The organism is Pseudomonas sp. ABFPK, from assembly GCF_001586765.1.
Lineage (GTDB): Bacteria > Pseudomonadota > Gammaproteobacteria > Pseudomonadales > Pseudomonadaceae > Aquipseudomonas > Aquipseudomonas asiatica.
Map to the genome: position 1 here is coordinate 228785 of NZ_LQXW01000023.1, position 113356 is coordinate 342140.

At 63.1% G+C, this 113356-nt stretch carries 104 protein-coding genes (2 of these 104 cut by a window edge); 64 read left to right on the forward strand and 40 right to left on the reverse strand.

Annotated elements, in window-relative coordinates; translation table 11 throughout:
• Together WM94_RS16300 and WM94_RS16305 are read right to left on the reverse strand one after the other, a co-directional pair.
• On the reverse strand, positions 1 to 264 hold the start of the coding sequence (locus WM94_RS16300; RefSeq protein ID WP_013973084.1) for a response regulator. 453 nt of this gene lie to the left of the window's left edge; 264 of the gene's 717 nt are visible here — the first part of the coding sequence; the start codon lies at positions 262 to 264; its stop codon lies off the left edge, out of view.
• Between the two features lie 75 nt (positions 265 to 339).
• Complete coding sequence (locus tag WM94_RS16305) at positions 340 to 984, reverse strand: TetR family transcriptional regulator C-terminal domain-containing protein (RefSeq protein ID WP_061551687.1); 645 nt, start codon at positions 982 to 984, stop codon at positions 340 to 342.
• A 101-nt stretch (positions 985 to 1085) separates the two neighbouring features.
• On the opposite strand from WM94_RS16305, the gene WM94_RS16310 reads away from it, so the two are divergent.
• On the forward strand, positions 1086 to 1832 hold the full coding sequence (locus tag WM94_RS16310) for an enoyl-CoA hydratase (RefSeq protein WP_061551688.1): 747 nt from the start codon (positions 1086 to 1088) through the stop codon (positions 1830 to 1832).
• A gap of 352 nt (positions 1833 to 2184) precedes the next feature.
• Here WM94_RS16310 and WM94_RS16315 read toward each other — a convergent pair whose 3' ends face one another.
• From WM94_RS16315 to WM94_RS16325, 3 genes are read right to left on the reverse strand one after another with little or no spacing between them, the layout of a single operon-like run.
• The gene (locus tag WM94_RS16315; protein ID WP_061551689.1) at positions 2185 to 3240 is read right to left on the reverse strand and encodes a lipocalin-like domain-containing protein; all 1056 of its coding nucleotides are present in this window, start codon (positions 3238 to 3240) and stop codon (positions 2185 to 2187) included.
• Entirely contained in the window at positions 3230 to 5692 is a 2463-nt protein-coding gene (locus WM94_RS16320) for an ABC transporter permease (protein WP_061551690.1), read from the reverse strand. Before WM94_RS16320 ends, WM94_RS16315 begins: the two co-directional genes overlap by 11 nt.
• Complete coding sequence (locus WM94_RS16325; RefSeq protein ID WP_061551691.1) at positions 5689 to 6357, reverse strand: ABC transporter ATP-binding protein; 669 nt, start codon at positions 6355 to 6357, stop codon at positions 5689 to 5691. The genes WM94_RS16320 and WM94_RS16325 overlap by 4 nt, the downstream gene beginning before the upstream one ends.
• A gap of 343 nt (positions 6358 to 6700) precedes the next feature.
• Between WM94_RS16325 and tssG the strand changes: the two genes are divergently transcribed.
• The 3 genes from tssG to tssJ are packed head-to-tail and all read left to right on the forward strand — an operon-like array spanning position 6701 to position 9056.
• Positions 6701 to 7711, forward strand: coding sequence for a type VI secretion system baseplate subunit TssG (gene tssG, locus WM94_RS16330; protein WP_061551692.1), 1011 nt, complete (start codon positions 6701 to 6703; stop codon positions 7709 to 7711).
• On the forward strand, positions 7708 to 8277 hold the full coding sequence (locus WM94_RS16335) for an FHA domain-containing protein (protein WP_061551693.1): 570 nt from the start codon (positions 7708 to 7710) through the stop codon (positions 8275 to 8277). Before tssG ends, WM94_RS16335 begins: the two co-directional genes overlap by 4 nt.
• Positions 8274 to 9056 carry a type VI secretion system lipoprotein TssJ gene (tssJ, locus tag WM94_RS16340; RefSeq protein ID WP_061551694.1) on the forward strand — a complete coding sequence of 261 codons (783 nt, stop codon included), beginning with the start codon at positions 8274 to 8276 and terminating at the stop codon, positions 9054 to 9056. Before WM94_RS16335 ends, tssJ begins: the two co-directional genes overlap by 4 nt.
• A gap of 118 nt (positions 9057 to 9174) precedes the next feature.
• Here the strand turns inward: tssJ and tssM are convergent, their stop codons facing one another.
• On the reverse strand, positions 9175 to 12837 hold the full coding sequence (gene tssM / locus WM94_RS16345; RefSeq protein WP_061551695.1) for a type VI secretion system membrane subunit TssM: 3663 nt from the start codon (positions 12835 to 12837) through the stop codon (positions 9175 to 9177).
• 292 nt (positions 12838 to 13129) lie between these two features.
• On the opposite strand from tssM, the gene tssF reads away from it, so the two are divergent.
• The 7 genes from tssF (at position 13130) to mrdA (ending at position 29461) form a co-directional block, all read left to right on the forward strand.
• A complete protein-coding gene (gene tssF, locus WM94_RS16350; RefSeq protein ID WP_061551696.1) occupies positions 13130 to 14893 on the forward strand; it encodes a type VI secretion system baseplate subunit TssF in 1764 nt (587 codons plus the stop codon).
• Between the two features lie 15 nt (positions 14894 to 14908).
• Positions 14909 to 15712, forward strand: a complete 804-nt coding sequence (icmH, locus tag WM94_RS16355; RefSeq protein WP_061551697.1) for a type IVB secretion system protein IcmH/DotU — start codon at positions 14909 to 14911, stop codon at positions 15710 to 15712.
• A 242-nt stretch (positions 15713 to 15954) separates the two neighbouring features.
• Entirely contained in the window at positions 15955 to 18690 is a 2736-nt protein-coding gene (locus tag WM94_RS16360; protein WP_061551698.1) for a type VI secretion system Vgr family protein, read from the forward strand.
• A gap of 4 nt (positions 18691 to 18694) precedes the next feature.
• Positions 18695 to 23368: an RHS repeat-associated core domain-containing protein gene (locus WM94_RS16365; protein ID WP_177342397.1), complete on the forward strand. Its 4674-nt coding sequence runs from the start codon at positions 18695 to 18697 to the stop codon at positions 23366 to 23368.
• A 1013-nt stretch (positions 23369 to 24381) separates the two neighbouring features.
• Complete coding sequence (locus WM94_RS29225; protein ID WP_177342399.1) at positions 24382 to 24897, forward strand: Imm15 family immunity protein; 516 nt, start codon at positions 24382 to 24384, stop codon at positions 24895 to 24897.
• A gap of 1427 nt (positions 24898 to 26324) precedes the next feature.
• On the forward strand, positions 26325 to 26777 hold the full coding sequence (locus tag WM94_RS30170) for a DUF6756 family protein (RefSeq protein ID WP_156485980.1): 453 nt from the start codon (positions 26325 to 26327) through the stop codon (positions 26775 to 26777).
• Between the two features lie 788 nt (positions 26778 to 27565).
• Positions 27566 to 29461, forward strand: a complete 1896-nt coding sequence (mrdA, locus tag WM94_RS16380; protein WP_041505863.1) for a penicillin-binding protein 2 — start codon at positions 27566 to 27568, stop codon at positions 29459 to 29461.
• Positions 29462 to 29605: 144 nt separating this feature from the next.
• Here mrdA and WM94_RS31025 read toward each other — a convergent pair whose 3' ends face one another.
• Complete coding sequence (locus tag WM94_RS31025; RefSeq protein ID WP_156485981.1) at positions 29606 to 30034, reverse strand: hypothetical protein; 429 nt, start codon at positions 30032 to 30034, stop codon at positions 29606 to 29608.
• On the opposite strand from WM94_RS31025, the gene WM94_RS16395 reads away from it, so the two are divergent.
• Positions 30021 to 30263: a hypothetical protein gene (locus tag WM94_RS16395; protein WP_015270788.1), complete on the forward strand. Its 243-nt coding sequence runs from the start codon at positions 30021 to 30023 to the stop codon at positions 30261 to 30263. The two genes, WM94_RS31025 and WM94_RS16395, sit on opposite strands and share 14 nt — an antisense overlap.
• Positions 30264 to 30357: 94 nt before the next feature.
• Here the strand turns inward: WM94_RS16395 and WM94_RS16400 are convergent, their stop codons facing one another.
• Positions 30358 to 30984 carry a glutathione S-transferase family protein gene (locus WM94_RS16400; protein WP_061305479.1) on the reverse strand — a complete coding sequence of 209 codons (627 nt, stop codon included), beginning with the start codon at positions 30982 to 30984 and terminating at the stop codon, positions 30358 to 30360.
• A gap of 171 nt (positions 30985 to 31155) precedes the next feature.
• Here WM94_RS16400 and WM94_RS16405 point away from each other — a divergent pair, with 171 nt between their 5' ends.
• Entirely contained in the window at positions 31156 to 31473 is a 318-nt protein-coding gene (locus WM94_RS16405; protein WP_003260922.1) for a DUF2388 domain-containing protein, read from the forward strand.
• Between the two features lie 129 nt (positions 31474 to 31602).
• Here WM94_RS16405 and glcC read toward each other — a convergent pair whose 3' ends face one another.
• On the reverse strand, positions 31603 to 32367 hold the full coding sequence (gene glcC / locus WM94_RS16410) for a transcriptional regulator GlcC (RefSeq protein ID WP_061551702.1): 765 nt from the start codon (positions 32365 to 32367) through the stop codon (positions 31603 to 31605).
• 195 nt (positions 32368 to 32562) lie between these two features.
• On the opposite strand from glcC, the gene glcD reads away from it, so the two are divergent.
• The 7 genes from glcD (at position 32563) to WM94_RS16445 (ending at position 41579) form a co-directional block, all read left to right on the forward strand.
• Positions 32563 to 34062: a glycolate oxidase subunit GlcD gene (gene glcD, locus WM94_RS16415; RefSeq protein WP_054572628.1), complete on the forward strand. Its 1500-nt coding sequence runs from the start codon at positions 32563 to 32565 to the stop codon at positions 34060 to 34062.
• A complete protein-coding gene (glcE, locus tag WM94_RS16420) occupies positions 34062 to 35114 on the forward strand; it encodes a glycolate oxidase subunit GlcE (RefSeq protein ID WP_061551703.1) in 1053 nt (350 codons plus the stop codon). Before glcD ends, glcE begins: the two co-directional genes overlap by 1 nt.
• Before the next feature lie 9 nt (positions 35115 to 35123).
• A complete protein-coding gene (gene glcF, locus WM94_RS16425) occupies positions 35124 to 36359 on the forward strand; it encodes a glycolate oxidase subunit GlcF (protein ID WP_061551704.1) in 1236 nt (411 codons plus the stop codon).
• Positions 36352 to 36750, forward strand: coding sequence for a heme-binding protein (locus tag WM94_RS16430; protein WP_003260918.1), 399 nt, complete (start codon positions 36352 to 36354; stop codon positions 36748 to 36750). The genes glcF and WM94_RS16430 overlap by 8 nt, the downstream gene beginning before the upstream one ends.
• A 152-nt stretch (positions 36751 to 36902) precedes the next feature.
• Positions 36903 to 39074, forward strand: coding sequence for a malate synthase G (locus WM94_RS16435; RefSeq protein ID WP_061551705.1), 2172 nt, complete (start codon positions 36903 to 36905; stop codon positions 39072 to 39074).
• A gap of 547 nt (positions 39075 to 39621) precedes the next feature.
• Positions 39622 to 39960, forward strand: a complete 339-nt coding sequence (locus tag WM94_RS16440; protein WP_061551706.1) for a hypothetical protein — start codon at positions 39622 to 39624, stop codon at positions 39958 to 39960.
• 185 nt (positions 39961 to 40145) lie between these two features.
• Positions 40146 to 41579 carry a PLP-dependent aminotransferase family protein gene (locus WM94_RS16445; RefSeq protein WP_061551707.1) on the forward strand — a complete coding sequence of 478 codons (1434 nt, stop codon included), beginning with the start codon at positions 40146 to 40148 and terminating at the stop codon, positions 41577 to 41579.
• Here the strand turns inward: WM94_RS16445 and WM94_RS16450 are convergent.
• Both WM94_RS16450 and WM94_RS16455 read right to left on the reverse strand, forming a co-directional pair.
• A complete protein-coding gene (locus tag WM94_RS16450) occupies positions 41572 to 42768 on the reverse strand; it encodes a CynX/NimT family MFS transporter (RefSeq protein WP_061551708.1) in 1197 nt (398 codons plus the stop codon). The genes WM94_RS16445 and WM94_RS16450 overlap by 8 nt on opposite strands.
• Positions 42765 to 43223 (reverse strand): nucleoside deaminase, encoded by a 459-nt coding sequence (locus WM94_RS16455; RefSeq protein ID WP_039613922.1) that lies wholly within the window; start codon positions 43221 to 43223, stop codon positions 42765 to 42767. The genes WM94_RS16450 and WM94_RS16455 overlap by 4 nt, the downstream gene beginning before the upstream one ends.
• Before the next feature lie 316 nt (positions 43224 to 43539).
• Here WM94_RS16455 and WM94_RS16460 point away from each other — a divergent pair, with 316 nt between their 5' ends.
• Complete coding sequence (locus WM94_RS16460) at positions 43540 to 43977, forward strand: carboxymuconolactone decarboxylase family protein (RefSeq protein ID WP_015270800.1); 438 nt, start codon at positions 43540 to 43542, stop codon at positions 43975 to 43977.
• 130 nt (positions 43978 to 44107) lie between these two features.
• On the opposite strand, the gene WM94_RS16465 is transcribed toward WM94_RS16460, so the two are convergent.
• Positions 44108 to 45118 carry an AraC family transcriptional regulator gene (locus WM94_RS16465; protein WP_061551709.1) on the reverse strand — a complete coding sequence of 337 codons (1011 nt, stop codon included), beginning with the start codon at positions 45116 to 45118 and terminating at the stop codon, positions 44108 to 44110.
• A gap of 168 nt (positions 45119 to 45286) precedes the next feature.
• On the opposite strand from WM94_RS16465, the gene WM94_RS16470 reads away from it, so the two are divergent.
• From WM94_RS16470 to WM94_RS16480, 3 genes are read left to right on the forward strand one after another with little or no spacing between them, the layout of a single operon-like run.
• Complete coding sequence (locus tag WM94_RS16470; RefSeq protein ID WP_061551710.1) at positions 45287 to 46471, forward strand: acetyl-CoA C-acyltransferase family protein; 1185 nt, start codon at positions 45287 to 45289, stop codon at positions 46469 to 46471.
• Between the two features lie 13 nt (positions 46472 to 46484).
• Positions 46485 to 47333: a 3-hydroxybutyryl-CoA dehydrogenase gene (locus tag WM94_RS16475; RefSeq protein WP_061551711.1), complete on the forward strand. Its 849-nt coding sequence runs from the start codon at positions 46485 to 46487 to the stop codon at positions 47331 to 47333.
• Positions 47334 to 47345: 12 nt separating this feature from the next.
• Entirely contained in the window at positions 47346 to 47927 is a 582-nt protein-coding gene (locus tag WM94_RS16480) for a TetR/AcrR family transcriptional regulator (RefSeq protein ID WP_061551712.1), read from the forward strand.
• A 110-nt stretch (positions 47928 to 48037) separates the two neighbouring features.
• Here the strand turns inward: WM94_RS16480 and WM94_RS16485 are convergent, their stop codons facing one another.
• Genes WM94_RS16485 through WM94_RS16505 form a run of 5 tightly spaced genes read right to left on the reverse strand, consistent with a single transcriptional unit; the run spans position 48038 to position 54537 of the window.
• Complete coding sequence (locus tag WM94_RS16485) at positions 48038 to 48415, reverse strand: response regulator (protein ID WP_003256176.1); 378 nt, start codon at positions 48413 to 48415, stop codon at positions 48038 to 48040.
• Between the two features lie 44 nt (positions 48416 to 48459).
• The gene (locus WM94_RS16490) at positions 48460 to 49686 is read right to left on the reverse strand and encodes a hybrid sensor histidine kinase/response regulator (RefSeq protein ID WP_061551713.1); all 1227 of its coding nucleotides are present in this window, start codon (positions 49684 to 49686) and stop codon (positions 48460 to 48462) included.
• The gene (locus WM94_RS16495; RefSeq protein ID WP_013973112.1) at positions 49680 to 50255 is read right to left on the reverse strand and encodes a chemotaxis protein CheB; all 576 of its coding nucleotides are present in this window, start codon (positions 50253 to 50255) and stop codon (positions 49680 to 49682) included. The genes WM94_RS16490 and WM94_RS16495 overlap by 7 nt, the downstream gene beginning before the upstream one ends.
• Positions 50252 to 51073 (reverse strand): protein-glutamate O-methyltransferase CheR, encoded by an 822-nt coding sequence (locus WM94_RS16500; RefSeq protein WP_003259474.1) that lies wholly within the window; start codon positions 51071 to 51073, stop codon positions 50252 to 50254. The genes WM94_RS16495 and WM94_RS16500 overlap by 4 nt, the downstream gene beginning before the upstream one ends.
• Positions 51070 to 54537, reverse strand: coding sequence for a response regulator (locus WM94_RS16505; protein WP_061551714.1), 3468 nt, complete (start codon positions 54535 to 54537; stop codon positions 51070 to 51072). The genes WM94_RS16500 and WM94_RS16505 overlap by 4 nt, the downstream gene beginning before the upstream one ends.
• Positions 54538 to 54783: 246 nt before the next feature.
• On the opposite strand from WM94_RS16505, the gene WM94_RS16510 reads away from it, so the two are divergent.
• Positions 54784 to 55134: a response regulator gene (locus WM94_RS16510; RefSeq protein WP_015270807.1), complete on the forward strand. Its 351-nt coding sequence runs from the start codon at positions 54784 to 54786 to the stop codon at positions 55132 to 55134.
• A gap of 77 nt (positions 55135 to 55211) precedes the next feature.
• Here the strand turns inward: WM94_RS16510 and cobF are convergent, their stop codons facing one another.
• Complete coding sequence (gene cobF / locus WM94_RS16515) at positions 55212 to 55961, reverse strand: precorrin-6A synthase (deacetylating) (RefSeq protein ID WP_061551715.1); 750 nt, start codon at positions 55959 to 55961, stop codon at positions 55212 to 55214.
• Between the two features lie 67 nt (positions 55962 to 56028).
• A complete protein-coding gene (locus tag WM94_RS16520; RefSeq protein ID WP_039613930.1) occupies positions 56029 to 57318 on the reverse strand; it encodes an OprD family porin in 1290 nt (429 codons plus the stop codon).
• 361 nt (positions 57319 to 57679) lie between these two features.
• Here WM94_RS16520 and WM94_RS16525 point away from each other — a divergent pair, with 361 nt between their 5' ends.
• The 3 genes from WM94_RS16525 (at position 57680) to WM94_RS16535 (ending at position 59132) form a co-directional block, all read left to right on the forward strand.
• Positions 57680 to 58039 carry a histone-like nucleoid-structuring protein, MvaT/MvaU family gene (locus WM94_RS16525; RefSeq protein WP_015270810.1) on the forward strand — a complete coding sequence of 120 codons (360 nt, stop codon included), beginning with the start codon at positions 57680 to 57682 and terminating at the stop codon, positions 58037 to 58039.
• Between the two features lie 225 nt (positions 58040 to 58264).
• On the forward strand, positions 58265 to 58792 hold the full coding sequence (gloA, locus tag WM94_RS16530) for a lactoylglutathione lyase (RefSeq protein WP_061551716.1): 528 nt from the start codon (positions 58265 to 58267) through the stop codon (positions 58790 to 58792).
• Between the two features lie 97 nt (positions 58793 to 58889).
• Positions 58890 to 59132, forward strand: a complete 243-nt coding sequence (locus tag WM94_RS16535; RefSeq protein WP_023660829.1) for a hypothetical protein — start codon at positions 58890 to 58892, stop codon at positions 59130 to 59132.
• A 127-nt stretch (positions 59133 to 59259) separates the two neighbouring features.
• Here WM94_RS16535 and WM94_RS16540 read toward each other — a convergent pair whose 3' ends face one another.
• A complete protein-coding gene (locus WM94_RS16540; RefSeq protein ID WP_061551717.1) occupies positions 59260 to 60081 on the reverse strand; it encodes a shikimate 5-dehydrogenase in 822 nt (273 codons plus the stop codon).
• A gap of 162 nt (positions 60082 to 60243) precedes the next feature.
• Here WM94_RS16540 and WM94_RS16545 point away from each other — a divergent pair, with 162 nt between their 5' ends.
• Both WM94_RS16545 and WM94_RS16550 read left to right on the forward strand, forming a co-directional pair.
• Positions 60244 to 60588, forward strand: coding sequence for a hypothetical protein (locus WM94_RS16545; protein ID WP_061551718.1), 345 nt, complete (start codon positions 60244 to 60246; stop codon positions 60586 to 60588).
• A 94-nt stretch (positions 60589 to 60682) separates the two neighbouring features.
• A complete protein-coding gene (locus WM94_RS16550; protein ID WP_014590513.1) occupies positions 60683 to 60865 on the forward strand; it encodes a hypothetical protein in 183 nt (60 codons plus the stop codon).
• Between the two features lie 73 nt (positions 60866 to 60938).
• On the opposite strand, the gene WM94_RS16555 is transcribed toward WM94_RS16550, so the two are convergent.
• Together WM94_RS16555 and WM94_RS16560 are read right to left on the reverse strand one after the other, a co-directional pair.
• Entirely contained in the window at positions 60939 to 61424 is a 486-nt protein-coding gene (locus WM94_RS16555) for a glycoside hydrolase family protein (RefSeq protein WP_061551719.1), read from the reverse strand.
• Positions 61425 to 61488: 64 nt separating this feature from the next.
• A complete protein-coding gene (locus WM94_RS16560; RefSeq protein ID WP_013973123.1) occupies positions 61489 to 61854 on the reverse strand; it encodes a hypothetical protein in 366 nt (121 codons plus the stop codon).
• A 163-nt stretch (positions 61855 to 62017) separates the two neighbouring features.
• Here WM94_RS16560 and WM94_RS16565 point away from each other — a divergent pair, with 163 nt between their 5' ends.
• Complete coding sequence (locus WM94_RS16565; protein ID WP_061551775.1) at positions 62018 to 62842, forward strand: S24 family peptidase; 825 nt, start codon at positions 62018 to 62020, stop codon at positions 62840 to 62842.
• Positions 62843 to 63145: 303 nt separating this feature from the next.
• On the opposite strand, the gene WM94_RS16570 is transcribed toward WM94_RS16565, so the two are convergent.
• A complete protein-coding gene (locus WM94_RS16570; protein ID WP_061551720.1) occupies positions 63146 to 63469 on the reverse strand; it encodes a DUF1654 domain-containing protein in 324 nt (107 codons plus the stop codon).
• A gap of 237 nt (positions 63470 to 63706) precedes the next feature.
• Between WM94_RS16570 and WM94_RS16575 the strand changes: the two genes are divergently transcribed.
• Positions 63707 to 64381, forward strand: a complete 675-nt coding sequence (locus WM94_RS16575; RefSeq protein ID WP_061551721.1) for a polysaccharide lyase family 7 protein — start codon at positions 63707 to 63709, stop codon at positions 64379 to 64381.
• Positions 64382 to 64946: 565 nt separating this feature from the next.
• On the opposite strand, the gene WM94_RS30805 is transcribed toward WM94_RS16575, so the two are convergent.
• Positions 64947 to 65246, reverse strand: a complete 300-nt coding sequence (locus WM94_RS30805) for a hypothetical protein (protein WP_061551722.1) — start codon at positions 65244 to 65246, stop codon at positions 64947 to 64949.
• Positions 65247 to 65575: 329 nt separating this feature from the next.
• Here WM94_RS30805 and pbpG point away from each other — a divergent pair, with 329 nt between their 5' ends.
• Positions 65576 to 66502, forward strand: a complete 927-nt coding sequence (gene pbpG, locus WM94_RS16590) for a D-alanyl-D-alanine endopeptidase (protein WP_061551723.1) — start codon at positions 65576 to 65578, stop codon at positions 66500 to 66502.
• Positions 66503 to 66653: 151 nt separating this feature from the next.
• On the opposite strand, the gene WM94_RS16595 is transcribed toward pbpG, so the two are convergent.
• Entirely contained in the window at positions 66654 to 67088 is a 435-nt protein-coding gene (locus tag WM94_RS16595) for a hypothetical protein (RefSeq protein WP_039614848.1), read from the reverse strand.
• 201 nt (positions 67089 to 67289) lie between these two features.
• Between WM94_RS16595 and WM94_RS16600 the strand changes: the two genes are divergently transcribed.
• From WM94_RS16600 to WM94_RS16640, 9 genes are all read left to right on the forward strand, one after another.
• Positions 67290 to 68624, forward strand: coding sequence for a lysine N(6)-hydroxylase/L-ornithine N(5)-oxygenase family protein (locus WM94_RS16600; protein WP_061551724.1), 1335 nt, complete (start codon positions 67290 to 67292; stop codon positions 68622 to 68624).
• Between the two features lie 261 nt (positions 68625 to 68885).
• Complete coding sequence (locus WM94_RS16605) at positions 68886 to 70079, forward strand: PepSY domain-containing protein (protein ID WP_061551725.1); 1194 nt, start codon at positions 68886 to 68888, stop codon at positions 70077 to 70079.
• Positions 70076 to 70615, forward strand: a complete 540-nt coding sequence (locus WM94_RS16610) for a hypothetical protein (protein WP_061551726.1) — start codon at positions 70076 to 70078, stop codon at positions 70613 to 70615. Before WM94_RS16605 ends, WM94_RS16610 begins: the two co-directional genes overlap by 4 nt.
• A complete protein-coding gene (locus WM94_RS16615) occupies positions 70612 to 70932 on the forward strand; it encodes a hypothetical protein (RefSeq protein ID WP_025338675.1) in 321 nt (106 codons plus the stop codon). Before WM94_RS16610 ends, WM94_RS16615 begins: the two co-directional genes overlap by 4 nt.
• The gene (locus WM94_RS16620) at positions 70929 to 71498 is read left to right on the forward strand and encodes a DUF6162 family protein (RefSeq protein ID WP_061551727.1); all 570 of its coding nucleotides are present in this window, start codon (positions 70929 to 70931) and stop codon (positions 71496 to 71498) included. Before WM94_RS16615 ends, WM94_RS16620 begins: the two co-directional genes overlap by 4 nt.
• Positions 71499 to 71514: 16 nt before the next feature.
• The gene (locus WM94_RS16625) at positions 71515 to 72417 is read left to right on the forward strand and encodes a metal ABC transporter substrate-binding protein (RefSeq protein ID WP_061551728.1); all 903 of its coding nucleotides are present in this window, start codon (positions 71515 to 71517) and stop codon (positions 72415 to 72417) included.
• A complete protein-coding gene (locus tag WM94_RS16630; RefSeq protein ID WP_061551729.1) occupies positions 72414 to 73160 on the forward strand; it encodes a metal ABC transporter ATP-binding protein in 747 nt (248 codons plus the stop codon). Before WM94_RS16625 ends, WM94_RS16630 begins: the two co-directional genes overlap by 4 nt.
• On the forward strand, positions 73160 to 74059 hold the full coding sequence (locus tag WM94_RS16635; RefSeq protein WP_061551730.1) for a metal ABC transporter permease: 900 nt from the start codon (positions 73160 to 73162) through the stop codon (positions 74057 to 74059). The genes WM94_RS16630 and WM94_RS16635 overlap by 1 nt, the downstream gene beginning before the upstream one ends.
• On the forward strand, positions 74056 to 74919 hold the full coding sequence (locus WM94_RS16640; RefSeq protein ID WP_061551731.1) for a metal ABC transporter solute-binding protein, Zn/Mn family: 864 nt from the start codon (positions 74056 to 74058) through the stop codon (positions 74917 to 74919). Before WM94_RS16635 ends, WM94_RS16640 begins: the two co-directional genes overlap by 4 nt.
• 178 nt (positions 74920 to 75097) lie before the next feature.
• Here the strand turns inward: WM94_RS16640 and WM94_RS16645 are convergent, their stop codons facing one another.
• The 5 genes from WM94_RS16645 to WM94_RS16665 form a co-directional block, all read right to left on the reverse strand.
• A complete protein-coding gene (locus WM94_RS16645; RefSeq protein WP_061551732.1) occupies positions 75098 to 76150 on the reverse strand; it encodes a DUF1615 domain-containing protein in 1053 nt (350 codons plus the stop codon).
• Positions 76151 to 76176: 26 nt separating this feature from the next.
• On the reverse strand, positions 76177 to 76728 hold the full coding sequence (locus tag WM94_RS16650; protein ID WP_015270830.1) for a hydrolase: 552 nt from the start codon (positions 76726 to 76728) through the stop codon (positions 76177 to 76179).
• Between the two features lie 57 nt (positions 76729 to 76785).
• Positions 76786 to 77505 carry a thioesterase II family protein gene (locus WM94_RS16655; protein WP_025338668.1) on the reverse strand — a complete coding sequence of 240 codons (720 nt, stop codon included), beginning with the start codon at positions 77503 to 77505 and terminating at the stop codon, positions 76786 to 76788.
• The gene (locus tag WM94_RS16660) at positions 77502 to 77723 is read right to left on the reverse strand and encodes an MbtH family protein (protein ID WP_003256222.1); all 222 of its coding nucleotides are present in this window, start codon (positions 77721 to 77723) and stop codon (positions 77502 to 77504) included. Before WM94_RS16660 ends, WM94_RS16655 begins: the two co-directional genes overlap by 4 nt.
• Positions 77724 to 77826: 103 nt before the next feature.
• Entirely contained in the window at positions 77827 to 78228 is a 402-nt protein-coding gene (locus WM94_RS16665; RefSeq protein ID WP_015270832.1) for a hypothetical protein, read from the reverse strand.
• A 240-nt stretch (positions 78229 to 78468) separates the two neighbouring features.
• Here WM94_RS16665 and purU point away from each other — a divergent pair, with 240 nt between their 5' ends.
• From purU to WM94_RS16695, 6 genes are read left to right on the forward strand one after another with little or no spacing between them, the layout of a single operon-like run.
• The gene (purU, locus tag WM94_RS16670; RefSeq protein WP_013973142.1) at positions 78469 to 79335 is read left to right on the forward strand and encodes a formyltetrahydrofolate deformylase; all 867 of its coding nucleotides are present in this window, start codon (positions 78469 to 78471) and stop codon (positions 79333 to 79335) included.
• Positions 79332 to 80243, forward strand: a complete 912-nt coding sequence (gene folD, locus WM94_RS16675; RefSeq protein ID WP_061551733.1) for a bifunctional methylenetetrahydrofolate dehydrogenase/methenyltetrahydrofolate cyclohydrolase FolD — start codon at positions 79332 to 79334, stop codon at positions 80241 to 80243. The genes purU and folD overlap by 4 nt, the downstream gene beginning before the upstream one ends.
• Entirely contained in the window at positions 80225 to 81466 is a 1242-nt protein-coding gene (locus tag WM94_RS16680; RefSeq protein WP_061551734.1) for an FAD-dependent oxidoreductase, read from the forward strand. Before folD ends, WM94_RS16680 begins: the two co-directional genes overlap by 19 nt.
• A gap of 12 nt (positions 81467 to 81478) precedes the next feature.
• Positions 81479 to 81784: a sarcosine oxidase subunit delta gene (locus WM94_RS16685; RefSeq protein WP_013973145.1), complete on the forward strand. Its 306-nt coding sequence runs from the start codon at positions 81479 to 81481 to the stop codon at positions 81782 to 81784.
• Positions 81781 to 84684 carry a 2Fe-2S iron-sulfur cluster-binding protein gene (locus tag WM94_RS16690; RefSeq protein WP_061551735.1) on the forward strand — a complete coding sequence of 968 codons (2904 nt, stop codon included), beginning with the start codon at positions 81781 to 81783 and terminating at the stop codon, positions 84682 to 84684. The genes WM94_RS16685 and WM94_RS16690 overlap by 4 nt, the downstream gene beginning before the upstream one ends.
• Before the next feature lie 3 nt (positions 84685 to 84687).
• The gene (locus WM94_RS16695) at positions 84688 to 85293 is read left to right on the forward strand and encodes a sarcosine oxidase subunit gamma (RefSeq protein ID WP_061551736.1); all 606 of its coding nucleotides are present in this window, start codon (positions 84688 to 84690) and stop codon (positions 85291 to 85293) included.
• Between the two features lie 241 nt (positions 85294 to 85534).
• On the opposite strand, the gene WM94_RS16700 is transcribed toward WM94_RS16695, so the two are convergent.
• Positions 85535 to 86419, reverse strand: coding sequence for a LysR family transcriptional regulator (locus WM94_RS16700; protein ID WP_061551737.1), 885 nt, complete (start codon positions 86417 to 86419; stop codon positions 85535 to 85537).
• A gap of 145 nt (positions 86420 to 86564) precedes the next feature.
• On the opposite strand from WM94_RS16700, the gene WM94_RS16705 reads away from it, so the two are divergent.
• Positions 86565 to 87584, forward strand: a complete 1020-nt coding sequence (locus WM94_RS16705) for an alpha/beta hydrolase (protein WP_061551738.1) — start codon at positions 86565 to 86567, stop codon at positions 87582 to 87584.
• Positions 87585 to 88537: 953 nt separating this feature from the next.
• Here the strand turns inward: WM94_RS16705 and WM94_RS16715 are convergent.
• Positions 88538 to 89935, reverse strand: a complete 1398-nt coding sequence (locus WM94_RS16715) for a PAAR domain-containing protein (RefSeq protein ID WP_061551740.1) — start codon at positions 89933 to 89935, stop codon at positions 88538 to 88540.
• Between the two features lie 225 nt (positions 89936 to 90160).
• On the opposite strand from WM94_RS16715, the gene WM94_RS16720 reads away from it, so the two are divergent.
• A complete protein-coding gene (locus tag WM94_RS16720) occupies positions 90161 to 90883 on the forward strand; it encodes a pirin family protein (RefSeq protein WP_061551741.1) in 723 nt (240 codons plus the stop codon).
• Between the two features lie 114 nt (positions 90884 to 90997).
• Here the strand turns inward: WM94_RS16720 and WM94_RS16725 are convergent, their stop codons facing one another.
• Positions 90998 to 91291, reverse strand: coding sequence for a DUF1330 domain-containing protein (locus tag WM94_RS16725; protein WP_061551742.1), 294 nt, complete (start codon positions 91289 to 91291; stop codon positions 90998 to 91000).
• A 78-nt stretch (positions 91292 to 91369) separates the two neighbouring features.
• On the opposite strand from WM94_RS16725, the gene ribBA reads away from it, so the two are divergent.
• The 7 genes from ribBA (at position 91370) to WM94_RS16760 (ending at position 99551) form a co-directional block, all read left to right on the forward strand.
• On the forward strand, positions 91370 to 92491 hold the full coding sequence (gene ribBA, locus WM94_RS16730; protein WP_061551743.1) for a bifunctional 3,4-dihydroxy-2-butanone-4-phosphate synthase/GTP cyclohydrolase II: 1122 nt from the start codon (positions 91370 to 91372) through the stop codon (positions 92489 to 92491).
• 329 nt (positions 92492 to 92820) lie between these two features.
• On the forward strand, positions 92821 to 93846 hold the full coding sequence (locus WM94_RS16735; protein ID WP_013973153.1) for an ABC transporter substrate-binding protein: 1026 nt from the start codon (positions 92821 to 92823) through the stop codon (positions 93844 to 93846).
• A complete protein-coding gene (locus WM94_RS16740; RefSeq protein WP_015270844.1) occupies positions 93843 to 94760 on the forward strand; it encodes an ABC transporter permease in 918 nt (305 codons plus the stop codon). Before WM94_RS16735 ends, WM94_RS16740 begins: the two co-directional genes overlap by 4 nt.
• A 6-nt stretch (positions 94761 to 94766) precedes the next feature.
• Positions 94767 to 95576, forward strand: coding sequence for an ABC transporter permease (locus tag WM94_RS16745; RefSeq protein ID WP_015270845.1), 810 nt, complete (start codon positions 94767 to 94769; stop codon positions 95574 to 95576).
• Between the two features lie 19 nt (positions 95577 to 95595).
• Positions 95596 to 96744 carry an ABC transporter ATP-binding protein gene (locus WM94_RS16750; protein WP_061551744.1) on the forward strand — a complete coding sequence of 383 codons (1149 nt, stop codon included), beginning with the start codon at positions 95596 to 95598 and terminating at the stop codon, positions 96742 to 96744.
• A gap of 143 nt (positions 96745 to 96887) precedes the next feature.
• Positions 96888 to 98195 carry a substrate-binding domain-containing protein gene (locus WM94_RS16755; RefSeq protein ID WP_061551745.1) on the forward strand — a complete coding sequence of 436 codons (1308 nt, stop codon included), beginning with the start codon at positions 96888 to 96890 and terminating at the stop codon, positions 98193 to 98195.
• Between the two features lie 291 nt (positions 98196 to 98486).
• Entirely contained in the window at positions 98487 to 99551 is a 1065-nt protein-coding gene (locus WM94_RS16760) for a TerC family protein (protein ID WP_061551746.1), read from the forward strand.
• Positions 99552 to 99627: 76 nt separating this feature from the next.
• On the opposite strand, the gene WM94_RS16765 is transcribed toward WM94_RS16760, so the two are convergent.
• Positions 99628 to 100857 (reverse strand): acyl-CoA dehydrogenase, encoded by a 1230-nt coding sequence (locus WM94_RS16765; protein WP_061551747.1) that lies wholly within the window; start codon positions 100855 to 100857, stop codon positions 99628 to 99630.
• Between the two features lie 140 nt (positions 100858 to 100997).
• Here WM94_RS16765 and WM94_RS16770 point away from each other — a divergent pair, with 140 nt between their 5' ends.
• Positions 100998 to 101924: a LysR family transcriptional regulator gene (locus tag WM94_RS16770; RefSeq protein WP_013973160.1), complete on the forward strand. Its 927-nt coding sequence runs from the start codon at positions 100998 to 101000 to the stop codon at positions 101922 to 101924.
• A 171-nt stretch (positions 101925 to 102095) separates the two neighbouring features.
• A complete protein-coding gene (locus tag WM94_RS16775) occupies positions 102096 to 103250 on the forward strand; it encodes a cysteine desulfurase family protein (protein ID WP_061551748.1) in 1155 nt (384 codons plus the stop codon).
• Positions 103251 to 103257: 7 nt separating this feature from the next.
• Here the strand turns inward: WM94_RS16775 and WM94_RS16780 are convergent, their stop codons facing one another.
• From WM94_RS16780 to nfsB, 3 genes are all read right to left on the reverse strand, one after another.
• Positions 103258 to 103695: an RES family NAD+ phosphorylase gene (locus tag WM94_RS16780; RefSeq protein WP_015270851.1), complete on the reverse strand. Its 438-nt coding sequence runs from the start codon at positions 103693 to 103695 to the stop codon at positions 103258 to 103260.
• The gene (locus WM94_RS16785) at positions 103692 to 104141 is read right to left on the reverse strand and encodes an antitoxin Xre/MbcA/ParS toxin-binding domain-containing protein (protein ID WP_013973163.1); all 450 of its coding nucleotides are present in this window, start codon (positions 104139 to 104141) and stop codon (positions 103692 to 103694) included. The genes WM94_RS16780 and WM94_RS16785 overlap by 4 nt, the downstream gene beginning before the upstream one ends.
• Positions 104142 to 104239: 98 nt before the next feature.
• Positions 104240 to 104893 carry an oxygen-insensitive NAD(P)H nitroreductase gene (nfsB, locus tag WM94_RS16790; RefSeq protein ID WP_061304057.1) on the reverse strand — a complete coding sequence of 218 codons (654 nt, stop codon included), beginning with the start codon at positions 104891 to 104893 and terminating at the stop codon, positions 104240 to 104242.
• A gap of 104 nt (positions 104894 to 104997) precedes the next feature.
• Here nfsB and WM94_RS16795 point away from each other — a divergent pair, with 104 nt between their 5' ends.
• The 3 genes from WM94_RS16795 to WM94_RS16805 are packed head-to-tail and all read left to right on the forward strand — an operon-like array spanning position 104998 to position 107434.
• Positions 104998 to 105921 (forward strand): LysR family transcriptional regulator, encoded by a 924-nt coding sequence (locus WM94_RS16795; protein ID WP_015270853.1) that lies wholly within the window; start codon positions 104998 to 105000, stop codon positions 105919 to 105921.
• A gap of 47 nt (positions 105922 to 105968) precedes the next feature.
• A complete protein-coding gene (locus WM94_RS16800) occupies positions 105969 to 106799 on the forward strand; it encodes an AraC family transcriptional regulator (RefSeq protein ID WP_061551749.1) in 831 nt (276 codons plus the stop codon).
• A gap of 50 nt (positions 106800 to 106849) precedes the next feature.
• Complete coding sequence (locus tag WM94_RS16805) at positions 106850 to 107434, forward strand: LysE family translocator (RefSeq protein WP_061551750.1); 585 nt, start codon at positions 106850 to 106852, stop codon at positions 107432 to 107434.
• 58 nt (positions 107435 to 107492) lie between these two features.
• On the opposite strand, the gene WM94_RS16810 is transcribed toward WM94_RS16805, so the two are convergent.
• Positions 107493 to 108710 carry a sugar transporter gene (locus WM94_RS16810; protein WP_061551751.1) on the reverse strand — a complete coding sequence of 406 codons (1218 nt, stop codon included), beginning with the start codon at positions 108708 to 108710 and terminating at the stop codon, positions 107493 to 107495.
• 204 nt (positions 108711 to 108914) lie between these two features.
• Here WM94_RS16810 and WM94_RS16815 point away from each other — a divergent pair, with 204 nt between their 5' ends.
• Entirely contained in the window at positions 108915 to 110234 is a 1320-nt protein-coding gene (locus WM94_RS16815) for a hypothetical protein (protein ID WP_061551776.1), read from the forward strand.
• 179 nt (positions 110235 to 110413) lie between these two features.
• On the opposite strand, the gene calA is transcribed toward WM94_RS16815, so the two are convergent.
• The gene (gene calA, locus WM94_RS16820; RefSeq protein ID WP_061551777.1) at positions 110414 to 111466 is read right to left on the reverse strand and encodes a vanillin reductase; all 1053 of its coding nucleotides are present in this window, start codon (positions 111464 to 111466) and stop codon (positions 110414 to 110416) included.
• 180 nt (positions 111467 to 111646) lie between these two features.
• Between calA and WM94_RS16825 the strand changes: the two genes are divergently transcribed.
• Positions 111647 to 112552, forward strand: a complete 906-nt coding sequence (locus tag WM94_RS16825) for an AraC family transcriptional regulator (protein WP_024087366.1) — start codon at positions 111647 to 111649, stop codon at positions 112550 to 112552.
• Positions 112553 to 112932: 380 nt separating this feature from the next.
• Here the strand turns inward: WM94_RS16825 and thpR are convergent, their stop codons facing one another.
• Positions 112933 to 113356: the 3' portion of an RNA 2',3'-cyclic phosphodiesterase gene (thpR, locus tag WM94_RS16830; RefSeq protein WP_061551752.1), read on the reverse strand. 122 nt of this gene lie beyond the right edge of the window; 424 of the gene's 546 nt are visible here — the last part of the coding sequence; its start codon lies off the right edge, out of view; its stop codon occupies positions 112933 to 112935.

Sequence of the window (113356 nt, forward strand, 5' to 3'; positions counted from 1 at the left end):
ACGGTCGATGTCGTCGTTGCGGCCGGTGATGAGGATGATGCCGACCTCCGAACGTACCCGCAGCTCACGGGTCAGGGTGAGGCCGTCTTTGCCGGGCAGGCGGATGTCCAGCAGCACCAGGTCGACATCCTGGCTGCCGAGCAGTGCTTCGGCCTTTTCCGCGGTGTCGGCGCAGTGCACGTCATAGCCTTCCTGGGACAGATAGGCCTGCAGCAAGTCACGAATAAGCGGATCGTCATCGACGATCAATACCCGAGGCGTCATTGCGTGTCGTCTCTTTTTTTTATTGGTTTGTTCTACACACTCGCGACAGCAGCCTACTCGTTACTGAACAGGCGATCAACAGCCCTCCGGCGGGCTGAAGCGACGCCGGCCACCGGCCTGCAGGCCATCGACCCAGGCCTCGCAGATCAGCACGCCCTGCTCGGGGGTGAAGGTACCGGGGTTGAGCCCCGACTCCAGCCACAGGCCATCGAGCAAAGCGCTCAGGCTGATGGCCGCGAGGTCGGCATCGAAGCCCTGCCAGCCCTCCTCCCCGGCCAGCGTGGCCAGCAGCCCGCTCAGTTCATTGCGGTATTCGCCATAGGAATGGTCATGCACCTGGTTGATCGCATCGGCGGTCTTCACCGCCCCCCAGAACGCCAGCCAGGCGTCGAGCAATTGCGGGTCGAGCAGCTCGGCGCAGAACGAGGCGCGGAAGAACGCCGACAACCGCTCGCGGGCATTGGGCGCGGCCTGGGCCATGGCCTCGCGCAGCAGGCCCATCACCCGGCCGGTGACCGCCATGTAGGCTTCGGCCACGAGCTCATCCTTGCCGGCGTAGTGATGGCTGATCAACCCGACCGAGACCCCGGCCTCGGCCGAAATCTTGCGGATCGACGCGCCCTGGAAGCCATGGCGCTTGAGGCATACCAGGGTCGCCTCGACCAGGTTGGCTTTGCGCAATTCCGGCAGCATGCGGTGGTAGCGGGCTTCCTGGTTCATCGGCGGCTCTCGGGCTGGGGCTGGACTGAACGACTGTACAACAAGCCGGACTGCGTGATAAACCCTTGGCACCGATGCCCACAACAACAAAAGCGGCTGCCATGAACGACCTGATCACACGTGACCTGGACCAGGGCCTGCTGACCCTGGCCTTCAACCGCCCCGACAAGCTCAACGCCTTGAACACCGCCATGTACCAACAGCTGGGCGACCTGCTGCTGGCGGCAGGTGAAGACCCTGATGTCGAAGCCATCATCATCACCGGTGGGCCGCACTGCTTCAGCGCCGGCAATGACTTGCGCGACTTCCTCGACAACCCGCCCGCCGACCTGGACAGCCCGGTGTTCCGCCTGATGCGGGTGGTGATGGGCCTGGACAAACCGCTGATTGCCGCGGTCAGTGGCGCGGCGATCGGCATCGGTGCCACCTTGCTGTTGCATTGCGACCAGGTGCTGGTCAGCCGAACGACCAAGCTGCGCATCCCTTTCGCGCCGTTGGGCGTGTGCCCGGAGTTTGGTTCCAGCCTGCTGCTGCCGCGTTTGCTTGGCCATGCCCGGGCGGCTCGCCTGCTGCTGGCAAACGAGTTGCTTGATGGCGAACGGATGGTGGCCTGGGGGCTGGCCAATGAACTGCATGAAGACGGTGAACAGTGCCTTGCAGCTGCCCGGCGCCTGGCGCGGCAGCTGCTAGGTTACCCGCAGGCGGCGCTGCGCATCAGCAAGCGGCTGCTCAAGGACGGCCAGCGGGCCGAGCTCGAGGCGACAGTGGCGCGGGAGGCCCGGTTGTTCATCGAGTGCTTGCGCACTGAAGAAGCGCGAGCGGTGTTGCGAGGGTTGATCAAAGATTGAAACCCAGGGGCCGCGTTGCGGCCCATCGCCGGCAAGCCAGCTCCCACCTCGACTGCATCGACCTCAAGCCTTGTGCAGTATCTGCAGGAGATTGCCCAGCCCTTTTGGGCTGCGCTGTCGCGCAGAGAACAAATACCGCTCGTTTGACGCGTCCTTTGTAGGAGCAGCCTTGTGCTGCGAAGAGGCCGGCACGAGCAACAGACAGGCTTTGTCAGTACCGGCCTCTTCGCAGCACAAGGCTGCTCCTACAGAACCTCACTGAACCGAGGAGTCATGTGTTGTTCCATGACAGCTGGCTTGCCGGCGATGGGCTGCAAAGCAGCCCCAGGAAAACTCAGAAACCCCAGGATTGCTAATAGCCGGTCATCTCCAGATACCCACGGCCACCCGCACTCCCGGTCAAGCGCACTGGCCCCTCCCAATACGGGAACCGTGTCTCCATCCAGGCCTGCGATTCCACAGCCTCGACCTGCACATCCACGCCATGCCCCGGCACCTGCACCCGCCATCGCGTCGGCACCTGCTTGCCGTTCTTCTGCCGAGCCCAGGCCAGCGCCTGTAGCTGGATCTGCGCACCCTGCAGCACCACCACTTCACCCTGCGGGCCAACCCAGGTCCCGGCGCGATACGCCTCCCCCTGCACTTCGCGCACCTGGAACAGCATCAGCCTGGCGCCACTGTCCAGGTGCAGGGAAAACCAGTCCCAACCCGTCTGCCCGGCAGCCAGCGGCTGGCTGCTCCATTCCCGGTCCAGCCAGGCCTGGCCGGTGACGGCAATGCACTGGCCGTCACGCTGCACTTCCCCACTCACCCGATAGAACGGCTGACTGTAATAGTACGAAGCCTGCCCCTTGCCGGACTTCTCGCTGTAGCCCTGCTCCCCGTGCAGCACCAAGGGCCGATCGCTGTGCAGTTGCAGGTCATAGCGAAAGCCGTCACCACCGGCGACCATCTGCAGGTGCTCGATGCCACTGCTGCCCTGCAACGACCAGTCATTGATCCACGCCCGGAACGGCTGGGCCTGCACACCGGCCTGGCCGATACCCCCGCGCGCCAAGGTTTCGCCAGACCTATGCCCTCCGGGGCCGGTCAGCGCCGCGTGCCCCATCCACAGGTTCGGGCTGTTCCAGCCGGCAGTCTCGGGGCCTGGGCGCAGGGCCGAGCGAAACAGCGTCCACTGCGCGCCCCAGTCCCGCCCCTGGAAGTCCTGGAGGTTGGCGGTGACATACCACCATTCGATGCGAAAGCCATCGTGGGCCCCATGGTCACGCGGAAATTCCAGGCGATGGCCGCGGCCTACCTGGCTGAATTCACCCGCCTGCTGCCCGAGCCCGGCATAGCTTTGCTCGGCGGGCTGGTCACAGCCGCCCAGCAACCCACACAGCAACAGCCAGGCGCTACGCTTCATCGGCAAACGGCCTCAACAGTTCGCGCGGCTGGCGACGCGCCAGCTGCCACAAGGGCCACGCGCTGGCCAACAGGCTGGTAAGCATGCCCAGCACGGCCAGGTGCAGCAGTTGAGCAGGGAACACGTAGAGCGGCAAACGCCAGCCGAATGCCTGCACGTTCACCACCGCGACCAGGCACCAGGCCAGCAGGATGCCCAGCGGGATCGCCAGCAGCACGGTAAGGCTGCTCAGCAGCAGTGTCTGCCCGAGGCTCAGCCACACCAGATGCGTGCGCCGCACACCCAGTGCCCACAGCGGCGCCAGCTGGCCCAGGCGGGTGTGGCCCAAGGTCAGCAGGTTGATGAACAGCGCCACCCCTGCCACGCCAAGGGTAAGGCTGTTGAGCGCGGCGGTGGCGGCGAAGGTGCGGTTGAACACGTCGGTCGACCAGCGTTTGAGACGCGCCTGCTCGACCACCCGGCTGTCGTCCAGGGCGAAGCGCTGTTGCAATGCAGCCTCGAGCGCCGACGCCTGATCGCCCACCAGATCGACACTCAACCCGGTCAGGGTTGCCTGTGCCCAGTGCCCGCGCAGCCAGCCGGCATTGACCAGCATGTGCCCTTTGGGGTTGCCGTAATCGGCATAGATGCCCACAACGCTCAGGGCTGGCGAAGTGTCTGCGGGCAGCCTCAGGCGATCGCCCAGCTGCAGCTTCAGTCGCCTGGCCAGCTGTTCACTGAGCATCACGGCCTGCCCGGCGGCCAGTTGTTGCCAGGCCTGCTTTTGCTGCGCCAGCAATGGCCAGCGAGTGCGATAGACGGGATGATCGACGATGCCCTGGAGCTGCACCGGCCAGCCCTGCAGCTGTGTTTCCACACGCCAGCCGGGCAACACCACACTCACCGAAGGTTGCTGCCCAAGCCACTCGGCTATCTGCAAGCCCTGGGCGGTGTCCCTTGGGGTGACATACAGGTCGGCGGACAGGCGCAGGTCAAGCCAGCCGACAAAGGTCTTGCGAAAGCCCTCGGTCATGCTGCCCACGCCGACACTGGTCGCCAGCGCCAGCAACAGTGCCATCAACGCCAGGCTCAGGGCCGGCAGTTGCTGGCGGCTGTCGGCGACGAACCATTGCGACAAAGGCCGCCGGCAATGGCGCGCCAGCCAGGCCAGCACCCGGTCGAGCAAGGCCGGCAGCAGCAGCGCCGCAGCCAGCAGCAAGCCTGCCAGCAGGCCGAACGCGCTGGGCAGGCTGTCGCCCAGCACGCCACAGCCCAGGGCCAGCAAAAGCAACAGGCCGGCCACCAGGGCCTGGCGCCGCAACCAGGGCCCCTGGGCCAACCGCCATGCCTGAGGTTGCGCCAGCGCCAGCAACGGCAACCGCGCCGCACGCAGTACACTGCCCAAACCCGCCAGCAGCGCCCCCAGCACGCTCACCAGCACGCCCATCAGCCACCACCCTGCGGGCAGGCTCAGCGCCCCGGCGACCTGGGCGCCATACAGCCCGCGCAAGCTGGCGGCCACATCGGGCAGCAACCACGCGGCCAGCCCGTAACCACTGACCACGCCTGCCAGGCCGCCCAGCACCGCGAACAGCCCCAGCTCCAGCACCAAGGCGCACAGCAGGGTTTGCAAGCTGATGCCACAGGCGCGCAGGTTGCGAATCAGGCCGCGCCGCTGTTCCAGTGCCAAACCGATTGCGGCGTGGGCAATGAACAGGCCGACGACAAACGCCAGCAGGCCAAGGGCGGTCAGGTTGAGGTGGAAACTGTCGGTCAGCCGCTGCAAGCCGCCATCGTCCTGCCGGGGTTGCAGCTCAAGGTAAGGCGCGATATCCGTCGGCAACGGCCTCGGCGTGCCAGCCACCAGCAGGCGCGACAACTGCCCGGGTGCATGCAGCAACGCCTGGGCGTGGCCGATATCGACCACGATCACCCCTGGGGCCAGCGCTGGCTGTAGAACCAACGGCGGCAGCAGCTGCCCTTCGCTGTCGCGTGCTGAGGCCCCGGGGCCGGCATGCAGCTGGCGCAAGGTGTCCGGCCCGACCCAGGCTTGCCCGGGCATGCCGACAAAGGCCTGCAGATCGAACGTTCCGGACTGCACACCGGCGATACTGCTGGCCGGCGGCAGGCTCAACGGCTCGATGCCGATCAAACGCACGCTGCGCGCCGGCTCACCAGCAAAGCGCAAGCGCCCTTCCAGTACCGGCGTCACCGCCCAGCCCAGCCTGCGCAACTGCACGTACAGTGCCTGGTCGAAGCGCTCGCCACGGCGCGGCACCAGTTGCGCCTGCAACGGCCCGGCCAGCACCGCGCTGGCCCGGGCATAGTCGCTGCGTGCCTGGCTGTTCAGCGCCTGCACGCCGGTCCACAGCGCCGTGGCCAGCCACAGGCCGGTGAAGATGCTGAAAAACTGCACGCGATGGCGCCGCCAGTGGCTGAGCAGCGCCAGCAGGGCCAGCGATAGAAGTCTCATCCGCCCGGCTCGGGCCGTACACGGCCCGCCTGCAGGTAACAACGCTGCTGCAAGCGCGCCGCCAGCCGCGGGCTGTGGGTCACCATCAGCACCCCACTGCCAGCCTCGGCGACCAGCTGCAACAGCAGGCTCAACACCTCATCGCTGCTGGTTTCATCGAGGCTGCCGGTGGGTTCGTCGGCCAGCAACCAGGCCGGGCGCCCGGCCAGGGCGCGGCCGATGGCGACCCGCTGTTGCTGGCCGCCAGACAATTGCTCCGGGTAACGCGCCAGCAAGTCCGCCAAACCCAGGCGCTGCGCCAGGTAGGCCAGCCAATCGGGATCATGCCGACCGGCCAGCCGGGCCTGGAACGCAAGATTGGCCCCCACGTCCAGGCTGCTGATCAGGTTGTATTGCTGGAACACCAGGCCGATGCCCTCCCGCCGCCACAACGCCAGCGACGCCTCGGAACGGCTGTCGAGCGGGGTGTCGTCGATCAGGATGCGGCCACTGTCGGCACGGTCCAGGCCGGCCACCAGGTGCAGCAAGGTACTCTTTCCGCTGCCCGACTCGCCCATCAGCGCCAGGCTGCTGCCGCGCGCCAGGCGCAGGTCGACGCCCTGCAGCACGGGGAGCGGGCCCTGGGGGGTGGGGAATGATTTGTGCAGTTGCTCGATGACCAGCATCGACGGGCCTTGGTGCGTTCAGGGGTCTTCTTAGGAATAGCAGGTTCATCGCGGCGTGAACGAACACTCGTCGTTTTCCTCGATAAAGCAATTTCCGGCTCTATTCGAAAAGCGGTTTCCAACTTCAACCCTCGATGAACTTATTAAATCCACGCCCCTGAAAGCCTTACCGAAAAGTCAACATAAACAGCCCCGCACCAATAAAAAAAGACACTTCCTACAGAAAGTTCTTTTTATTGGTCGATATCCACTTTCGGACGAGAAAACAATGACCTGAATCAGAAACCATCGACTACGATCAGCATTCACTTTGCACCCGTTAGTTACGGCAAGAGACTCAACCATGGAAAAACCAGTAGTTCTGCACGCCGCTGGCCAGGTCGATATCGCTTTGGAAAGCGCCCACCAGTACGCCTATTTCCAGCTACTGGAATTGCTGTATCACGTACACGACGACGATCTGGAACAACGCCCACTTGCTCGAGAGACGCGACGCCGATTACGGCTGGAAGTGTCCCCCAGCCTGTCTTTCCCTGTTGCCGACGTGTTGCGCGCCGATCGCTTGAAAGACGACCGCTACCGCATCCAGGCAAGTTTTCTGGGCCTGCATGGCACAGACTCGCCACTGCCCACTTACTACCTTGACGAGATCGCCTACGAAAACGCACACGGCATCGGTTTACGCCCGGCTTTCCTCAATTTCTTCAACCATCGCCTTCATACCCTGCTCCATCAAGCGTGGCGCAAGTACCGCTACTACGTACGCTTCCAACCGGGCGCGAAGGACGGTTTCTCCCGCTATGTCTTCGCCCTGATCGGCCTGGACGACTCAGCACTACGCGGCGCTACGCCGCTACCCTGGAGCCGCTTGCTCAGTTTCGTGGGAATGATTGCCAGCCGCAGCCGCTCCCCCGGCATGGTAGCCGGCATGATCGCGCATTGCTTCGACCTCCAGCAGGTTGCCATCCGCGAATTCGAAAAGCGCACCGTCTCGATTCCCTCTTCCCAACGCAACTGCCTGGGGGCCAGAAAATACCAACTCGGCAACAACTTCCTGGTTGGCGACAGCATCGAGTCACGCAGCAGCAAGTTCACCATTGTGATCGCAGGCTTGGATCAGCAGCAGTTCCGCGAATTCCTGCCCAGCGGTGACAACTACCAGAGGCTGGCGCGGCTGGTGGATTTTCTGCTCCGTGATGTCGGGGCCTATGACCTGGAGTTACGCATGTGCGCCGAGCAAGCCCCTCCCTTCAGCCTAAGGGCCGAGCATGGCACCCACCTCGGTTGGACAAGCTTCATCGCCAACCGCAATGACCCCACACCTCCCCCTGTTCGCATCACGGTACGCACATGAGTACAAATGTTCTCTCCCCCAGCGTCACGCTCACCGTCCTCAATCCGGAAAAACTCTTGCACGGCAGCGAACCGCGGCATCGCTTCGATCGGGCTGGCGGCTCCATCGGCAGTCAAGGTGCTTGGCGCCTGCATGATCGGGGCGTTCGCATCCTGCCGGTGCACTGCGAAATCGGCTGGCATGAAGGCCATTTCTGCATCATTGACCACAGCGGCAAGAGTTTCATGAATGGCAGTGACACCCAGTTGCTTTCGGGTACGCCTGTCCGCCTCAGGCACAACGACAGACTGCAGATGGGTGACTATCAGATTGCCATACACCTGGGCGAGGACGAGGAAGAGCCGCAGCCGCATACCCGCAGGGACCCGCTCTCCGAGCTGGGGGTTGATCAGCAGATGTGCCCGCTGCAGGTACTTGGCGTACCGATAACGGATATCGCCGGATTTTTCCGGGCCTCAATGCCTGGTCCCGTGGATGAGCTTGATCCGTTGGCGTATCTGGACAGGGCCGCACAAGCCCGGGTTGACCCGGCCATAGTCGAAATCTTCGGCAAGGAGGTGCAATGAACAAGCCTGTAGGTTTGCTACTGGCCTGCCTGGCGATCAGTGGTTGTACTTCGATCAGCAAGATCTACCAGGTGGCGATGGATCCGGCTTTGCCAGTCGGTGGCCCCAACAATGACATCAGCCACCTGGCGCTAAGCCTCTACGCCGCAGACCCGCCTGCGCCTGTCAGCCTCGAACCGACAGATTCAGGCACACACGTACCGCTGCATGACCACCCGGAACAGCTGGCGGCCAACCTCAGCGCCACAAGTCCTGTCGAGCTGACTGACAAGCTGAGCTCACTGGCGGAGCAGCTGCACCGCAACTACCCCACTTCTGTCGAGGGCGAGCAAGCCATCGTCGGGCCGAAGGCGCCTGCGGCATTGGCCAGTTACGCAACGCCCCAAACTGCTTTGCCTGAGGAACTCGACCTGCAACCACAGCAACAGGCCCCGTCATCCATCGTTTTCAAGGTACTTCAGCTCCGGGACGATTCGTTGTTGCTGGATGCCACTTATGAGCAAGTCGAAGAAGACCTGGATAAAGCGCTGGGCACCACGCTGATCAGCGTCGATGACTACCGTCTGACCCCTGGCCAGTTCAAGTTCATCGAACACGAAGAAATCAACGAGCGCACCCGCTACATCGCCGTCGTTGCTCGCCTGGGCGATAACCCCAAGGGCCGCTGGAAAGATGCAGTACGCATCCAGGCACGCGGTTACAACCATACCGTACACGTTCACTTCGAGAACAACGCCGTTGAACTCAGGCAAGACAGTGAATACCGCCGTGACAAATGATCCGTCCAATAAAAAAATGAGCATCCTGTGAAGGCCGGACCAGGCACCGGAACAAACAGACAACGAATCCCGACCCAGGCCACTGGTATCGGGATTCTTGGGTGGCCTGCGCCGTGCCCTATCGCCCGGCCACTTCGCTGGCCGTGCCGTCACGCAACAACCGCTGCGGCAGGGCGAACCCTGCAAAGAGCTGGCGGGTGAAGGGGTTGTTTGCGCCCGGGGTGTGAACCTTGTAGCGCGCCGTATCGCCGGCAATCATGAAAGCGAGATCGATACTGGTGGATGTACGGGCATTCAGCCCACCGCGGCTGAGCAGGCGGTAGAGCGACCAGGGGCCGTGATAGCCCAGGCTGACAGTGGTACCCGCAACCTGCACCAGGGTGACACGGCTATGCCCACTCTCCCCGGCAGGGCCCGGCCAGGTCATGCCGATCGGCTCCTTGCCCCGGTCCGCAAACGCATGCAGCTGCCCATCCAGGTCGAAGACGCTGCCGCGCAAGCCACCGCTGATCGCCAAAGGCTCCAGGCCAAAGCTCACGTTCAGCTCCCCGCGATTGTCGAAAAACGCGTTGCGTATGGCTTCAGCCTGCTTGAGCTGCACCATGACTTCGGGGCGGACCAGGTAACCTTCATCCGCACGGGAGTACAGCGCATCGAGGTTGTCTTCGAGAAACACCGCAAGGTACTGGTCCTGGAAGCGCTTGAGCTGGCCTTGCGGGCCAAAGAAGGCTTCAAAATCCTTGAGCGACACATCCGGCCCGGCCGGGTCGATGGGATAGCGTGAGGCCAGTCGCTCCTGGTAGACGCTGTAAACCTCGGCATCCCAACGCTGCTCCAGCTCCCGTAACGCCATGACCATCAACACCTGCGAAGTCTGCTCCGCCAGCTGGCGAACATGCCGATTGAGGGGTTCCGGCAGGCCCGTGGCAATGCGCTGAAGGTTGCGAATGGGGTCGGGCGCCGTTTCCGAAAAACGGCTCAACACTAGCGCCAGGGCGGCCTTGCCCCGGTCAGGGCTGTCCTGCACCGCCTTCAGGTAGTCATGTACAGCGCTGATCGCCTGGAGTGTTTCGTCATGGTAGGACGGTTTGTCACCCCGCACGTCGAGCATCCCCGAAAGCCCCGCGAAAGACCGATAGATGCCCATGGCCTGCATGCGAACCTGCGGATCGGCGTTCGATTCCTTCTCGCTGTCCGCGGCCTGCGGATAGATCAGCGTATTGCTGCGCACGGTTTCCAGCAGCCGGCGTATTGGCGCTGCCGGGCCGCTGACTTGTTCCAGAACACCCAAGGCATGCGCAAGATCGCTGAATTCGGCAACCGAAAACTGGTTCAGCACACGCCGCCAACTGTCGATGTAGTCGGCGCTGTACAGGGCTCGCAGACGCTCCGCCAGGGCCTGGCGGTCCATGTCGGAGTAGTCGAGGCTACGCCGCTCCCCTAGCACCCACTGGTCGACCAGGGCGAGGTCGGCCACGTTCTGGCTATGCTGGTCGAAATAGTCGCGAAAGCCCGTCGCCGTCAGCAAAGGTGGCAGGGACAAATTGGCGTCGACGGTCGCCTGGTGATCGCGCTCGGCCAGTGGCCTGTAGACGATATCGAACGCTGGGCCGATCTCGTTGCGCAAATCCAGCTCACCGTGCAATTGCTCCCGAGCCTGCTGCCTCAAGCCGATGTAGACACGCTCGGCCAGCGGCAACTTGCGCAACTGCTGCTGCGCTTGGGCAACGACCTTCCGATACTCCGGCAGCTCGACATCTGCGTAGGCCAAAGCGTACCTGAGGTGGCGCATCAGCGCGGCCTGCAGCTGGCCCTGGCCCGGATACGCTCTTTGCCACTCGCGAGCCATCCATTGCTCGACCATCTCCGCCCGACGATTACCACGATCCTCGATCATGCGATACACGCGCAATGCCGCCAACTGCTCGTCGCTACCGGGGGCAGCTTGCATGACAGACGCTGCCACGCCGCCCGCAATCACCGGTAGAAAGCGCTGGGCCAGGGCATTCAGGTACGCCTGGTCCACTTGCGGGCCAATGGCTTTGCCCTGGTACAGCCCCATATCCGTGAACACGCTCCAACCAGAGCGATAATCGCCGTACAGGCTCACGGCATCACGGATCTCATTCAACGGCAGCAGCAGGCTGCGCCCGGTCAAATCATCCTTGGCGTCCGTGCTGGTATTGCTGAACGCAAGGCTTTTCTCCAGCACCTGCTCCGCCTTGTCACGGTTGACGCTGTAGAAGTACGCCCAACCACCGGCCATGGCCAACCCGCACACACTCGCCGCCACGGCGCCGCCCTTCAACAGGCGGCCCTTGCGCCGGGCGACCTTGCGGTTGTCGCCCGCCAGGCCGGCCTCGGGGTAGACCACGCGTTGCAACAGCCGCTGCGCGAAATACACCACGGAGGTGCCTTGCGGCTTGGTCGACAAAGCCGGGGCAGCGAAGGCAAAGGCGCGGGCAGAAGCATCCGCCAGCAGGTTGCGCACTTCGCCTCGCTGGTAGACCGAGGAAAAGTACAGGCCACGCACCAGGGGTGGGGTGCTGTAGCGGTCACTGACCAGTACATCACCAAGGAAATTCAGCAACATCTCCTGCGCCCCGCTCAGCTCCCGAAGCAGCGAGCAGGCGCTCTTGCCCGTGGTGCCAGGCGCGCCCACGGTAGCGCTCATCAGTTGCCTGCCGAGGCGCCCCAGGAAGCCCTGATAGGCTCCCTCCAGCTCCTGCAGCCAGGCATCGAAGTCCTTTACCGAACCCAACGTGAAGGTAAAGCCCTGCACCTCTTCCCGCTCACGGGCCGGGAGCGCGGCGAACAGTTCCTCGAAACCGTCCAGCAAGTCGAACTTGCTCATCACCACGTACAGCGGCAAGCGCGTACCCAACTCACCGCCCAGCTCCGTCAGGCGCGCGCGCAGCATGAAGGCCAGGTCACGTCGCGCCTTCGCCGATCGCCCGAACAGGTTGACCATATCCACCAGCAAGACCACGCCATTGAGTGGCCGTCGGCTGCGGTTCTGGGCAAGCCAGCCAATCATGTGCCGCCACAGGCGTTGCTCGACGCTCGCCGGCAGGCCTGTGGGCTCGGCCGGTGCTCTCGCCGTCAGTGCAGCCTCCTGCACTGCTGGCAGCGTGTTGTTATCGCCCCCCTCCTCCTTGATGGGCTTGACCACACGCGCCGGGCGCTCAGGCTGGCTGATGAACTCGCCCGGCGGATCGATCAGCACCGCGTCGTCACCTACCCACCAGTCGATGCCAAAAGCCAGGTCCGGATCCGTGCTGGCCCGCTGGGTGGCGCCATCGGTGCGGGCGAGTGCAAAACGCTGATCCGAACGGCTGACGAAGCTCGACTTGCCCGCATTCTGTTCGCCAAGGATGAGGTACCACGGCACATCGTAACGGTGCCCGCGGCCACCTTGGCTGTCGCGCAAGCGGGCCAGGCTGCTGTCGAGGGAGCGCTGCTGGGCCTGCAGATACACCAGGCACGGGTCTTCCACTTCGCGCCGCTGCCGTTTCTGTTCGCGTACGATCGAGCGGTTGCGCCGATGCACCCACGCGCTCCATGCCAGCAATGGCAGCATCACCAGCAGCACGGTTGCCGCAATCCGCACCGGCAGGTCAACCAACGGTTGCTGCTCACGCCAACGCCATTCAGGCCCCAACCACCATAGCCAGACCACTGCGGCAGCAACGCCGAGCAGTACCACACCAACAACTACCGGCATTGCCTGACGCTGCACCAGCAATACACCGCGCAGCAGACTGTCCTTGTTCACTTTCATAGCGGCAAACCTTACCGACTGCATATCCGAATGATTTAAGGCACCTCACAGTGCACACTGGCAAAAACAGTAGCAGCATTGAAAAACACTATTCAATGATATCAAGCAAGAAATACCAGCTAACACTTTTCTTGCAGACGCCGGCGACTTACCTGAATTATGAAATAAAAAGCACTTGCTTCAGGAAAGTTAACAGCCCAGAAACTTGTGGGAACTTTCCTACAAATAAGCCATGCGCACTTTTCATCAACCCCGGCACATGCCACCAGATAGAGCGTCCAACGCGATAAACATGAAGTTCAAAGACTGGTTCATGCAGGAGCAGCAGACCCTACGGGAACTGGGTGACGACTTTGTCGAGGACGACCCGCGTCTGGCGCCTGTCCTCGGTCGCACCGCCTCGGACCCGGCCAGCGAGTACCTGATGGAACACTTCGCCTTCCTGACCGCTCGCCTGGTCATGAAGATCGAAGACCATCTGCCCGAGCTGACCCACCCGTTGCTGCAGCTGCTCTACCCCAATTTTCTGCGCCCGCTGCCGAGCATGACACTGATGCAGTTCCAGCCTGTCGACCACGCGCTGAGCGAGACCCAGGTGCTGCCCAAAGGCACCCCTGTGTTCTCCCGAGCCGTTGACGGCGTGAGCTGCGAGTTCCGCACCTGCGCGGACCTGGCTATCGCGCCGCTGGAAATTCGCAGCATCACCACGCAACCCAGTGCCGAAGCACCGGTAGTGCGCATCGACCTGGGCGCCTTGTCCGAGCAGCCGCTGCGGCAGATGAAGTGCGACCAGCTGCGGTTTCATCTGGCTGGCAGTAAACGCAATGCACTCACCCTCTACCAGTGGCTGGCGCAGCACCTGAGCAAGCTTGATCTGCATATCGGCCAGCACCGCTTTGCGCTCCCCCCCTCAGTGGCCTTCGTCGGTTTCGAGGCAAATGAAGCGCTGCTGCCCAGCCCCGGCGAGCAGATGGATGGCTACCGCATCCTGCACGAATTCTTCTGCTTCCCGGAGCGCTTTCATGGGTTTCGCATCGACGGGCTAGGCAGCTACTGGCCTGACGAGGCCGCCGTTCATATCCAGCTGGAGTTCGGTTTCAGTGCGCCCCTCCCGCCCGACATACAGATCGACCAGACAACGATCCTGCTCAACTGCATCCCTGCCATCAACCTGTTCAGTTGTACGGCAGAGCCCATCCCGTTGAATGGGCAGGCGCTGTGTGAAACCGTGCGAATGGGGCGCCAGGGCGGCAAGAAAGGTGAAATTTTCAGCATTGATCGGGTCAGCAGCCAACGCCAGAAATCCAGCGATCACGTACAGGACTTCAAACCCTTCGAGGCCCTGGACCGCGACTTCCCGTTGGCCGAGCCGACGCCCGCCCGCTACTACAAGCTGGACATCGAGCAGGAACCCGTCAATGACAAGGTGCAACACAGGATACGCCTGGTGCATCACAACCTTGCGCCCTACCTTGGCCTGCACGAAGAACTGAACATCGACCTTACCTGCAGCAACGGGCCCCTTGCGCAGCAGCTCAGGGTTGGCGAAATCGATGTGACCACCCAGGACACCCCCTCGTTCGTCACCTATCGCAACCTCACCCGCCCCACCCGCAGCTACCCGCCGATGCTGCAGAGCGGTGGCCAAGGTGAGCGCCACTGGGCGCTGGTCTCCAACCTTGCGCTGAACAACCTGTCGCTGTCTTCTCCTGCAACCCTTGCCGCGGTACTGCGGGTTTACGACTTTGTCGCCGCCCATGACCTGCAGCAGGAGCGCAATACCACCCAGCGCCTCGACGCCATCAGACAGGTGGACAACGAGCCCTGCGATTGGCTGGTCAAGGGCGTGCCGGTTCGGGGCATGCGCACCACCCTGCACATCGACCCTGCCGGCTTCGAATGCGAGGGTGAGGTGCAGCTGTTCGGCAACGTGCTGTCCCACTTCATGACGTTGTACGCCAACAGCAACTCATTCCATCAACTGCAGATCATCAACACCGCCAACGCAACCCGCCAGCTATGGCCCGCCCGGACCGGGCGGCAGCCGGTGATGTGACCAGGAGGTCCGAGCATGAACAACGCGCCCGAGAAAGACTTCGAGAACACCCGGGTAGACGCCCGCGCCGCTCCCCCACTCAGCGAACTGTTCCCCCATGTCGACGCGCTGGGGTTCGACACCCGCTCGAACACCACATTCCCCCTCTTCGACATCGCCTCTCCCCTGTTCGGCCTGATCATCCGCCTGGAAGGCACCGAACACTATGACCACGTCGAGCAGTTGCATGCCCACGTCAAGAACATGATCCACGGCATGGTCGAGCAGGTACGCCAGCTTGAACACTGTGACGAAGGCGACCGCGTGGTGTTTTCCTACTGCTTGTGTTGCGTGGTCGATGAAGCCGTGATGACCACCTCCTGGGGGCGCGACTCGTCCTGGAAGGCCCAGTCCTTGCTCAGCGCCATCCATCAGGAAACCTGGGGTGGCGAGAAATTCTTCAGCGTGCTCGAACGCTTGCTGGACGCCCCCGAACAGCGCTACGACCTGTTTGTGTTCCTGTTCTGGTGCCTGGCACTGGGCTACCGCGGCAAGTACGCCAACCAGACCAATGGCGATGAGCAACTGGCCGCCTGGCTCAAGCGGGTCCATGACCGGATCGTTGAACTGCATGGCCCCGAAGCCGAATCGCAACCCCTGACCGACCCGCTGGCCAATGTCGCGCCCCGGCATTACCGCATGAGCCGCCAACTGCCCTGGTGGACGCCCTGGGCCGTGATGGGCGTGTTCTGCACAGGCCTGTATTTCTACTTCGCCACCAAACTTGACAGCATTACCCAGCAAGTATTGGCATCACTGCAGGCGATGCTGCAGCCATGAACTCGACAACCTCGAACTGACATGACGCAACAGTCACTGTGCCGATGGGCGCAGCAAGTAAAACTTTGCCCGAAACAAGATAGATCCTGCATTTAGCGAAACTTCCTACAAGTTTGTAGGAAGCAACTTTCACGACCAGGAACGGATTCCTCATTACGGTCGTGAGCACAACTAATGCCTCGCGTCCTATGACGCGTCCGGTTTCATGAACCTGCCCGATGGGACGAACCGCAGGAGTACGCATGAGCAACCTGAATGATGTGCGCTTTACCTTCAGCACCCCAGCCGACGAAGCCATTCAGTTTGATGTCGTGTCATTCGAGCTGACCGAAGGCGTCAGCCAGTTGTATCGCCTGGAAGTCGAACTGGTGAGTTTCGCCGACGATGCCGACTTCGCCACTCTGCTCGACCACCCCGCGCTGCTGACCATCTGGCAGCAGGAGCAACCGGTGCGTCACGTGCATGGCCTGATCAGCAGCTTCGAACAGGGCAAGACCGGCCACCGCCGCACCCGCTACCGCGCCATTGTCGAACCGCAGCTGGCCCGCGCCGGCCTGCAGTCGGACTGGCGCATCTTCCAGCACCGCCCCGTGCCGCAGTTGCTCGAAGAACTGTTCCGCGAGCGCCGATGGGGAACGCTGACCCAGTACCTGGTCAACCCGCACCAGACGCGTGAGTTCTGCGTACAGGCCGGTGATCTGGACCTGGATTTCTTCTGGCGGCTATCGGCAGAAGAAGGCCTGATCTCGGTCTTCGAGCACAGCCAAGGCAGCCATGGCGTGGTCCAGGCGGACCAGATCAGCCAGTTCGGCAGCCTGGAAGGCGACCCGGTGTTGTACGTGGCCAACCGGGGTGGCACGGCGCGCCAGCCCTGCCTGCATGACTTCCGCTATCGCGAGCAGGTACGCACCAGTATCCAGGTCCAGCGCGACTACACCTTCACCCACCCGCGCTACAACCTGGAACACACCCTGTACCCCAGGGACATGGGCAACCAGGGCAACGAGTACGAGCGCTACGACTACCCCGGCCGCTACAAGCACGACAACGCCGGCAAGCCGTTTACCCAGACCCGTATCAACGCCTTGTTCGGCGATGCCCGGGTGGCCCAGGTCAAAGGTGACGACGCGCGCCTGCAGCCGGGCATTGCCTTCCAGCTGGCCGGCCATGCCCGTGAGGACATGAACATCCTCTGGCGGCCGATGCAGATCACGCACAAGGGGCACCAGTTCACAGCGCTGGAAGAGGATGCTGCCGAAGCCGAAGTCGGCACATCCTACACCCTCACCGCCACCTTGATTCCAGCCCGGGTCGAATGGCATGCCCCTGCTTGCCCCAAGCCCGTGATCGACGGCCCGCAGATGGCCAAGGTGGTCGGCCCGCCCGGCGAGGAAATCTACTGCGACGAGCACGGCCGCGTGCGCGTGCAGTTCCCCTGGGACCGCCTGGGCCAGGACGACGACAAGAGCTCCTGCTGGGTGCGGGTGACCCAGGCCTGGGCCGGTGCCACCTGGGGCCATATGGCCATACCCCGCATTGGCCAGGAAGTGGTGGTCAGTTTCCTCGACGGCGACCCTGACCAACCGATGATCACCGGGCGTAGCTACCACATCGTCAACCGCCCGCCGTATCGCCTGCCCGAGTTCAAGGCGTTGAGTCCGATCCGCAGCAAGGAGCACCAAGGCAAGCGGCATAACGAACTACGCCTGGACGACACCACCGGGCAGATCAGCGCGGCGCTGATGAGTGACCACGACCACACCGCGCTGCACCTGGGTTACCTGACCCATCCGCGTCACTTCGGTGGCCAGCCCCGTGGGCAAGGTTTCGAGCTGCGCACCGATACCCACGGGGTGATCCGCGCAGGCGGCGGCCTGCTGCTGACCACCGAGCTGCGCGCCCGCGCCGTCCAGCACCACACCGACCTGGCCGAAACCGCCGAACGCCTGCAGACCGCACAGCAGTACCACACCACCTTCGCCAGGGTCGCCCGCGACCACCTGGCCCAGGAAGGTGGCGATCAGGATGAGGTCGGTGAAGCGCTCAAGGCACAGCACGACGCCATCTGCGGCTACGGTGGCAACCCTGAAGCCAACCGGTTTCCGGAACTGGCCGACCCGCAGCTGGTGCTCGCCAGCCCGACCGGCATTGCGACCACCACCCCGGAATCCACCCATATCGCCAGCGGCGAACATCTGGGCCTGAGCACGGGTGGCCACACCAGCCTGGCCATCGGCAAGCGCCTGCTGATCAGTGCCAGCCGAGGGGTACGCCAGTTCGTCCAGAGCATGGGCTGGCGACTGGTCGCGGCCACCGGCGACATCGACCTGAAGGCGCTCAAGGACAACATCAACCTGCTGGCCAAGCTCAAGGTCAGCGTCACCGCCGAACGCATCACCCTCAGCGCCAAGGAAGAACTGGTCATCCAGGGGGGCGGCAGCAGTACCACCTACACCGCAGGGGGAATCCTGCATGCCACCGCTGGCCAGTACACCGCGCACGCGACCGGCTTCTTCTACAAAAGTGCACAAAGCCAGACGGCCACGTTCCCGGACGCTCCCAAAACCGACAAAGGCAACCTCGACCTTTTCCGCAACTATGCCAACAACCGCCCCTTGAAAGGCTCCGGGTACCAGGTAGAGGACGCGCTGGGCCAGGTCCTCAAAGGCACGCTGGACGAACAAGGCTTTGCGGCGGTAGCAGCTGTAAGCCCGGGCCCCACTGCCGTTGATTTCGAGAAAGACCCAGCCGACCCATGGGTAGCCGGCAGCTACTTCGGCAACCTGAGTAAGGACTTTTCAGGCCCGGCTGCAGCGCTGACGCTACCTTCCGCCCTGCAAGGCACCGAAAACCTCGCGAAGCATGCGGCACAAGCGTTCAAGGCCCCGCTCGACGCCATCGCCCCCTCGGCACCTCCCCCTTCCCGGCTTGGCACTGCCAGTGCCTTGGCTACCTCACTCATCCGGGAAGGGAATTGAAACGATGACCCCACAAGAAAAGAAAGAAATCGAAGAACGCGAAATCGCACTGGTCCCGTTGAACAACCTGGTCGCTCAGGATATCGCCCAGGGTGAAGCCACGGTAAACGCCTGGCTGCTGGAACTCAGCGGCAACACCATCGACCTGGCCACCGTCAAGGCCTGGGCCGGTGCAGTGCCGGTGGTGGGCAACATCGTCGCCTTGTTCGACGCCTTGGGCGACATCATCCATCTGGTCAAGACCGGCTCGAATGACCCGCTGGACTGGGTAAGCCTGGGCATCAACCTGATCGGCGTAGTACCCGTCCCGCCGACCATGGCAGCCGCACGGATGACGTTGCGCCCGGTGCTGTTCCTGGCCCGACAGCAACTGAAAAAAAACAAAGGTGACTTTGCCCAAGCCGTCATGAACATCATGGTCGGCCACCTCAGTGCCACGCTGATGGGCGAAATCGAAACCTTCGTCGAGCGGGCCGAAACCGAACTGCCTGGCATCTTGAACAATGCCGCCAACACCGGCTTCCAGACACTCAACAGCCTGGCGGATGCCATCGAGCGCATCGCCAAGGGCGAGATCGACACTACCCAGCAGCGCAAGGCGATCATCAACAGCGCCAAGGCAATCTACGCCCCCATCGAAGAACCGTCCCTCTGGGACCTGCTGACCCGGGCCGAAGCGGTCATCAGCGCCACCGCTGGTGCGGTTCAGTACGGTGCGACCGAGGGGTACAAAGCTGCAGCGGGCAACACTGGCTGGGTCTTGAAGCTCGTCCAGCCACACACCAATGTGCTCAGGGGCCTGGCCCAGCTGATCCGGCAGATGCTGACCGCCCTGGCCAACCCGGCCACGCAAAACAGCATTGCCTGGCTCCTCGCCCAGCTCAACGCAGGCCTGCGCAAGCGCAAACCCGCGCGCCGGGTATCGGCCAATACCCCGGCGCACGGCTCGGGTGTGGCAAAGGACAAGGGCACCGAAAGCCGCGTGGAAGCCACCCGCAACGAGGCCCGACCTAAAAACGACCCACGCTGCGACCTGAACGGCACCTGCCCCGGCACCAGCAAGAGCATCAGCTATGCACGCGGTACCGAAACCCTGGTGCATGTCGACTTCAACCTGCCAGGCGTGTTTCCTGTCGCCTGGGCACGCACCTACCGTTCCAGCCTGGACGCCTACGATGACAGCGAGTTCGGTGCCCGCTGGATCACGCCATTCTCGATGCGCTTCGATGTGGTTGACGAGGGTGTGCTGTACCACGCCGACGATGGCCGCACCCACAGCTACGCCCTGCCCAAGGTTGGCAAGCCGCATTACGACCCGGTAGAGAAGACGGTACTCATCCGGGTCGACGAAAACCACCTGAGCCTGGCGCACGGCCACCAGCGCCAGGAACACTACCAGCGCGTCGGCGATCACTTCCGCCTGGTCGGCATCATCCGGCGCGGCGGCGCGCGCATCGCGCTGCATTACGAGCACCAGCATGCCGGCAAGGCAGTGCTCTCCGACCTGGTCACCTACCAGGATGAAGACCAGCACCAGCATGTGCATACCCAGCTCGATGAACATGGGCGCATCAAGGCACTCTGGCTGATGCGGGACGGCCGGCAAACCCGACAGCTGGCCAGCTACGACCATGACGACCAGGGCGACCTTCGCGCGGCACGCGATGAACACGGGGCGCAGTGGACCTACCAGTACCAGCACCACCTGGTCACGCGCTACACCGACCGCACCGGGCGGGGTACCAGCCTTGAATGGCAGGGCGAAGGCCCGGACGCGAAAGCCGTGCGCGAATGGGCGGATGACGGCAGCTTCGACACGCGCCTGAAATGGAACAAGCATATCCGCCTGACCACCGTCACAGATGCGCTTGGCCAGGAAACCCGCCACTACTACGACTACCTCGGCTACACCTACCGCATCATCTACCCGGACAGCAACGAAGAGTGGCTGTTCCGCGACGATGCCAAGAACGTCATCCAGCATGTGCACACCGACGGCAGTATCGACCGCTATGTCTACGACGAGCGCAGCAACTTGCTGCAGCACACCCGCCCCGATGGCTCCGCGGTGCACCACGCCTATGACGACCTCGACCAGCGCTTCAAGACCCGCGACGCCGAGGGCGGCCTGTGGAAGTACGACTACGACCAGCGCGGCAACATCATCGAAACGCTCGACCCGCTGGAGAACAAGACCCAGTACACCTACAACAGCGATAACCTGCCCATCTCCATCATCGACGCCAACGGTGGCGAGAAGAAGCTCGGCTACACCCGCGACGGCCAGCTGGCCAGCTACACCGATTGCTCGGGCAAGACCACGCTGTGGAAGTACGACGGGCTCGGGCAACTGAGCAAGGCGATCAACGCAGCGGGGGAAACCACCGAGTATCAGTACCAGGCCGGTCAACTGACCCGCCTGGTATACCCCGACAAGACCCAGGACCGCTTCGAACACGATGCCGAAGGCCGCCTGCTCAGCTATACCGACGCGTTGAACCGTCGTACCGCCTGGGCCTACAACGAGGCCGGCCTGATTCGCCAACGCCACAACCCCGACGACAGCACCCTCACCTACCACTGGAACAAGCTCGGCCAGTTGCTGCGCCTGCGCAACGAGAACAACAGCGAGGCCAGCTTCAAGTACGACCCGGCCGGGCGATTGATCATGGAGACCGGCTTCGACAAGCAGGTCACCGATTACCTCTACGATCAAAGCAGCAACCAGCCCACCCGCCGCATCGATGGCGACCGCATCACCCGCTTCGAATACGACGCCATGGGCCGCCTGGTGAAAAGCCATGCAGGCCAGCGCGGTGGCAAGGAGTGGGAAAGCGAAACCTTCGCCTACGACGGCAACGGCAACCTGCTACTTGCCGAGAACGAGGCCTGCAAGCTGCAGTGGTTCTACGACCTGGCGGGCAACAACACCCGCGAGCACCAGCACTTCAAGTACATGAAGGAAGCGAAGGTCGCTGTCTTCAAGCATGAGTACGACGCCCTCAACCTGCGCATCGCGACCACCCGCCCTGATGGCCACCGGGTCAGTTGGCTCACCTATGGCAGCGGCCACTTGCTCAGCCTCAAGCTCGACGAGCACGAACTGCTCAGCTACCAGCGCGACGACCTGCATCGGGAAATTGGCCGCGAGCAAGGCAACGGCCTGGTTCAACGCCAGACCTGGACCCCGAATGGCCAGTTGCAGCAGCAGACCCTGGCCCGACGCGGCGCCACCCGGCGCATCGCGGTGCGCGACTACGAGTACGACCTCAGCGGCCAGCTAACCCGCGTGGATGACCTGAACCGTGGTGACACCTATTACCGTTACGACCCGGTCGGCCGCCTGCTGGAAGCGGGCGATTTCGACAAGAAAGAGCTCTTCGCCTTCGACCCGGCGAGCAACCTGCTCGACCCACAAGCCCCGCCCGGCCCCAACCCACACTCACCCCGGCGGATCAACGACAACGTACTGCGCAGCTACTGCGGCACGCAATACCGCTATGACGAACGCGGCAACCTGGCGGAGCGCACCACGGGCAGCAAGAAAGGCCACTTTGACTGGGACCTCTACAACCGCCTGCGGCGGTACGAGGATGACCGACTGATTGTCACCTTTGCCTACGACGCGCTCGGGCGGCGGTTGTACAAGCACTCACGCGCCAAGTACCGCGACCGACCGCAGGCCGGCCCGGTGTGGAACCAGAATGCCCGGCGGCAGCGGGATGAAGAGTTGGGTTGTGGGTACACCTGGTATGTGTGGGAAGGCGACACGCTGGCATTCGAGTGCCGGGACCGGGAAGGCAAAGGCCACACCACTCACTATGTGTTCGAGCCCGGGACCTTTGTGCCGGTGGCGCAGGCAGTGTCCAACCATGTTGTCGAGTTGTTGCGCCAGCCGGTGTATGTGTTCCCGTATGACATCGACAAGGATCCGGTGTGGCTGCATAAGCCGATGCCGAAAGCGTTTGATGCGATGGCTTGGTACCAGTGCGATCAGCTGGGGACACCGATGGAGTTGACCGGTGAAGATGGGGAGATTGCCTGGAGCGGGAGGTACAAGGCCTGGGGTTTGGCGGAGGAGCAGCGGAGTGACGAGGCGAAGTGGGCGGAGATTCGTAATCCGCTACGCTTTCAGGGGCAGTATTGGGATGTTGAGACGGGGCTGCATTATAACCGTTACAGGTACTATGATCCGCAAGTCGGGCGATTTGTCGGGATGGATCCGATCGGCGCGGCTGGAGGAATAAATTTCTATAGCTATGTAACTAATCCCACAGGTTGGATTGACCCTTATGGTTTAACCAAAAAATCATTGCCAACCAAAACACCCGTCCATCGCATCGGGGGAAATTCAATAGATAATCTTCGACTGAAAGAAGCCGAGAAAAATTTATTGCCACCAGGAATATCTGTACTTCATAGTTGTTGCCCATGCGCAGCATCAAAACAAATGCGAGAAGCGTTCCCGAAAGCCAGCGGCCTTCAGCGTGCAGCGGGTAGGGTTGCCTCCGGAACTACAGATGCTATTAGAGAGGCTGGATTTGACGTGATAGGCGATCCGACTCAAAAATTCCCTAACCATGCTCGTATAATTCATCCTGACGGAGTGAATGGTTTCAGCGATGGAAACCTAGAACAACTAGCCAGCGCATTAGGAGAAACTACGAAATGCCCATAACAAAGCTGAGTGCTATTAAAATCATGGACTCTCAGAACGTGTGTATTGGTAGCGTTGAGAATCCAGCTATAGCCGAAAAAGTCATCTCAGGGACATTTCTCCCGACTCAGCACTATAAAAAATATGGGAAAATTTTTTTCGACCTAGAACAGGCTGCAAATAAACAGTTGTTTACACACGCAGATCAATTAGAGCGGCAAATACAGGGGCTCGCATTTTACGCAGTAACCTTGAGCAACAGAAAAATTAGCATTGAAAACTTGCAAATAATGGAGGGTCAAATAGTGTTCACCCTTACCTTTAGCGAGGACACCGAAGTTATTTAGCACGATGAAGTTTTCTTCGTTCGATCACCTAAGACTACTGGCTTGGATGACAATGAGGATGCAGAGATTGCCTGCAGTTAGAATTAAAAGCCCTGGGGATTAGCGCGGGAGAAACTCCGCGACCAAGCGAAGTGCGCGGAGATTTAGAGCTCGGAGCATTTTCGACACCAACAATAGCAATAGAAGCATTACTATTTTCCAGTCAGAAGTGAGCAATCATGATTGCATTCGAATTTACACGCACAGATGAGTCTCTTTTTGCAAGCGAATTCGACCAGGGCGACATCTCCCTTATCGCAGAAAATCTCTGCATAAGCTCAAAACTGAACCCCAAACACTCAAACATGATATACCTCTCAATTATATCATTGATTGACGGGCTAACCAGAAACAATAAATACTTTGAATTTATCGCAGCTGACTCTTCGTTTCGCATCAAATTCAAAAAGTAAAGGGAGACAACTTCAATCAACCATGAGGGAATATTAAAAATCAAGGCAAACCACTTTGAACTTCTCAAGGCACTTGAGGACGGCGTAGAGCGTTTCCTTTCGAGCCCTAGAAATAGCATACCGATTTCCAGCACAGTTTATTCAGACCTATCAACAAGCAGAGCACTACTTAGCCAAAAAATAAACAATTACAAATAACTTTAGATCTGCAGCGATCACGAATGGAGCATCAAAAGTGAACATACGAAAAACGTTTAATATTTTAGTAGAGAATGAGCCTTACATTGATCTCAATGTGTTTCTGGATACTTACGAAACATTCGAAGAATTCCCACTGATCTCAAGATACAGAAAACTAGCAAAACTCGGGACTGACCTAAAAGAAATCGAAGCCTCAAACATTCTTCTAAGCACAGCATTTTTTGTACTCAACTCTGCATTACTACATATGCAAAGCAAAGGCTACGACCTCAGGGAGCGCTTCCTGGCTATCTCCTACACGAACTTTGATTTTTCAAGCAAAACCGAACCTCCAATACCTAATTTTTTTGTTAACTCAAACTCCACAATGGATGACTTTTCAAATAAATTGAAGTCAAAACAGAAATCAGACGCATCATTGGAAACAAAATTGGTTCAAGAGCAGTTCGAGTCGTGTGGACTTAGCCCGTTATTCACATTTTATGAAAGCCGTTTTTTTGATCCGACCTGCAATGAGGACATTGTCAGAGTTTATGCGATTTTAAATTAGCACCTATGGCTAAACATCGTGCTACAGATCCTCATTACAGCGCTCATTTTGCCGACGGCACTCCATTCATGGATGCAAATCCGATATTTTCAGAAAAGAACTTAAGAACGGGGAAATTTTGAGAGTTGTCATCGCTGAAGATGCTGCAAATACGCTATAAACCACAACTCAATTGACGATTTCGAAGAGCTTTGTTTGGTCATGGAAAACTCAGATATCAGCCTTGCGCAGCAGGACATTTCTTCATGGATCGCCGGACAAACGGAATGACGACGTAAAAAATATTAAATACCTAACCAACGCCATCTACACCAATATAGTTTTGCTCTTTAAAAAATCATCTGAAACGCTTTTCAGCAAGTGTCTAAACAACCATTTTCAACCGCATCGACAACACCTTCAAACTGCGTAACGCGAACCCCCGCCTTGATGGCCACCGGATCAGCAGATTTTTACCATCGTAAAAATTGCAAGGGTCACGCCGAAATAACTGTTCTGCAGGCTTCGTCCGCACCAATTCTCCAAAAGCCAGATGGACGATAACAAGATGATAGATAAATTTTTGTTGTTCTTAAGTCTAGATTGCTTTGCGACCTGTTTTTTCCCTTTAGGCAACCAATCAGCCTTACACATAATCTGCAAATGCGCACAGAATGAGGCATCCAAGATACTCAGAAGCAAAGCTGGCTATTATGAGAGGGATATGAGCAAGACCAGAATAGCCAACTCCAAATCCAGCTTACTTACTTCGCTTAGGAACCAGGGTTTGCCAAATCCGGGAATAGACTACATTTCATATCTTTGGAGCTTATTTGACCACGATACAGCAGAGCGGAAAATAATTAGCTTAACCTTCGGCAGTCACATTGATCGATTACTCGCACTTGACGTCCTACAACCCAGCATAACTCTTTGCGATGCCGTACAAAAATTTCATTCCGAAAACATATTTTCCTCCCATCAGAACATTGGCTCGCTGATAGAGGACTCATTTAGCAATAACACAAGCGCCTGGCTTACAAAATTGCAGGATCCGAGACTATTCGATGGAGTAGAAGACGCAATCCAAGAGTTCTCACATGAAGTATTAGAAGGCTATACAGCCTTCCCATTTTTCTGCTTGGTTGCGAGGCTATGCAGCAGAGATGAAGCAACTCAAATAATAGCAAGCTTGTCCGATAGTTTTTTGCGCCATGAAGCCTCGACTACAAACCTAGTCGAGATAGTAATCCCCGGATTAAACACCCAGTCTATTCTAACGTAAATTATTCGAGAACTGACTCACCCGGCAAGACGGCCCGGCATGGGACATACAACACTACGACGAGTGCCGGAAACTGGAAGGCAAAGCCACGCCACCCACTATTTTTCGAGTCCGGGACCTTTGTCTCCCATCTACTCAGATCTGCAGCGTCTGAATCGCCCCGATGAAAAGTGAAGTTACAATGCACTTGAATTTTTTAACATTCGCTGAAGAAATTTCTCAAGCGCTCGACAAGCAACAGCTTTCACGCGTAGAGCCCACGCATAAAAAAGAAATCTTATCAAAGATTCAATCCACCTTTATAAAAGGCAACCCACGCGCTTGGTGGACATCATTGCGACCAAAGCCCAATATACAAAATTTCGATGACAACACCGGATATCTTCACTTATGCGAGTTAGCCCCAAAACCACTGGAAGATGTATGGCTGATAGCGGACGAAGACAACGAAGAAAAGCTCCTCTTTAGCCTGCCATTTAAAAATATAATTTCAATACTTGATGATTGTAGACACTTCGAATACTACATAGTTGATAAGCAATTAAGCTGGATGATAGCTGAAAACGATCATGGTGATCTGATCTTCTGCAGCGCACCTGAAACAAAGAGTAATTAGACGAGCTGAATTACGCCCGAAATCGGCACTATGATCCGCTGGTAGGTTGGTTTATCAGGAGGGATCCGGTTGGATACGCGGACGTTCAAAGCTTATCTACCTACGTTTACAGCCCATACTGTAGCTAGACCCATTCGGGTTAGCAAAAACAGAGAACGTATCCAAGCACAGGGCGCAAGGTTAAAGGAGTCGGCCTCATGAAACCACATCGCGGTAGATGGCACGGGCTGTGTCCGTGTTCGCGGGATCACCCGCTCTCGTAGAACAACACATGACTCGTCGGTTTAGTGAGGTTCTGTAGGAGCAGCCTTGTGCTGCGAAGAGGCCGGTACAGCCAATAGACAGGCTTTGTCAGTACCGGCCTCTTCGCAGCACAAGGCTGCTCCTACAAAGAGCGATATTTGTTCTCTGCGCGACAGCGCAGCCCAAAAGGCTGGGCAATCTCCCACATTGCGCCCGACAGTTTCTCCCGCAGAGGCACGGACAAGCGTTCTAGCGCTTGACCAATACCTCCGCTCAATCATGTCCGGCTTTCAGCCAACCGCACCAACGCACTGTCGCCATGAACAAATCTTCATTTTGCTGGCGAGCACCCTGATTGCGGGCGTGGCAGCCCTCTTCGCTTCTGCAGCCGCAGGCCTTCACCTTGAGGGGGCTCACTACCTTGCGTAGCATCACCGCCCCCCGGGGCCGCTGCGCGGCCCATTCGCGGGCACGCCCGCTCCCACAGGCGCGAGCCCAAAGCGCTCACACCTCACCCAGCCACACCATCAGCAGACAGAACCCCGATGCCGCAACCCATACCCCTCAAGGACCACGAAAAGGAAAAGCACCTGGTCAACCGCCGGCTTCTGGCCTGCGCCGCCCTGGTCTTCAGCCTGGTCGCCGTCCTGGTGGGCCGGCTCTATGTGCTGCAGGTGCTGCAACACGACCAGCAGACCGCCGTATCGGAAAACAACCGCGTGCACGTGCTGCCCATCGCCCCCGAGCGCGGGCTGATCTACGACCGCAACGGCGTGGTGCTGGCCGACAACAAGCCCAGTTTCGACCTGACCATGACCCGCGAGCGGGCCGGCGGTGACACGGCCAAGGTCCTCGATACCCTGGCCCAGGTGCTGAGCCTGACCGACGACGACCGCAAGCAGTTCGACAAGGACCTGCGCCGTGGCCGCAAGCCGTTCGAGCCAGTGACCCTGATGGTCGGCCTGAGCGAAGAGCAGATAGCCCTGGTGGCGGTGAACCAGTTCCGCCTGCCAGGCCTGGAGGTGGAACCACAGTTCATCCGCGAGTACCCGCTGGCCGAGCATTTCGCCCACTCGGTGGGCTATGTGGGGCGCATCAACGAGAAAGAGGCCAAGACCCTCGACAGCACCGAATACCGGGGCACCCAGTCGATCGGCAAGACCGGCATCGAGCACTTCTACGAAAGCCAGCTGCATGGCCACGTGGGCTACGAGGAGGTCGAGACCAACGCCCAGGGCCGGGTGATGCGTGTGCTCAACCACAAGGCCCCGACCCCGGGCCAGGACATCGTCCTGACCCTGGACGCCCACCTGCAACTGGCCGCGGAAAAGGCCCTGGGCGACCGCCGCGGCTCGGTGGTGGTGCTCGACCCGGCCAATGGCGACGTGCTGGCGATGGTCAGCAACCCCAGCTTCGACCCCAACCTGTTCGTCAAGGGCATCAGCTTCAAACAATACGCCGCCCTGCGCGATTCCATCGACCGCCCGCTGTTCAACCGCGTGCTGCGCGGCCTGTATGCCCCCGGTTCGACGGTGAAGCCGGAGGTGGCCATCGCCGGCCTCGACAGCGGCGTGATCACCCCGGGCAGCCGGGTGTTCGACCCGGGCTACTACGAGCTGCCCAACTACGACCACAAGTACCGCAACTGGAACCGCAGCGGCGATGGCTGGGTGGATATGTACACCGCCATCATGCGTTCCAACGACACCTACTTCTATGACCTGGCGCACAAGCTGGGCATCGACCGCCTGCACGACTACATGGCCGAGTTCGGCCTGGGCCAGAAGGTGTCGCTGGACATGTTCGAGGAGGCGTCCGGGCTGATGCCGTCGGCCGAGTGGAAGCGCGCCACCCGGCGCCAGGCCTGGTTCCCGGGCGAGACGCTGATCCTGGGCATCGGCCAGGGCTACATGCAGGTCACCCCGCTGCAGCTGGCCCAGGCCACCAGCCTGCTGGCGAGCAAGGGCGTGTGGCACCGCCCGCACCTGGCCATGACCGTGGGTGGCGATGCGCCGGTAGATCCCAACCCGATGCCCAATATCGTGCTGCACGACAGGCACGCCTGGGACCAGGTCAGCCAGGGCATGCAGATGGTCATGCATGACCCGCGCGGCATCGCCCGCGCTGCCGCAGCCGGTGCGCAGTACCGGATTGCCGGCAAGAGCGGCACCGCGCAGGTGGTAGCGATCAAGCAGGGCGAACGCTACAACCGCAACAAAACCCTGGAGCGGCACCGCGACAATGCCCTGTTCGTCGGCTTTGCCCCGGCTGATCACCCGAGTGTGGTGGTGGCGGTGATGATCGAGAACGGTGAAGCCGGCGGGCGAGTGGCAGGGCCGGTGGTGCGGGAGGTGATGGATGCCTATCTGCTGGATGAGCAGGGGCATCTGAAGCCGCAGTATGCAGGTGGGGTAGCGCCTCGCAGCGTGCCGCATGCTTGAGATCGCTGGAAGCCGCTCTATGGCCTGTTCGGGCCTCTTCGCGGGCACGCCCGCTCCCACAGGTGCTGCGCCAACCTTGAAAGCGGCGCGATACCTGTGGGAGCGGGCGTGCCCGCGAAGAGGCCGACACAGACACCCAAATTGCTAGCTCCGATCGCCTCCGCGATCATCCCCAACGTCATGGTCAGCCCCATCGTCGGCGCCATGCCCTACACCGTGGGTCTCGCCCACATCGTGATTCGCCTCATGATTGGCTTCGTGGTTGGCCTCGTGGTCGGCACCATCATCAGCACCATTGCGCCCGCGGCCATCATGCCCTGGACCGCCATGCCCCCCACCATCGCCACTATGCCCGCTGCCACTGCCGCCGTGGCCACCACCCGAGCCACCACCGCCGCTACCACCTCCTCCACCGCCATGACCACCGCCGCCACCACTACCACCACCTCCGCCGCCATGGCCACCACCACCGCCGCGGCCTCCGCCACCACCACCGTGACCGCCACCGCCGCCGCCACCACCGCCACCATCCTTCGCATACGCGCTGGAGGTACCGTCAATGGAGTCTGGCACCAACACGGCCGAGGCCGACAACACTGCACCGATAGCCAAAGCCAACAAGCATTTCCTGAGCATCATGATGTCTCCGCTTGGAGTAGCACCGGGTTGCACGATGAACCCTGTGATTTCCGGCCCCCCATGGGGCGACTTGCTAACCAGCGCGGCCTTCCATCTGCAGCGGTTGAACGAGATCCTTCAGGGCCTGCCGGCCAAATATTTCGGGATGTTTCTTGATTTTTGAGCGTAGCCACGCCGCTGCGCTTGTCACCGACCGGCCATCAGAATGGCTGGCTCGCCAAAGGCCCACTGCACCATGGCCCGGCGAGCCGGATTGCTCAGGATGCCGCGCGGGGCATCAGTTCATACGGGTGCTTCCACCCTGGCAACGCCTGGATTCGCGCTTTCCATGCCTCGATGTGGGTGAACTGCGCCAACGCAATGCCAGTGTCCTCCGGCATGAACACATACCCGGCCAGCGACAGGTCAGCGATCGTCAGCCGGCCACCGACCATGAACGGTGTCTTCGCCAGGTGCGCGTCAACGATACGGTAGGCCGCCATGGCACGTTCACGCAGGAACCGGGTCACATCCGTTTCACCGGTTTTCTTCAGGCAGAAAAGAAAACGCAGCGCCGCGTAGTAGCTGGTGAACTTATGGTTATCGAACAGCATCCAGCGCCAGATCTCGCGCTTTTCGTCTTCGTCGCTGGGGCCGAACTGCCCGGTTTTCTCCGCGAGGTAGTCGAGGATCAGCGCAGACTGGGTAAAGGATTTGCCGGCGTGTTCCAGCACCGGCACCTCGCCCTGTTCGTTCACGTCGTCGCGCCAGGCTTGTTCGCGAGTCTGGCCATTGAAGAAATCGACAAACACCGGCTGCCAGTCCTGGCCTGTGAGTTCAAGCATCAGGGCGGCCTTGTAGGCGTTACCGGATTCGGCGAAACAATGCAGCTTGTAGTCGGGCATGGGGAGAACCTTCATCCATTGAATGATTGGGCCAGCAGCCCGAGCAGATCACGCCTGGCTCAACAGGGTCAATGCCTGTTTCCGATACGAAGGGAACTACCTCCCCACCTGCGCTTTCTTAATCACTGAGTGGTTCAATTACTTGGGCTTCACGCTACTGGAGAACACACCATGCGCCACCTACTCCTCGCCCCTGCGCTGCTGCTCCTGCTGCCTGCCGGTGCTGCCCTGGCTGACGTCGACGCAGGCGACGTCGCAACCTCGGCCGGTGTTTCCGCTTCGCTTTACTCGACCTTCAAGGACGACAAACGGATCATCCCGGCGCGTGACGAGCTTTCGGCCTACGTCGCCAGCGGTGGTGCAATCCGTGGCGCCTATGTGGAGTCGGCGCTGGAACAGGCCCGCAAGGACAACCCAGGCCTGCAGGCCAATGATGAAGAGCTGGCCCGGGCCCTCCTCTCGCAGGATGACCGCATAGCCGATCATTGATTGGGCTAATTCTGCACCGGCCTCTTCGCGGGTAAACCCGCTCCTACAGGCACCGCACCGACTTGAAACCCAGTGCAGCCCCCCTGTAGGAGCGGGTTTACCCGCGAAAGGGCCGACACAGGCAACACTTCAACCCCAGCCATCCATGCGCATGGTAGCCCTTACCAGCCGCTGCTCTTCCTGCTCGATCTCCCGCAAACTGTCGCGGATCCCGTTGATATGCTCGCGCGCCGCGCGCTGCGCCTGCTCGGGCAACTGCTCCATCACCGCGTGATACAACCGCGCATGCTGGCGGTCGATCTGGCGCTTCTGCGCCGGCCGGCAATACAGGTTGTTGACCGAGGCGAACACCGTGCTCAAGGTCAGGTCACTGAGCGATTGCAAGGTATGCACCAGCACCGGGTTGTGCGAAGCCTCGCTGATCGCCCGGTGAAAGGCATGGTCGCGGCGGGCATGTTCACGGGCATCGATTGCTTCGGGGGCTTCGTGCGCAGCCAGCATCTCTTCATAGCGCCGGCGGATCAGCAAACGGTCGACCTCGGTTGCCCGCAGTGCCGCTAGGCGCGCCGATTCGGCTTCCAGCAACGCCCGCACTTCCAGCAGGTCGAACAGCGTACGCGGCTGCGAGCCGAACAGGTGCATCAACGGCGTGGCACCCGCATGGCCCGTCAGGTCGGCGACGAACGAGCCGCGCCCCTGCTCGGTGTCGATGATGCCGCGCCCGCGCAGGATGCGCAGGCCTTCACGCAGCGCCGAGCGCGAGCAGCCCAGCTTGTCCACCAGGCGACGCTCCGACGGCAGGGCCTGGCCCACCTTGAGCACGCCGTCGACGATCAACCGCTCGACCCGTTCGGCAACCTGGTCGGCGACCTTGGCCTTGCCTTCAGTACCCACTGCGTACCCTCCTGCTGGTAGGACCACTTCGATCACCTGCTTCAATCTAGCCGGGCAAAGCCGTCAATAACCAGTACCCGTCGCAAAAACTGGTAGGACCAGTTCACCCCGTGCTCGACCGCGGCGGCTGCCACGCGCAGGCTGCAAGGGTGAACGCTTTGCCAACAACAACAAAAACCGTTGCCGAGTGAGCCGATGAATATCCTGTATGACGAACGCGTCGATGGCGCGCTGCCCGACGTGGATCGGGCGGCGCTGCTGCAAGCGCTGCGCGCTGCCCTGCCGGACCTCGAGATCCTGCACCGCGAGGAAGACCTCAAGCCCTATGAATGCGACGGCCTCTCAGCCTACCGCACGGTGCCGCTGCTGGTGGTGCTGCCCGAGCGCCTGGAGCAGGTGCAGGCGCTGCTCAGGCTTTGCCACCAGCGTGGCGTGCCGGTGGTGGCACGCGGCGCCGGTACCGGCCTGTCGGGTGGCGCCCTGCCACTGGCCAAAGGCATCCTGCTGGTGATGGCGCGGTTCAACCGCATTCTCGAAGTCAACCCGCAGGGCCGCTTCGCCCGTGTGCAGCCCGGCGTGCGCAACCTGGCCATCTCCCAGGCGGCCGCGCCCCACGGCCTGTACTATGCGCCGGACCCGTCCTCGCAGATTGCCTGCTCCATCGGCGGCAATGTCGCCGAGAACGCCGGTGGCGTGCACTGCCTCAAGTACGGCCTGACCGTGCACAACCTGCTCAAGGTGGAAATCCTCACGGTCGAGGGCGAACGCCTGACCCTCGGCAGCGATGCCCTGGACAGCCCCGGTTTCGACCTGCTGGCACTGTTCACCGGCTCTGAAGGCATGCTCGGCATCGTCACCGAAGTTACCGTCAAGCTACTGCCCAAGCCCCAGGTGGCGCGAGTGCTGCTGGCCAGCTTCGACAGCGTCGAGGACGCCGGCCGGGCAGTGGCCGAGATCATCGCTGCCGGGATCATCCCCGGCGGCCTGGAGATGATGGACAACCTGGCGATCCGCGCAGCGGAGGACTTCATCCACGCCGGCTACCCGGTTGACGCTGCGGCCATCCTGCTGTGCGAACTGGATGGCGTCGAAGCCGATGTGCACGATGACTGCGAACGGGTCGCCGCCGTGCTGGCCCAGGCCGGTGCGCGTGATGTGCGACTGGCCTGCGATGAGGCCGAGCGCGTGCGCTTCTGGGCCGGGCGCAAGAACGCCTTCCCGGCGGTGGGGCGTATCTCCCCGGACTACTACTGCATGGACGGCACCATCCCGCGCCGCGAACTGCCACGGGTGCTCAAGGGCATCAGCGACCTGTCCGCCGAATACGGCCTGCGCGTGGCCAACGTGTTCCATGCCGGCGACGGTAACATGCACCCGCTGATCCTGTTCGATGCCAACCTGCCAGGCGAGCTGGAACGTGCCGAAGCCATCGGCGGCAAGATCCTCGAGCTGTGCGTGGCCGTAGGCGGCAGCATCACCGGCGAACACGGCGTGGGGCGCGAGAAGATCAACCAGATGTGCGCACAGTTCAACAGCGACGAAATCACCCTGTTCCATGCGATCAAGGCTGCCTTCGACCCGCAAGGCCTGCTCAACCCCGGCAAGAACATCCCCACCCTGCACCGCTGCGCCGAATTCGGCGCCATGCACGTGCACCATGGGCAACTGCCCTTTCCCGAACTGGAGCGTTTCTGATGAGCATGGACCGCGACATCAGCCAGGCCCTGCTGGAGCAGGTCAACCAGGCGCTGAACCAGGCCACGCCGCTGCGTATCCAGGGTGGCAACAGCAAGGCCATGCTCGGCTGCCCGGTGGCCGGCGAGGTACTCGACACCCGCAGCCACCGCGGCATCGTCAGCTACGACCCGACCGAGCTGGTGCTCACTGCCCGCGCCGGCACGCCGCTGCGCGAGATCGAGGCAGCGCTGCACGAGGCTGGCCAGATGCTGCCCTGCGAACCACCGCACCTGGGCCCCGACGCCACCCTGGGTGGCATGGTCGCGGCCGGGCTGTCGGGCCCCAGGCGGCCGTGGGCCGGGTCGGTGCGCGACTATGTGCTGGGCACGCGGGTAATCACCGGCCACGGCAAGCTGTTGCGCTTTGGTGGCGAAGTGATGAAGAACGTTGCCGGCTACGACGTGTCGCGGCTGATGGCGGGCAGCTTCGGCTGCCTCGGGCTGCTGACCGAGGTGTCGCTGAAAGTGCTGCCACGCCCGCGCCAGTGCCTCAGCCTGCGCCTGCCGATGGGCAGCCACCAGGCGCTGGCGGAGCTGGCTGAATGGGGCCAGCAGCCGCTGCCGATCAGCGCGGCCTGCCATGACGGCGACGCGCTGTACCTGCGCCTGGAAGGCGGCGAAGGCTCGGTGCAGTCGGCACGCCAGCGCCTGGGCGGCGAGGCACTGGACAGCAGCTTCTGGAGCGACCTGCGCGAGCAGCGCCTGGCGTTCTTTGCCGGCCCCGCGCCGCTGTGGCGCTTGTCCGTGCCCAACACCACCGGCGAGCTGGACCTGCCCGGCCAGCAGCTGATCGACTGGGGTGGCGCGCAGCGCTGGCTCAAGTCCACGGCACCGGCGCAGCACATCCGCGAGCAGGTCGCCAAGGTCGGTGGCCACGCCACCTGCCATGCCCCTGGTGCTGCCAGCAGCCCACCGCTGCCCGCCGCGCTGATGCGCTACCACCGAGCGCTCAAGCAGCAACTCGACCCCCAGGGTGTGTTCAACCCTGGCCGCCTGTACCCGGACCTGTGAGGCCAGACCATGCAAACCAACCTGAGCGAAACCGCCCGGCACCTGGCCCGCGCCGACGAGGCCGAAAGCATCCTGCGCTCCTGCGTGCACTGTGGCTTCTGTACCGCCACGTGCCCCACCTACCAGCTGCTGGGCGATGAACTGGACGGCCCACGCGGGCGCATCTACCTGATCAAGCAGATGCTCGAAGGCGCGCCGATCACCGCCAGTACCCAATTGCACCTGGATCGCTGCCTGACCTGCCGCAACTGTGAAACCACCTGCCCGTCCGGGGTGAAGTACCACGACCTGCTGGACATTGGCCGCGCCGTGGTCGAACAGCAGGTGCCACGCCCGCTCGGCCAGCGCCTGCTGCGCCAGGGCCTGCGCGCAGTGGTGCCACGCCCGGCGCTGTTCAAGGCCCTGACCCGCAGTGGCCAGGCCCTGCGCCCGCTGCTACCGGCCACGCTCAAGCGCAAGCTGCCGGCGCGGGTCACCGCCCCCGGCCAACGCCCCGCACCGCGCCATGCGCGGCGGGTGCTGATGCTGGAAGGCTGTGTGCAACCGGCCCTGTCGCCCAACACCAACGCAGCCGCCGCACGCCTGCTGGACCGCCTGGGCATCAGCGTGGTGCCAATCCGGCAGGCGGGCTGCTGTGGCGCGGTGGACTACCACCTCAATGCCCAGGAACAAGGCCTGCAACGGGCGCGGCGCAATATCGATGCCTGGTGGCCTGCCATCGAAGCCGGCGCCGAGGCCATCGTGCAAACCGCCAGCGGCTGCGGCGCGTTCGTGCGCGATTACGGCCAGCTGCTGGAAAAGGACCCGCGCTACGCCGCCAAGGCCGCACGGGTCAGCGCTCTGTCCCGCGACCTGGTGGAGGTGTTGCGCGACGAGCCGGTCGAGCAACTGGGCGTGTGCGTCGAACAGCGCCTGGCCTTCCATTGCCCATGCACCCTGCAGCACGCGCTGAAGCTGGGGGGTGCGGTGGAGACATTGCTGACACGCCTTGGCTTCACCTTGACCCCGGTACCGGACGGCCATCTGTGCTGCGGCTCGGCCGGCACCTATTCGCTGACCCAACCCGAGCTGTCGCTACAACTGCGCGACAACCGCCTCAACGCCCTGGAAAGCGGCAAACCGCAAGTCATCGCCACCGCCAACATCGGCTGCCAGGCCCACCTCGACGGGGCCGGGCGCACACCGGTGCGGCACTGGATCGAAATCGTCGAAGCAGCCTTGAACCCGGAGAACCACCATGCATAGCAAGTCCGTTATCGGCCAGGCCGAAGTCGCCAAAGTGCTGACCGCCGCCCGCCAGGAAGCCCAGGCACAACAATGGAACGTGACCATTGCCGTGGTCGACGACGGCGGCCACCCGCTGGCCCTGGAGCGCCTGGACGGCTGCGCGCCGGCCAGCGCCTACATCGCGATGGAAAAGGCCCGCACTGCCGCACTGGGGCGCAAGGAGACGCGGGATTACGAGGAAATGGTCAATGGTGGCCGTACTGCTTTCGTTACCGCGCCGCTGCTGACCAGCCTGGAAGGTGGCGTACCGCTGCGGGTGGATGGCCAGGTGGTGGGGGCGATCGGCGTGTCCGGGGTCAAGGCCGAGCAGGATGCCCAGGTGGCCAAGGCCGGGGCGGCTGCCCTCTGAATCCTGTGCCGGCCTCTTCGCGGGTAAACCCGCTCCCACAGGTGCTGCACAGGCCTCAGGCCTTGTGAAAGCCCTGTGGGAGCGGGTTCACCCGCGAAAGGGCCAGCAAAAGCAACATTTACCCAGAAGACTGAACATCGAGCGAACAGACAATGCCAAACCATCCACTCCAGATCGCCCCCACCCTGCAGCGCTTCATCGAAGATGAGGTCCTCCCCGGCACCGGCATCGAAGCCCGCACCTTCTGGCAAGGCTTCAGCACCCTGGTCCACGACCTCGCACCACAAAACCGCGCCCTGCTCGCCGAACGCGAGCGCCTGCAGACAGAACTCGACAACTGGCACCGCCAGCACCCCGGCCCGATCCGTGACATGGCCGCCTACCAGCATTTCCTGGAAGGCATCGGCTACCTTGTAGAGCCCCCGGCAAGCGTGCAGGTCAGCACCCGCAACGTTGACCGCGAGATCGCCGTGCAGGCCGGCCCGCAACTGGTGGTGCCACTGAGCAACGCCCGCTACGCCCTCAACGCCGCCAACGCCCGCTGGGGCTCGCTGTACGATGCCCTGTACGGCACCGATGCCATCGCCGAAACCGAGGGCGCCGAGCGTGGCCAGGGCTACAACCCGCAACGCGGCGCCAAGGTGATCGCCTATGGCCGGCAGTTCCTCGACACCGCGGCCCCTCTCGACGGTGCGTCGCACAACGACGCCAAGGCCTACGCGATCAGCCAGGGCACGCTGCAGGTAACCCTGGCCGATGGCCGCCAGGTCGGCCTCAGGCACCCCGCGCAATTGCGTGGCTACCAAGGTGAGCCGAACACGCCAACAGCGATCCTGTTGCAGCATCACCAGTTGCATTTCGAAATCCAGGTCGACCCAGCCAACGCCATCGGCCGGCAGGACCCGGCCGGGGTCAAGGACATCCTGCTGGAGGCCGCGCTCACCACCATCATCGACTGCGAAGACTCGGTAGCCGCCGTGGACGCCGACGACAAGGTCAACGTCTACCGCAACTGGCTCGGCCTGATGAAGGGCGACCTCAGCGAACAGGTCAGCAAGGGCGGCAAGACCTTCGAACGCACCCTGGCCGAAGACCGCCACTACCACGGCGCAGACGACCAGCCACTGACCCTGCCAGGCCGCTCGCTGCTGTTCATCCGCAACGTCGGCCACCTGATGACCAACCCGGCCATCCACGACCGCGATGGCCGGGAAATCCCGGAAGGCATCCTCGATGCCGTGGTCACCAGCCTGATCGGCCTGCATGACCTCAAGCGCCGTGGCAATTCCCGCGAGGGCAGCCTGTACATCGTCAAGCCGAAGATGCACGGGCCGGCCGAGGTGGCCTTTGCCGACCAGCTGTTCGGCCGCGTCGAAGCCCTGTTGGGCCTGCCCGCACACACGCTGAAGATGGGCATCATGGACGAAGAGCGGCGTACCAGCGTCAACCTCAAAGCCTGCATCGCCAGCGCCGCGTCACGGGTGGTGTTCATCAATACCGGCTTCCTCGACCGCACCGGTGACGAGATGCACACGGCCATGGAAGCCGGCGCCATGCTGCGCAAGGGCGACATGAAAGGCAGTGCCTGGATCCAGGCCTACGAGCGCAGCAACGTACTGGTGGGGCTGGCCTGTGGCCTGCGCGGCAAGGCGCAGATCGGCAAGGGCATGTGGGCCATGCCCGACCTGATGGCGGCCATGCTGGAACAGAAAGTCGCCCAGCCCAGGGCCGGCGCCAACACGGCCTGGGTGCCCTCGCCCACAGCCGCGACACTGCATGCGCTGCACTACCACCAGGTGGATGTGGCGGCCGTGCAGCAAACGCTGGAACAGGTTGACCTGAATGCCCAGCGCGCCGAGTTGCTGCATGACTTGCTCAGTGTCCCGGTCAGCCCCGAGCGGCCCTGGAGCGCAGCCGAAATCCAGGCCGAGCTGGACAACAACTGCCAGGGTATCCTCGGTTACGTGGTGCGCTGGGTCGAGCAAGGGGTGGGCTGTTCCAAGGTGCCGGATATCCATGATGTGGGCCTGATGGAAGACCGCGCGACCCTGCGGATTTCGGCGCAGCACATTGCCAACTGGCTGCACCACGGGGTGGTCGATGCCGAGCAGGTCGAGGCGACCTTGCAGCGCATGGCCGGCGTAGTCGACCAGCAGAATGCCGGGGACCCGGCGTACCGGCCGATGACGGCGGGCTTCGAGGCATCGCATGCCTTCCGCGCTGCGCGGGAGCTGGTGTTCAAGGGGCGGCAGCAGCCCAGTGGCTATACCGAACCGTTGCTGCATGGCTGGCGCTTGCGTTTCAAGCAGGAGGTTGGGCGCTGATGCTGACAGGGGCCGCCATGCGGTCCAGCCGTATAAAAATGCTTGGCGTGGGTTTTGTGGCGCCGGTGAGGTCGAGCGCCGCCCGCGCGGCGCATCGCGAGCTACGCTCGCTCCTACGTTTGTTTCGGGCCAATTAATCCTATGGGATTTGCGCGCGAACGCCTTGGCGCATGGCTCATTATCGCGTCGTACAAACAAGGCGGTCGCGCGCAGATGGCGCAGGCATGACTGGCCTGAAACAAACGTAGGAGCGAGCGTAGCTCGCGATGCGCCGCGCGGGCGGCGCTCGATTTACGCACCACCTCAAAACTCAAGACAGGCACTTGATAGCCTTAACCCCATCTCCAGGCGAGCACATCGCCGGTTGCTCACTCCCCCCATTTCGTGATGAACCATGCGCCGTCCTCTCGCCAGCTTGCGGTGTCACTCCTGCATCTTCAGAAAACTCCTACGCGCTGCTCGGATGCGTCCTACTTGTTGCCCCCTGCCCACTGAAAACATGATCGGCACTGGATGACGCAAGGTCGCGATCCAGAGGAGGTTCCGCATGCACCTGTACGCCCACCCCACTGCCGAATTGCGCAGCACCCTGCGCGAATTGCTGGCCCATGACATGAACAACCCGGACGAAGACCCCCACCTGTCGGGGGTGATGTTCTTCTGCGCCACCGATGAACGCTCCCGCCAACTGATCGAGCGTATCGAGTTGCTGGCCAGCGAGTTGTTCTTCGACCCGAACGGGCGGGCCATCACCGAGCATATGAAAGCGGCGGCGGTGGAAGGCGTGCGCATCAAGCGCAACCGCAAGGCGCCGGCGGACGAGACGGTGATACGTATCGCGCTGGCAGACAAGGGCTACATCACGGTGAGTACTGCCCGGTTCTGAGCATCAGCTTGCGGTCTCGCTCTTGTAGGAGCGGCCTTGTGTCGCGAAAGGGCTGCGCAGCAGCCCCGGGAATTCAGCCTCAACGCAGATATCGCCGGGGCTGCTGCGCAGCCCTTTCGCGACACAAGGCCGCTCCTACACAGCCAATCCGCTATCCTGAGCACTTCCCCGCTCCGGACCGCTCCATGGAACTGCACATTCGCCTGGAAGGCCGCAAAGGCCTGGCCGACCAGCTTTACCAGCAATTGCGCGCCGGCATCGACAGCGGCCACCTGGCCGCCGGCACCCAACTGCCGCCAAGCCGCCTGCTGGCAGAGCAGCTGGGCGTGTCGCGCAAGACCGTGGCCGAGGCCTATTCCCGGCTGACCTACGACAACCTGCTGAGCGGCGTGGTCGGCCGGGGCACCTTCGTCACCCCGCGCCAGTCGCTGCGCAGCAGCGAATCGCCCGCCATTCCCCTGGCTGGTGCCGCGTCGCTCGAGCGCTGGCAGCAGCGCGCCACCGTGCTGAGCCGACGCCAGCTGGAGGCTCCGTCGCGTTACGACTTCATCGGCGGGGCCTCGAGCAAGGCGCAGTTCCCGTTCGACCAGTGGCGCAGTTGCCTGAACTATGCCCTGCGCCGCAGCCAGCGCCATCCCGAGCGGCAGTTCCCTGCCCAGGGCCTGCCGGAGCTGCGCGAGGCCATTGCCCATCATGTCGCCTATGCCCGCGGCGTGCACTGCAGCGCCGCTGACCTGCTGGTGTGCAACGGCGCCCAGCAGGCACTGGACCTGATCGCACGGGTACTGGTCGAGCCGGGTTGCCAGGTAGCCATGGAAGACCCGGGCTACCCGCCAGCGCGGCAACTGTTCCTGGCCCTGGGTGCGCGCCTGCAATCGGTACCGGTGGACGATGAAGGGCTGTGCGTGGAGCAGATCGCCGACGGCACCCGGCTGATCTATGTGACGCCCTCGCACCAGTTCCCGCTGGGCATGCCGATGAGCGAGCCACGCCGGCACGCCCTGCTGGCACGGGCCGCCGAGCTGGGTGCGTTGATCATCGAAGACGACTACGACTGCGAGTTCCGCTACCACGGCCCAGCCGCCGACGCTCTGCAGCGCCTCGACCGCCATGGCCTGGTGGCCTATGTGGGGACCTTTTCCAAGACCTTGCTGCCCGAGTTGCGCCTGGGCTACGCCGTACTGCCGCCCGACGTGCTGAAGGCCGCCTGCGTGGCCAAGCACCTCAGCGACTGGCACAGCCCGACCCTGTTGCAGTGGGCACTGGCGCGCTTTCTCGGCGAAGGCCACCTGAACAAGCACATCCGCCGTTGCCACGAGGTCTACAGCGCCCGTCGCGAACGCATCCTCGCACGGCTGGGCGGCGACCTGGCACCGTGGTTCAGCGCCATCCCCGCCAGCGCCGGGTTCCACCTCAGCGCCCTGGCCAGACCTGGGGTCGATGTCGAGCTGCTGGCCAACCTCGCACGCAAGGTGGAGGTCGGCCTGTATTCGCTGGCGCCGTTCTTCAGCGAAGCGCCAGTGCGCCCGGGGCTGTTGCTGGGCTTCGGCGCCATCGAGCTGCTGGACATCGACCCGGCGCTGGACCGGGTGCGCGACACCCTGCAGCGGCTCAGTTGACCGGTGCGGCCTTGCCCGCCACTACCGGGCGGGCAATCGCCGCGGCATAACCGCGAGGGTTGAACCACGTGGTAACCAGCAGCATCGCCACCACGGTCACGGTCAGCAGCGTCCACGAGGCCTGGAAATCACCGCTCATGTCGCGCAACCAGCCGGTGACGTAAGGCACGATGCCGGTGATGATGAAGCCGATGCCCTGCACGAACGCCGCCAGGCTGCCAGCCTCGGCAGGCGTCTTCAGGTGCTCCAGGGTCAGCGTCAGGCTCTGGCTGAAGCAGGCGCCCAGGCCGAAACCGATCATCGCCACCCACAGCCCCGAGGCCAGCGTGGGTGCCAGCAGCAGGCCGAGGAAACCCACCAGCTGGATCGCCAAGGCCAGCCACAGGCCCGGGCGTCGGTCTGCCCAGCGCCGCAGCAACAGCGGCAAGCCCAATGCACCGGCCACCTGGAAGATGGTCATCAGGCCAACCAGGTCGGCACCGCCCTGGGCGCTGCCACCATGCTCGATGTGATAGGCCGGCAACCAGGCCACCATGCTGGTGTAGCCGCCGTTGATCAAACCAAAGTACAGCGCCAGCAACCAGGCCCGACGCGTACCGAACCAATGACCGCCGGCGGCACCGGCCAGTTTCGGCGCCTCCTGGCGTGGCCGCAGCACGGCCCAGGCCAGCACCGCCAGCACGGCCGGGATCGCCCACACGCCCAGGCCGACCTGCCAGTGGCCGAAGTAGCCACTGATGTGTGGCCCGAGCACGGCGGCCAGGCCGCCGCCGCTCATCAGCGCAGCCGAATACAGGCCCATCGCCCCTGCCAGGCGGCCGGGAAACCAGCGGTTGACCAGCCCCGGCATCATGCCCTGCACTACCGCCACCCCCAGGCCGGCGACCATCGCACTGGCAATCAGCGCCCAGGCGCTGCCCAGTTGCAGGCGCCACAGGCAGGCCAGGGCGATGGCAGACAGGCCAGCGAGCATGCCGCCATGTTCGCTGATCCAGCGCCGCAACCAGGGATGCAGCAAGGGCACCAGGCCCATGCACAGCACCGGCAACGCCGTCAGCAAGGCCGCCTGCTGGTAACCCAGGCCAGTACTTGCGCGCATGGGTTCGAGCAACGGGCCGATGCTGGTCAGGATCGGCCGCAGGTTCAGTGCCAGCAGCATGACCAGCAGCAGGTTCAATGCCGCTCTCATTGTGCGTTGGCCTGTTTCCACTCAAGGTAAAGACCGGCTTCGCCGCTGGGCTTCAGGGCGCGCAGCGGCAGGCTCTGTTGCTGGGGCGGGCGAGCCATCTGCGCGTATACCGCCGCGGTGGACAAGCCGTAGGGCTCGCCCTCGGCGTTGTCGTAGGCAAACCAGGCCCGCTCGATGCCACACAGGTGCATGGCCGCCAGGCACATCGGGCATGGGTGGCCGCTGGCGTAGATTTCGGCGCCGTCCAGGCGTGCCTGACCCAGGGCATGGCTGGCCTTGCGGATGGCCTGCATCTCGGCGTGGGCGGTCGGGTCCTGGGTGCTGTGGATCTCGTTGACCGCACGCGCCAGCACCTGCCCCTGGTACACCAGCACGGCGCCGAAGGGCCGGCCACCGGCCTGAATGTTGGCGCGGGCCAGGTCGAGCGCTTCGCGCATGTAGCGTTCTTCGGACATGAATCGGTTCCCCTGTTGCAAGACCTGATCATTATCCGGGCTTTGGCGGCCTGGCAGAAATGAAGAGATTGGATGCCTGTCAGTGGCCTCCCGAATGGCCGATTGGCCTCCCGCTTATGCGCGTGATTGGCTATCGGGGAGGACCTGGGCCGGCGCTACCATCAGCTCACTTTCAACCAGCAACGCATTTCCCTGTAGGAGCAGCCTTGCGCTGCGAAAGCGCCATGCGCCAAATCGGCACTGCCCGCACGGGCGCTTTCGCAGCGCAAGGCTGCTCCTACAGGGACGATGCCAGCCTCGAATACTGGAGATAAACATGCACAACCGTATCGAATGGGCCAAGCACGCCCCAGAAGCCTACAAAGCCATGGTCGGCCTGGAGCAGGCCCTGGCCAAGAGTGGCCTGGAGAATTCCCTGCTGGAACTGGTGCGCCTGCGGGCTTCGCAGATCAACGGCTGCGCCTACTGCGTCAACCTGCACGCCAACGACGCGCGCAAGGCCGGTGAGACCGAGGCACGCCTGCAGACCTTGTGCGTCTGGCAGGAAACCGCCTACTTCACCCCACGCGAACGTGCTGCGCTGGCCTGGGTGGAGAGCCTGACCAGGCTGCCCGAGCACGGCGCGCCGCAGGCGGAATATGAAGCCTTGCAGGAACACTTCGAGCCGGCCGAGGTGGCCAACCTGACCCTGGCAATTGCCGCCATCAATGCCTGGAACCGCTTCGGGGTCGGGTTTGCCATGGTGCCGGCCTGATCACTCTTGACTGCCTGTGCCGGCCTCTTCGCGGGTAAACCCGCTCCCACAGGTACAGCACATTTTTCAGATTCTGTGAGTCCCCTGTGGGAGCGGGTTCACCCGCGAAGAGGCCGGCACAGGCAACATCTCAACGCCCGGCCAACCGCGCCCGGTAGCTGCCGGGGCTCTGCCCGGTCCACTTCTTGAATGCCCGGTGAAACGCACTGGGCTCCTGGAACCCGGTCTGCTCGGCAATCTCGGCAATGCTCAACTCCCCTTCGCGCAACCGCTCGAAGGCCATTGCCCGGCGCACCTCATCCTTGATCTGCTGGTACGAACGCCCTTCCCGCTCCAGCTGCCGACGGAAAGTACTGGCACTGACCCCCTGCTGCTGCGCCAGCGCCGCCAGCGTCGGCCACTGCCCATAACGCCGCGCCCGCAGGTGCCGGTACACTTCGGCCACCAGCCCGTTCTGGTTGCGAAAGCGAATCACCAGCCCCTGCGGCGCACTGCGCAGGAAGGTTTTCAGGGCCGCCACATCCTGCACCACCGGCAGGCGCAGGTAGGCGCTGTCGAACTCCACCTCGGTGCGCCCGCTGCCCAGGCGCAGGTCCGGCCCCCACAGTAGCAGGTCGTCTTCCTGGGCCGGGCGCGACACCGCCAGCTCGGTGCGGTCGATGGCGATCCGCCGCCCGGCCAGCCAACACAGCATGCCGATCATCAGCACCAGGTAGGTTTCCTCGGCATACACCCGGGTCAGCGGGTCGGCGATGCTCGACTGCACGCTGATCAGCGCCCGCCCGCCACGCACCGTCAGGCTGCCGCGCAGATCGCGCAGGAACAGGCCAAAACCGCCCATGCACTGGCGCAAGGCCTTCTCCAGGTTCGGCTCCAGGATCAGGCCCCGGCAGATCAGGGCGAAACTGCCCGGCGGCATGCCGTGGCTGTCGAGGCGGAAGAACTCATCGTCCAGGCGCTGGATCAGCGCCAGCCACAGCTGGGCGAAGGCCTTGGCCGGTACACGGGCCTGGGGCTGCTCGAGCAGTTGTGGGTCGATGCCCACCGCACGCAGCTGCGCATCGCGTTCGGCGGGGCAGTCGCGCAGGGCATGGAGCATGGCATTGAGGAAGTACACGGCGACCGAATCGCTATCGCGCATGGCGGTTTTCGCTGTCTATGCTGAGTGGCAAAAAGTGCCAGGTTGTCTGAACAGTTCCGGCATAGGCTGCAACAGAGCCTTTGCCTAGACTCGGTCCCACTCCGGGATCGTCGGCCATTCTCGCAGAGCCTGGCCCGGTCCCGCCATGCCTTCGCAATCGGAGCCCCTATGAGCAGCGCAGAAATCTACGTCGTCAGTGCCGTCCGTTCAGCCATTGGTGGCTTTGGCGGTTCCCTCAAGGACCTGCCGCTGGCCGACCTGGCCAGCGCCATCACCCGCGCCGCCATCGAGCGCTCGGGCGTGGCCGCCGAGCAAGTCGGCCACCTGGTGATGGGCACGGTGATCCCCACCGAACCGCGTGACGCCTACCTGGCCCGCGTAGCGGCAATGAACGCCGGCATCCCCAAGGAAACCCCGGCATTCAACGTCAACCGCCTGTGCGGCTCGGGCCTGCAGGCCATCGTCTCGGCAGCCCAATGCCTGCTGCTGGGCGACACCGATGTGGCCGTGGCGGCGGGCGCCGAATCCATGAGCCGTGGCCCGTACCTGCTGCCGCAGGCACGCTGGGGCGCTCGCATGGGTGACCTGCAAGGCATCGACTACACCGTCGGCGTGCTGCAGGACCCGTTCGAACACTTCCATATGGGCATCACCGCCGAGAACGTTGCGGCCAAGCACGGCATCACCCGCGAAATGCAGGATGAACTGGCCCTGACCAGCCAGCGCCGCGCTGCCCGCGCCATCGCCGAAGGCCGCTTCAACAGCCAGATCGTTCCGCTGGAACTGAAAACCCGCAAGGGCAGCGTGCAGTTCAGCACTGACGAGCATGTGCGTGGCGAGGTGACCGCCGAGCAACTGGCAGGGATGAAGGCGGTGTTCAAGAAAGACGGTACCGTCACCGCCGGCAACGCCAGTGGCATCAACGACGGCGCTGGCGGCCTGGTACTGGCCACTGGTGATGCGGTGCGCCGCCTGGGCCTGAAGCCCCTGGCCCGCCTGGTGGGCTATGCCCATGCCGGCGTCGAGCCTGAACTGATGGGCCTTGGCCCGATCCCGGCCACCCGCAAGGTGCTGGAGAAGACCGGCCTGAGTGTGCAGGACCTGGACGTGATCGAGTCCAACGAAGCCTTCGCTGCCCAGGCCTGTGCCGTGGCTCGCGAACTGGGCTTCGACCCGGAAAAGGTCAACCCCAACGGTTCGGGCATTTCCCTGGGTCACCCGGTGGGCGCCACCGGCGCGATCATCGCCACCAAGGCCATCCATGAGCTGCAGCGCATCCAGGGCCGCTATGCCCTGGCCACCATGTGCATCGGTGGTGGCCAAGGCATCGCCTTGGTCTTCGAGCGCGTCTGACGGAGCCTGACACATGAGCATTGAACAGATTGCCGTGATCGGCGCAGGCACCATGGGCAACGGCATTGCCCAGGTGTGTGCGGTGGCCGGCTACCAGGTGCTGCTGGTGGATGTGTCCGACGCTGCGCTGGAGCGCGGCGTGGCCACCTTGAGCAAGAACCTCGAGCGCCAGGTCGCCAAGGGTACCCTCGACGCCGACAAGGCGGCCGCTGCCCGCGCCCGCATTCGCACCAGCACCGACTACACCCAGCTCAGCAGCGCGCAAATGGTGATCGAAGCCGCCACCGAGAACCTGCAGCTCAAGCAGCGCATCCTGCAGCAGGTGGCCGCCAACGTCGCCGCCGACTGCCTGATCGCCACCAACACCTCGTCGCTGTCGGTCACCCAGCTGGCGGCCAGCATCGAGCACCCCGAACGCTTCATCGGCGTGCATTTCTTCAACCCGGTGCCGATGATGGCGCTGGTCGAGATCATTCGCGGCCTGCAGACCAGCGACAGCACCTACGCCCAAGCGCTGGTGGTGACCGAAAAGGTCGGCAAGACCCCGATCACCGCCGGCAACCGCCCTGGGTTCGTGGTCAACCGCATCCTGGTGCCGATGATCAACGAAGCGATCTTCGTGCGCCAGGAAGGCCTGGCCAGTGCCGAGGACATCGACACCGGTATGCGCCTGGGCTGCAACCAGCCGATCGGCCCGCTGGCCCTGGCCGACCTGATCGGCCTGGACACCCTGCTGGCGATCATGGAGGCCTTCCATGAAGGCTTCAACGACAGCAAGTACCGCCCTGCCCCGCTGCTCAAGGAAATGGTCGCGGCCGGTTGGCTGGGGCGCAAGAGCGGCCGCGGTTTCTTCACCTACTGAGGAGCGAACGCCATGCCCCCGGTCAATGCCGCGATGCGCTGTGCCAACTTTGAAGAGCGACGTGACCGGGCCATGGCGCTGTTTGCCGAAAAGGGCTTCGGCCAGGTCAGCATGCGCGAGCTGGCGGCCCATGTGGGGCTTACCGCAGGCTCGCTGTATCACCACTTCCCCAGCAAGCAGGACCTGCTGTACGACCTGATCGAGGAGTTGTACGAGGAATTGCAGGCCACCCTGGACCAGGGGCGCCGGGCAATGGCTCGCGGGTCGTCGGCGCTGAGTTGCCTGATTGCCGCGCACTGGCAGTTGCATGCCGAGCGGCCCATGCAGTTTCGCCTGGCGGAGCGCGACTTCTGTTGCCTGAGCGACGACCAGCAGGCGCGCCTGGCCTTGTTGCGCAAGCGCTATGAGGCGGGGTTGCTGAGGTTGATCGCACCGCAGGCGAAGTTGCAGGGGGAGGCCTTGATGGCCACGGCGCATGTGGTGGCGACACTGCTGAACCAGTTGCCGGGGCTGTTGAAGGCCTTGCCCGAAGAACAGGGGCTGGGGTTGATGGAAAGCATGCTGGTGGGTGGGCTGGAGCGGACACTGCGCTAGCCTGTTCCGGCCCTTTCGCGGGTAAACCCGCTCCCACAGGATCTGTGCAAGTCTCAAGGTTTGCACAGTTCCTGTGGGAGCGGGTTTACCCGCGAAAGGGCCAGTGCAGGCTAGCGCAGGAGCGACTGGATCTGCTCGTGCAAGGTATCCAGGTCGAACGGCTTGGCCAGGATCGGTGCCTTGCGGGTGATCGGGCTGCCGGACTCGAGAATCTCCGCCGGATAGCCGCTGATGAAGATCACCTTCAGGTCCGGCCGCAACTTCACCGCCGGCTCGGCAATGTCCACCCCGGAAATCCCGCCCGGCAAGCGGAAGTCCGTCACCATCAGGTCGAGGTGCGGCTTGCTCGCCAGGATCGCGAACGCCTGCTCGCCATCCTCGGCCACCAGCACGTGGTAGCCCTCGCCTGCCAGGTAGTCACGCAGGATCATTCGAATCGCCGGTTCGTCCTCGACCACCAGTACTACATCTTGTGCATCTTCACTCATGTCAACGCCTTGAAATACTTACAGCTGGCCATCAGACCCCAGGCTCACGCAGAGGTTGCCCTTGCCTGGTCGTTTTGTTGTTCGCAGGTTGCCAGTGGCAATTGCAAGGTGAAGGTGGCGCCTTTGCCCTCTTCACTCTCCACCAATATGCGCCCGCCATGGGCCTTGACGATCTGCTCCGATATGTACAGCCCCAGGCCCAACCCACCACTGGCCTGCTGGGTGGCGACCCGCTCGAACTGCTGGAATATGCGCTGCTGGTTGGCCACGCAGATGCCGATGCCATGGTCCTGCACCTGTACGCAGGCCAGGCCGTCCTGCTCGAATACCCGCACCTGCACCGGTTTGCGCTCACCATAACGCAAGGCATTGGACAACAGGTTGGCCAGCACCTGCTCGATGCGGAACTCGTCCCACTCACCCTGCAGCGGTTCGCAGCGTTGCAACTCGATATGGGTCTCCAGTGCGCTGGCCTGGGCGGCAAAGTTCTCCACCAGGCCACGCACCAGCAGGCCCAGGTCGAACGCCTTGGGCCGCAGCGACAGTTTGCCGGTGCGGATGCGCGATACATCAAGCATATCTTCGACCAGGCGGATAAGGCTGTTGATCTGCCGCTCGTCGCGCTCGACCATGGCCTGCAGCTTGTCGACGCTGAAGGCGGCAAGGTTGCCGCGTGCCAGGTGCAGCTTGCGCAGCTGGGTTTCCAGGATCAGGCCATTGAGCGGGGTGCGCACCTCGTGGGACACGATCGACATGAAGTCATCGCGCATGCGCACGGCATGCTCCAGTTCACCCCGCGCCGTCTGCAGCTGGGCCAGCAGCAGCTCCTGCTCCTGGCGGCTGCGTTCCAGGGCCTGCAATTGGCGGTCGAGCACCTTGCGCTGGCGGTACAGGTCGACGAACACCGACACCTTGCTCTTCACCGCCAGGGTGTCGAGCGGCTTGTGCAGAAAGTCCACCGCGCCGCTTTCATAGCCTTTGAACGCGTAGTTCATCTCGCGCCCGGCGGCAGTGACGAACACGATGGGGATGTTGCGGGTCTTTTCCGTGCCGCGCATCAGCTCGGCCAGCTCGAAACCGTTCATGCCCGGCATCTGCACGTCGAGAATGGCCAGGGCGAACTCGTGCTCGAGCAACAGTGACAACGCTGCCTCGGCCGACTGGGCCTGGTGCACCTCGCGGTCTTGGCCCTGAATCAGGGCGTCGAGGGCCAGCAGGTTTTCTGGCAGGTCGTCGACGATCAGCAGTTTGGCGATGGTGTGGCTTAGCATGCGCTGGGTTCCAGGGCGGCGAGCAATCGCTCGATGCCACTCAGAGAAAGAATATGGTCGGGCTGGTGCAGGGCCAGTGCGGCCTCCGGCATCAGCGCCACCTGTGCGTCGCAAGGGTCCTGGACCACGGTCCGGCCCCCGTTGCGCTTGATATAGGCAAGGCCTTCTGCGCCATCCTCGTTGGCCCCGGTGAGCAACATGCCCAGCAGGCCGGCACCATAGGCATCGGCCGCCGACATGAACAGGTAGTCGATCGCCGGCCGGGAAAAATGCACCGGCGGCTCCTGGCTCAGCGACAGGGTCAGGTCACGCTCCACCGACAGGTGATAACCCGGCCCGGCCACGTAGATCTGCCCGGGGCGCAGCGGCTGTTTGTCACAGGCCTCGCACACTGGCCGCCGCAGGCGACGTTGCAGCACCTCGGCCAGCTGGCTGTGGCGGTCATCCGGCAGGTGCAGCACGCATATCACCGGAATGGCGAAGCCGGCCGGCAACGCGCCCAGCACACTGAATAGCGCTGTAACGCCGCCGGCCGAGGCGCCGATCACCATCGCGCGTACGCCTTTCATGACTTGCGGTAGATCCGTTCGGGCTTGACCAGCGGCTCGAAGCGCTCGCTGTAGGCGGAGAAATCCACCGATTCCTTGCTGCCCAGCACCAGGAAGCCGCGGTGGCACAGGGACTCGTGGAACAGGCCCAGGGCGCGGTCCTGCAGTTCCTTGTTGAAGTAGATGAGCACGTTGCGGCACGACACCAGCTGGGTTTCGGAAAACACGCTGTCGGTGGCCAGGCTGTGGTCGGCGAAAGTCACGTTGTCCCGCAGGGTGCTGTCCATGATGGCGTTGCCGTAGGCTGCCGTGTAGTACTCGGCAAAGTCCCGTCGGCCACCGGCGATGCGATAGTTTTCGGCGTACTCGCGCATGCTCTGCATCGAGTAGATACCCTGCTTGGCCTTGTCCAGCGAATGCGGGTTGATGTCGGTGGCATAGATGATGGTGCGCTCCAGCAGGCCCTCCTCGCGTAGCAGGATGGCCATCGAATACACCTCCTCGCCCGTGCTGCAGCCGGCAATCCACACCTTGATCGACGGCCAGGTGCGCAGCAGCGGCACCACTTCGTTGCGCAGCGCCAGGTAGTGCCCCGGGTCGCGGAACATCTCGCTGACCGGGATCGTCAGGTACTGCAGCAACTGCATGAACATGCCAGGGTCGTGCAGCACGCGCTCCTGCAGCGCCGACACCGTCAGGCAGTCGAACTGGCGCAGCGCATGCAGGATCCGGCGCTTGATCGACGCGCCGGAATAGTTGCGGAAATCGTAGCTGTACTTGAGGTAGATGGCCTCGATCAGCAAGCGGATTTCGATATCGGTGTTACGTTCGCTAGTCAAATTCGCTCCAGTTGCGGCAGCCACACACGGATCAGCGAGAACAAGCGGTCCAGGTCGATCGGTTTGGCCAGGTAATCGTTGGCGCCAGCCTGCAGGCAACGCTGCTGGTCATCCTTCATCGCCTTGGCGGTCACGGCAATGATCGGCAGCTTGCGCCAGCGTGGTTGCTGGCGGATCAGCCGGGTAGCCTCGAAGCCGTCCATTTCCGGCATCATCACATCCATCAACACCAGGTCGATGTCGTCATGCTGCTCCAGGCGCTCGATGGCCTCGCGGCCGTTGCGGCCGATTTCGACGATCGCGCCCTTGTGCTCCAGCGCGCTGGTCAGGGCAAAGATGTTGCGCACGTCGTCGTCCACCAGCAGCACCTTGCGGCCTTCGAAAACCTTGTCGCGGCTGCGCGCGGTCTTGAGCATGCGCTGGCGTTCGTTGGACAGCTGCGACTCGACCTTGTGCAGGAACAGCGTCACTTCGTCGAGCAGGCGCTCCGGCGAGCGGGCGCCCTTGATGATGATCGAGCGCGAATACTTGAGCAGGTCGGCTTCTTCTTCGCGGGTAAGGTTGCGCCCGGTATACACGATCACCGGCGGGAAGGCACGGATGTCTTCGGCGGTCATGCGCTTGAGCAACTCGTTGCCGAGCATGTCCGGCAGCTTGAGGTCGATGATCATGCAGTCGTAGATATTCTCGCGCAGCAACGCCAGGGCATCCTGGGCCATGGCCACGGCGGTGATCTCAACATCGTCGTCGCCGATCAGGCGGGCAATGCTCTCGCGCTGCAGGTCGTCGTCTTCCACCAGCAGGATGTGCTTGAGCTTCTGGGTCAGCTTGGCCTCCAGCCGGGCGAAAACTTCCTTGAGTTGTTCACGGCTGGTGGGTTTGACCGCGTAGCCGACGGCACCCATGTGCATGGCGGCCTCGACGCGGTCCTCAACAGAAATGATATGCACCGGGATGTGCCGGGTGCTCGCTTGCTCCTTCAGGCGTTGCAGCACGGTCAGGCCGGAATGGTCGGGCAGGCGCATGTCCAGCAGGATGGCATCGGGGATGTACTGCACGGCCAGTTCGAAGCCCTCGTCGGCGCCCTGCGCCACCAGGCAGCTGTAACCCAGCTCGTGGGCCAGGTCGAAGAGGATGCGGGCGAAGTTCGGTTCGTCTTCGATCACCAGGATGCAGCGGTTGCCGAACGGCGCGCGCTCACGGTCATCGGCAAACACTGGTGTCGGGCGTTTCGGTGCCGCCACCACTGGTGCCTGCGGCGCGGGTGGCAGGCTATCGACCGCAGGGCGCAGGCTGAGCGGCTCGATATCCTGCGCCACGCGCTCATAGCGCTCCGGCAGGATCAGGCTGAATACACTGCCCTGGCCGGGGCTGCTGTCGACGCTGATCTGCCCACCCAGCAGGTGCGCCAGGTCGCGGGAAATGGACAGGCCCAGGCCGGTGCCGCCATAACGGCGGTTGCTGGTGCCATCCACCTGATGGAATGCGCCGAAGATCGCCTGCTGCTGGTCGGCGGCGATGCCGATGCCGGTATCGCGCACGGCAAAGACGATGCCGGTGCCAGGCTGGTAACCGATGTTCAGGCTGACCTGGCCGCGCTCGGTGAACTTGATGGCGTTGGACAGCAGGTTCTTGAGAATCTGCTCCAGGCGCTGGCGGTCGGTGAACAGCGTGGCCGGGACCTGCGCCTCGGTGGTCACCTCGAAGGCAAGGCCCTTGTGCCCGGCCAACGGCTCGAACATGCCACGCAGGCCTTCGACCAGGCGTTCCAACTGGGTGCTTTCGGGGCGCACTTCGAGCTTGCCTGCTTCCACCTTGGCGATGTCGAGAATGTCGTTGATCAGGTTGAGCAGGTCGTTGCCGGCCGAATAGATGGATTCGGCGAACTTGACCTGCTCGTCGCTGAGGTTGCCCTCGCCGTTTTCCGCCAGCAGCTTGGCCAGGATCAGCGAGCTGTTCAGCGGCGTGCGCAACTCGTGGGACATGTTGGCGAGGAATTCGGACTTGTACTTGCTCGAACGCTGCAGTTCCTCGGCGCGCGCCTGCAGCTCGTCCTGGGCCTGGAGCAGTTCGTCGTTCTTGCGGTCCAGCGCCTCGGTGCGCTCCGACAGCTGCTCGTTGGTCTGCTCAAGCTCCGCCTGCTGGGTTTCCAGGTGGGCCTGGGACTCCTTGAGCACGCGGGATTGCTCTTCGAGCTCTTCGTTGGCGGTTTTAAGTTCTTCCTGCTGCACTTGCAGCTCTTCGTTCAGTTGCTGGGTTTCGGCCAGCACCTCCTGCAGGCGCTGCCGGTAACGGGCGCTTTCGATGGAAATACCGACGTTGCCACGGACCCGCTGCAGCATCTCTTCGTCACGCTCCTGCAACGGTCGCAGGAAGCCCAGCTCCAGCACGCCGTTGATCTGCCCGTCATCACTGCAGGGCATCAGCATGGCACTGCGCGGCAGGCCCCTGCCAAGGCCGGAACTGAGGTGGAAATAGTCTTCAGGCAAGTCGTCCAGACGCAGCAGCCTCGCTTCGCGCACGGCCTGGGCCAGCAGCCCCTCGTGGTCACCCAGTACCTGCTCGCGCGCCTGCTCCTCGGCATCCAGGCCATAGCTGGCAACACGCACCAGGCGGCCATGTTCGTCACGCACGTACAACGCGCCTACCACGCTGCCCAGGTAGCTGGCGAAGAAACGCAGGATGTTGTCACCGAGCATGGGCAGGGTCAGCTGGCCGAGCACCTGTTCGGACAGTTGCGTCTGCCCGTTGCGCAGCCAGGCCTGATGCTCCAGGCGTTCGGCGGCGCGCTGCTGGGCCTGGAAGTTTTCGTCATAGGTAGCGGACAGCGTCAGCAGGTCGCGCCGCCCGAGGTAGGCCAGCAAGGCGCTGAGGCCGACGATGAACAGCACGAAGGACGACATGACCGTGACGGTCACACTGTTGACCCGCTCGTTGCGCGCCATGCGCAATTGTTGTTCGCTGCCGATGAGGTTGTCGAACTCCTTGCGGATCTCGTCGGTCAGGCGCTTGCCGCGGCCGTTGCCGATCAAGGCGCGGTAATCACCCTGGCTGCGGCGCAAGTTGATCATCTCGCTGCCAAAGGTGTTCCACGCTTGCTGCAGGGCGATCAGCCGGTCGATGCGTTCGACCTGTTGCGGGTTGTCCTCGACCATGCCGCGCAGGCTCTGCAGGCTGCCGAAAATGCGCGGCTTGGCCACCTCGTAGGGGTCGAGGAAACGCTCATCGCCGGTGATCAGGAAGCCACGCATGCCGGTTTCCATGTCGATCGACAGTTTGACCGCTTCGTTGGCATTGCCGACCACCCGGTCGGTGTGCTCGACCCACTGCAAGGCCGAAAGCAGGTAGTTGATCACCGCAACGAAGGCTACGGCCCCCAGCAGGCCAACCCCCAGGGGTAGGCCGACGTTGCGGCTCAACAGCTTGCGGAAGCTTCGCTGGTCCATCGAGGCTGCTTGAATCATGTGAAAACGCCCGAGCTAAAAGTCCATTGAAAAGTGTGGCGGATCTGTCTTTGTCATTATCTGCCACTGCGCCGTCCTGTTAAGCGAGTCTAACCAGCTTTGCCGGGTCTGGCAGGGCATTTAGCCAGTATTTGAAGGCAGCGTGCGCCAAACGTTCCATCTGATTGCAGTGCCCGGTATCCTCGGGAACTTCTGCTGCCATCTGGAGCACAGATTAAAGACATTCATTAGCACAGGATCCGAACCATGCACCTTCTGGTAGTCGAAGACGACGACATCGTACGCATGCTGATGGTCGAAGTGCTCGACGAACTGGGCTACACGGTCATCGAGGCGGACAGTGCCGGCGCGGCGCTGCGCATTATCGAGGACCCGGGCCAGGAGTTGGCGCTGATGCTGACCGACGTGGGGTTGCCGGACATGGGTGGCGAAGAGCTGGCCGGCAAGGCGCGCGAGCTGCGGCCGCTGTTGCCGGTGCTGTTCGCCAGTGGTTATGCCGAGAACGTCAATGTACCGGAGGGCATGCACCTGATCGGCAAGCCGTTCAGCATCGACCAGTTGCGCGACAAGGTACAGGCCATTCTGGGTAACCCTTGAAATCGGTGTCGCCTGGTTCGCGGAATACCTGTGGGAGCGGGCGAGCCCGCGAAGAGGCCGGCACAGGCTGTAGCTGACTACAGCTCCCTGCGCAACAGGTAGCTATCCATGATCCACCCCTTGCGCGCCCGCTCCCGCTCACGCACCTCCACTATCTGTGCCTTCACCGTTTGCAACGGCCCGGCAATCAGCACCTCATCCGCAGTCCCCAGGTACGCGCCCCAGTAAATCATCAACGCCGGATCATCGAGCCGGGCAAACGCGCACTGCCCGTCGAGCATCACCAGCACATTGTCGATCTGCCCCTGCCCGGCCAGGCGCCGCCCTGGCAATACGGTCAACGGCTCACCGATGCGGTTGAGCGGCACCTGATGGCGCGCTGCCAACGCCTGCACGCTGCTGATGCCCGGAATGACCTGCAGGCGCAGCGCCACACCACGCTCGCGGACCAGGCCAAGGATGCGCAGGGTGCTGTCGTACAGCGTCGGCTCGCCCCACAGCAGAAAGGCGCCGGTTTCACCCTCGCCTATCTCCTGTTCGATCAGTTGGGCATACAGCGCCGCACGCTGCCGGTGCCAGTCCTGCACCGCGCGCAGGTAGTCATCGGCCTGGCCATCGCGTGCAGGGTCGGCCACCTGCACCAGGCGGTAGCCGCCCTCGGGCCGGTAGCGTTGCAGGATGGCCTTGCGCAGGCGCAGCAGTTCGTCCTTGTCGCCGCCTTTGTCGAGCACGAAGAACACACTGGCCTGGCGCAGTGCATCGACCGCCTCGTAGGTGACCTGGCGCGGGTCACCCGGGCCGATGCCGATCAACAACAGGTCTTTCATTGCCCTGCCCTTTGCGGGAACCAGCAGCCATTGTCAGGTGGCTGCCGGTATTTGGCAAAGCGCCCCGTCAGAAGATGGAGAAGTTGTAGCTGACGATGACCCGTGTCTCGTCCATGTCACGCGCCCATTTTTCATAATTGCTGCGGTAAGTGGAATTACGCAGGCGCACGCTTACGTCCTTGAACGTGCCACTTTGCACCTGGTACTTGAACTCGGTGTCGCGTTCCCATTCTTTGCCTTCGGCCGTACTGCCCGGCACCTTGATATTGTCACCGTTGATGTAACGGGTGAAGAAGGTCAGGCCAGGCACGCCCAGGGCCTTGAAGTCATAGTCATAACGCACCTGCCAGGAACGCTCCTGGGCGGCGGCGAAGTCGTTGACCTGGGCATAGTTGACCAGGTACGGGTTGCTGCCATCCAGGTATGGCATGGCACTGTCGCCATACATGCGCTGCCAACCGGCACTGAGCTTGTGGCCACCCAGGCTGTAGCCGAGCATGCCGCTGAACGCGCGATGGTCGATTTCGCCGGCGCGGGCATTGCCGATGTCATCACTCTTGATCAAGCGCAGGTCTGCCGACAGGCTGCCCACCGCCAATGGCTGGCTGGCGACCAGGCCGAGGAAGTGCTGGCGGTAGATGTTCTCCAGCTTGGCCACCTGGTACTGGGCGCTGAAGCGTTCGTTGAAACGGTAATCGACACCAGCCAGGTCAAAGTGATCAGCCTCGATATCGCAGGCATAGCGCTTGTTCTTGCAATGCACGCGAATGTCCTGGCGGTCGGTGGAATCCCGTGCGGTGTACTTGTCCAGGCGGGCCAGGGTGAACTTCAGGTCGCGCACTTCTTCGGAAGTGAGCATGGCGCCATGGAACATGGTCGGCAGCAGGCGGCCATCGTTGTACTTGAGCAGCGGTACATCCGGCATCATCGAACCGTATTTAAGCACGGTACTGGAAACCTTGACCTTGGCCGCCAGGCCCATCTTCGCGTACTGGTCGGCCGAGTGGCGCGGGTCGTGACCGGAAGACGGCAACAGGCCGCTGTTACTGTCCGCCGGGCTGGAGTCAAGTTTGAAGCCGAACATGCCCAGCGCATCCACGCCAAAACCTACCGGGCCCTGGGTATAACCCGACTGCACATTGAGGATGAAACCTTGTGCCCATTCTTCGCGTTTGGACGCACCCTGGCTGGAACTGCTGTGGCCGTCACGAAAATCCCGGTTGAAATAGACATTGCGTGCTTCGACCTTTGCACTGCTGTCTTCAAGAAAACCGGCGGCCTGGGCATTGACGCCGGCACACAACAGGAACAAGCCGGCAACACGACGCCCGGGGGCGAGGGGGAAAGGGGCAAACATGGGAGAAAACATCCAGAATCAAGGCGAGTAAACAACCTGTGGCACGTGCTGGCCACGGTACTGCGAGGGGGCCGAACAATAGCCGGCCATCATCTGAAATGATCGCGCGAAGGCTCTGGCACGGGCCATTGGACCATGGTCTAAGCGCGCCACAAGACAACCACGGAAAAACCGGACAATACCGCACGCAAAACTAGGAAAGTTCCCTGCTTACTTACAAAAAGTTTGCAGTTTACCCAGTACCCATGAATGACTACACTCGATATCAGCGAACAGCGGAACCCACCCGCGTGGCCGGCGTTTTTATTCTTCTTCAATGTTCGTCACGCCCTGCCACGACCGACGTACAGGAGTGATTACAGTGTCCAGACTTGCAGAGTTTCGTGCTGCCGAAAAAGCGCTCCAGGAACAGATGGCGCAACTGGAAGCGTTGAAAAAGGATGCCGGCCTCAAACGCGAAATCGAATTCGAGCAGAAACTAGTCGGCCTGATGAAAAGCTACGACAAGAGCCTGCGCGATATCATCGCCATCCTCGACCCGAAGGCAGTGGCCCGGGTTTCCAGTGCAGCACCCAAGCAACAGCGCCGCGCGCGCGTGGTGAAGGTTTACACCAACCCGCATACCGGCGAGCGAATCGAGACCAAAGGCGGCAACCACCGTGGGCTCAAGGCCTGGAAAGAGCAATACGGCGCCGCCACGGTAGAAAGCTGGGTACGCTGATGAAACGTCCACACACACTTCACACTTTTTTCACAAGGGCTGGCTCAGTATCGAGACAGCTAAAGGACTAGCGACCCCATCACGCGCCCGCACATGCGGGCCTCTAATTCCAGCGCCCTGCCTTGTGCAGGGCGCTTTCATTTGCGCAATCGGCACACTGCCGTATCATGGCCAGCCTGTCTGTTTTGCCGGTGCCCTGCGCCCGGCCCCGTCTCAGGAGTTCCCATGAGCCTGCACGATCTGCAAACCCTGCCTGGCGTCACCGCCCAACCGGATGCCGCCACCGCCCAGTTCGTCTTCAACCACACCATGCTGCGGGTCAAGGACATCGAGAAGTCCCTGGACTTCTACACCCGCGTGCTGGGTTTCCGCCTGGTAGACAAGCGCGACTTCCCCGAAGCTGCCTTCAGCCTGTACTTCCTGGCCCTGGTCGACCCGGCGCAGATCCCGGCCGATGACAACGAACGCCACCAGTGGATGAAGTCTATTCCGGGCGTGCTGGAACTGACCCACAACCACGGCACCGAAAACGATGCCGAGTTCGCCTACCACAACGGCAACACCGACCCGCGCGGCTTTGGCCACATCTGCGTCTCGGTACCGGACGTACGCGCCGCCTGCGCACGCTTCGAGGCACTGGGTGTACCGTTCCAGAAACGCCTGCAGGACGGGCGCATGAACCACCTGGCCTTCGTCAAGGACCCGGACGGTTACTGGGTCGAAGTCATCCAGCCGACCGAGCTCAAAGGCTGAGCACTCATCGCTGCTCGCTCGTCGGGCCGGGAACTCCCGGCCCTTTGCTGTGGTATATGAAGGTAACTGCTTCACATGCCACAGCGAGGTAAGGACGATGCAATCTCTTCACTGTGAATATCGCAAGCACACCATCACCGCCAGCGTGATGCCCCACCCCGATTCCCCCCTGCCCTATGCCGCCGGGTGCCTGATTACCGACCCCGAAGGGCACACCAGCAGGCGCATGTCGATGCCGATGAAGTTCTTCTCCGACCTCGAGAACGCACAGCATGTGTCGCTGGCCCATGGCCGGGCGCTGGTCGACCAGCAGCTGGATGAAGGGCACAAGGTGTTCTGACCTTGTCAATGCTAGTGCCGGCCTCTTCGCGGGTAAACCCGCTCCCACAGGGGTAGCGCCGTTGCTACATGCGTGCGCTATCCCTGTGGGAGCGGGTTTACCCGCGAAAGGGCCGGCACAGGAATAATCAGATATCCCGGGCGTACGCCACCGCCGCCTCCACCTGCGCCAGGGTGGGTCGCACCCCGGTGTAAAGCACGAACTGCTCCAGCGCCTGCAGCGCAATCACCTCCAGCCCGGTGATCACCGGCTTATCCAACGCCCGCGCTCGGCGGATCAACGGAGTACTCTCCGGCATCGCCACAACATCGAACACCCGCGCCGCCGCGGCGATGGCGTTCTCGGAAAACGCCAGCTCCTCGGCCTCGGGCCCGCCCGCCATGCCGATCGGTGTCACGTTCACCAGCATGGGTGGGCACAGGTCGCCCAGCTCCGCCACCCAGCGATAACCACACACATCCGCCAGCTGCCGCCCCGCCTGCTCGTTGCGCGCAACGATGATGCCTTCGGCGAACCCGGCATCGCGCAAGGCACTGGCTACCGCCTTGGCCATGCCGCCACTGCCGCGCAGGGCAAACGCCGTGGACGGGTCGACCTGGTGCTGCGCCAGCAACTGACGCACGGCCAGGTAATCGGTGTTATAGGCCTTCAGGTGGCCATCGGAATTGACCAGGGTATTGACCGACTCAATAGCCGCAGCCGATGGGTCGATCTCGTCGACCAGGGCCATGCAGGCCTCCTTGTACGGCATCGATACCCCGCAACCGCGGATACCCAAAGCGCGAATGCCCGCCACCGCCGCCGGCAGGTCATCGGTGCGCATGGCCTTGTAGTAGAAGTCCAGGCCCAGCTGCTGGTAAAGGTGGTTGTGGAACCGTACACCGAAGGTGCCGGGGCGGCCGGCCAGGGAGATGCACAGCACGGTGTCTCTGCTTGGAGTTGCCGACATAACCTGCTCCTTTGTCATAACTGAAACGTTTGTTCAGCGTAACAGAGGTAACCGCTGGTCGTCCCTTACACAACCTTTACCGTTCCCCCGTGCTCAGCTGACGAAGAGTGGAGTCATAGTAATAGGACCCCACACTTGGGGTGTCCTTGCGAGGGTTTCTTCATGAACCGTCACATTCCCGGAATCGCCCTGCTGGTCGGTGCCCTGGCCATCAGTGCGCCCGCTGTCGGCCACGGCGGCCATGGCCATGGCGGTTGGTATGGCCCCGGCCCGCTGCTGGGTGCGGCCGTGGTTGGCGCCGTGGTCGGGGCGACGGTTTATGGCGGGCGTGACCGTACCGTGTACGTCGAGCGCCAGCCGGTCTACTACGGGCCGCCCCCGGTGTACGTGCAACCACCGCCACCGCCGGTGTACTACCAGCCGTACTACGTGCCAGCACCACCGCCCCCAGGCTACCGCACCTACTACGGCCCGCCACCGGTGTATTACGGCCCGCCGCGCTGGTAAATGTTGATGGAACCAATGACCACTATCGAGGAAGTTAATTTCAAACCGCCCCGGCTGCTGCGTAAGGTAGGGCCATGTTTTACAGGAGGTCCACATGGCCACTATCCAGATCATGTCCGTCGTCGGCAGTGCCGTCCCCGCTTCGCTGCGTGAGCAGGGCCTGCTCGCATGCTGGTACCTGGTGCGCAACGGCGAAGCCGTAAGCGGCCCGATGCCGACCCGCGCCTCGGCCCAGGCCTTGGTCGAACAGTTGCAACCAGGCACCTTGGTCGCCTGACCCGTATTTGTTGTGCGTTGCTCCCTACGCCCTTCTGGCCCGCTTACCTGGCGGGTCTTTTTTTGCCTGGGCGTTACGCCTGCACCTCCCCGCCGCAGGCTATGAACATTGCCAACAATGCGGCCAACTGGTGCTCACGCTGACCGTATCCCGCGCCAGGCAAGCTGGCCCAGATAGGCGCGGCCTTGGCGATCGCCTGGGCAATGCGGCCAGCCTTGATCAGCGCCAAGGCACCGCGTTCGCTCAGCAACTTGATTGCCGCCAGGTCCTGGGCCTCAGGGGTAAAGCGGCCATTGAAGCCATAGGTGCTCACGATGGCATCCCAGGTACCGGCCAGAATCTGGTACCGCCCAGCCGCAGAACTGTGGATGCCGTAGCTGGGCAACCACACCCTCTGCTTCGGGTGCCCGCTGTAGTCATTGAACAGTTGGCCGCCGACCAGGACGTTGTAGCCATCGTCGCTGGCAGCGATGGTCGAGGTACCTTCGGACCAGGCCAGCATGTCCAGGAACGCGAGCACGTTCGCACCGCCGACAGCGGCAGAATCCAATCGAGCCATGTTGTCTCCATGCAGAAGAAGCCCATACGCATGGGCGTGAACAGAATTTGTCTTGCGGGCCGCCTCACTCACCCTGCTTCCCGCGCAGGCGGGCGACGCCCTCGCCCTGGACGGTGACCTGCCGGGGTGGATGCCCACCTCGACTGGTCAGCGCTTCGATCTTGCCTTCCAGGCGCCCTACAGTGATCACCAGTTCATTGCGTTCCTTTGCAAACTGATCGGCCCTGGCCTGTGCTTCCCTTCGGGCATCACGCTCGATATCGAGCAACTCGTTCAGGCGCCGGACCACGCCAATATCAGCGTTGTCCATGGCACGGTCAGCCGCATCCCTGGACAGCCACTTGCGCAGCCAGAGGAATGCACCCAGCAACACGGTGCCTGTTCCGCCCAGCCAGGTGATGGTGCCTGGGCCGAGGTCAGTCGGATCCATGAAAACCTCATTACCAATGGTGATGTCGTAAGCCTTGGAGAACAGCTTCTCGGTGGCTTTCCTTGCTTGCATGGTAAATTTAGCCTACAGCTAATTTCATGACAAGGAAAATTTAGCTATGAGCATATTTAGCAGCAAGCTAAACACTGGCATGCTTCGCTCCATGGACATCTACGAAATTCGCAAGCACAACCTGGTCAAGCTGATCGGCAGCCAGAGAAAGGGATCCTGCGCGGAGCGCTGGGGGATGGCGCCCGCGCACCTGAGCCAGATCCTTTCGGACAAGACAGCGAAGAACCTGGGCGATGACGTGGCCCGCAGGATCGAGGGCATCGAAGGCTTGCCGCGGGGGTGGTTCGACGCGATGGCAGCGGGCGACCAGGCGCAGTCGCCGGCCGAGGCTGGCGACAGCAAGCTTTCCGCAGCCGACCTGGTCAAGCAGATGGTTGCCAGAAGCGGCAGAGGCATCCCTGAAGAAACCCGGCAAAGGCTGCTGGCCGCCGCCGAGGAGCCGGCAGATTCGACACTGGTGGCCGCTGAACCTGCTCGGCCAGGCCTGGTGGGCGACGAAGTGTGGATTGCCCACTACGACGTCCGCGCAGCCATGGGTGGCGGGCAGATCCCCCACGACTACCCCGAGATGTTCAAGGATGTTCGCGTCAGCCCAAGCCACCTGCGCGAGCTGGGCGTGGAGTTCAGCGAGCACCACCACCTGAAGATGGTGACCGGTTGGGGCCAGTCGATGGAGCCGACCATCAAGCACCGCGACCCGCTGATCGTGGACGTCAGCATCCGCGAGTTCGTCGGCGATGGAATCTACTTCTTCTCCTGGGGCGACCACATCTACATCAAGCGGCTGCAAATTGCCGACGAAGAGCATTTCGAGATGATTTCCGACAACTCGCGGCACAAGGACCGCATGATTCGCCGGGAAGAGACCTACATCCAGGCCAGGGTGCTGCTGGTGTGGAATGCGCACCTTGTGTAAAGCGAAGCCCACCACCCCGGCGTAATGCTGTCCCTTCGCGGGCAAGCCCGCTCCCACAGCCAAGCGGTACGCGTACCCTGTGGGAGCGGCTTTAGCCGCGAAGAATCCAACGTGGTGCATGGCACCGGCTTCGCCGGTGTTCGCGGCTAAAGCCGCTCCCACAGAGCCCCTGCTAATTCAATGAGTTATGTGCAGTTCTGTGGGAACGGGCTTGCCCGCGAAGGGCTGCAAGGCAGCCCCAATCGATGCCACATCAGACTGGAGTGAGCAGCATTACGTTACCCCGCAGGCTCTTTCTGACCTTCAGAAAGGTGCCGCCTCCTCGGCCTGCTGCTCGCTGTCCTGCTCGACAATAAAGTCGTCGCGCTCCTCCACGCTGCTGCGCTCCCAGCGCACCGTCACGCTCTCGTCGTCGTTGAAGGTCAGTTCCAACTCGGGCGTCTCGGCCAGCAGGCCCATCACCTCCTCCCACTCGGCATCACCGTCGGTATCCAGCCGATGCACCGTCACCCAGCGCTGCGTCTGCGCGAGCGGGTGGTTGATCATCGCTGACACGCGCAAGCTCAGCCGCTCCATTCCGGTCATTTCCTGGCGCTGATGGGGCGTCGACTTCATGTGCTTAGACATATTCTTATCCTGACATCTGTATATTCGTACAGTATTCAAGGGAAGCTTATCTCACCGCCAAATCAAGCGTAAAGCCCTGCTGCGGAAAATTTTCGCCAACAGGTAATTTGTCGCTCGGCGAAATAATTTTAGCCGTAAGCTATTGACGATGATTTAGCGCAAGGCTAATTTTCACTCCAGCAGCCGCCACCGTGCTGCTGCGGCACCAACCGACATTTCCATTCAGGAGTTCCCCCCATGAGCGTAGATATCAGCAACCTCACCATCGCCGTTCCGGTGGCCGAATCGTCGATCAGCACCGTAGCGGTCGAACTCACCGGCAGCGAAGCGATTGCCCTGTACCCGAACTACGTGAAAGTGCTCAGCGATGGTTCGGTCCAATTGTCTGCCCCCACCAAAGGCGCTTCGAGCAAAAGCACCCGCAGGACCCGCTGCGAGTGGTCGGAGCCGGAATACTGGAGCCTGGGCGGCGCCTTGGATCACTGGAATCGCCAGGAAATGACACTGACCAAGGTCAACTGGGCGCAGAAGGTGGTCATCGCGCAGATGCACGTCTACGGGGACGACAGCCCGCCCGTGAAGGTGTTCTGGAAAAAGGGCGACATCACCCTGGGGTTTCGGCGGACCTACAACCAGACTGACCCGATCAACTCGACGGTGCTCAAGGGGGTACCGCTGGGGGCAAAGTTCGAGGTGAGCATCCATGCCACGTCGGCAGGCGTGGTTACCGTTACAGCCAAGTGCAACGGGATGACCGGATCGTCCGGCGATCTGCAGTTCGACAGCACCTGGGCTACACAGCTATTCGAGTTCCACGGCGGGGTCTACAACCAGGTGGACTACACCGATACCACGCCCGCCGATGACGGCTCGATCTGCATCATCAGCGACCTATCGTTGATCCATGCCTGAGCCCAGGCAACTGGCAAGACATCCCGATGCCCTGCATCCCAGCGCAGGTTGCATCGGGATGCCGATTGGCGTTGAGCCGCCCCCAAGCGCTACATACAAGCTAAGCTCCACCTTCGGGCGCTTTTTCGATGGCCCCGGCACCATGCATCTACATCGTCGCTCTCGCGATCCATACCACCTGGCCAGATTTGGCCTTGAAGAGGATGCACCCATGGCGACAATCGAGACTCAAGCTCTTGCGCAAGGTCTCTTGCAAGTAGAAAGCAGCTGGCAAAAGTATGTAATTTCCCAAAAAATACTGAAGGCCTAAGCGGATCCGAACTCAAGGCTGCCCTGAAAGCTAGTGCGCAAGACTATAAAAGGTTTCAGAATCACAGCCAGCAATTTTATGCAGAGGTTCGCAAACGGGTGACTGATGCTGAAAAACTGGAACAAGACAAGCAACTCTACCCTCACTATTACACTTGACGGGTTGATTTGATTTTCTTGTGAACCCAGGTTAGCTCTCAGCATTTCCTGGTAGCGCCCAGCGTATAGCCGGGCATTTCCTTATAGGTTTTGCCCCCTATCTCGAGGCGGTGACAGGGTCTGCAGCGGGAGCGACCTCATCGGCGACTCGACGCGCGCGGCCAACTCCCCAAGCAAGCGCTCGGGCCATAGACTCATTTGGTCGGGAGTCGAAGGCCTCCTCGTGGAGTGCCATGCCGGACCGCGCATAGATACCGATGAACACCTGCGTGCTGCCGGTGCGCGAAAGCCTCACCCGCACATCGATAAAAGTGCCGTCAACAAGGGTTTCCTCGTGAGATCGGTGGTGGAGCGTAGGGTCCGCCCAGGCCCAGTACACATCGCCGCACACGCGCATACAGCCCTCCTGCAACCGTTTGGTGGATGGTCATTAATCCAAAAAATAGCCAAGACGAAGCGGTGATCAAGGCTGTCCAACAGGTTTGAAAGCCAACCCGACAATTGGCTGTTTGCTCCCAGAATTCCCCCCTCAATTCACTGCTGCGACATGGCGAACTGGCGAAACTGGAGACAAACGTAATTGGTACAGGATTAAATTTCGTTCACGTTGCGCCCTTTAGATATAAGGCATTCGACAGGCGTTCAGCCATACTCCAGAATGCAGCGGTTTTTTGGGGGAAAACCCTTGCACAGCCAACGACATACCAACTTTTAGTGAGCCTCAACGTGAAAACATCCCTGTCCATCCTCAGCCTGCTGCTGTTGCTCACAGGTACTGCGACCCTTCCGTCGACCGCTGCTGCACAACCCCCGGCCCAGGTTCAACGTGACCCATCCAAGCTGCACCTCGCCTCGGGCAGCGCCCTGCTGATCGACCTGAACACCAACCAGGAGCTCTATTCGAGCCACGCCGACCGCGTGGTGCCGATTGCCTCGGTGACCAAACTGATGACGGCGATGGTAGTGCTGGATGCCAAGCAGCCCATGGATGAGATACTCACCATGACCATTGCCAACAACCCGGAAATGAAAGGCGTGTATTCGCGTGTGCGCCTAGGCAGCCAGCTCGACCGCCGCGAAACCTTGCTGATTACCCTGATGTCATCGGAAAACCGTGCGGCCAACACCCTGGCCAACCATTACCCTGGCGGCTACCCGGCGTTCATCAAGGCGATGAACGCCAAGGCCCGCAGCCTGGGCATGGCGCACACCCGCTACGTCGAGCCGACCGGCCTGTCGACGCAGAACGTGTCCACGGCCCGTGACCTGGCCAAGCTGCTGATGGCGTCGCGCAAGTACCCGATGCTGAGCGAGCTGTCGACCACTCGCGAGAAGACCGTGGCCTTCCGCAAGCCCAACTACACCCTGGGCTTCCGCAACACCGACCACCTGGTGAACAAGAGCAACTGGGACATCAAGCTGACCAAGACCGGCTTCACCAATGAAGCCGGGCACTGCCTGGTGCTGCTGACCCGCATGGACAACCGCCCGGTGGCCATGGTGATCCTCGACGCCTTTGGCAAGTACACCCACTTCGCCGATGCCAGCCGCATGCGTCAGTGGCTGGAAACCGGTGCTGCCAAGCCGGCGCCGGCGGTGGCCATGCAGTACAAGGCAGAGCGGCAGAACAAGGGGCGCCTGGCGGCCGAATGACCGAAGCCGGAATGATGGGGCCTGCACCGGCCCTATCGCCGGCAAGCCAGCTCCCACAGTGACAGCACCAGGCCTGCGAGAGCAACTGCCCTGCGCGGTCCATGTGGGAGCCGGCTTGCCGGCGATGGGCTGCACAGCAGCCCCAAGTTCGTCAGGCCGTGGTGCTGACCATCCCGCCCGCGCTGCTGCCACCCGTTTTCTGTAACGCTTCGAGCAACTGCGCGGTGGCCTGCAGGATTTCACCATTGATGGTGGCGATGCTCGCCTGCTTGGCGGCCACGGCTGCCAGCTTGGTGGTTTCGTCCATCTTCTGCGCCATCAACTGGGCCAGTTGCTTCTGCTCCTCGGCCAATTGCTTCTGCAGCTTCTTGATCATCTCGCGCAATTGCCTGATGTGCGCAGGCTCCGAACTTTCACTGCTGCTCTGGGCACCTTGAGTCTGGCCACCACCGTTCACCTTCGACGTGTCGGCCTGAGTGCCGACCCCATTCTCTTCAGTCTTTTGCGCATCCTGGCTGTCGGCGGCCTGGGTTGTGCTCAGCGCCTGGCTCGTGGTGCTGATGCTGACTGCTGCAATACCTGTCATGTCTTTCTCCCTGCGTTGCAAATGGTCCTTGGGTTGTTCTGCCTATCGGCCGACAGGCGCAGGCCTTTAGCCCCCTGCTGCAAGTGGCCGATCGGCCGCCAGTAAATTCCCCATCGTTTGGCTCGTTCCACCCAATGTACAAACGCAGGCGCCGGTCTCTCCCGGCGAGCGTCAACATTCGACCATTATGGAACCGCAGCCATGAGCCAGTCTGCAAAACCGGAAACCATCAAGGACCTGATCGGCGTGGGCTTCGGCCCTTCCAACCTGGCCCTGGCCATCGCCCTGGAAGAACTCGCCGAGTCCCACGGCCATGCCCTCGACGCGCTGTTCATCGACAAGCAGCAGGACTATCGCTGGCATGGCGAAACCCTGGCCACCCAGAGCGAGCTGCAGATCTCGTTCCTCAAGGACCTGGTGTCGCTGCGCAACCCCACCAGCCCCTACAGTTTCGTCAACTACCTGCACCAGAAGCAGCGCCTGGCCGACTTCATCAACCTCGGCACCTTCTACCCCTGCCGCCTCGAGTACAACGACTACCTGCGCTGGGCCGCCGAGCACTTCGCCACCCAGGCGGTATATGGCGAAGAAGTGCTGCGCATCGAGCCGGACGTGCAGGCCGGCCGGGTCGAGCACCTGCGCCTGGTCTCGCGCGACGCCCAAGGCCGCGAATACAGCCGCCGCACCCGTTCGGTGGTGGTCGGCAGCGGCGGCACGCCGAAAATCCCGGAAAAGTTCGGTGCCTTCAAGGACGACCCGCGGGTATTCCACCACTCCCAGTACCTGAGCAGCCTGAACAAGCTGCCATGCACTGCCGGCAAGCCGATGCGCATTGCCGTGATCGGCTCGGGCCAGAGCGCCGCCGAGGCGTTCATCGACCTCAACGACAGCTATCCGTCGGTCAAGGTCGACATGATCCTGCGCGGTTCGGCGCTCAAGCCTGCCGATGACAGCCCGTTCGTCAACGAGATCTTCTCGCCGGACTACACCGACCTGGTCTACAACGAACCGGCCGACCAGCGCAGCAAGCTGCTGGGCGAATACCACAACACCAACTATTCGGTGGTCGACCTCAACCTGATAGAACGCATCTACGGCATTCTCTACCGGCAGAAGGTCGCCCACCAGTACCGCCACAACGTACTGTGCCGGCGCCAGGTCGAAGCCGTGGTGGCCACCCGCGAAGGCCTGGAGCTGACACTGCGCGACCTCGCCACCGGCCAGCAGCAGACCCACCGCTACGACGCGGTGATACTCGCCACCGGTTACGAGCGCCGCTCGCACCGTGAGCTGCTGGCGCCCCTGGCCGGCTACCTGGACGATTTCAACGTCGACCGCAACTACCGCGTGCTGACCAGCCCCGACCTGCAGGCCACGGTGTACCTGCAGGGCTTCTGCGAAAACAGCCACGGCCTGAGTGACACCCTGCTCTCGGTGCTGCCGGCGCGCGCTGCGGAAATTGGCCGCGCGCTGTACCAGGACCTGGCGCAGCTGCACGGCAAGCCGCAACCGGCCGTGGCCCTCACCCGCGCCTGATCCCCTAGCCATTTAACAGGACCTGTAGGAGCAGCCTTGTGCTGCGAAGAGGCCGGTACTGACAGTGCATCTCTGTTGTCAGTACCGGCCTCTTCGCAGCACAAGGCTTCTCCTACAGGGTCGCGCCAGCTTTCAGGTTTCTTTGCCCGAAACATTTGCTTGCATTTAAAACGGCAGGTTTTCGATTCTCATTCGTCCTTATCAATACAGCCCCTCTTTGGCTGGGCACACGCTCGACTCCCCATTGCAGAAGACCGTCAGATGGCCAAATCACCGAAAAAATCCAAATCCAGGCTGTGGTTCCTGGTCCACAGCTGGCTCGCCTTGCCGATCTGGTTCTTTGTCCTGATCGTCTGCTTCACCGGCATGCTCGCGGTGGTCAGCCAGGAAATCGTCTGGCTGGCCGACCCCGCCGTGCGCGCCAACAAGCCCGGCGCCGACGCCGAGCGCCTGAGCTTCCAGCAGGTACTGGACGCCCTGCACAAGGCCGAGCCGGACATGGTGGTGGAGCGACTGATCCAGCCCGATGGTTCGCACTTCGCGGTCAAGGCCAATGTCACCCTGCCTGACGGCACCAGCCCGACACTGTATGTAAACCCCTACACCGGGGCCATCCAGGGCAAGACCCCGGACTTCAACTTCGAAGCCTTCACCCGCGCCTTGCACGGCTGGTGGCTGGTTCCGTTCACCAGCGGTTTCAGCTGGGGCTGGTACCTGGTGTCGTTGCTCGGGCTGCCCATGCTGGCTTCGCTGGTAACCGGCCTGGTGGTGTACAAGAAGTTCTGGAGGGGCTTCTTCAAGCCGGTGCGCACCGGCCATGGTTCGCGAATTTTCTGGGGCGACCTGCACCGCCTGGCCGGGGTCTGGTCGATCTGGTTCATCGCGGTCATTTCCATCACCGGCACCTGGTTCCTGATCCAGGCAATCCTGGCCGACAACCACATCACCATTTCCAGCCGGCCCATCGTGCCGGTGATCGCCCGTGAGGACGTGCCGCAAACCCCGAATGGCAGCCCGGCAGCGCGCATCGACCTGGATGAAGCGGCACGTATCGCCGGCCTGGCGGTCCCGGGGCTGGAGATCAGCTTCATCTCGCTGCCGGCCACCGCCTACAGCCACATCACCCTGGCGGGGCCAGGCTGGTACCCGCTGATGTTCCAGAGCGCCTCGGTAAACCCGTACACGCGTAATGTCGACAGCCAGTTCCTGATCAGCGACCGCTCCGCCCTGGAGTTCGTCACCGAGTCGATGCGCCCGCTGCACACCGGCGATTTCGGCGGCCTGCCGATCAAGCTGGTGTGGTTCTTCTTTGGCCTGGTCCTCACCCTGATGGTGTTCAGCGGCTTGCTGATCTGGACCAAACGCACCGCCCAGGCCACCGCCGCCGCCCTCAAGCGCAGCGAGCGCGCACCGCGCATGGCGCGCCATGAACCCACCGCGGAGATCCGCCCATGAGCCAGGCCCAAGCCGTGCCCGTCAGCCCGCTGAAGCAACTGTGGCTGAAGTGGCGTTTTCACCTGAACATCCTGCTGATCCTTATCCCGCTGGGCTTCATGCCCAAGTACTTCGCCGACGCCAAGCTGTTCCGCGGCGAAGCGGGGCTCGGCGCCAATGTGATCAACGACATCCAGGTCGGTCCCTATACCCTGGACCTGGCCGAGATGCGTGACGAGGCGCCCCGCGCCGACGGCCCTGCCGGCCACTTCAAGGTCTTCAATGCATCGCTGTGCAAGGCCTGCGTCAACGGCGTCAAGGCGGCCTACCTGCGCATCGGCAAACCGCGCAGCCTGCGCGCCGCCGGCACGATTTTCTTCGGTGCGCCGTACAACATGGGCACCTCGTTGCCGATCCCGCCACACACCAAGCCCGACGCGCAGATCTGGATCACCCTGGAAGGCTGGGACGGCAGCATGCACCAGGCGTCGGTCCCCCTGGCCAAGGCATCGCCAGCCACCGTGGCCTGGCTCGAGAAACAAGGAGGCAATAAATGAAACACCTGATGCGCACCCTCGCCCTGCCCTTGCTGGTGCTGGCCGCCGGCCCGGCCCTGGCGCACAACCCGATGTGCGAGTGCGAAGAACTGCCTGGCGGCCAGGTCAAGTGCACCGGCGGCTTCTCGGATGGCAGCGGTGCCCCCGGGGTAACCCTGGACGTGATCGCCTACGACGAACAGGTGCTGGTCGGCGGCAAGCTCGGTGATGATTCGACCCTGACCTTCAAGCGCCCGGACGGCGAATTCTACGTGCTGTTCGATGCCGGCCCCGGGCACGTGGTGGAAGTCGACCACGCCGATATCGCCCAGCCATGAGCCGCGCCCAAGTGATTCGCCCGGCCGGTGCCGGGCACGAAACCCTGTACGTGCTGCTGGTCAGCCTGCTGATCGTGGTACTCGCCACCAGCGTGGTGCTGCTGCGCGGCGAACGCGAGGATGAACAGGCCATCGCCAGCCACCAGATCGACGCCCGTCGCAACCTCACCGCCGCCGAGCAAGGCCTGTACACCGACCTGCGGGTGGCCTTCGACGAAATCCAGCTGCTGCGTGAAGAAAACGCCGCCGCGCCCAGCGTGCAGGCCCTGGCCGAGGAAGGCCTGCCGCCGTTCGTGGTCGATGCCGGCAGCCAGGGCCGCGGCAACCACCAATGGTCGTGGCTGGAACCCGGGGCCTACCTTGGCCGCAGTCAGGCCCCGGAAGTGGCCGGCAGCCTGCTGCTGATCCTGCCGGCCGACAGCACCGGCCAGGCCGATGTCTGGCTGCGCCGCGACAGCGCCGCCGTGCCCCCTGACGACCTTGGCCAGGCCGCCCTGATCGCCGCCGGCTGGCAGCAGGTGGTCAGCCATTACGACGCCGGGGTCACCCGCGAACACCGTCACTGAACCCAAGGACTCCCCCATGCTCCGCTCCGCCCTCGCCCTGCTCCTGGCCCTTGCCCTGCCGGCACAGGCCCTGGCCGATAACGGCAAGCCCCTGCGTATCGGCATTACCCTGCACCCCTACTACAGCTATGTGAGCAACATCGTCGGCGACAAGGCCGAAGTGGTGCCGCTGATTCCGGCGGGGTTCAACCCCCATGCCTACGAGCCACGGGCCGAGGACATAAAGCGCATCGGCACCCTGGACGTGGTGGTGCTCAACGGCGTTGGCCATGACGATTTCGCCGACCGCATGATCGCCGCCAGCGAAAAGCCCGGCATCAACACCATCGAGGCCAACCAGAACGTACCCTTGCTGGCGGCCACCGGCATTGCCGCCCGTGGCGCCGGCAAGGTGGTCAACCCGCACACCTTCCTGTCGATCAGCACCACCATCGCCCAGGTCAACAACATCGCCCGCGAACTGGGCAAGCTCGACCCGAACAACGCCAAGCTGTACACGCAAAACGCCCGCGCCTATGCCAAGCGCCTGCGAGCACTGCGTGCCGAAGCACTGGCCAAGGTCACCGAGGCGCCCAGCGCCACCTTCCGGGTCGCCACCATCCATGCCGCCTACGACTACCTGGTACGTGACTTCGGCCTGGAGGTGACTGCGGTGGTCGAGCCAGCCCATGGCATCGAACCCAGCCCGGCCCAGCTGAAGAAGACCATCGACCAGCTCAAGACGCTGGACGTGCGGGTGATCTTCTCGGAAATGGACTTCCCGTCGGCCTATGTCGAAACCATCCAGCGTGAATCCGGCGTGCGCCTGTACCCGCTTACGCACATCTCCTACGGCGAATACACCAAGGACAAGTACGAAGTGGAGATGAAGCGCAACCTCGACACCGTGGTCCGCGCCATCCAGGAGAACCGCGCATGACCGCCGCCGCCAACCTGGTGACAGCCTGCGGGCCGCGCATCGAGTTCGCCGGCATCGACCTCACCCTGGGCCGCACCCGCATCCTCGAACAGGTCAGCTTCAACATCGCCGCCGGCAACGTGCATGCCATCGTCGGCCCCAACGGCGGCGGCAAGAGTTCGCTGATCAAGACCCTGCTCGGGCAGATGCCGCACCAGGGCCAGCTGACCCTGCACTGGCCCGGCGAACGCGAAGTGATCGGCTATGTGCCGCAGGCGCTGGAGTTCGACCGTGGCCTGCCGATGACCGTGGACGATTTCATGGCTGCCATGTGCCAGCGCCGCCCTGCCTTCCTCGGCCTGTCGCGCCGTGTGCAGCCGGCCATCGACGCAGCCTTGGCGCGGGTCGGCATGCTCGACAAGCGCAAACGGCGCATGGGCGCACTTTCCGGTGGCGAACGCCAACGCGTGCTGCTGGCCCAGGGCCTGATCCCCGAGCCGCAACTGTTGGTGCTGGACGAACCGATGTCGGCCCTGGATGAAGCCGGCATCCAGGTGTTCGAACAACTGCTGCAGGGTTGGCGCCAGGCCGGCACCACCGTGCTGTGGATCGAACATGACCTGGAAGCCGTGATGCGTCTGGCCGACCGAGTTACCGGCCTGAGCCGCCAGGTACTGTTCGACGCCCCGCCCGCCCAGGCCCTGACCCCGGAGCGCCTGCTCGGCCTGTTCTCCGTTCACCCGCGTAGCGAGAGCCTTGCCTGATGAGTTTCGAAATCTTTCGGCAAACGGTCCAGGACTGGGCCACTGCCGGCTACCTGCCCGAGGCGCTGGCCTACGGCTTCGTGGTCAACGCTCTGCTGGCCGGTTTGATGATCGGGCCGGTGCTGGGCGGCCTGGGTACCCTGGTGGTGGTCAAGCGCTTTGCCTTCTTCTCCGAAGCGGTCGGCCATGCCGCACTGACCGGCGTGGCCATCGGCATCCTGCTGGGCGAGCCCTACACCGGCCCCTACGGCAGCCTGTTCGGCTACTGCCTGCTGTTCGGCATCTTGCTCAACTTCCTGCGCAACCGCACCGGGCTGTCGCCGGACACGCTGATCGGCGTATTCCTCTCTGTTTCGCTGGCGCTGGGTGCCAGCCTGCTGCTGATGCTGGCGGGCAAGATCAACGTGCACATCCTCGAGAACGTGCTGTTCGGCTCGGTGCTGACCGTCAGAGGCCAGGACCTGGTGGTGCTGGGCATCGTCGCGGTGCTGGTGCTGGCATTGGCAGTGCCGCTGTACAACCGCATCATGCTGGCCAGTTTCAACCCACAGCTGGCAGCCGTGCGCGGGGTGGCGGTGAAAACCCTGGACTACCTGTTCGTGGTGCTGGTGACCCTGGTCACCGTGGCCTCGGTGAAGGTGATCGGGGCCATCCTGGTCGGGGCGCTGCTGGTGATCCCCGCTGCCGCCGCACGCCTGGTCAGCCAGTCGCTGAAGGGCTTTTTCTTCCTGTCGGTGCTGATCGCCACGCTGAGCACGCTGCTGGGCATCCTGCTGCCGATCGTTTTCGACCTGCCGGTGCCGTCCGGCGCCGCGATCATCCTGGTCGCCGGCATCTGCTTCGCCCTGGCGGCGCTGGCCCGCGCCCTCGTCCCCCGCCTGCAAGGAAACCCGGCATGAACCTGAAACGCCTGACCCTGGCGCTGGCCCTGGCCGGCCTGCCGTCGCTGTCTTTCGCCACGCAAGTGCTGACCACCCTGCCCGTCACCCACAGCCTGGCCAGCGCCTTGCTCGAAGGCACCAAGGTGCAGCTCAAGCGTGCAGCACCCGCCAACCTGCCTGCCAGCCGCCAGCCTTCCTATTTCAGCGGTCGCGGTGGCGCCAGCCTGCACAAGGCCGCGCAGCAGGCCGACGCGGTGATCGGCGTGCGCTCGATCTGGCGTGACGACCCGCTGTACCCGATGGCCCGGCGTAGCAATATCCGGATCGTCGAAATCGACGCCGCACGGCCAGTGGATGGCGCGCTGCCGGGCATAGCGGTGAGCGGCGACGAGGCCTATGGCGCATACCCCTGGCTCAACCCGACCAACTTCGGGCGCATGGCCGATGTGGTAGCCAATGACCTGGAGCGGTTGGCGCCGGGCGACAAGGCGCAGATCCAGGGCAACCTGGCCGGGCTCAAACGCCAGTTGCTGGAGCTTTCGGCCAGCAGCCAGACACGCTTGGCCAAGGTCGACAACCTGACGGTGGTGAGCCTGTCGGAACGGCTGGGTTATCTGGCCAGCGGGTTGAACCTGGACATGGTCGAGCAGCCGCTGCCAGCCGAGTGGGATGCGACTGCGCTGAAGGCGCTGGGGGACAACCTGAAAGCGCAGGATGTGGCGCTGGTGCTGGACCATCGGCAGCCGGAAGCGGCTGTGGCCGAGGTGATCAAGGCGTCCGGGGCGAAGCTGGTGGTGGTGGAGAGTGACCCTGAGGATGCACTTGCCGGATTGAAGGCCAGTGTGGATCAGGTAGTTGCCGCCCTGGGCGAAAGCTGATGTTCTCCTCGCAGTCCCACAGGCCTGCACGGTCCCTGTGTAGGAGCGGCCTTGTGTCGCGATGGGCTGCGCAGCAGCCCCAAGGGTTCAGCGGTGATGCACAATCTTGGGGCTGCTGCGCAGCCCATCGCGACACAAGGCCGCTCCTACAGGACCGCGCTCGACAGCCAGGCCACCATTAACGCTTCATGCACCGCTGATAACGCTCATCAACCCGCCCGGCAAACCACGCCGTGGTCAGCTTGCGGGTGATCTTCGGGCTTTTCAGCTGAATCCCCGGCAGCACCGCCCGTGGCACCGGCTTGCCGGCCGCGGCATCAGCAAGGGCAAACACCCCGCTGTACAGCTCGCTGTCCTCGAAGGCCAAGCTATCGCCCTCCTCCAGCTGGCTGCGAATCTGCGGGTTGCGCAGGCCCAACTTTCCTCCCAGTTTGCGTGCCGCCTTTTCAGTGGTCCCGGGCATGATCGAGCCCGGCGCCACCAGGTCGCCATCCAGCGCCAGCGTCACCCCCGTCACCTTGCTCAGTGCCGCCTGAAATGCCGCATTGCGGCTGGCGTACCAGCCCGCGTTGAAATCGGCAAAGCGGTACAGCTGGCGATCGTAGTTGGCCGAATAGCCCAGCAAGTGGGCGATACCGAAATACATGCCGCCGCGCCGGGTGAACACTTCCTGGCGAATGCTGCCGTCGTGGCTGTAGGGGTAATCCCGCGCATGCTTTTCGGCAAAGTCGATGCTGACCTGCATCGGCCCACCGGTATGCACCGGGTTCAGCCCGCCCAGCAAGGTCTTGCCCAGCGGTACGCGAGCGATGACTTCGTCGTACAGTTCGCTCAGCTGCTTCTCGCTGCGCACCGCCTGCAAACGTTGCTGGTAGCTCTTGCCATTACCCGACGGCGCCTTCAGTGCACCGTCGACCAGCAGCTTGGGGATGTGCAGGCGCGCAGCGCGGCGGTCGATTTCCTCTCGGGCGATACGCCCCAGGTTGGGCACTTGCGGGTCGGCATTGAAGGTCGACTCCTGCTCGGTCACCGCCAGCACCGCGCACAGGTTGCTCTTGCTGGGGGCAATTCGCTGGGCCTCGAACGCCACCTGAATGTCCCGGGCCCAGCCCTCGCGGTCCTTGGCCTGGGCGGGTAACAGCCGCAGCAGTTGGGCGCGGACCTTGGCCGGGTCCGTCTCGAGCGCTTCCTCACGACGCCCGGCGCAACCTTGCAGCAGCGCCAGGGCCATCAACCCGGCAGCCAGTAACCGGCCGTTCAGGGCTGTTCACCGACCAGGTAGGTCTTGCTGATGTGCCGGAACAGCGGGTGGCTGGCACTGCCCATGAGCTCGAACAGAACCATTTCGCGGGTCACCACCTGCGCCCCCGCGGCCCGCATGCGCGCCAGCCCTGCGGCCTTGCTCGCCGGGGTACGGCTGTCGCAGGCATCCTCGACCACGAACACCTGCTTGCCCAGCGCCAGCAGGCCGAGCACGGTCTGCAGCACACACACGTGGGTTTCCATGCCACAGACAATCACTTGCTCACGCGCCATCAAACTTGCTGGCAGGCACTCGGCGGCCACGCAGGAAAAATGGCTTTTCTCCACCACCTCGGCGGCCGGCGCTGCGGCCAGCAGTTCGGCCAGGGTATGGCCCAGGCCTTTGGGGTACTGCTCGGAAATCACCGTCGGCAGTTCCAGCTCGTTCGTCGCTGCCAGCAGCCATCGGGCCCGCGCGCGGGTGCCTTCAGGGTCGCTCATGGCGCCAATGAGTTTTTCCTGGATGTCGACGACCAGCAGCGTGGCCTTGTGGGGATCGATCAGCATTGTCTGCCTCTTGCCTGGGAAAAGGCCTAGCCTCCCCCAGGCAAGCGGTGACGTCAATCAGGCGGACAGCCGAAGCGGTTGCAGCGACGCGGTGAGTGCAGCGAGCACCCGGTCCTCATGCTCATGGATGAAGAAGTGGCCGCCTGGGAACATCTGCAGCGAGAACGCCCCGAGGGTTTCCTTGCGCCAGGCCTGCAACTGCTCGTCACTGGCGCGGTCCTGCATGCCGCCCAACACGTGCAGCGGGCACTGCAAGGCCGGCCGCTGGCGGTAGGCGTAGGTACCACACAGCAGGAAGTCGGCGCGCAGGGTGGGCAAGGTCAGGCTCATCAGCTCGGCGTTGGCCAGCACTTCCTCGGGCGTGCCCTGAAGCTCGCGCAACTCGCCGATCAACTCGGCATCGCTCTTGGGCTCGCGCCAGTTCTTGCCGTCGTAATCCTCGCGCCGGGTCGGCGCTGCAGTACCGCAGGCAAACAGGGCCAGTGGCGCCGGGCAGCCCAGCGCTTGCAGCTCATGGGCCAACTCGAAGGCCAGCAAGGCGCCCAGGCTATGGCCGAGCAGCGCGTAGGGGGTGCTGGCCGCCAGGCGCTGTTCGGCGGCCAGTTGCCGGGCCAGGGCCTGCATGTCGGTGTGCAGTGGCTCGGCCATGCGCGCACCACGCCCGGGAAGTTCCACCGGGCGTACCTGCAGCCACGTCGGCAGCTTGCGCCGCCAGCGGCTGTAGACCATGGCGCTGGCCCCGGAATACGGCAGGCACAGCAGGTTCAATGCAGTCACTGGGCGGCGGCTTCGGCCATTTTCTGGCGCAGGCTCAGCGGGCGCATGTCGGTCCAGACTTCATCGATGTAGGCCAGGCAGTCCTTCTTCAGGCCGCTCTTGCCTACGGCACGCCAGCCGTTGGGGATGGCTTTGTAGTCGGGCCAGATCGAGTATTGCTCTTCGTGGTTGACCACTACCTGGAACTGGATATCGTCGCGGTCGAAAACGGAAGTCATTGCCTGTCTCCTTGAGTGATGGGTGCTGCTGCGCGCCTGGCGCAGGGGGGCCTTCAAGTAGACGTGGCGTGCGGCGAAAAAATTAGTGGGGCTGACGCGGTCTTCAGGTATCCCGCAACAGGTCGTGGGTATCGAGCAAGCGGAAGGCCACCTGCGGGTTGCGCTCCAGCCCACGGCGGATCGCCGCCGGGATCGACTGCCGGGTCTTGCGGCATAGCCCGGGCTGGTCGTCCAGTTCGATGACGATGCCGCGCATGGTTCGCACTTCGTTGAAACCGGGGGCAATGTGCACGCGAATGCCGAGGTTTTCATACATCCGCTGCTGCAGGCGTTGCAGGTCTTCCAGGTCCTTGAGGTTTTCCAGGCGGTCGAGCAGGCGTTTCTCCTCCTGGCGGGTCAGCAGGAGGATGCGCTGAGCGGCCTGCGGGTGATCGACCAAGTGTTCGCGGCCGCAGTCGCAGGCGCCAGGGGGGCAAGGTTGGCGCAGAGGCGGTGTAGTGCTCATGGAGCAATCATAGCCTGTACCGGCCTATTCGCGGGTGAACCCGCTCCTACAGGTCCCGGCTAAAACTTTCCTGTCAGGCAAAAAAAATTCACAAACCTCTAGACCGTCACCCGCCTCTTCGCCTATAAATCGCCTAAAGGAAATTTATATTCCTACCAAGAAATATTTCTTCGCCTCCACGCGAAGCCTCTTTTGCCCTTGTGCCCGACCTGCCCCACTCCATCACGAGGCCTATCCGACATGCATCCCGCTCCCGATCACTTCATCCTGCGCGTCAGTTGCCCGGCCGTGTCCGGCATCGTCGCCGCGGTGACCACCTACCTGGCCGAGCACGGTTGCTACATCAGCGAGATGGCGCAGTTCGACGACGAGGACAACGGGCGCTTCTTCATGCGCGCGGTGTTCCGCTACAACACCGGTGTCACGGGTGACACACCGCAGCTGGAAGCCGGCTTTGCCGATGTCGCCCAGCGCTTCGACATGCAGTGGAGCCTGCACAGCAGTGCCCGGCCGATGCGCGTGCTGCTGATGGTGAGCAAGTTCGACCACTGCCTGTCCGACCTGCTGTACCGCCATGCCAAGGGCGAGCTGGACATGCAGATCACCGCCGTGGTCTCCAACCACCTGGACCTGCGCCCGATGGCCGAGCGCCAGGGCATCCGTTTCGTCTACCTGCCGGTCAGCAAGGACACCAAGGCCGAACAGGAAGCCGCGCTGCTGCGCATCGTCGAGGACACCGGTACCGAACTGGTGGTGCTGGCGCGCTACATGCAGATCCTCTCCGACGACCTGTGCCGCCAGCTGTCGGGCCGGGCGATCAACATCCACCATTCGTTCCTGCCCGGTTTCAAAGGCGCCAAGCCTTATCACCAGGCCTACCAGCGCGGGGTGAAGCTGATCGGTGCCACCGCCCACTACGTCACCAGCGACCTCGACGAAGGCCCGATCATCGAGCAGGAAGTGCAGCGCGTGGACCATGCCTACGCACCGGATGACCTGGTGGCCATCGGCCGCGACACCGAGACCATCGCCCTGTCCCGCGCCGTGAAATACCACCTGGAGCATCGGGTGTTCCTGAACCACGACCGCACGGTGATCTTCAAATGAACGCCACTCCCGGTATCAAGCTGATCGACGGCAAGGCCACCGCGACGCGGGTGCTGGCCGAGGTACGCGAGCAGGTGCAGGAGCTGCGCCAGGGCGGCGTGCAACCGGGCCTGGCGGTGGTGCTGGTCGGCGCCGACGCTGCCAGCCAGGTGTACGTGCGCAACAAGGTGCTGCGTGCCGAAGAGGTGGGCATCCGCTCGCTGGAGCATCGCCTGCCCGCAGACACCAGCCAGGCCGAGCTGCTGACCCTGATCGACCGCCTCAACCGCGACACCGAGGTCAACGGCATCCTCGTGCAACTGCCGTTGCCGGCCCATATCGACGAACACCGCATGCTCCAGGCGATCAGCCCACTGAAGGATGTGGACGGCTTCCACAGCGAGAACGTCGGCGGCCTGGCCCAGGGCCGCGATGTGCTCACCCCGTGCACGCCCAGCGGCTGCATGCGCCTGCTGCGCGATGCCTGTGGCGAACTGCGTGGCAAGCATGCGGTGGTGGTCGGCCGCTCGAACATCGTCGGCAAGCCCATGGCCGCCCTGCTGCTGCAGGCCGACTGCACGGTGACCGTGGTGCATTCGCGCAGCCGCGACCTGCCGGCCTTGTGTCGCCAGGCAGACATCCTGGTGGCCGCAGTGGGCAAGCCACGGCTGATCGGTGCCGACTGGCTCAAGCCTGGCGCGGTGGTGATCGATGTCGGTATCAACCGCATCGACGAAGGCGGCCACAGCCGCCTGGTCGGCGATGTCGACTTCGCCGCCGCCCTGCCCCAGGTGGCCGGCATCACCCCGGTACCCGGCGGCGTCGGCCCGATGACCATCGCCTACCTGATGAAAAACACCCTGCTCGCCCTCGACCTGCAACAACAGGCCGCCCACCAGGAGCGCACCGCATGCCTTTCGCCCTGCTGAAATACGGCCTGAGCGCCGACTACCCGGTGGAGGTCGACCTGCCACCACCGTGCGAACTCAAGCCACGCTATGACGTGGTGATCATCGGCGGCGGCGGCCACGGCGTGGCCATCGCCTACTACCTGGCCAAGTACCATGGCATCACCAATGTCGCCGTGCTGGAGAAGGCCTACCTGGGCGGCGGCAATACTGCGCGCAACACAGCGGTCATCCGCTCCAACTACCTCACCAGTGAGGGTGTGCGCTTCTACGCAGAATCGGTGCGCATGTTCCAGAATCTGTCGAACGAGTTCGACTTCAACATCATGTATTCCGAGCGCGGTCAGCTCACCCTCGCGCACACCGACGCCACCGTGCGCGCCTTTCGCCAGCGCGCCGAGGTCAACAAGCATTTCGGTGGCCGCACGGAGATGATCGACCGCCAGCAGATCCGCGAACTGGTGCCAAGCCTGAACCTGAACCCAGGCCACCTGCCGGTGCTGGCCGGCCTGTGGCACATCGACGGCGCCACCGCGCGCCACGACGCAGTGGCCTGGGGCTACGCCAGACAGGCGGCCAAGCGCGGCGTCGAGATCCACCAGCTGACCGAAGTGCAGGACTTGCTGATCCGCAGCGGGCGCATCGAGGCGGTGAAGACCAACCGTGGCACCGTGCAGTGCGGTTGCGTGGTGCAGGCCGTGGCCGGGGCCAGTTCGCTGCTGATGGCCAAGGCCGGCATTCGTGCGCCGATCCACACCTACCCGCTGCAGGCCATGGTCACCCAGCCGTTCAAGCCGTTTCTCGACCCACTGGTGAGCTCCTCGGCGCTGCACTGCTACGTGCAGCAGACCAACCGCGGCGAGATCGTCTTTGGCGGCGGCTCCGACCCCTACCCGCTGTACAACACCCGCTCCACCCTAGACCTCAAGGAGAGCCTGCTGGCACACGCCATCGAGATGTTCCCGTTCATGGCCAACGCCAAGCTGATGCGCCAGTGGGCCGGGATCACCGACATGACCCCGGACTACAGCCCGATCATGGGCCTGTCGCCGGTGCACAACTATTACCTGGATGCCGGCTGGGGCACCTGGGGTTTCAAGGCCACGCCGATCTGCGGCAAGACCATGGCCGAGCTGGTCGCCAGTGGCGGCAAGGTGCCGGAACTGATCGCACCCTTTGCCCTGGAGCGCTTCAGCCGCTTCCAGCAAGTCAACGAAATGGGCGCCACCGCGGCCAGCCACTAAGGAGCGACGACGATGAAGATCCTGACCTGCCCCTTGAACGGCCCGCGCAATATCAGCGAGTTCACCTACGGCGGCGAATTCAGGCACATGCCCGACCCGGCCAGCTGTAGCGATGCGCAATGGGCCGACTATGTGTTCAACAGCGACAACCTGGCCGGGGTGGTGACCGAGTGGTGGCTGCACAACGCCTCCAGCTACTGGTTCCTGGCCGAACGCCACACCGTGAGCGACCAGGTGCTGCGCACCTTCGACCCGAAAGAACTGTTCGACCGCCGCGTCGACTTCACCCCCGCCGCCACCCCGGAGATTGCCGGATGAACAGCCACACTCGCCTCCCCGCGCCCATGGGCCTGCTGATCGACCGCGAGCGGCCCCTGCACTTCCAGTTCGACGGCCAGGCCTGCCAGGGCTTTGCCGGTGACAGCATCGCCAGCGCCCTGCTCGGCAGTGGCCGCTGGCTGCTGTCGCGCTCGTTCAAGTACCACCGCCCGCGCGGCCCGCTGAGCATGGCCGGGCAGGATGCCAACACCCTGGTGCAGCTGCCGGACGAGCCCAATGTGCTGGCCGACCTGGAAGCCGCCCGCGATGGCCAGGTAGTCGAAGGGCAAAACTTCAACGGTAGCCTGGCGCACGATCGCGACGCCTACCTGGGCAAGTTTTCGCGCTTCATGCCGGTGGGCTTCTATTACCGCTCGTTCTACAAGCCCAAGGGCATGTGGAAGGTGTGGGAGCCGCTGATCCGCAAGAAGGCCGGCCTGGGCGTGCTCGACCTAGGCTTCAGGCCGCAGTACTACGACAAGGCCTATCTGTTCGTCGATCTGGCCGTGATCGGCGCTGGCCCGGCTGGCCTGCGTGCGGCACTGGACGCGGCCAATGCCGGGGCCAAGGTGTTGCTTGTCGAGCAACAGCCGGTGCTTGGCGGCTCGCTCACCTACGCCCGCTTCGACATTGCCGGCACCCGCGCCACCAGCCTGCGCCAGGAACTGCTGGCTGCCGTCGAGGGCCACCCGAACATCCAGGTGCTGCTGGACGCCACCTGCAACGGCTGGTTCACCGACAACTACCTGCCGGTGATCCAGCACAAGCGCCTGTACAAGGTGCGCGCCAGCCGCTGCCTGGTGGCGGCCGGTTCGTTCGACCAGCCAGTTGTGTTCCGCAACAACGACCTGCCGGGGGTCATGCTGACCAGCGCCGTGCAGCGGCTGATGAAGCTGTACGCGGTAAAACCCGGCCAGCGCGCGGTAGTCCTCACCGGCCACGATGACGGCTACCTCGCCGCCCTCGACCTGCAGGAGCAAGGCGTGGCCGTGGCCGCGGTGGTCGACATGCGCGCTGCGCCAGCCGATGCCGCAGTGGCCGCCGAACTGAAGCGCCGCGATATACCCGTGCACCTGGGCAGCACCGTGTACGAAGCCCTGCACAAAGCGGGCATGCGCCACGTGAGTGGCGTGGATATTCGCCCGATCACCGGCCAGGGCAAGGTCGGCCCGCATGGCCTGCGCCTGGCCTGCGACCTGCTGTGCATGTCGGCAGGCTACATGCCGGTGTACCAGTTGCCGTTCCAGGCTGGCGGCAAGCTGGCCTACGACGTCAACCGCGACGAGTTCGCCATCAGCAACCTGCCGGCCGAGCTGGACATCGCCGGCTCGGTGAACGGCCGTCACGCTCTGGGTAATGTACTGGCCGACGCCACTCGCGGGGCTGCCGATGCGCTGGCAGCGCTGGGCCTGGAAGCGCCGGTGCAGCCAGTGTTCAGCGCCGAAGCCAAGGTCAACTTCACCTGGCCGATCTTCCCCCACCCCAAGGGCAAGGATTTCGTCGACTTCGACGAAGACCTGCAAGTGCGCGACATCGTCAACGCCACGCGCAGCGGCTACCGCGATGTGCAACTGGTCAAGCGCTTCTCCACGGTCGGCATGGGCCCGTCCCAGGGCCGCCACTCGGCGCTGCCGACCGCCCGCCTGGTGGCCCACGCCACCGGGCGCAGCATCAGCGAAACCGGGGTGACCACCGCCCGGCCACCGTTCCAGGCGGAAAAACTGGCCCACGTCGCCGGCCGCGCCTTCGACCCGTACCGGCAAACGCCCATGCACCGCCGCCACCTGGAAGCCGGGGCGAAGATGATGCCGGCCGGCATCTGGCAGCGCCCGGCCTATTATGGCAAGCCCGAGGACCGCGAACGCTGCATGCAGGAGGAAGCCCGCCATGTGCGCGAGAAGGTCGGCCTGATCGACGTTTCCACCCTCGGTGGCCTGGATGTGCGCGGCCCCGACGCCGCCGAACTGCTGGAGCGCCTTTACACCTTTGGCTTCGCCAAGCTGGCCATCGGCCGCACCCGCTACGCGCTGATGACCAACGAGCATGGCGTGGTGATCGATGACGGCGTGTGCGCCCGGCTGGGTGAGCAGCACTTCTACGTCACCGCCACCACCAGCGGCGTCGACCGCATCTACCAGCAGATGCTGAAGTGGAATGCGCAATGGCGCCTGGATGTGGACATTACCAACGTCACCGCCGCGCTGGCCGCGGTCAACCTGGCCGGGCCGCTGTCACGCCAGGTGCTGGCCAAGGTGTGTGACGATGTGGACCTGTCGGCCGAGGCCTTCCCTTACCTCGGCGTACGTCAGGGCACAGTGGCCGGCATTGCCGCGCGCATCCTGCGGGTGGGCTTTGTGGGTGAACTGGGCTACGAAGTGCACGTGCCGGCGCGCCACGCCGAGCGCCTGTGGGATACCTTGATGCAGGCTGGCGCGGGGTTGGGCATTCGCCCGTTCGGCGTCGAGACCCAACGCCTGCTGCGCCTGGAAAAGGGCCACGTGATCATCAGCCAGGACACCGACGGCATGACCCACCCGGCGGAGATCGACATGCAGTGGGCCATCGGCCGCAAGAAGCCATTCTTCGTCGGCAAACGCTCGATCGAGATCCTCGAAGCGCAGCCGCTCAAGCGCAAACTGGTCGGCTTCACCCTGCCCAAGGGCAGCCCGCAGCCGCTGGAGGGGCATCTGGTGCTGGACGGGGCGGACATCAGCGGCAACGTCACATCCTGCGAATACTCGCAAACCCTGGGGCAGATCATTGGCCTGGCTTACGCCGGTGCCCATCAGGCCACGCCTGGCATGCACATCCCGATCCGCGTTGAGGGCGGTGTGATGGTCAATGCCAAAGTGGTGCCACTGCCGTTCCACGATCCCGACAACCTGCGCCAGGAGCTCTGAGCGATGACCAGTTTGCAAGCCAAAGCTTTTATTTCACCCGGCCCGCAGGCCGAACTGCTGCATACCTGCGCGTTGACTGACCTGACCGATCTGGCACGGGTCGGGTTTCGCGGGGGCGACAGTGCCGCTTGCCTGCAGGCGCGTGGCTACCGCTTGCCGTCGCTACCCAACCAGGCCGTACGCCAGGAAGACGGTGGCTGGATAGCGCGCTTGTCACAGACCGAGTACCTGTTGCTGGGCAGCCTGGCCGACGGCGGTGCACGGGTGGCTGCCGAAGAGGCCGGGTGGGTGCAGGATACCCGGCGCAACTACCTGCTGCCGCGCCAGGATAGCCATGCCTGGCTGCAGCTCTCGGGGGTGCATTGCAGCGCGGTGATGGCCAAGTTGTGCGGGGTGGACTTGCGCGCCCGGGCGTTTCCCGTTGGGGCGGTGGCGCAGACCTCGGCGGCGCGGATCAACGTGATCGTGCTGAATGTGGGGAGCGATGAGAGGCCGGCGCTGCAGTTGCTGTTTGATCGGGCATCGCTGGCGTATTTCCGTGAAGCGGTGCTGGATGCCATGGATGAGTTCGATGGTGGGTGGGTCAGGGTAGATGAACTGATGCGTTGACCTGCACCGGCCTCTTCGCGGGTAAACCCGCTCTCATAGAACAACACATGACTCATTGGTTCGGCGAGGTCCTGTAGGAGCAGCCTTGTGCTGCGAAGAGGCCGGGGCTGACAAAGCCTGTCTATTGGCTGTACCGGCCTCTTCGCAGCACAAGGCTGCTCCTACAAAGGACGCGTCAGACGAGCGATATTGGTTCTCTGCGCGACAGCGCAGCCCAAAGGGCTGGGCAATCTCCCGAAGGTCAGAGCTGCACCAAGCGCTCACGCAGGAAGTTCACAAACCCCTGAACCGGCCGCGCCACCTGCCGGTGCTGGGGGTACACCGCCGACAACTGCAGTGCTGGCGGCCGCCACTCATCCAGCACTGTCACCAGTCGCCCATCCGCCAACGCCTGTCCCACGATGAAGGTTGGCAGATAAGTCACCCCCATCCCGGCAATCGCCGCATCCCTGAGCAGCTCGCCATTGTTAGCCCGCATCCGCCCGACTACCTGGATCGCCTGTACCTTGCCGCCCTGGCGGAACTGCCACTGCACCTGCCGCGAATGACCATACGGCAGGCAATCATGCCCAGCCAGTTGCTCCGGCCTGGCCGGCACGCCCCGAGCCTCCAGGTACGCCGGGCTCGCACAATACACCCGCTCGACACTGGCAATGCGCCGCGCAATCAGGCTGGAATCCTCCAGCGCACCAATCCGTAGCGCCAGGTCATAGCCCTCGCCGATCAGGTCCACTGCGCGGTCGCTCAAGTCCACCTCCACATCCACCTGCGGGTGCAACTGCAGGAACTCGGTCAGCAGGCACCCCAGGTGCGCCATGGCGAACGACAGCGGCGCACTCAGACGCAAGGTGCCACGCAAGGCCTGGGCCTGGCCGCTGATGTCGTGCTCCACCTGCTGCACTTCGCCGAGCAGGCGCAACGCCGACTGGTAGTAGTGCTGGCCCAGCGGCGTGGCATCCAGGCGCCGGGTGGAGCGGTTGAGCAGGCGCACGCCCAGGCGCTCCTCAAGCTGCATCAGGCGCCGGCTGACCGATTGCTTGGACATCCCCAGGCGGTCGGCAGCCGCAGTGAAACTGCCAGCTTCCATGACCTGGGCAAAGATCCGCATGTCTTCGTAAGGGTTCATTGTCTCGCTCTTGGTGACAGTCAAACGCTTTATAGCGGCTTTTTCCCATCAGCGCATCTCCCTAATCTACGCACAAGTCGCAGCGATGGCCCTGAAGGCCAGGCAAGACGCCCACTACCAACATTCAACAGAAAAGGATTCGCTCATGAACATTGTCCACAAAACCCTTACCGCTTCCCTTCTGGCCCTGTCCGTTTCCAGCGCCTTCGCTGCTGGCAGCCCGGGTATCGAACAGCACACCCAGGCCTTCCTCGAAGCCCTGGAACAAGGCGGCGGCAAGCCACTGGAGCAGCTCAGCCCGAAAGACGCCCGCGCGGTGCTGACCGGTGCCCAGGCCTCGGTCAAGGTCGATCTCTCGGGTATCGAGGTGAAGGAACGCACCATCCAGGCCAACGGCGAGTCGATCAAACTGCAAGTGGTGCGCCCGGCCAACGTGAAGGGTGAACTGCCGGTGTTCATGTTCTTCCACGGTGGCGGCTGGGTGCTCGGCGATTTCCCGACCCACCAGCGGCTGATCCGCGACCTGGTGGTTGGCTCTGGCGCAGTGGCGGTCTACGTCGACTACACCCCATCGCCGGAAGCGCACTACCCGACCGCGATCAACCAGGCCTACGCCGCCACCCGCTGGGTGGCCGAGCATGGCAAGGAAATTGGCGTGGACGGCAAGCGCCTGGCCGTGGCCGGCAACAGCGTCGGCGGCAACATGGCGGCAGTAGTGGCCTTGAAAGCCAAAGAGGCCGGCACCCCGGCTCTGCGTTTCCAGCTGCTGCTGTGGCCGGTGACCGATGCCAGCTTCGAAACTGCGTCGTACAAGCAGTTTTCCGAGGGGCACTTCCTGACCACCGGGATGATGAAGTGGTTCTGGGACAACTACACCACCGATGCCAAGGCGCGGGAACAGATCTACGCCTCGCCGCTGCGGGCCAGCAGTGAACAGCTCAAGGGCCTGCCGCCGGCCCTGGTGCAAACGGCCGAGTTCGACGTGCTGCGCGATGAAGGTGAGGCGTATGCCCGCAAGCTGAATGCCGCTGGCGTGACTGTGACCTCGGTGCGGTACAACGGGATGATTCATGACTATGGCTTGCTCAACCCGCTGAGCCAGGTACCGGCTGTAAAGGCGGCAATGCGCCAGGCGGGCACCGAACTTAAAGTGCACCTGCAGTAAATCGATGACCAGAAGACCCGCCTAGGCGGGTCTTTTGCTTCTATGGCGGAAATGGCCCGCAGGCTTCAATGAATCTGCCATCGGTGCGGCTATCTATGGCACCGTCCGCCCCGATGTAGATATCGACCCTGGGCCACTTGGGTTTGGCCCGAATGCAGTGCCACTTACCACGGTTGTTCCAATCGAGCTGCATGAAAAATTGGTCGTTCGGGAAGATATGCCCGGCGCGGCCTGTGGCTTCACCTGGGTAGATCTCACCTTTTGAAATGTCATCTTGAACATTTAAGATATAACCAAGACGCCCCTGGCCTTTGTCAGAAAAATGAAAACTCACCTAAGGTGTGGCGACATACCAAAAGATGATAGGCTTAAGCATTATCACCACTACCCAGCGCCAGATATACCGTTTCGGTTTATTTGCAGGCGTGATCACGCTTGCTATCTCCCGGTTTGAACGTAGCATCGGTGAAGACAAAGCCCGCGCGAGCGGGCTTTGTCGTCTGGCCTTACAACTTGAAGCAGTTCATTACTTCAAATAAGAGGCCGGCGAATCTCTTTATGGCTATTATTTGCCGAATCCAATGATGGTCCAGGCTGCAATTGCCCATGTGCATGCAACAGCATTACACCAAAAGGAGATTTGCAAGCGACGTTTGAGAGGGATGGGACAGTTCCGACAGTCTTCAGCATTCAACAGCCCTCTACGAACAACCAGCACAGGAAAAACTGCTCCCAGCATAACGCCTGAAACAATCATTGCCCTCGTTCGGATCGATATCGTGGTCCAATACTTCAGATCTTCTTTCAGGCCCGGGCTGTTCTGAAACGCCGAGCAAAGCTCCTCAAAGCGCCGCCCCATTGTTAAACGGTAGTGAACTCCAAGTCCGACAGCCCCGATGACAAAGGGCGCCAATAGAAATGCAAGCCGCAAGTTGATAGGCCACGCTGTGAACTCAGTCATAGAGTTTCTCGAACAGTAACTCACCTGTCGTCTCTCCAAGACCTTCGCCCATTTTGCTCAAAGCAAATGAAGCACTGCCAACCAACAAAACTCCGCAAGCCACTTTGCCGTATATGCCAAATGCACAAACCAGTTGAGATGCATCAGCCGCCAGTTTTGCGCCTGCCATTCCCCCGGCTAACCCACCCGAGAAGCTCCCGGTCTCTGTGAATCGGATTTTCTTGCATTCTTCGGTCTCACCTGCGCGGCAAGCTTCATGAACCTTCAGATAAGAGGAGCCACCGCCAAGCCCGACCCCGATCCAGCCGCCATACTTGAGATACTGTGAGGTCTTCGCCACTTCATCCAGATGTGTTGCATACCCGGGTATCTGCCCCGGCGCACCTGCCTTCTTCCAGTGATGTACAACGCTTTTCGTGGAGATGCCGAGGTCTCGGCGCAAGGTGTCATGACTTCCCAGATTTAATGCCTTGTTCAAAAATCCGACCCGCAATTGCGCCCCGAGTTGCTGATAAAGCTCCCTACGCGCAGTAAAGAAACTCGGACTATTCAAATGGCCATATATCGCGAACTCTCGTTGATGCAGAGCCTCGATCCCCTTCAACGTATCCTTGACCTGCCCCAACCCCCGCTCAAGCATGTCCTTGCCCACGCCCATCGACTGGCTCGCCCCATTGAGCACTCCAGCAATCTCGCCGATGTGTTCCATCATGAAGTTGGCTTCTTCATGGGAGAGAATCGATAGCGACTTCCGCGCCCTCTCTGCCACCATGATCAGCTGGTTCTCCTCGAAGCTGCAGGCATAGCCACTACTCGGGCTGCCGAGGACAAAAATCTCGCCCGCCTTGTACCCTTCGGGAAAGGTCGGATTGAGGCGTTGCAGCAGCGAGACAGGCAGCAGGCTATTTGTTGCGCCCAGGCTTTGCAGCACCTGCTCGAATGACATGCTGCGCTGCAAGATATGGAAACCCGGCTCTAATGTTGCCATTGAGTCGCGTTCAAAAGCGCTGAAAGCCTGGGCTGGGGTCTGCTCCGGTGAGGAAGGCGAACTCCGGGTGGTAGGCGACGATGGCGCTGTCTGAGTTGCACGGCCACCCGCAGAGTGAACCGCAGACCTTGCAATGACCCGGTTATTGCCCTCTGGACAGCCACACTTGACCAGCGCCCCGTCTACCACAGCTGGTTTTCCTTCAATGTTGAAGAAAGGCAGCCCTTCAACGATTAAACCGGGCTTCTTGCATTCCGGGCACTCTGTCGTGGTGTCCCCCAGGCGCAGAGCACGCTGGTCGTTCCCCCGATAATTGGTACTGCTGGCTATGCAGAGCGCCCCGGTGGTGGTGAGGTCTCCATCGAGTGCCTGTCCTTTGCCATGTATCGATATGCGTGTCATGAGCAACTCCCTGTATGGAAATCTCGACGCTATCACCGGCAAAACAGAAAGAAACCGAGCGGCGGAAAACTCAGAATTGCCCTACAAAAACCTGGGATAATTGTCACACATGACAAGACAGTCATTCCTTCCAGACACTATTTTTTAAAGAAATAGGTGACAGTAAAGTTATCTCCATAAACAGCAGGGCAGCCCTCCCGGCCCCGGCATTCAAGGAGAATCACCATGCTCACCGTCCGTAACGCCAAAGACCGCGGCCTGGCCTTTCATGGCTGGCTGAAATCGTTCCACACCTTCTCCTTCGGCCACTACCGCAACCCGGACGAGCAAGGGTTCTCGGACCTGCTGGTGATCAACGACGACCGCGTCATCCCCGGCAAGGGCTTTGGTCAACACCCGCACCGCGACATGGAGATTTTCTCCTACGTGCTGGAAGGCGCGCTGGAGCACAAGGACACGCTGGGCACCGGCTCGGTGATCCGCCCGGGCGATGTGCAGCTGATGAGCGCTGGCCACGGCGTGGCCCACAGCGAGTTCAACCACAGCCAGGTGCAGCCGGTGCACTTCCTGCAGATCTGGATCGTACCGAACGTGCAGGGGGCAACGCCGCGTTACCAGCAACAGCATTTCAGTGCCGAGGAAAAGCGCGGCAAGCTGCGCCTGGTCATCTCGCCGGATGGCGCCGAGGGGTCATTGCAGGTACGGCAGAATGCGCGGGTGTATGCCGGCCTGTTCGACGGTGACGAGCGTGCCATCCTGACCTTGCCGGAAAACCGCCATGCCTATGTGCATGTGGCCCGGGGCAGCATCGAGCTCAATGGGCAAGTGCTGAATGAAGGGGATGGGGTGCGAGTGAGGCAGGAACAGGTGCTGGAGCTGGGCAACGGGGTGGATGCCGAGGTGCTGGTATTCGACCTGCGGCCGCATGAGTTGCCTGGCATGCCTTGAGGCAGGTCCGGCCCTTTCGCGGGTAAACCCGCTCCCACAGGTACGCCACAGACTTCGAAATCTGTGGCGTACCTGTGGGAGCGGGTTTACCCGCGAAGAGGCCGCAAATCCAACTCAGGGCTCGACCCCTTCGACGATGATCACCTCAGCCTTCGCCCCCCCCTGGCGATGGCTGCAAGCCTCCTGGTACAGCTCGGACCGGTAACACGCCAGCGCCTGCTCGTACGAATCGAACTCGATCACCACGCTACGCTGAGGGGTAGGCCGCCCTTCCATCGCCTCGCTACGCCCGCCACGGGCCAGGAAACGGCCGCCGAATGCCTTGAAGGCAGCCGGGGCGCGCTGGGTGTACTGCTGGTATTGCTCGGGGTCGGTCACGTCCACATGGGCGATCCAATAGGCCTTCATGCGCTGTTCTCCTGTTACGGCGATATTTGTGTATGATGGTATACCATAATAATCACCCCACCACAGTGAGCGTGCAACATGGCTTTCAACAGCATCGAAGAACTTCTCGAGGACTACCGGCAAGGCAAGATGGTCCTGCTGGTGGATGACGAGGACCGGGAAAACGAAGGCGATCTGCTGATCGCCGCCGAGCGTTGCGACGCCCAGGCCGTCAACTTCATGGCCCGTGAAGCGCGCGGGCTGATCTGCCTGACGCTGACCGACGATCACTGCCAACGCCTGGGCCTGGAGCAGATGGTGCCGGCCAACGGCAGCGTTTTCAGCACCGCCTTCACCGTGTCGATCGAGGCTGCCACGGGCGTTACCACCGGTATTTCCGCTGCTGATCGGGCACGTACAGTGGCAGCGGCGATGGCCCCCAACGCCCGCCCGGAAGACCTGGTGCAACCCGGCCACATCTTCCCCCTGCGCGCCCGCGAAGGCGGTGTACTGACGCGCGCCGGCCACACCGAAGCCGGCTGCGATCTGGCGCGCCTGGCCGGGTTCACCCCGGCGTCGGTTATCGTCGAAGTACTCAACGATGACGGCACCATGGCCCGCCGCCCGGACCTGGAGGTGTTCGCTGCCCGGCACGGCATCAAGATAGGCACCATTGCCGACCTCATTCACTACCGCCTGAGCACCGAGCAGACCATCAAGCGCATCGGCGAACGCGAACTGCCGACCGTGCATGGCACCTTCCGCCTGGTCACCTACGAAGACCGCATCGAAGGTGGCGTACACATGGCCATGGTCATGGGCGATATCCGCCGCGAGCAGCCGACCCTGGTGCGAGTGCACGTGATCGACCCGCTGCGCGACCTGGTCGGCGCCGAATACGCCGGCCCCGCCAACTGGACGCTTTGGGCGGCGCTGCAGAAGGTGGCCGAGGAAGGCGCCGGCGTGGTGGTGATCCTGGCCAACCATGAGTCCTCGCAGGCGCTGCTGGAGCGCGTGCCGCAGCTGACCCAGCCGGTGCGGCCTTACCAGCGTGGGCAATCGAAGGTGTACTCGGAGGTGGGTACAGGCGCGCAGATTCTGCAGGATCTGGGCGTGGGCAAGCTGCGCCACCTGGGCCCGCCGCTGAAATACGCGGGGCTGGCAGGGTATGAGCTGGAGGTGGTGCAGAGCATCCCCTTCGAGCCGGACATGGTCGGCTAAAACACCGAAGCAACTGACTTGGCAGGGCCCTGTGGGAGCGGGTTCACCCGCGAATGCGATGGTGAAGCCACCAACGCATTCGCGGGTGAACCCGCTCCCACAGGGCCCGCGCTGTTTCTGAAAGGGGCGGAGTGATGGCCGGTAGCCTCATACCTCTTGCCAAAAGTTTGGAATACCATAATATGATATCCCGTAGACCTTGAATCTGCAGGCCGGCACCTACAATCAAAAACGGCCAAAAAACACTTTGTTTTAGCTGCTCCCCGAACACTGTTGGCGGGCGCACCACAAGCCCCGCCTCGAATAACAAAAGCAACGAGGGCGTAACCATGCTGTTGAGCAAACGTGTAACCGCAGTGCTGTCCGCCAGCCTGCTGACCCTGGCATGTCAGGCCGCCCAGGCCGCCGACAGCCTGAACTTCGTCAGCTGGGGCGGTACCACCCAGGACGCCCAGAAAGAAGCATGGGCCGTACCTTTCACCAAAGCCACCGACATCAAAGTCGTCCAGGACGGCCCCACCGACTATGGCAAGCTCAAGGCCATGGTCGAGAGCGGCAACGTGCAGTGGGACGTGGTCGACGTCGAAGCCGACTTCGCCCTGCGTGCCGCCAGCGAAGGCCTGCTAGAACCCCTCGATTTCACCCAGATCAAGCGCGACAAGATCGACCCGCGCTTCGTCTCCGACCATGGCGTCGGCTCGTTCTTCTTCTCCTTCGTGCTCGGCTACAACGAAGGCAAGCTCGGTGCCAACAAACCGGTGGACTGGACCGCCCTGTTCGATACCAAGACCTACCCCGGCAAGCGCGCCCTGTACAAATGGCCCAGCCCGGGCGTACTGGAACTGGCCCTGCTGGCCGACGGCGTAGCCCCCGACAAGCTGTACCCGCTGGACCTGGACCGCGCCTTCAAGAAGCTCGACACCATCAAGAAAGACATCGTCTGGTGGGGCGGCGGCGCCCAGTCGCAGCAACTGCTGGCCTCGGGTGAAGCCTCGCTCGGCCAGTTCTGGAACGGCCGCGTCTATGCCCTGCAGCAAGACGGTGCACCGGTGGGCGTGAGTTGGAAGCAGAACCTGGTCATGGCCGACTTCCTGGTCATCCCCAAAGGTGCCAAGAACAAGGACGCGGCCATGAAGTTCCTGGCCAACGCCAGCAGCGCCGAAGGCCAGGCCGAGTTTGCCAACAAGACCGCCTACGCGCCGGTGAACGTCGACAGCGTGGCCAAGCTGGACAAAGACCTCGCGCAGAACCTGCCGACCGCCTACGCCCAGGACCAGGTCACCCTCGACTTCGCCTACTGGGCCAAGAACGGCCAGGCCATCGCAGCCCGCTGGAATGAGTGGTTGGTCAAATGAAAGTCGCCATCAACGCCCTGCATAACGCGCAAGGTGCCCCCACGGGCACCGGCGCCCCGGGAACGGCCCCCCGCCGCGTCAGCCTGAGCCAGCGCTGGAAAGGCAGCCGCAATTTGCTGCCGGCGCTGCTGTTCCTTGGCCTGTTCTTCTTCGCCCCGCTCGCCGGCCTGTTGCTGCGCGGGGTGCTGGAGCCGACGCCGGGCCTGGGCAACTACGAGCAGCTGTTTGCCAACTCGGCCTATGCGCGGGTGCTGTTCAACACCTTCTCGGTGGCCGGCGTGGTCACCCTGATCAGCGTGCTGCTGGGCTTCCCGCTGGCCTGGGCAATTACCCTGGTGCCCAAGGGCTGGGGCCGCTGGTTGCTGAACATCGTGCTGCTGTCGATGTGGACCAGCCTGCTGGCGCGCACCTACTCGTGGCTGGTGCTGCTGCAGAGCTCGGGGGTGATCAACAAGGCGTTGATGGCCATGGGTATCATCGATGCCCCGCTGGAAATGGTGCACAACCTGACCGGCGTGGTGATCGGCATGAGCTACATCATGATCCCGTTCATCGTGCTGCCGCTGCAGGCGACCATGCACGCCATCGACCCGATGGTGCTGCAGGCCGGCTCGATCTGTGGCGCCAGCCCGTGGACCAATTTCTGGAAAGTGTTCCTGCCGCTGTGCCGCTCGGGGCTGTTCTCCGGGGCACTGATGGTGTTCGTGATGTCGCTCGGTTACTACGTCACCCCGGCCCTGCTGGGTGGTGCGCAAAACATGATGCTGCCCGAATTCATCATCCAGCAGGTGCAGTCGTTCCTCAACTGGGGCCTGGCCAGCGCCGCCGCCGCACTGCTGGTGGTGATCACCCTGGTGCTCTTCTACCTGTACCTGAAGCTGCAGCCGGAATCCCCGGTTGGCAACGCGAGGTAAACCGCCATGCTCCTGTCTCCCAATGCCATGGGCCGCCCGCTGCGTACGGGCCTGTACCTGACCACCGGGGTCATCGCGGCCTTCCTGCTGCTGCCGGTGGTGTTCATCGTGTTGCTGTCGTTCGGCTCGTCGCAGTGGCTGGTGTTCCCGCCACCGGGCTGGACCTTCAAGTGGTACGGCCAGTTCTTCTCCAACCCGGAGTGGATGGACGCCGCGCTGGCCAGCCTGAAGGTGGCCGTGCTGACCACCATCGCCGCCGTGCTGCTTGGCCTGCCCACCGCGTTTGCCCTGGTGCGCGGCCGCTTCCCGGGCCGCGAGCTGCTGTACGGGCTGTTCACCATGCCGATGATCGTGCCGCTGGTGATCATTGCCGTGGCGGTGTACGCGCTGTTCCTCAAGCTCGGCTACACCGGCACGCTGTTCGCCTTCGTGGTCAGCCACGTGATCGTCGCCCTGCCCTTCACCATCATCTCGATCATCAATTCGCTGAAGCTGTTCGACCAATCCATCGAGGATGCCGCGGTGATCTGCGGCGCCTCCCGCCTGCAGGCGATCTTCAAGGTAACCTTCCCGGCGATTCGCCCGGGGATGATCGCCGGCGGCCTGTTCGCCTTCCTGGTGTCGTGGGATGAAGTGGTGCTGAGCGTGATGATGGCCAGCCCCGACCTGCAGACCCTGCCGGTAAAGATGTGGACCACCCTGCGCCAGGACCTCAGCCCGGTCATCGCCGTGGCCTCGACCCTGCTGATCGGCCTGTCGCTGCTTGTCATGTTCATTGCCGCCGCCTTGCGCCGGCGCACCGAAGCCAACGCCTGAGCGCGCGGAGAAAACAACAATGAGTGCAGTGATCAAAGACAACGCGCACGGCAAGACCCTGGTCAGCCTGCGCGGCCTGAACAAGCACTACGGCGACTTCACCGCCGTGGACAACCTCGACCTGGAAATCCAGGACGGCGAGTTCCTGACCTTCCTCGGTTCCAGCGGCTCGGGCAAGTCCACCACCCTGTCGATGCTGGCAGGCTTCGAAACGCCGAGCAGCGGCGAGATCCTGGTCGATGGCCAGTCACTGGTCAACGTGCCGCCGCACAAGCGTGACATCGGCATGGTGTTCCAGCGCTATTCGCTGTTCCCGCACCTGAACGTGCGCGACAACATCGGCTTCCCGCTGGCCATTCGCAAGCTCAGTGCCAGCGAAACCAGCAAGCGCGTCGATGCCATGCTCAAGCTGGTGCAGCTGGAGAGGTTCGCCCATCGCAAGCCGTCGCAGATGTCCGGTGGCCAGCAGCAGCGCGTGGCTATCGCCCGGGCGCTGGTGTACGAACCGCGCATCCTGCTGATGGACGAACCGCTCGGCGCGCTGGACAAGAAGCTGCGCGAAGACCTGCAGGATGAACTGCGCCAGTTGCACCGGCGCCTGGGCATCACCATCGTCTACGTCACCCACGACCAGGAAGAAGCCATGCGCCTGTCCCAGCGCATCGCCATCTTCAGCCATGGCAAGATCGTCGGCCTGGGCACCGGTTACGACCTGTACCAGAACCCGCCGAATGCCTTCGTCGCCTCGTTCCTGGGCAACTCCAACTTCCTGCGGATCAAGGCCAGCAGCAATGGCGCGGGCAGCTTCGAGGGCCAGCCGGTAGCCATCCGCCTGACCCCGGGCCTGGCCGCCTCGCAGGATGCACTGATCATGGTGCGCCCGGAAAAGGCCTTGGCCCTGACCGCCGAACAGGCCGCGCGCGAGCCGCTGCCGGCGGGGTGGAACCAGGTCAGCGCCAAGGTTGGCGAAGTGCTGTTCCTGGGCGAGAGCCAGACCTGCCATGTGGTGACCGCGGGCGGTACCGAGCTGACGGTAAAGGCGCTGTCGGCGGCGGGCATGCCGATGCAGCCGGGGGATACCGTGAAGGTGCGCTGGGCGGTGGCGGATGCGTGCATCTATACCGAGTGGGCGGAAAGTGACCTGAGCAAGTCTGCCGGGGCGCATTGAAACCGCTGGGGCCGCTTTGCGGCCCTTTCGCGACACAAGGCCGCTCCTACAGGGGCGGCCTTTCACTGCCCCATGGACTGTCACATTATCATCACGCCACTGTCGTAATCTGCCGGCCATCTCTATGCCATAGGCCTTCCGGCATGCCCCGCCTGCTTGTCTTGCTGCTCACCCTGCTGCCGCTGGCGACCCTGGCCGAGCCCGCTCACCTGCGCGTGCAAGGCTCCAACACCATCGGCGCGGCCTTGCTGCCAGCGCTGGTGCAAGGGCAATTGCGCGCACAGCAAGCTACCGCCATCGAACAATACCCAGGCAAGCTGGCCAACGAGACTGTCATCACCGCTCGCGATAAGCATGGCCAGCCTTTGCGCATCGACATCGCCGCACACGGTTCCAGCACCGGCTTCGTCGCCCTGGGCCATGGCGAGGCCGACCTGGCCGCCGCGTCGCGGCCTATCAACGACAACGAAGCAAGCCAACTGCAGGCTTTGGGCGACCTGCGCGCCGCTGCCGCCGAACAAGTCATCGGCCTGGATGGCGTCGCGGTCATCGTTCACCCCGACAACCCGCTACCACAGCTCACCACGGAGCAACTGGCACAGATCTTTGCCGGGCAGATCCAGCGCTGGGAGCAATTGGGTGTTGCCGGCGGGGCCATCCACCTGTACGCCCGTGACGACCGCTCCGGTACCTTCGAGACCTTCAAGGCCCTGGTGCTGGAACCCCAGCAAAGCGAGCTTTCGCCCAAGGCCCAACGCTTCGAGTCCAGCGACGAGCTGGCCGCGCGAGTGGGCGCCGACCGCCAGGCCATCGGCTTCAGCAGCCTGGCGGCGGTGCATGGAGCCAAGGTGCTGGCGGTGGCCGAAGGTGACGCGCCGGCCATGCTGCCGGAGCGTGCACTGGTGGCCAGCGAGGACTACCCGCTGTCACGGCGCCTGTACTTCTACCTGCCGGCCAACCCCAAGCCCCAGGCCAAGGCGCTGGCCGATTTCACCCAGAGTCCCGCGGGCCAGGCGATCGTCGCCCAACAGGGTTTCGTTTCGCAGCAGATCAAGGCCCAACCTGTGCCCCTTCAGGCCGACATGCCGCCGCGCTATCGCACCCTCGCCCTACAGGCGCAACGGTTGAGCGTGAATTTCCGCTTCCAGGAAGGCAGCGCCAGCCTCGACAACAAGGCCCTGCGCGATGTCCAGCGGGTTGCCGACTACCTGCGCCAAGCGGGCAAGTTGCAGCGCAAGGCGGTGCTGGTGGGCTTTGGCGACCCCAAGGAGACACCCGGTCGCGCCGCTCTGCTCTCCCGCCTAAGGGCCCAGGCGGTGCGCCGCGAGCTGGCGCGCGATGGCGTGGAGGTGCTGGAGGTGACCGGGATGGGAGATGAATTGCCAGTGGCAGGGAACGAGCTGGAGCAAGGGCGACTGCGTAATCGCCGGGTAGAAGTGTGGGTGCATTGATCTGAAAGCAGCACACACCCTGTAGGAGCAGCCTTGTGCTGCGAAGAGGCCAGTATGGCCAACACATTTGTGCAAGGTTGACCGGCCTCTTCGCAGCACAAGGCTGCTCCTACAAGAAGCGTGCTTAAGTGTGTGCCGTGCTTGGCAAAGAAATGTAACAGCTCCCCATTCGGCATCACCGGCAAACGGGTCTAGGCTCAAGCCCATGTGATACCGGGCCCCTCTGACGGCTGCCAGGCCGCCATGTCGGATCACTGTTGCCATGCAACGTCGACATTCAAGGAGGGGCTCATGACAGCTCTACACACATTCCTCACCACCCCGTTCCTCGGTACCAGCACCTGGTTGTGGCTGGTGTTCATGGCCATCGTCATCGGTTTGCTGGTACTCGACCTGGGCGTGCTGCACCGTCACGACCGGGAAATCGAAATGCGCGAGAGCCTGCTGCTGTATTCGGGCTATTTCAGCGTCGGCGTGCTGTTCGGCGTCGGTGTCTGGTACCAGTTGGGCGCGCAGTCGGCGCTGGAGTTCTACACCGGGTTCCTGGTCGAACAGTCGCTGTCGATGGACAACGTGTTCGTCATGGCGATGATCTTCAGCTATTTCGCCATCCCCCGCCGCTACCAGCACCGCGTGCTGTTCTGGGGCATCCTCGGGGTGGTGTTCCTGCGGGCGATCATGATCGGCGTGGGCGCGGCGCTGGTGCAGAACTTCGCCTGGGTACTGTATATCTTCGGTGCCTTCCTGCTGTTTACCGGGGTGAAGATGGCGCTGTCGAAGGAAGATAGCCGCCCCGACCTGGCCAACAACCCGATCCTCAAGTTCGTGCGCCGGCACATGCGGGTCACCGAGCAGATCCACGGCTCGCACTTCTTCGTGCAGCAGACCCCGCCCGGGCAGCACAAGGCGCTACGCCATGCCACCCCGCTGTTCATGGCGCTGGTGCTGATCGAACTGGCCGACCTGGTGTTCGCCGTCGACAGTGTCCCGGCAATCTTCGCCATCACCCAGGACCCGTTCATCGTCTACACCTCGAACATCTTCGCCATCCTCGGCTTGCGCTCGTTGTATTTTGCGCTGGCGGCGCTGATGCACCGGTTCGTTTACCTCAAGTACGCGCTCGCGCTGGTGCTGATCTTCATTGGCTGCAAAATCTTCTACCACGGCATGGTGGGCAAGGTGCCAGCATTGCTGTCGCTGGGGGTGACGTTCGGGTTGTTGCTGGGTGGGGTGGTGGTTTCGTTGATCAAGACGCGGGGGGAAAAGCCGGAAATCAAGGGTGCTCAATCCAGACAGCCTTCAAATGCCGATCGCACAGTCAGCGAGAAGGAGGAAGACCCGCAGATGCGGGTCTGACCATCCAGAGAACCAGTGAGCCTTCAAGGGCCTCTTAGCGGGCAAGCCCGCGAAGAGGCCGGAACAAGCCGGTAAATCACCGCCCGCTACGCATCATCTCCGCCGGCACGTACTTGCCGATCTCATACTTGCCGATCGCCGCCCGGTGCACTTCATCTGGCCCGTCGGCCAGGCGCAAGGTGCGTTGCATGGCGTACATGTAAGCCAGCGGGAAATCGCCACTCACCCCTGCCCCGCCATGAATCTGGATCGCCCGGTCGATCACCTTCAGTGCGACGTTCGGCGCCACTACCTTGATTTGCGCAATCTCGCTGCGGGCTACCTTGTTGCCGACCGTGTCCATCATGTAGGCCGCTTTCAACGTCAGCAGCCGGGCCATGTCGATCTCCATGCGCGAGTCGGCAATCTTGTCGACGTTGCCGCCCAGACGCGCCAGTGGCCGGCCGAAGGCGATACGCTCCACCGAGCGCTTGCACATCAGTTCCAGCGCGCGCTCGGCCATGCCGATCGAGCGCATGCAGTGGTGGATACGGCCAGGGCCAAGGCGCCCCTGGGCAATTTCGAAGCCACGGCCTTCACCCAGGATCACGTTCTCATACGGTACCCGCACATTCTCGAAGAGCACCTCGGCGTGGCCATGGGGAGCATCGTCATAGCCGAACACCGGCAGCGGGCGGACGATCTTCACCCCAGGCGCATCGGTGGGCACCAGCACCATCGAGTGCTGCTGGTGGCGTGGCCCTTCAGGGTCGGACAAGCCCATGAAGATCATTACCTTGCAGCGCGGGTCGCAAGCGCCGGAGGTCCACCACTTGCGGCCGTTGATTACCCATTGGTCACCGTCACGCACGGCGGTGGCGGCCATGTTGGTGGCATCCGAGGAGGCCACGTCCGGTTCGGTCATGGCGAACGCCGAACGGATCTCGCCACGCAGCAGCGGCTCCAGCCACTGGCGCTTCTGCGCTTCACTGCCATAGCGCACCAGCACTTCCATGTTGCCGGTGTCCGGCGCCGAGCAGTTGAACGGCTCCGGGCCGAGCAACGAACGGCCCATGATTTCCGCCAGCGGGGCGTATTCCAGGTTGCTCAGGCCGGCACCGTATTCCGATTCGGGCAGGAACAGGTTCCACAGCCCTTCAGCGCGGGCCTTGGCCTTGAGTTCTTCCATGATCGCGGTGGGCTGCCAGCGGTCACCCTCGGCGACCTGGCGCTCGAACACCGCCTCGGCGGGGTAGACATAGGCGTCCATGAACGCGCTGACGCGCTCACGCAGTGCCTGGACCTTGGGCGAATAGGCGAAATCCATCGGGGCTACCTTCACGGTTCGGAGTACATGGGCCAGAGCCTAGAGCAGCATGGCCTCATCCACCTAGCCTATTTTCCGCGTGTATAAACATTCATAACCGATATATGATCGACCAATAATTCCAACAAAGAGCGGCGCCCATGAACCTCAGCAAGGTCGACCTCAACCTGTTCATCGTGTTCGATGCGATCTACACCGAAGCCAACCTGACCCGCGCCGGGCAGATCGTGGGCATCACCCAGCCGGCAGTGTCCAACGCCCTTTCGCGGCTGCGCGAAACCTTCAATGACCCGCTGTTCGTGCGCACCGCGCAAGGCATGGTGCCAACGCCCATGGCGCAGAACATCATCGGCCCGGTGCGCAATGCCTTGGCACTGTTGCGCACCTCGGTGCAGGAAAGCCGCATTTTCAACCCGCAACAGGCCAACAAGACTTTCCGCATCAGCATGACCGACCTGACCGAAGCGGTCATCCTGCCGCCGCTGTTCCAGCGCTTGCGCCGCCTGGCGCCGGCGGTGCTGATCGAAAGCTTTTTGTGCAAGCGCCGCGAGACCACCAAGGAACTTGCCGCCGGCCGCCTGGACTTCGCCATCGACGCACCGTTGAACACCGACCCGCAAGTACGCCACGTCAAACTGATGCAAGACCGCTATGTCTGCGCCCTGCGCCAGGGCCACCCGCTGGCCGACAGCAAGCTGACCCTCGACAACTACCTCGGCATGACCCACATCCATATTTCCAGCCGCCGCAACGGCCTGGGCTATGTCGACCTGGCCCTGGGCAAGATGGGCGTGCAGCGCAAGGTTGCCTTGCGCTCGCAGCATTACCTGATGGCCTCGCAGGTGTTGCAGCAGACCGACATGGCGATGACCGTCCCCGAGCGCTTCGCCCGCCGCCATCAGTTGCGTTACCAGCCACTGCCGGTGGAGGTGCCTGCGCTGGAAACGCACCTGTACTGGCATGAAAGCACCGATCAGGACCCGGCCAACCGCTGGATGCGCGAGCAGATCACCGAGTTGTGCGAACGTGTGGTGGCCGAGGAAGAGAGGGCCTTGGAACCAGCCTGAACAGAATGGCGGGATGCGGAGAAAAAAATTCCAAGAAAAACTCGATAGATAGAAATTTTTCTTGATAGTTTCCAGAATAGAGCCGCTGGAAGTGAAAAATATCTCCGAAGTAGCGGGTACGCTTGCTCCAACGTTTGCCGATTTCACGGCGACAGACACGGACCCGCCCTCATGCCCAGCGCCCCGCTCTATTTCGATTACGCCGCCACCACTCCGGTCGACGACCGGGTCATCGAAACCATGCTCGCCTGCCTTGGCAGCCAGGGCAACTTCGGCAACCCGGCGTCCAGTGGCCATGCCTTCGGCCAGGCAGCCCGCCACGCCGTGGAGCAGGCCCGTCAGCAAGTGGCCGAACGCGTCGGCGCGCAGGCCGATGCACTGGTCTGGACTTCAGGTGCGACCGAGTCCAACAACCTGGCGCTCAAGGGCATTGCCCAGGGCCTCGGCCAGCCCGAGCACCTGATCACCAGCCAACTGGAACACAAGGCCGTGCTCGACACGGTGGCCGAACTGGAGCGCCAGGGCTGGGCCGTTACCCGCCTGGCACCGGATGCCGCCGGCCTGATTCAGCCTGCGGCGGTGCAGGCAGCGTTGCGCGCCGACACCCGCCTGGTATCGCTGATGGCGGTGAACAATGAACTGGGCACGATCACCGACTTTGCCGCGATTGGCGAACAGGTACGTGCCCACGGTGCCCTGCTGCACGTGGATGCGGCGCAGGCGGTGGGCAAACTGGCCATCGACCTGAACGCCATGGCCGTGGACTTGATGTCGTTCTCGGCGCACAAGGTGTATGGGCCCAAGGGCATCGGTGCGCTCTACGTGGGGCCACGCGCCCGCACGCTGATGCGTGCGCAGATGCACGGCGGCGGCCATGAGCAAGGCCTGCGCTCCGGCACCCTGGCGACCCACCAGATTGCCGGCATGGGCAGTGCCTTTGCCCTGGCCGGCCAGCCCGGCGACAGCGAACACCTGCGCCTCGAACAACTGGCCAGGCGCCTGCGTGAAGGCCTGCTGGCCCTGCCCGGCGTCACCCTCAACGGCTGCGCCAAACAACGCATTCCCCATACGCTGAACCTGTGTATCGACAGCAAGGGCTTCAACAGCGCGGCGCTGGCCAGCGAGCTGGCGTTGTCGACCACCTCGGCCTGCAATTCGGCGAGCAATGCGGCCTCGCATGTGCTGCTCGCGCTGGGGCTGGATGAACGCCAGGCACGCAACAGCGTGCGCCTGAGCATCGGGCGCTTCAGCAACGAGGCCGAAGTGGACAAGGCCCTCGAAGTGTTTGGCCGGGTGCTGACAGCGGCGTCAGCGGCACTTTGGTGAAACTTCCCTAAAACAGACGGCTGTCCGGGGTGAAGTCCTCGACCTCGAGCCTGGCGCTGTTTGCCTGCGGATGGCGCGGGTTGAACAGGTAATTGGTGGTGCTGGGCATGATCGCGCTCGGCACCGGCAGCAGCAACGCCGAACACTCATCCAGAAAACGGTTGCCCAGGCCCCGGGTCAGTTCAGTCTGGCTCGACCAGCCAGGCTGCAAGGCGGGCAACTGCGCTTGCGAAACAGTGTCGGGCAACTCGATACGCAGCAGCCGCATGGTGGTGGGGAAATCCTCAGGGTCGATCTCCAGGTGCACCAGCACCTCCAGCATCGCCCCGGCCGGGCTGGTGGCGGCATACACCACTGGCCGGCCCGCCTGGTGCCAGCGGCCGCTGACACGCAAGCCGCCCGTTCCGCTCAAGTCTGCATAGGCGCTGATACGCCACAGAATCACAGGCCGAAGCCCTCGGCGATCTGCAGCAACATCTCTTCGACCTGGGTGGTGCCCTGCTGGGTGGTTAGCATCTGCATCGGCGTCAGCCCCGAGAAGCGCTCCTTGGGCTTGGACAGCCAGCGTTTTGCCTTGCCCGCTTCACCGAACACGGCTTCGGCCATGGCGGTGATATGGGCCGAACGGAACAGCCGGTCGCTTTCTTCCACGGTCAGCGGCTGGTCACGTTCGATGCGGGTTTTCAGCGTGCGCAGGGGAATGATCTGGTCACGCTCCACAGGGGTGAACACGCCGAGTTCGGTCAGTTTCACCAGCCAGGTGGCAGCGAAGCCATGGGTGATGCGGGTGTGGATTTCGAAGTCACTGGCGAGTTCGGGGATTTCCAGCAGTGCATGCAGGCGCGCCCGGTACTCGTGGTAACCGTTGTCGCGAAGCACTTCGGCAAGCATGGCTCTCTCCTTTCCGGCGTTTGCCGACAAGTATGCGGCATATGCCGGATTTTGCAAGCCGACCGGAAAGACGGGGCCGCAGAGCGGCCCCGGCAACCTCACAGGAAGGTGAACACCTGCGAAGCCGGCAACCGCGACTTGTTCAGCCCGGCATTGAAGTCCGCCTCGCTGCGATAGCCCAGGCTGAGAATGACCACACTGCTGTATCCACGCTCACGCAAGCCCAGCTCGGCATCGAGAATCTTGCTGTCGAAGCCTTCGATCGGGGTGGCATCCAGCCCATGTGCCGCAGCCCCCAGCAAGGCAGTACCCAACGCCAGGTAGGTCTGCTTTTCCATCCAGTGCTGCACGTCCTTCTGATCGAAGCGGTGCAGGTCGACGTAATGCCGACGGCTCTGGTTCTGCCCGGCACGCGCCTGCTCATCGCGGAAGCGGCCATCGGCGGCTTCCTGGTGGAGCACGGCATCCAGGTGCGCTTCGGTCATCTCGGTTCGGGTGCAGAACACGATCACATGCGAGGCATCGAGGATCTTCGGCGAATTGTAGGCATAGCGCTCCGCGGTGCTTTTGGCCAGGCGAGCCTTGCCTTCGGCGCTGTCGGCAACGATGAAATGCCACGGCTGCGAGTTGACCGAAGACGGGCTGTGGCGCAGTTGTTCGAGCAAGGCATCGACAGTGGCCTGGGGAATACGGCGCGAGGCATCGTAGGCTTTGGTGGTGTAGCGGCGCTTGGCCAGCGAGACGGTATCCATACAACAACTCCGGGAATGAACAGGGGATTTGCCGGGCATCTTATCTTTCCTGCAGAAAAGAAAAACCGGCACAATGCAGCAACACTTTCATCCCTGGAGTGAAAATGCTGCGCATCGCCGACCTCGAACTGTTCGTCCGCAGCAGCGTGCTGGGCAGCTTCACCGCCGCCGCCCATGAGGCCGAACTGCTGCCGGGGCAGGTGGCCGCCGCGATCAAGCGCCTGGAGCGCGACCTGGATGTGCGCCTGTTCGCCCGCACTACCCGCAGCCTGCGCCTGACCGCCGAAGGCGAGTTGTACCTGCCGACTGCCCTGAATGTGCTGGAGAGCCTGCGCCAGGGGCGTGAAGACCTGCATGGCAACGCCAACACCCTGCGCGGCACCTTGCAGGTGTCGGCACCGTCCGACCTGGGCCGCAACATGTTGCTGCCGTGGCTGAGCGCCTTCCGCCGCGAGCACCCGGCCCTGCACCTTCGCTTCTTCCTGTCTGACCAGATTGCCGACCTCAACCGCGACCCGGTAGATGTGGCGATCCGCTACGGCCTCAACCAGGACGCCAACTACATTGCCCTGCCGCTGGCAGACTGGAACCGCCGGGTGCTGGTGGCGGCGCCCGACTACCTGGCCCGTCACGGCCGCCCCCTCACACCCGACGCCCTGCAGCAGCATGCCTGCCTGCTGTACATGCAGCACAACCGGGTCTACGACAAGTGGCGGGTGGGCAACCGCACCGTGCAGGTGCGTGGGCCGCTGGTCAGCGACGATGCCGACGTGATCCGCCGCCTGGCCTTGCAGGGCGAAGGCATCGTCTACAAGTCGTGGCTGGACGTAAGCGCCAACATCGCGGCCGGCGAACTGGAAATCATCCTGCCCGAGCACTTTGGTGAACCCGCCCCGGTCACCCTGGTGTGCCCGCACCGAAAGCAGCTCACGCCCGCAGTGGCGCAACTGCATCTGTGGCTGCGCGAACGCTTCGAGGCCTTGCGTAACCGGGCGCTGGCCAACGGCTGCACAATCGTTCCAGACTGAGCCTGGCCGTTGCGCTAAGGTAGCGATTTCTGCCACGGCACGCCCCCATGAGCAACTGGATCGACCTCAAGCAAGACGCCGACACCGGCATCGAGTCGGTCCGCGCGCATTTCGTCGGGCATGCCTACGACCCGCACTGGCACGACAGCTTCCTGGTTGGCGTTACCGAGCAGGGCGTGCAGCAATTCGATTGCCGGCGAGTGCGCCATCGCAGCACGCCGGGGAACGTATTCCTGCTGGAGCCAGGTGAAATCCATAACGGCCATGCGCCCACCGAGGACGGCTTCACCTATTCGACCCTGTACCTGGAACCCACCTGGGTGGACAGCCAACTGCGGGCACTTTTCGAACACGCGCCGGGCGACGCCCTGCCCAGCTTCGCCGATACCTTGTGCCACGATGAGCACCTGGCGCGTGCCACTGCCCTCGCCTTCCAGGCCGTGCATACCCAGGATTTGCGCATTGTCCGGCAGACGGCCATGGACGACCTGCTGGCCTGCCTGACCCGCCACCTGCACTGGCGCCGGCGCCTGAACCCGGACCCGCGCCTGCCGCTGACCGCGCAGCGCGCGCGGGATTACCTGCACGCCAACCTTGAGCGCGACATCGGCCTGGAAGACCTGGCCCAGGCCTGTGGCATCGACCGCTTCCGCCTCACCCGCGCATTCAAGGCCGCATTCGGCCTGGCGCCGCATGCCTATCTGATCCAGCTGCGCCTGGCCCGGGCGCGGCGCCTGCTCGCCCAGGGCCAGACTCCCACCGAAGTGGCCATGGCCCTGGGCTTTGCCGACCAGAGCCACCTGGGGCGCTGGTTCCGCCGTGCCTACCAGCTGACCCCGGCCGACTACCGCAAGCGCTGCTCAAACCTTCCAGACTGAAAGGCGGCGGGCAGCGAGCATGGTGCTTCGTTTATCCGGAGCCCTTGATCATGTCGCAGTCGTTGTTGCCCTTCATCCTGTTTGCCTTGGTATCCAGCATCAGCCCGGGGCCGACCAACCTGTTGATTCTTGCCCATGGGGCCCGCTTTGGCCTGTGCTCGAGCCTGGCGCCGGTCGTTGCGGCCTGCGGTGCCGCAGCGGCGATCGTGCTGATGGTGGGCCTGGGGCTGGGTGAACTGCTGCTGCGCCACCCGCTGGCCCAGCAGTTGATGAGCTGGGCCGGGGTTTTGTGGTTGAGCTGGCTGGCGTGGAAGATGCTGCGCAGTGCCGCCGCCCCGCTGCAGTCGGCCACGGCGCAAGGCTTCAGTGCACTCAGCGCAGCCTCGTTGCAGGTAGTGAACCCCAAGGTGTGGTTGATGGCCGTGGCGGTGGTCGGGGTGTTTGCCTCGCCGTCGTTGCCGGTATGGCAGCTGGCGCTGGTGTTCTGGCTGATTGCCCTGCCATGCATGGCGGCGTGGGCGCTGCTGGGGGTGGGCAGCGCGCGATGGTTGCAGGCACCGCGGCGGTTGCGGGTGTTCAACCAGGTGTTGGCGGGGCTGCTGTTGATTTCTGCATGGGCTGCCGTACTGGCTTGAGCCCGCTATTGCCAGTACCGGCCTCTTCGCGGGCGTGCCCGCGAAAAAAACAGCACGGTCATTCAGGAATGCCCTGCCCCCCGCCCAGCGCCTCGCGGAACTGCCGGGTGCTGGCCACAGCCAGCAGCAACCCGGCCACTGCCACGCTACCGCCCACCAGGCCGATATCCGCCACATCCAGCTGGCTGCTGACGATACTGCCCAGCAACGCGCCACCGCCAATACCGATGTTGTAGATACCCGAGAACAGCGCCATGGCCACATCGGTGGCATCGGACGCCAGTTTCAGGGTCTTGGACTGCAGCGACAGGCTGAAGCTGAGGATCGCCACACCCCAGAACATGCTCAACGCGGCAAAAACATAGAAGTTGCCCGACAGCGGCAACAGCAGCAACAGGCACGCCGCCAGCAGGCCGATCGAACCTACCAGGAAGCCATGCGGGAAGCGGTCGCTGTAACGGCTGAACAGCACCGAGCCGAACACCCCGGCGCCGCCGAACAGCAGCAGCAATAGCGTGGTGCGCTCTGCGCCTATCTGCGCCACGTGCAGGGCGAACGGCTCGATATAGCTGTAGGCGGTGAACTGCGCGGTAATCACCAGCGTCACCAGCACATAGGTGATCACCAGCGCCGGGCGCTTGAACAGGATCGGCAGGCTGCGCAGCGAGCCCGAGTTCTGGCTGGGCAGCAGCGGCAGCGACTTCATCAGGCACAGCATGGTCGCCAGCGCCACCCCGGCAATGCTCAGGAAGGTGATGCGCCAGCCCAGCGCTTCGCCCACCACGCGGCCCAGCGGGATGCCCAGGACCATGGCCAGGGTGGTGCCAGTGGCCAAAAGGCCCAGCGCCTTGGCCTGCTGCCCTGGCGGCGCCACGCGCACCGCCAGGGAAGCCGTGATGGCCCAGAACACCGCATGCGCCAGGGCAATACCGATGCGGCTGACCAGCAACATGGCAAAGCTCTGTGACACCCACGACAGCAAGTGGCTGACGATGAACACCAGGAACACGAACAGCAACAGGCGCCGCCGCTCGATGTTGCGGGTCAGCAGCATCATCGGCAGCGAGGCCAGCGCCACCACCCAGGCGTAGATGGTCAGCATCAGGCCGACTTGTGCGGTGCTCATGTCGAAGCTGCGGCCAATGTCGCTGAGCAGCGCCACCGGGACGAACTCGGTGGTGTTGAAGATGAAGGCCGCCAGGGCCAGGGCAATGACGCTCAGCCAGCTGCCGCTACCCGCCGTGGGTGGCATGTTGGTGGGTATGGGTCCATTCATGGGTACAAACCGCTTCTCCGCAGGCAAGGCAACAGGACGCACGTCAGCCACCCTCTTGCCGGGGTGTCGACGCACGCTTTGTTATTGAAAGGAATGCCCGGCATGGTACGCGTCAAGCCGGGGGCTCACAACCGCGAGGCGGGCAGAAGGAGTAACATGCGCGCTTTGTGCGAACGCGTATGCAACAAGGAGCCCGATCCGCTCATGGACCAGCAGCACTCCCAGCAGCAAGAGTGGCAGCAGGCGGTCACCGCCTATGCCCAGGCCGTCAACGACTATGTCGCGCAGGGCCGCGCGCAAGGCTGGGATGACCTCGAAGAGCCCCTGCCGCAGGCCACTGAGCATTTGCTCGATGCCTGGCTGCAGGCCCTGCAAGCAGCCAACCGGCCCGGCGTCGAAGCCTTTGAGCAGCAAGCCTTCCGCGAAGCCTGGCCGCCCGCCCACCACCCCTTGCTGCCGCTGATCAAGGAGCACGGGCAAGGTATCGGCAACGTCCTGCTGCTGGAGGATGGCAGCCTGCTGGCACGTATCGGCATGCCGCATGACAAAGGCCAGGTGGTGCGCATTGACCCTCTCGGGGTGACCCCGGTGATCGGCGTCGATCACTTCGGCCGCTGCCCGGCCCGCCGCTATTTCGCCCTGGCCAATGCCGAGGGCATACGCGTGACCGATGGCTGGGGCGGCCCGCAGGTGCTGCGCCTGGCCTGGCCCACGGGGTTGGAGGGGTTGCCGCCGGGTTACCCGTTCGAGCCCTTCGACCTGCCGCCCACGCCGACCACGCTGATCCCCTTCCCGGATGGCCAGCGGGTGCTGCTGGTAAGCGCCGAGGGTATCTTCCTGCTGACCCGCCACGGTGCGACCCGCCTGCTGCCGCACCAGGCGCGGGTGCTCGACGAACTGGACGAAGGCACCGACCCGGACGACATCAGCCTGGGGCTGAGCATGGAGCACGGTGCGGTATCGGCGGATGGTCGGTTGATCGTGGTTGGCGAGCAAGGCAGCCGCCACCTGGTGCTGGATGACCAGCTCCGGCCCGTGGCGGCCATCGGCCCGGCCAGCGAGTATCCGCACTTTGCGCTGTTCAATCGTGCAGGTGACCAGTTGATAGTCAATGCCTGCCATTTCTATAGCGGTGCCACGCTGGCCGTCAGGGTGGCCGACTTGCCGGGGCTGGATACCGACTACTACAGCCATGACCCGCGTACCCCGCTGGTACAGGATGGCGCACGGGTGTATGCCGGCGTGGCGCGCGAGGGCGAATATATCGTGGGGGATGCCTATGGTTACCTGCGGGCATTTGGCGAAGATGGCACGGAGCATTGGCAGCATTACCTGGGGTCGACCATCAGTGCCCTGGATATCAGTGCCGACGGGCGTACGCTGGTAGCGGCGAGCCATGCCGGGTTCGTTTCGGTGATTGCCCTGGACAACGGGCGGCCAGCCTGGCAGATCGGTACCGGGGCGCATGGCGAGGTACGGCGGTGGTTGTTCTGGAAAGGCTGGGACAGGGCATTGGCCTGGTAACAGTTGCAGCATCTTCATTGCCTGTACCGGCCTTTTCGCGGGCTCGCCCGCTCCCACAGGGACATCACAGGCGCCAAGGTCTGTGCAGTCTCTGTGGGAAGGTTCAATACAGAACCTGAAACCTGCACGATACCTGTGGGAGCGGGTTCACCCGCGAAGAGGCCGGGGCAGGCAACCAATCAGTTCTGCAAAGTCGCCATATCGATCACGAACCGGTACTTCACGTCCCCGGCAATCATCCGCTCATACGCCTGGTTGATGTTGCGGATATCCAGCAACTCGATATCACAACGAATCGCATGTTCGGCGCAGAAATCCAGCACTTCCTGCGTCTCGGCAATACCACCGATCAACGACCCTGCCAGCACCCGGCGCTTCATCACCAGATTGGCCGCATGCACTGCCGGGTCGATCGGCTCGATCAGGCCGACCAGGATGTGTACGCCATCGAATTTCAGGGTTTCCAGGTACGGGTTGAGGTCGTGCTGCACCGGGATGGTGTCGAGCAGGAAGTCGAAACGGCCTGCTGCTGCGCGCATCTGCTCGGCATCGGTGGACACGATCACATGGTCGGCACCCTGGCGACGGGCTTCCTCGGCCTTGGCCTGGGAACGGGTGAACAGGGTCACTTCGGCGCCCAGGGCCTTGGCCAGCTTGATAGCCATGTGACCCAGGCCGCCCATGCCGAGGATGCCGATCTTGTGACCAGGGCCGACACCGTGGTGCTTGAGCGGCGAATAGGTGGTGATGCCAGCGCAGAGGATTGGCGCGGCGCTGGGCAGGTCCATGCCGGCCGGGATGCGCACCACGAAGTGCTCGCTGACCACGATGCTGCTGGAGTAACCGCCCATGGTGTTGCTACCGTCGACCCGGTCCGGGGTGGCGTAGGTCATGGTCGGCCCTTCCAGGCAGTATTGCTCCAGGTCCTTGGCACAGGCTTCGCAGTGGCGGCACGAGTCGACCATGCAGCCAACGCCGACCAGGTCGCCGACCTTGTGCGCGGTCACTTTGTCGCCCACGGCAGTGACGCGGCCGATGATCTCGTGGCCAGGCATCAGCGGGTACACGGCAATGCCCCATTCGTTGCGCGCCTGGTGGATGTCGGAGTGGCATACGCCGCAGTAAAGGATGTCGATGGCGACGTCGTCAGGGCGCGGGCTGCGACGCTCGAAGGTCATGGGAGCCAGAGGGCTGGTGGGGGTCTGGGCGGCGTAACCGATGGCGGTATACATGCAGGGCCTCGCTATGAAGTGAAACGATTCAGGCTGCGCATTCTGCGCGCCGTGCGTCGCTTCGCCCACGACTGATTCTCCGGTATCGATGCCTGATTCTCCGAAGATGCCATGCAGCATCTGGCGCCGAGCGTTCATTCTGCGATGATCAAACTGTCTGATCCTCTGCCCAGGTCCATCATGCAACTGACCCGCCACGTCGACGCCAATGCGCCGCTTTGCACACTGATCCGCAGCCTTGCCACGCGCCCAGGCTTCGTGCCCACGCACCTGCCCCAGGTGCAGGTGCTGAGCTGGGACCACTATGTGGCCAGCAGCCCGCAGATCTACGAACCCAGCCTGATGATCCTGGCCCAGGGCAGCAAGCTGGCGCGCCTGGGGCCGCGTACCCTGGAATATGGCGCCGGGCATTATCTGGTGCAGGCATTGTCGGTGCCGTTCATGTGCGAAACCTTTGCCACCCCCGAAGCACCGTTGCTGGGCGTGGCGGTGGACATCGACCGCGGTGTGCTGGGTGAACTGGTGCAAAGCATGGCCCTGGCGCCGGATGCCGCGGTGCAGGCGCAAACCCCGCATTCAATGACCTCGGCTGCACTCGATGCGCCGATGCGCGAATGCGTGGAACGGCTGCTGCGCTGCCTGCAGGACCCGGTGGACGCCAAGGTGCTGGGCCCGGCGCGAGTACGCGAGGTGCTGTACACCGCCTTGCGCGGCCCGCAGGCGGGCGTGTTGCGGGCGCTGGTGGAGCAACAGGGGCACTTCGCCCGCATCGGCGCCGCCCTTGCCCACCTGCGCGAACACTACACCGAGCCGCTGAGCGTGGAAGCGCTGGCCGCGCGCGCCAACATGAGCGTTTCGACCTTCCACGAGCACTTCAAGCGCTGCACCGACATGGCACCGATGCAGTACCTCAAGCGCCTGCGGCTGCTGAAGGCGCAGCAGATGCTGATCGGCGAAGGCCTGGGAGTGGCGCAGACCGCGCACCGGGTGGGGTACCAGAGCACCTCGCAGTTCAGCCGCGAGTACAAGCGCCAGTTCGACCGCAGCCCGGGGGATGAATTGCCGTACCAGAGCCTGCCGGTGTAATCGCCTGCCCTGGCCCCATCGCCGGCGAGCCGGCTCCCACAGGGATAGCAAAGCCCCTGAGGTCAATGCGGTCGAGATAGCTGCAACTGTCTTGCATGGCCTGTCAGGGCCCCATTGCCGGCAAGCCGGCTCCCACAGGGCCTGCAAAGCTCTTGAGGTCAATGCAGTCGAGATAGCTGCAACTGTCCTGCATGGCCTGTCAGGGCCTCATCGCCGGCAAGCCGGCTCCCACAGGGACTGCACATGGCTTGAAACCGATGCGGTCGATGTGGGAGCCGGCTTGCCGGCGATGGGCTGCAGAGCAGCCCCGGCAGCGCATCTGCACACTGCACGCACGCTGGGCGAGCAGATGTTCGCAGGCTGCGAGGCCATGGCCTGAATCAGCTTGAAAGCGGCCATTGCGCCAATGGCCAGTAAGCGCCCTTGCGCGACTCGTACAGTGTGAAATGGCGGGCGGCGAGGTAGAAATCCGGCGCGCTGCTGGCTTCTGGCGGCTGGCCGCGGTAATCCCTGGCCAGCGTCAGGTGCGGGCGATACTTGCGGTCGGCCGCTTCCACCCCCAACGGCAGCAGCGCCTGCTGCAAGCTGTACACCAGTTGCAACAGGGCCGGAGGGGTCTGTTGCGCCTCCAGCACCAAGGCGCTGGCCCGCTGCCACACATGCAGGCGGTCCAGCAACAGCCGTGGTGCCGTGGCCGGTAGCGCCAGCTGGTCGACCGCCGCGCAAATCGCAGGCACATGGGCGGTATCCACATCGCCGAGAAACAGCAGTGTCACATGGAAGTTGGCGGCCGGCACTGGCTTG

What these genes read in the sequence shown, in the direction of transcription:
- WM94_RS16305 (WP_061551687.1), bottom strand. Translation starts at nt 984, where the DNA reads ATGAACCAGGAAGCCCGCTACCACCGCATGCTGCCGGAATTGCGCAAA.
- WM94_RS16310 (WP_061551688.1), top strand. Translation starts at nt 1,086, where the DNA reads ATGAACGACCTGATCACACGTGACCTGGACCAGGGCCTGCTGACCCTG.
- WM94_RS16315 (WP_061551689.1), bottom strand. Translation starts at nt 3,240, where the DNA reads ATGAAGCGTAGCGCCTGGCTGTTGCTGTGTGGGTTGCTGGGCGGCTGT.
- WM94_RS16320 (WP_061551690.1), bottom strand. Translation starts at nt 5,692, where the DNA reads ATGAGACTTCTATCGCTGGCCCTGCTGGCGCTGCTCAGCCACTGGCGG.
- WM94_RS16325 (WP_061551691.1), bottom strand. Translation starts at nt 6,357, where the DNA reads ATGCTGGTCATCGAGCAACTGCACAAATCATTCCCCACCCCCCAGGGC.
- tssG (WP_061551692.1), top strand. Translation starts at nt 6,701, where the DNA reads ATGGAAAAACCAGTAGTTCTGCACGCCGCTGGCCAGGTCGATATCGCT.
- WM94_RS16335 (WP_061551693.1), top strand. Translation starts at nt 7,708, where the DNA reads ATGAGTACAAATGTTCTCTCCCCCAGCGTCACGCTCACCGTCCTCAAT.
- tssJ (WP_061551694.1), top strand. Translation starts at nt 8,274, where the DNA reads ATGAACAAGCCTGTAGGTTTGCTACTGGCCTGCCTGGCGATCAGTGGT.
- tssM (WP_061551695.1), bottom strand. Translation starts at nt 12,837, where the DNA reads ATGAAAGTGAACAAGGACAGTCTGCTGCGCGGTGTATTGCTGGTGCAG.
- tssF (WP_061551696.1), top strand. Translation starts at nt 13,130, where the DNA reads ATGAAGTTCAAAGACTGGTTCATGCAGGAGCAGCAGACCCTACGGGAA.
- icmH (WP_061551697.1), top strand. Translation starts at nt 14,909, where the DNA reads ATGAACAACGCGCCCGAGAAAGACTTCGAGAACACCCGGGTAGACGCC.
- WM94_RS16360 (WP_061551698.1), top strand. Translation starts at nt 15,955, where the DNA reads ATGAGCAACCTGAATGATGTGCGCTTTACCTTCAGCACCCCAGCCGAC.
- WM94_RS16365 (WP_177342397.1), top strand. Translation starts at nt 18,695, where the DNA reads ATGACCCCACAAGAAAAGAAAGAAATCGAAGAACGCGAAATCGCACTG.
- WM94_RS30170 (WP_156485980.1), top strand. Translation starts at nt 26,325, where the DNA reads ATGAAAAGTGAAGTTACAATGCACTTGAATTTTTTAACATTCGCTGAA.
- mrdA (WP_041505863.1), top strand. Translation starts at nt 27,566, where the DNA reads ATGCCGCAACCCATACCCCTCAAGGACCACGAAAAGGAAAAGCACCTG.
- WM94_RS16395 (WP_015270788.1), top strand. Translation starts at nt 30,021, where the DNA reads ATGGAGTCTGGCACCAACACGGCCGAGGCCGACAACACTGCACCGATA.
- WM94_RS16400 (WP_061305479.1), bottom strand. Translation starts at nt 30,984, where the DNA reads ATGCCCGACTACAAGCTGCATTGTTTCGCCGAATCCGGTAACGCCTAC.
- WM94_RS16405 (WP_003260922.1), top strand. Translation starts at nt 31,156, where the DNA reads ATGCGCCACCTACTCCTCGCCCCTGCGCTGCTGCTCCTGCTGCCTGCC.
- glcD (WP_054572628.1), top strand. Translation starts at nt 32,563, where the DNA reads ATGAATATCCTGTATGACGAACGCGTCGATGGCGCGCTGCCCGACGTG.
- glcE (WP_061551703.1), top strand. Translation starts at nt 34,062, where the DNA reads ATGAGCATGGACCGCGACATCAGCCAGGCCCTGCTGGAGCAGGTCAAC.
- glcF (WP_061551704.1), top strand. Translation starts at nt 35,124, where the DNA reads ATGCAAACCAACCTGAGCGAAACCGCCCGGCACCTGGCCCGCGCCGAC.
- WM94_RS16430 (WP_003260918.1), top strand. Translation starts at nt 36,352, where the DNA reads ATGCATAGCAAGTCCGTTATCGGCCAGGCCGAAGTCGCCAAAGTGCTG.
- WM94_RS16435 (WP_061551705.1), top strand. Translation starts at nt 36,903, where the DNA reads ATGCCAAACCATCCACTCCAGATCGCCCCCACCCTGCAGCGCTTCATC.
- WM94_RS16440 (WP_061551706.1), top strand. Translation starts at nt 39,622, where the DNA reads ATGCACCTGTACGCCCACCCCACTGCCGAATTGCGCAGCACCCTGCGC.
- WM94_RS16445 (WP_061551707.1), top strand. Translation starts at nt 40,146, where the DNA reads ATGGAACTGCACATTCGCCTGGAAGGCCGCAAAGGCCTGGCCGACCAG.
- WM94_RS16450 (WP_061551708.1), bottom strand. Translation starts at nt 42,768, where the DNA reads ATGAGAGCGGCATTGAACCTGCTGCTGGTCATGCTGCTGGCACTGAAC.
- WM94_RS16455 (WP_039613922.1), bottom strand. Translation starts at nt 43,223, where the DNA reads ATGTCCGAAGAACGCTACATGCGCGAAGCGCTCGACCTGGCCCGCGCC.
- WM94_RS16460 (WP_015270800.1), top strand. Translation starts at nt 43,540, where the DNA reads ATGCACAACCGTATCGAATGGGCCAAGCACGCCCCAGAAGCCTACAAA.
- WM94_RS16465 (WP_061551709.1), bottom strand. Translation starts at nt 45,118, where the DNA reads ATGCGCGATAGCGATTCGGTCGCCGTGTACTTCCTCAATGCCATGCTC.
- WM94_RS16470 (WP_061551710.1), top strand. Translation starts at nt 45,287, where the DNA reads ATGAGCAGCGCAGAAATCTACGTCGTCAGTGCCGTCCGTTCAGCCATT.
- WM94_RS16475 (WP_061551711.1), top strand. Translation starts at nt 46,485, where the DNA reads ATGAGCATTGAACAGATTGCCGTGATCGGCGCAGGCACCATGGGCAAC.
- WM94_RS16480 (WP_061551712.1), top strand. Translation starts at nt 47,346, where the DNA reads ATGCCCCCGGTCAATGCCGCGATGCGCTGTGCCAACTTTGAAGAGCGA.
- WM94_RS16485 (WP_003256176.1), bottom strand. Translation starts at nt 48,415, where the DNA reads ATGAGTGAAGATGCACAAGATGTAGTACTGGTGGTCGAGGACGAACCG.
- WM94_RS16490 (WP_061551713.1), bottom strand. Translation starts at nt 49,686, where the DNA reads ATGCTAAGCCACACCATCGCCAAACTGCTGATCGTCGACGACCTGCCA.
- WM94_RS16495 (WP_013973112.1), bottom strand. Translation starts at nt 50,255, where the DNA reads ATGAAAGGCGTACGCGCGATGGTGATCGGCGCCTCGGCCGGCGGCGTT.
- WM94_RS16505 (WP_061551714.1), bottom strand. Translation starts at nt 54,537, where the DNA reads ATGATTCAAGCAGCCTCGATGGACCAGCGAAGCTTCCGCAAGCTGTTG.
- WM94_RS16510 (WP_015270807.1), top strand. Translation starts at nt 54,784, where the DNA reads ATGCACCTTCTGGTAGTCGAAGACGACGACATCGTACGCATGCTGATG.
- cobF (WP_061551715.1), bottom strand. Translation starts at nt 55,961, where the DNA reads ATGAAAGACCTGTTGTTGATCGGCATCGGCCCGGGTGACCCGCGCCAG.
- WM94_RS16520 (WP_039613930.1), bottom strand. Translation starts at nt 57,318, where the DNA reads ATGTTTGCCCCTTTCCCCCTCGCCCCCGGGCGTCGTGTTGCCGGCTTG.
- gloA (WP_061551716.1), top strand. Translation starts at nt 58,265, where the DNA reads ATGAGCCTGCACGATCTGCAAACCCTGCCTGGCGTCACCGCCCAACCG.
- WM94_RS16535 (WP_023660829.1), top strand. Translation starts at nt 58,890, where the DNA reads ATGCAATCTCTTCACTGTGAATATCGCAAGCACACCATCACCGCCAGC.
- WM94_RS16540 (WP_061551717.1), bottom strand. Translation starts at nt 60,081, where the DNA reads ATGTCGGCAACTCCAAGCAGAGACACCGTGCTGTGCATCTCCCTGGCC.
- WM94_RS16545 (WP_061551718.1), top strand. Translation starts at nt 60,244, where the DNA reads ATGAACCGTCACATTCCCGGAATCGCCCTGCTGGTCGGTGCCCTGGCC.
- WM94_RS16550 (WP_014590513.1), top strand. Translation starts at nt 60,683, where the DNA reads ATGGCCACTATCCAGATCATGTCCGTCGTCGGCAGTGCCGTCCCCGCT.
- WM94_RS16555 (WP_061551719.1), bottom strand. Translation starts at nt 61,424, where the DNA reads ATGGCTCGATTGGATTCTGCCGCTGTCGGCGGTGCGAACGTGCTCGCG.
- WM94_RS16560 (WP_013973123.1), bottom strand. Translation starts at nt 61,854, where the DNA reads ATGGATCCGACTGACCTCGGCCCAGGCACCATCACCTGGCTGGGCGGA.
- WM94_RS16565 (WP_061551775.1), top strand. Translation starts at nt 62,018, where the DNA reads ATGGACATCTACGAAATTCGCAAGCACAACCTGGTCAAGCTGATCGGC.
- WM94_RS16570 (WP_061551720.1), bottom strand. Translation starts at nt 63,469, where the DNA reads ATGTCTAAGCACATGAAGTCGACGCCCCATCAGCGCCAGGAAATGACC.
- WM94_RS16575 (WP_061551721.1), top strand. Translation starts at nt 63,707, where the DNA reads ATGAGCGTAGATATCAGCAACCTCACCATCGCCGTTCCGGTGGCCGAA.
- WM94_RS30805 (WP_061551722.1), bottom strand. Translation starts at nt 65,246, where the DNA reads ATGCGCGTGTGCGGCGATGTGTACTGGGCCTGGGCGGACCCTACGCTC.
- WM94_RS16595 (WP_039614848.1), bottom strand. Translation starts at nt 67,088, where the DNA reads ATGACAGGTATTGCAGCAGTCAGCATCAGCACCACGAGCCAGGCGCTG.
- WM94_RS16600 (WP_061551724.1), top strand. Translation starts at nt 67,290, where the DNA reads ATGAGCCAGTCTGCAAAACCGGAAACCATCAAGGACCTGATCGGCGTG.
- WM94_RS16605 (WP_061551725.1), top strand. Translation starts at nt 68,886, where the DNA reads ATGGCCAAATCACCGAAAAAATCCAAATCCAGGCTGTGGTTCCTGGTC.
- WM94_RS16610 (WP_061551726.1), top strand. Translation starts at nt 70,076, where the DNA reads ATGAGCCAGGCCCAAGCCGTGCCCGTCAGCCCGCTGAAGCAACTGTGG.
- WM94_RS16615 (WP_025338675.1), top strand. Translation starts at nt 70,612, where the DNA reads ATGAAACACCTGATGCGCACCCTCGCCCTGCCCTTGCTGGTGCTGGCC.
- WM94_RS16620 (WP_061551727.1), top strand. Translation starts at nt 70,929, where the DNA reads ATGAGCCGCGCCCAAGTGATTCGCCCGGCCGGTGCCGGGCACGAAACC.
- WM94_RS16625 (WP_061551728.1), top strand. Translation starts at nt 71,515, where the DNA reads ATGCTCCGCTCCGCCCTCGCCCTGCTCCTGGCCCTTGCCCTGCCGGCA.
- WM94_RS16630 (WP_061551729.1), top strand. Translation starts at nt 72,414, where the DNA reads ATGACCGCCGCCGCCAACCTGGTGACAGCCTGCGGGCCGCGCATCGAG.
- WM94_RS16635 (WP_061551730.1), top strand. Translation starts at nt 73,160, where the DNA reads ATGAGTTTCGAAATCTTTCGGCAAACGGTCCAGGACTGGGCCACTGCC.
- WM94_RS16640 (WP_061551731.1), top strand. Translation starts at nt 74,056, where the DNA reads ATGAACCTGAAACGCCTGACCCTGGCGCTGGCCCTGGCCGGCCTGCCG.
- WM94_RS16645 (WP_061551732.1), bottom strand. Translation starts at nt 76,150, where the DNA reads ATGGCCCTGGCGCTGCTGCAAGGTTGCGCCGGGCGTCGTGAGGAAGCG.
- WM94_RS16650 (WP_015270830.1), bottom strand. Translation starts at nt 76,728, where the DNA reads ATGCTGATCGATCCCCACAAGGCCACGCTGCTGGTCGTCGACATCCAG.
- WM94_RS16660 (WP_003256222.1), bottom strand. Translation starts at nt 77,723, where the DNA reads ATGACTTCCGTTTTCGACCGCGACGATATCCAGTTCCAGGTAGTGGTC.
- WM94_RS16665 (WP_015270832.1), bottom strand. Translation starts at nt 78,228, where the DNA reads ATGAGCACTACACCGCCTCTGCGCCAACCTTGCCCCCCTGGCGCCTGC.
- purU (WP_013973142.1), top strand. Translation starts at nt 78,469, where the DNA reads ATGCATCCCGCTCCCGATCACTTCATCCTGCGCGTCAGTTGCCCGGCC.
- folD (WP_061551733.1), top strand. Translation starts at nt 79,332, where the DNA reads ATGAACGCCACTCCCGGTATCAAGCTGATCGACGGCAAGGCCACCGCG.
- WM94_RS16680 (WP_061551734.1), top strand. Translation starts at nt 80,225, where the DNA reads ATGCCTTTCGCCCTGCTGAAATACGGCCTGAGCGCCGACTACCCGGTG.
- WM94_RS16685 (WP_013973145.1), top strand. Translation starts at nt 81,479, where the DNA reads ATGAAGATCCTGACCTGCCCCTTGAACGGCCCGCGCAATATCAGCGAG.
- WM94_RS16690 (WP_061551735.1), top strand. Translation starts at nt 81,781, where the DNA reads ATGAACAGCCACACTCGCCTCCCCGCGCCCATGGGCCTGCTGATCGAC.
- WM94_RS16695 (WP_061551736.1), top strand. Translation starts at nt 84,688, where the DNA reads ATGACCAGTTTGCAAGCCAAAGCTTTTATTTCACCCGGCCCGCAGGCC.
- WM94_RS16700 (WP_061551737.1), bottom strand. Translation starts at nt 86,419, where the DNA reads ATGAACCCTTACGAAGACATGCGGATCTTTGCCCAGGTCATGGAAGCT.
- WM94_RS16705 (WP_061551738.1), top strand. Translation starts at nt 86,565, where the DNA reads ATGAACATTGTCCACAAAACCCTTACCGCTTCCCTTCTGGCCCTGTCC.
- WM94_RS16715 (WP_061551740.1), bottom strand. Translation starts at nt 89,935, where the DNA reads ATGACACGCATATCGATACATGGCAAAGGACAGGCACTCGATGGAGAC.
- WM94_RS16720 (WP_061551741.1), top strand. Translation starts at nt 90,161, where the DNA reads ATGCTCACCGTCCGTAACGCCAAAGACCGCGGCCTGGCCTTTCATGGC.
- WM94_RS16725 (WP_061551742.1), bottom strand. Translation starts at nt 91,291, where the DNA reads ATGAAGGCCTATTGGATCGCCCATGTGGACGTGACCGACCCCGAGCAA.
- ribBA (WP_061551743.1), top strand. Translation starts at nt 91,370, where the DNA reads ATGGCTTTCAACAGCATCGAAGAACTTCTCGAGGACTACCGGCAAGGC.
- WM94_RS16735 (WP_013973153.1), top strand. Translation starts at nt 92,821, where the DNA reads ATGCTGTTGAGCAAACGTGTAACCGCAGTGCTGTCCGCCAGCCTGCTG.
- WM94_RS16740 (WP_015270844.1), top strand. Translation starts at nt 93,843, where the DNA reads ATGAAAGTCGCCATCAACGCCCTGCATAACGCGCAAGGTGCCCCCACG.
- WM94_RS16745 (WP_015270845.1), top strand. Translation starts at nt 94,767, where the DNA reads ATGCTCCTGTCTCCCAATGCCATGGGCCGCCCGCTGCGTACGGGCCTG.
- WM94_RS16750 (WP_061551744.1), top strand. Translation starts at nt 95,596, where the DNA reads ATGAGTGCAGTGATCAAAGACAACGCGCACGGCAAGACCCTGGTCAGC.
- WM94_RS16755 (WP_061551745.1), top strand. Translation starts at nt 96,888, where the DNA reads ATGCCCCGCCTGCTTGTCTTGCTGCTCACCCTGCTGCCGCTGGCGACC.
- WM94_RS16760 (WP_061551746.1), top strand. Translation starts at nt 98,487, where the DNA reads ATGACAGCTCTACACACATTCCTCACCACCCCGTTCCTCGGTACCAGC.
- WM94_RS16765 (WP_061551747.1), bottom strand. Translation starts at nt 100,857, where the DNA reads ATGGATTTCGCCTATTCGCCCAAGGTCCAGGCACTGCGTGAGCGCGTC.
- WM94_RS16770 (WP_013973160.1), top strand. Translation starts at nt 100,998, where the DNA reads ATGAACCTCAGCAAGGTCGACCTCAACCTGTTCATCGTGTTCGATGCG.
- WM94_RS16775 (WP_061551748.1), top strand. Translation starts at nt 102,096, where the DNA reads ATGCCCAGCGCCCCGCTCTATTTCGATTACGCCGCCACCACTCCGGTC.
- WM94_RS16785 (WP_013973163.1), bottom strand. Translation starts at nt 104,141, where the DNA reads ATGCTTGCCGAAGTGCTTCGCGACAACGGTTACCACGAGTACCGGGCG.
- nfsB (WP_061304057.1), bottom strand. Translation starts at nt 104,893, where the DNA reads ATGGATACCGTCTCGCTGGCCAAGCGCCGCTACACCACCAAAGCCTAC.
- WM94_RS16795 (WP_015270853.1), top strand. Translation starts at nt 104,998, where the DNA reads ATGCTGCGCATCGCCGACCTCGAACTGTTCGTCCGCAGCAGCGTGCTG.
- WM94_RS16800 (WP_061551749.1), top strand. Translation starts at nt 105,969, where the DNA reads ATGAGCAACTGGATCGACCTCAAGCAAGACGCCGACACCGGCATCGAG.
- WM94_RS16805 (WP_061551750.1), top strand. Translation starts at nt 106,850, where the DNA reads ATGTCGCAGTCGTTGTTGCCCTTCATCCTGTTTGCCTTGGTATCCAGC.
- WM94_RS16810 (WP_061551751.1), bottom strand. Translation starts at nt 108,710, where the DNA reads ATGAATGGACCCATACCCACCAACATGCCACCCACGGCGGGTAGCGGC.
- WM94_RS16815 (WP_061551776.1), top strand. Translation starts at nt 108,915, where the DNA reads ATGGACCAGCAGCACTCCCAGCAGCAAGAGTGGCAGCAGGCGGTCACC.
- calA (WP_061551777.1), bottom strand. Translation starts at nt 111,466, where the DNA reads ATGTATACCGCCATCGGTTACGCCGCCCAGACCCCCACCAGCCCTCTG.
- WM94_RS16825 (WP_024087366.1), top strand. Translation starts at nt 111,647, where the DNA reads ATGCAACTGACCCGCCACGTCGACGCCAATGCGCCGCTTTGCACACTG.